94 protein-coding genes, 3 tRNA genes and 9 pseudogenes (1 of these 106 only partly in view) are annotated in these 115343 nt (G+C 46.0%); 51 read left to right on the forward strand and 55 right to left on the reverse strand.

Going from position 1 to position 115343, the window contains the following annotated elements:
- Positions 1-281 precede the first annotated feature (281 nt).
- Positions 282-354, reverse strand: a tRNA-Thr gene (locus D0A34_21650).
- A 125-nt stretch (positions 355-479) separates the two neighbouring features.
- Positions 480-2639 (reverse strand): serine/threonine protein kinase, encoded by a 2160-nt coding sequence (locus D0A34_21655; protein ID UNU21098.1) that lies wholly within the window; start codon positions 2637-2639, stop codon positions 480-482.
- 369 nt (positions 2640-3008) lie between these two features.
- On the opposite strand from D0A34_21655, the gene D0A34_21660 reads away from it, so the two are divergent.
- From D0A34_21660 to D0A34_21680, 5 genes are all read left to right on the forward strand, one after another.
- Complete coding sequence (locus D0A34_21660) at positions 3009-4154, forward strand: sulfate ABC transporter substrate-binding protein (GenBank protein ID UNU21099.1); 1146 nt, start codon at positions 3009-3011, stop codon at positions 4152-4154.
- Between the two features lie 89 nt (positions 4155-4243).
- Entirely contained in the window at positions 4244-5104 is an 861-nt protein-coding gene (gene cysT / locus D0A34_21665; protein UNU21100.1) for a sulfate ABC transporter permease subunit CysT, read from the forward strand.
- The gene (gene cysW / locus D0A34_21670; protein ID UNU21101.1) at positions 5094-5972 is read left to right on the forward strand and encodes a sulfate ABC transporter permease subunit CysW; all 879 of its coding nucleotides are present in this window, start codon (positions 5094-5096) and stop codon (positions 5970-5972) included. The genes cysT and cysW overlap by 11 nt, the downstream gene beginning before the upstream one ends.
- A 159-nt stretch (positions 5973-6131) precedes the next feature.
- A complete protein-coding gene (locus tag D0A34_21675) occupies positions 6132-6491 on the forward strand; it encodes an ABC transporter (GenBank protein ID UNU21102.1) in 360 nt (119 codons plus the stop codon).
- A gap of 702 nt (positions 6492-7193) precedes the next feature.
- The gene (locus D0A34_21680; protein ID UNU21103.1) at positions 7194-12536 is read left to right on the forward strand and encodes a DUF4347 domain-containing protein; all 5343 of its coding nucleotides are present in this window, start codon (positions 7194-7196) and stop codon (positions 12534-12536) included.
- A 145-nt stretch (positions 12537-12681) separates the two neighbouring features.
- Here the strand turns inward: D0A34_21680 and D0A34_21685 are convergent, their stop codons facing one another.
- A complete protein-coding gene (locus D0A34_21685; GenBank protein UNU21104.1) occupies positions 12682-13062 on the reverse strand; it encodes a cytochrome c in 381 nt (126 codons plus the stop codon).
- 180 nt (positions 13063-13242) lie between these two features.
- Here D0A34_21685 and petG point away from each other — a divergent pair, with 180 nt between their 5' ends.
- On the forward strand, positions 13243-13362 hold the full coding sequence (gene petG / locus D0A34_21690; protein UNU21105.1) for a cytochrome b6-f complex subunit PetG: 120 nt from the start codon (positions 13243-13245) through the stop codon (positions 13360-13362).
- 240 nt (positions 13363-13602) lie between these two features.
- Here petG and D0A34_21695 read toward each other — a convergent pair whose 3' ends face one another.
- The 8 genes from D0A34_21695 to D0A34_21730 form a co-directional block, all read right to left on the reverse strand.
- On the reverse strand, positions 13603-14685 hold the full coding sequence (locus D0A34_21695) for a glycosyltransferase family 1 protein (GenBank protein UNU21106.1): 1083 nt from the start codon (positions 14683-14685) through the stop codon (positions 13603-13605).
- A 94-nt stretch (positions 14686-14779) separates the two neighbouring features.
- Positions 14780-15850, reverse strand: coding sequence for a glycosyltransferase family 1 protein (locus D0A34_21700; protein UNU21107.1), 1071 nt, complete (start codon positions 15848-15850; stop codon positions 14780-14782).
- A 164-nt stretch (positions 15851-16014) separates the two neighbouring features.
- Entirely contained in the window at positions 16015-18144 is a 2130-nt protein-coding gene (locus tag D0A34_21705; GenBank protein ID UNU21108.1) for a glycosyltransferase, read from the reverse strand.
- A 10-nt stretch (positions 18145-18154) separates the two neighbouring features.
- Entirely contained in the window at positions 18155-18688 is a 534-nt protein-coding gene (locus D0A34_21710) for a hypothetical protein (GenBank protein ID UNU21109.1), read from the reverse strand.
- A 229-nt stretch (positions 18689-18917) separates the two neighbouring features.
- Complete coding sequence (locus D0A34_21715; GenBank protein UNU21110.1) at positions 18918-19991, reverse strand: glucose-1-phosphate thymidylyltransferase; 1074 nt, start codon at positions 19989-19991, stop codon at positions 18918-18920.
- 284 nt (positions 19992-20275) lie between these two features.
- Positions 20276-20986 (reverse strand): D-alanyl-D-alanine dipeptidase, encoded by a 711-nt coding sequence (locus D0A34_21720; protein UNU21111.1) that lies wholly within the window; start codon positions 20984-20986, stop codon positions 20276-20278.
- A 24-nt stretch (positions 20987-21010) separates the two neighbouring features.
- Positions 21011-22456, reverse strand: coding sequence for a hypothetical protein (locus D0A34_21725; GenBank protein ID UNU21112.1), 1446 nt, complete (start codon positions 22454-22456; stop codon positions 21011-21013).
- 157 nt (positions 22457-22613) lie between these two features.
- Positions 22614-23276 (reverse strand): class I SAM-dependent methyltransferase, encoded by a 663-nt coding sequence (locus D0A34_21730; GenBank protein ID UNU22407.1) that lies wholly within the window; start codon positions 23274-23276, stop codon positions 22614-22616.
- 98 nt (positions 23277-23374) lie between these two features.
- Here D0A34_21730 and D0A34_21735 point away from each other — a divergent pair.
- The 11 genes and pseudogenes from D0A34_21735 to D0A34_21785 all read left to right on the forward strand — a co-directional run bounded on the left by D0A34_21735 (position 23375) and on the right by D0A34_21785 (position 33023).
- A pseudogene (locus tag D0A34_21735) lies at positions 23375-23677 on the forward strand (MarR family transcriptional regulator).
- Positions 23678-23819: 142 nt separating this feature from the next.
- Positions 23820-24233 (forward strand): annotated as a pseudogene (locus tag D0A34_21740) (HlyD family secretion protein).
- A 505-nt stretch (positions 24234-24738) separates the two neighbouring features.
- The gene (gene rpmH, locus D0A34_21745) at positions 24739-24876 is read left to right on the forward strand and encodes a 50S ribosomal protein L34 (protein UNU21113.1); all 138 of its coding nucleotides are present in this window, start codon (positions 24739-24741) and stop codon (positions 24874-24876) included.
- A gap of 42 nt (positions 24877-24918) precedes the next feature.
- The gene (locus D0A34_21750) at positions 24919-25323 is read left to right on the forward strand and encodes a ribonuclease P protein component (protein ID UNU21114.1); all 405 of its coding nucleotides are present in this window, start codon (positions 24919-24921) and stop codon (positions 25321-25323) included.
- Entirely contained in the window at positions 25295-25687 is a 393-nt protein-coding gene (locus D0A34_21755; protein ID UNU21115.1) for a PH domain-containing protein, read from the forward strand. Before D0A34_21750 ends, D0A34_21755 begins: the two co-directional genes overlap by 29 nt.
- Before the next feature lie 203 nt (positions 25688-25890).
- Positions 25891-27039 (forward strand): membrane protein insertase YidC, encoded by a 1149-nt coding sequence (yidC, locus tag D0A34_21760; GenBank protein ID UNU21116.1) that lies wholly within the window; start codon positions 25891-25893, stop codon positions 27037-27039.
- A gap of 11 nt (positions 27040-27050) precedes the next feature.
- Positions 27051-27524: an RNA-binding protein gene (locus tag D0A34_21765; GenBank protein UNU21117.1), complete on the forward strand. Its 474-nt coding sequence runs from the start codon at positions 27051-27053 to the stop codon at positions 27522-27524.
- 104 nt (positions 27525-27628) lie between these two features.
- The gene (locus D0A34_21770) at positions 27629-28141 is read left to right on the forward strand and encodes a DUF177 domain-containing protein (protein ID UNU21118.1); all 513 of its coding nucleotides are present in this window, start codon (positions 27629-27631) and stop codon (positions 28139-28141) included.
- An 18-nt stretch (positions 28142-28159) separates the two neighbouring features.
- Positions 28160-29668: an AAA family ATPase gene (locus tag D0A34_21775; protein ID UNU21119.1), complete on the forward strand. Its 1509-nt coding sequence runs from the start codon at positions 28160-28162 to the stop codon at positions 29666-29668.
- Positions 29669-29815: 147 nt separating this feature from the next.
- Complete coding sequence (locus tag D0A34_21780) at positions 29816-30277, forward strand: SH3 domain-containing protein (GenBank protein UNU21120.1); 462 nt, start codon at positions 29816-29818, stop codon at positions 30275-30277.
- 1153 nt (positions 30278-31430) lie between these two features.
- Positions 31431-33023: a hypothetical protein gene (locus tag D0A34_21785; GenBank protein ID UNU21121.1), complete on the forward strand. Its 1593-nt coding sequence runs from the start codon at positions 31431-31433 to the stop codon at positions 33021-33023.
- A 177-nt stretch (positions 33024-33200) separates the two neighbouring features.
- Here the strand turns inward: D0A34_21785 and D0A34_21790 are convergent, their stop codons facing one another.
- The 3 genes from D0A34_21790 to lipA all read right to left on the reverse strand — a co-directional run bounded on the left by D0A34_21790 (position 33201) and on the right by lipA (position 36918).
- Complete coding sequence (locus D0A34_21790; protein UNU21122.1) at positions 33201-33728, reverse strand: transcriptional repressor; 528 nt, start codon at positions 33726-33728, stop codon at positions 33201-33203.
- Positions 33729-33996: 268 nt separating this feature from the next.
- Positions 33997-35262 carry an RNA polymerase sigma factor SigC gene (sigC, locus tag D0A34_21795; GenBank protein UNU21123.1) on the reverse strand — a complete coding sequence of 422 codons (1266 nt, stop codon included), beginning with the start codon at positions 35260-35262 and terminating at the stop codon, positions 33997-33999.
- A gap of 786 nt (positions 35263-36048) precedes the next feature.
- Positions 36049-36918 (reverse strand): lipoyl synthase, encoded by an 870-nt coding sequence (gene lipA, locus D0A34_21800; protein UNU21124.1) that lies wholly within the window; start codon positions 36916-36918, stop codon positions 36049-36051.
- 97 nt (positions 36919-37015) lie between these two features.
- Here lipA and D0A34_21805 point away from each other — a divergent pair.
- Positions 37016-37089 (forward strand) — tRNA-Pro (locus D0A34_21805).
- A gap of 477 nt (positions 37090-37566) precedes the next feature.
- Positions 37567-38688: an EAL domain-containing protein gene (locus D0A34_21810; GenBank protein ID UNU21125.1), complete on the forward strand. Its 1122-nt coding sequence runs from the start codon at positions 37567-37569 to the stop codon at positions 38686-38688.
- A gap of 165 nt (positions 38689-38853) precedes the next feature.
- Here the strand turns inward: D0A34_21810 and D0A34_21815 are convergent, their stop codons facing one another.
- The 3 genes from D0A34_21815 to D0A34_21825 are packed head-to-tail and all read right to left on the reverse strand — an operon-like array spanning position 38854 to position 41957.
- Positions 38854-39729 carry an SDR family oxidoreductase gene (locus D0A34_21815; GenBank protein ID UNU21126.1) on the reverse strand — a complete coding sequence of 292 codons (876 nt, stop codon included), beginning with the start codon at positions 39727-39729 and terminating at the stop codon, positions 38854-38856.
- Between the two features lie 42 nt (positions 39730-39771).
- Entirely contained in the window at positions 39772-40557 is a 786-nt protein-coding gene (gene xth / locus D0A34_21820; GenBank protein ID UNU21127.1) for an exodeoxyribonuclease III, read from the reverse strand.
- Positions 40554-41957, reverse strand: a complete 1404-nt coding sequence (locus D0A34_21825) for an ATP-binding protein (protein UNU21128.1) — start codon at positions 41955-41957, stop codon at positions 40554-40556. Before D0A34_21825 ends, xth begins: the two co-directional genes overlap by 4 nt.
- A gap of 144 nt (positions 41958-42101) precedes the next feature.
- On the opposite strand from D0A34_21825, the gene D0A34_21830 reads away from it, so the two are divergent.
- Together D0A34_21830 and D0A34_21835 are read left to right on the forward strand one after the other, a co-directional pair.
- Complete coding sequence (locus tag D0A34_21830; GenBank protein UNU21129.1) at positions 42102-43373, forward strand: hypothetical protein; 1272 nt, start codon at positions 42102-42104, stop codon at positions 43371-43373.
- Positions 43374-43468: 95 nt separating this feature from the next.
- Complete coding sequence (locus D0A34_21835; GenBank protein UNU21130.1) at positions 43469-45100, forward strand: hypothetical protein; 1632 nt, start codon at positions 43469-43471, stop codon at positions 45098-45100.
- A gap of 157 nt (positions 45101-45257) precedes the next feature.
- On the opposite strand, the gene D0A34_21840 is transcribed toward D0A34_21835, so the two are convergent.
- On the reverse strand, positions 45258-45881 hold the full coding sequence (locus D0A34_21840) for a DUF4065 domain-containing protein (protein UNU21131.1): 624 nt from the start codon (positions 45879-45881) through the stop codon (positions 45258-45260).
- Between the two features lie 249 nt (positions 45882-46130).
- Between D0A34_21840 and D0A34_21845 the strand changes: the two are divergent.
- A pseudogene (locus D0A34_21845) lies at positions 46131-46322 on the forward strand (hypothetical protein).
- Between the two features lie 15 nt (positions 46323-46337).
- On the opposite strand, the gene D0A34_21850 reads toward D0A34_21845, so the two are convergent.
- Both D0A34_21850 and D0A34_21855 read right to left on the reverse strand, forming a co-directional pair.
- Positions 46338-46766, reverse strand: coding sequence for a heavy metal-responsive transcriptional regulator (locus D0A34_21850; GenBank protein ID UNU21132.1), 429 nt, complete (start codon positions 46764-46766; stop codon positions 46338-46340).
- 103 nt (positions 46767-46869) lie between these two features.
- The gene (locus tag D0A34_21855; GenBank protein UNU21133.1) at positions 46870-47163 is read right to left on the reverse strand and encodes a hypothetical protein; all 294 of its coding nucleotides are present in this window, start codon (positions 47161-47163) and stop codon (positions 46870-46872) included.
- Positions 47164-47855: 692 nt separating this feature from the next.
- Between D0A34_21855 and D0A34_21860 the strand changes: the two genes are divergently transcribed.
- From D0A34_21860 to D0A34_21870, 3 genes are all read left to right on the forward strand, one after another.
- Positions 47856-48446 carry a DUF3611 family protein gene (locus D0A34_21860; protein UNU21134.1) on the forward strand — a complete coding sequence of 197 codons (591 nt, stop codon included), beginning with the start codon at positions 47856-47858 and terminating at the stop codon, positions 48444-48446.
- 158 nt (positions 48447-48604) lie between these two features.
- The gene (locus D0A34_21865; protein ID UNU21135.1) at positions 48605-49753 is read left to right on the forward strand and encodes a helix-turn-helix domain-containing protein; all 1149 of its coding nucleotides are present in this window, start codon (positions 48605-48607) and stop codon (positions 49751-49753) included.
- Between the two features lie 325 nt (positions 49754-50078).
- Positions 50079-52088: a biosynthetic arginine decarboxylase gene (locus D0A34_21870; GenBank protein ID UNU21136.1), complete on the forward strand. Its 2010-nt coding sequence runs from the start codon at positions 50079-50081 to the stop codon at positions 52086-52088.
- Positions 52089-52189: 101 nt separating this feature from the next.
- Here D0A34_21870 and D0A34_21875 read toward each other — a convergent pair whose 3' ends face one another.
- From D0A34_21875 to D0A34_21910, 8 genes are all read right to left on the reverse strand, one after another.
- On the reverse strand, positions 52190-53350 hold the full coding sequence (locus D0A34_21875) for an NDP-sugar synthase (protein UNU21137.1): 1161 nt from the start codon (positions 53348-53350) through the stop codon (positions 52190-52192).
- 317 nt (positions 53351-53667) lie between these two features.
- Positions 53668-54483, reverse strand: a complete 816-nt coding sequence (locus D0A34_21880; GenBank protein ID UNU21138.1) for a segregation/condensation protein A — start codon at positions 54481-54483, stop codon at positions 53668-53670.
- A gap of 66 nt (positions 54484-54549) precedes the next feature.
- Positions 54550-54939 (reverse strand): LapA family protein, encoded by a 390-nt coding sequence (locus D0A34_21885; GenBank protein ID UNU21139.1) that lies wholly within the window; start codon positions 54937-54939, stop codon positions 54550-54552.
- Positions 54940-55241: 302 nt separating this feature from the next.
- Complete coding sequence (locus D0A34_21890) at positions 55242-56066, reverse strand: DUF3153 domain-containing protein (GenBank protein ID UNU22408.1); 825 nt, start codon at positions 56064-56066, stop codon at positions 55242-55244.
- 242 nt (positions 56067-56308) lie between these two features.
- Complete coding sequence (locus D0A34_21895; protein UNU21140.1) at positions 56309-57613, reverse strand: TldD/PmbA family protein; 1305 nt, start codon at positions 57611-57613, stop codon at positions 56309-56311.
- Between the two features lie 137 nt (positions 57614-57750).
- Positions 57751-58356 (reverse strand): hypothetical protein, encoded by a 606-nt coding sequence (locus D0A34_21900; GenBank protein ID UNU21141.1) that lies wholly within the window; start codon positions 58354-58356, stop codon positions 57751-57753.
- Between the two features lie 77 nt (positions 58357-58433).
- Positions 58434-58955, reverse strand: a complete 522-nt coding sequence (locus D0A34_21905) for a tetratricopeptide repeat protein (protein UNU22409.1) — start codon at positions 58953-58955, stop codon at positions 58434-58436.
- A 47-nt stretch (positions 58956-59002) separates the two neighbouring features.
- Positions 59003-59362, reverse strand: coding sequence for a single-stranded DNA-binding protein (locus tag D0A34_21910; GenBank protein UNU21142.1), 360 nt, complete (start codon positions 59360-59362; stop codon positions 59003-59005).
- Positions 59363-59692: 330 nt separating this feature from the next.
- Here D0A34_21910 and D0A34_21915 point away from each other — a divergent pair, with 330 nt between their 5' ends.
- The 3 genes from D0A34_21915 to mreD all read left to right on the forward strand — a co-directional run bounded on the left by D0A34_21915 (position 59693) and on the right by mreD (position 62157).
- Complete coding sequence (locus tag D0A34_21915; GenBank protein UNU21143.1) at positions 59693-60700, forward strand: rod shape-determining protein; 1008 nt, start codon at positions 59693-59695, stop codon at positions 60698-60700.
- A gap of 87 nt (positions 60701-60787) precedes the next feature.
- The gene (gene mreC / locus D0A34_21920; protein ID UNU21144.1) at positions 60788-61594 is read left to right on the forward strand and encodes a rod shape-determining protein MreC; all 807 of its coding nucleotides are present in this window, start codon (positions 60788-60790) and stop codon (positions 61592-61594) included.
- Between the two features lie 14 nt (positions 61595-61608).
- Entirely contained in the window at positions 61609-62157 is a 549-nt protein-coding gene (gene mreD / locus D0A34_21925; GenBank protein ID UNU22410.1) for a rod shape-determining protein MreD, read from the forward strand.
- Positions 62158-62227: 70 nt separating this feature from the next.
- On the opposite strand, the gene D0A34_21930 is transcribed toward mreD, so the two are convergent.
- A complete protein-coding gene (locus D0A34_21930; protein ID UNU21145.1) occupies positions 62228-63019 on the reverse strand; it encodes an HAD family hydrolase in 792 nt (263 codons plus the stop codon).
- 246 nt (positions 63020-63265) lie between these two features.
- Between D0A34_21930 and argB the strand changes: the two genes are divergently transcribed.
- Both argB and D0A34_21940 read left to right on the forward strand, forming a co-directional pair.
- Complete coding sequence (gene argB / locus D0A34_21935; GenBank protein ID UNU21146.1) at positions 63266-64177, forward strand: acetylglutamate kinase; 912 nt, start codon at positions 63266-63268, stop codon at positions 64175-64177.
- A 198-nt stretch (positions 64178-64375) separates the two neighbouring features.
- Positions 64376-64584 (forward strand): annotated as a pseudogene (locus tag D0A34_21940) (DUF4926 domain-containing protein).
- Between the two features lie 93 nt (positions 64585-64677).
- Here D0A34_21940 and D0A34_21945 read toward each other — a convergent pair.
- On the reverse strand, positions 64678-67071 hold the full coding sequence (locus D0A34_21945) for a dynamin family protein (GenBank protein ID UNU21147.1): 2394 nt from the start codon (positions 67069-67071) through the stop codon (positions 64678-64680).
- 116 nt (positions 67072-67187) lie between these two features.
- On the reverse strand, positions 67188-67400 hold the full coding sequence (locus tag D0A34_21950) for a hypothetical protein (protein UNU21148.1): 213 nt from the start codon (positions 67398-67400) through the stop codon (positions 67188-67190).
- A gap of 227 nt (positions 67401-67627) precedes the next feature.
- Here D0A34_21950 and D0A34_21955 point away from each other — a divergent pair, with 227 nt between their 5' ends.
- Together D0A34_21955 and D0A34_21960 are read left to right on the forward strand one after the other, a co-directional pair.
- The gene (locus tag D0A34_21955; protein UNU21149.1) at positions 67628-68131 is read left to right on the forward strand and encodes a DNA-binding response regulator; all 504 of its coding nucleotides are present in this window, start codon (positions 67628-67630) and stop codon (positions 68129-68131) included.
- Between the two features lie 171 nt (positions 68132-68302).
- Complete coding sequence (locus tag D0A34_21960; protein ID UNU21150.1) at positions 68303-70090, forward strand: cellulose-binding protein; 1788 nt, start codon at positions 68303-68305, stop codon at positions 70088-70090.
- A 17-nt stretch (positions 70091-70107) separates the two neighbouring features.
- Here the strand turns inward: D0A34_21960 and D0A34_21965 are convergent, their stop codons facing one another.
- Entirely contained in the window at positions 70108-70656 is a 549-nt protein-coding gene (locus D0A34_21965; GenBank protein UNU21151.1) for a DUF948 domain-containing protein, read from the reverse strand.
- Between the two features lie 88 nt (positions 70657-70744).
- On the opposite strand from D0A34_21965, the gene D0A34_21970 reads away from it, so the two are divergent.
- The gene (locus D0A34_21970) at positions 70745-72013 is read left to right on the forward strand and encodes an IS701 family transposase (GenBank protein UNU21152.1); all 1269 of its coding nucleotides are present in this window, start codon (positions 70745-70747) and stop codon (positions 72011-72013) included.
- A 79-nt stretch (positions 72014-72092) separates the two neighbouring features.
- On the opposite strand, the gene D0A34_21975 is transcribed toward D0A34_21970, so the two are convergent.
- From D0A34_21975 to D0A34_21990, 4 genes and pseudogenes are all read right to left on the reverse strand, one after another.
- A complete protein-coding gene (locus tag D0A34_21975; protein UNU21153.1) occupies positions 72093-72434 on the reverse strand; it encodes a YtxH domain-containing protein in 342 nt (113 codons plus the stop codon).
- 121 nt (positions 72435-72555) lie between these two features.
- A complete protein-coding gene (locus D0A34_21980; protein ID UNU21154.1) occupies positions 72556-72861 on the reverse strand; it encodes a hypothetical protein in 306 nt (101 codons plus the stop codon).
- Positions 72862-73023: 162 nt separating this feature from the next.
- A complete protein-coding gene (gene msrA, locus D0A34_21985) occupies positions 73024-73677 on the reverse strand; it encodes a peptide-methionine (S)-S-oxide reductase MsrA (protein ID UNU21155.1) in 654 nt (217 codons plus the stop codon).
- Between the two features lie 521 nt (positions 73678-74198).
- Positions 74199-75794: pseudogene (locus D0A34_21990) on the reverse strand (StlD/DarB family beta-ketosynthase).
- Between the two features lie 270 nt (positions 75795-76064).
- Here D0A34_21990 and D0A34_21995 point away from each other — a divergent pair.
- Positions 76065-77081, forward strand: coding sequence for a hypothetical protein (locus tag D0A34_21995; protein ID UNU21156.1), 1017 nt, complete (start codon positions 76065-76067; stop codon positions 77079-77081).
- A gap of 41 nt (positions 77082-77122) precedes the next feature.
- Here the strand turns inward: D0A34_21995 and D0A34_22000 are convergent, their stop codons facing one another.
- A complete protein-coding gene (locus D0A34_22000; protein ID UNU21157.1) occupies positions 77123-78403 on the reverse strand; it encodes a serine--tRNA ligase in 1281 nt (426 codons plus the stop codon).
- 540 nt (positions 78404-78943) lie between these two features.
- Here D0A34_22000 and D0A34_22005 point away from each other — a divergent pair.
- On the forward strand, positions 78944-80119 hold the full coding sequence (locus D0A34_22005) for a glycosyltransferase family 1 protein (GenBank protein ID UNU21158.1): 1176 nt from the start codon (positions 78944-78946) through the stop codon (positions 80117-80119).
- Positions 80120-80225: 106 nt separating this feature from the next.
- Positions 80226-80606, forward strand: a complete 381-nt coding sequence (locus D0A34_22010; GenBank protein UNU21159.1) for a hypothetical protein — start codon at positions 80226-80228, stop codon at positions 80604-80606.
- 117 nt (positions 80607-80723) lie between these two features.
- On the opposite strand, the gene D0A34_22015 is transcribed toward D0A34_22010, so the two are convergent.
- On the reverse strand, positions 80724-80972 hold the full coding sequence (locus D0A34_22015) for a chlororespiratory reduction protein 7 (protein UNU21160.1): 249 nt from the start codon (positions 80970-80972) through the stop codon (positions 80724-80726).
- Between the two features lie 298 nt (positions 80973-81270).
- Between D0A34_22015 and sir the strand changes: the two genes are divergently transcribed.
- The 4 genes from sir (at position 81271) to D0A34_22035 (ending at position 85581) form a co-directional block, all read left to right on the forward strand.
- Complete coding sequence (gene sir / locus D0A34_22020; protein UNU21161.1) at positions 81271-83262, forward strand: sulfite reductase, ferredoxin dependent; 1992 nt, start codon at positions 81271-81273, stop codon at positions 83260-83262.
- Positions 83263-83519: 257 nt separating this feature from the next.
- On the forward strand, positions 83520-84287 hold the full coding sequence (locus D0A34_22025; protein UNU21162.1) for a 16S rRNA (uracil(1498)-N(3))-methyltransferase: 768 nt from the start codon (positions 83520-83522) through the stop codon (positions 84285-84287).
- A gap of 47 nt (positions 84288-84334) precedes the next feature.
- Positions 84335-84775: a DUF1311 domain-containing protein gene (locus D0A34_22030; GenBank protein ID UNU21163.1), complete on the forward strand. Its 441-nt coding sequence runs from the start codon at positions 84335-84337 to the stop codon at positions 84773-84775.
- A gap of 53 nt (positions 84776-84828) precedes the next feature.
- Complete coding sequence (locus tag D0A34_22035; protein ID UNU21164.1) at positions 84829-85581, forward strand: hypothetical protein; 753 nt, start codon at positions 84829-84831, stop codon at positions 85579-85581.
- 18 nt (positions 85582-85599) lie between these two features.
- On the opposite strand, the gene D0A34_22040 is transcribed toward D0A34_22035, so the two are convergent.
- On the reverse strand, positions 85600-85824 hold the full coding sequence (locus D0A34_22040) for a YgiT-type zinc finger domain-containing protein (GenBank protein UNU21165.1): 225 nt from the start codon (positions 85822-85824) through the stop codon (positions 85600-85602).
- A complete protein-coding gene (locus D0A34_22045; GenBank protein UNU21166.1) occupies positions 85814-86137 on the reverse strand; it encodes a DUF4258 domain-containing protein in 324 nt (107 codons plus the stop codon). Before D0A34_22045 ends, D0A34_22040 begins: the two co-directional genes overlap by 11 nt.
- Positions 86138-86245: 108 nt before the next feature.
- Between D0A34_22045 and D0A34_22050 the strand changes: the two genes are divergently transcribed.
- Positions 86246-87403 carry a tetratricopeptide repeat protein gene (locus D0A34_22050; GenBank protein ID UNU21167.1) on the forward strand — a complete coding sequence of 386 codons (1158 nt, stop codon included), beginning with the start codon at positions 86246-86248 and terminating at the stop codon, positions 87401-87403.
- A 104-nt stretch (positions 87404-87507) separates the two neighbouring features.
- Here the strand turns inward: D0A34_22050 and D0A34_22055 are convergent, their stop codons facing one another.
- Positions 87508-87975: a hypothetical protein gene (locus D0A34_22055; protein UNU21168.1), complete on the reverse strand. Its 468-nt coding sequence runs from the start codon at positions 87973-87975 to the stop codon at positions 87508-87510.
- Positions 87976-88292: 317 nt separating this feature from the next.
- On the opposite strand from D0A34_22055, the gene D0A34_22060 reads away from it, so the two are divergent.
- Positions 88293-88910: a triacylglycerol lipase gene (locus D0A34_22060; GenBank protein UNU21169.1), complete on the forward strand. Its 618-nt coding sequence runs from the start codon at positions 88293-88295 to the stop codon at positions 88908-88910.
- A gap of 2 nt (positions 88911-88912) precedes the next feature.
- Complete coding sequence (locus D0A34_22065) at positions 88913-89524, forward strand: alpha/beta fold hydrolase (GenBank protein ID UNU21170.1); 612 nt, start codon at positions 88913-88915, stop codon at positions 89522-89524.
- Between the two features lie 189 nt (positions 89525-89713).
- Here the strand turns inward: D0A34_22065 and D0A34_22070 are convergent, their stop codons facing one another.
- A complete protein-coding gene (locus tag D0A34_22070) occupies positions 89714-90145 on the reverse strand; it encodes a glyoxalase (GenBank protein UNU21171.1) in 432 nt (143 codons plus the stop codon).
- An 11-nt stretch (positions 90146-90156) separates the two neighbouring features.
- On the opposite strand from D0A34_22070, the gene D0A34_22075 reads away from it, so the two are divergent.
- On the forward strand, positions 90157-90969 hold the full coding sequence (locus D0A34_22075; protein ID UNU21172.1) for a TIGR00297 family protein: 813 nt from the start codon (positions 90157-90159) through the stop codon (positions 90967-90969).
- Positions 90970-91144: 175 nt separating this feature from the next.
- On the opposite strand, the gene D0A34_22080 is transcribed toward D0A34_22075, so the two are convergent.
- The 3 genes from D0A34_22080 to D0A34_22090 form a co-directional block, all read right to left on the reverse strand.
- On the reverse strand, positions 91145-92083 hold the full coding sequence (locus D0A34_22080) for a heterocyst differentiation control protein (protein ID UNU22411.1): 939 nt from the start codon (positions 92081-92083) through the stop codon (positions 91145-91147).
- Positions 92084-92815: 732 nt separating this feature from the next.
- Complete coding sequence (locus D0A34_22085; protein ID UNU21173.1) at positions 92816-93043, reverse strand: hypothetical protein; 228 nt, start codon at positions 93041-93043, stop codon at positions 92816-92818.
- A gap of 96 nt (positions 93044-93139) precedes the next feature.
- Positions 93140-94942, reverse strand: coding sequence for an FAD-dependent oxidoreductase (locus D0A34_22090; protein UNU21174.1), 1803 nt, complete (start codon positions 94940-94942; stop codon positions 93140-93142).
- Between the two features lie 311 nt (positions 94943-95253).
- Here D0A34_22090 and D0A34_22095 point away from each other — a divergent pair, with 311 nt between their 5' ends.
- From D0A34_22095 to D0A34_22125, 7 genes and pseudogenes are all read left to right on the forward strand, one after another.
- Positions 95254-96504, forward strand: coding sequence for a transposase (locus D0A34_22095; protein ID UNU21175.1), 1251 nt, complete (start codon positions 95254-95256; stop codon positions 96502-96504).
- Between the two features lie 224 nt (positions 96505-96728).
- On the forward strand, positions 96729-97253 hold the full coding sequence (gene cysC / locus D0A34_22100; GenBank protein UNU22412.1) for an adenylyl-sulfate kinase: 525 nt from the start codon (positions 96729-96731) through the stop codon (positions 97251-97253).
- 163 nt (positions 97254-97416) lie between these two features.
- Positions 97417-99021, forward strand: a complete 1605-nt coding sequence (locus D0A34_22105; protein UNU22413.1) for a polysaccharide export protein — start codon at positions 97417-97419, stop codon at positions 99019-99021.
- Positions 99022-99164: 143 nt separating this feature from the next.
- Positions 99165-101489: a polysaccharide biosynthesis tyrosine autokinase gene (locus D0A34_22110; GenBank protein ID UNU21176.1), complete on the forward strand. Its 2325-nt coding sequence runs from the start codon at positions 99165-99167 to the stop codon at positions 101487-101489.
- A 422-nt stretch (positions 101490-101911) separates the two neighbouring features.
- Positions 101912-103279, forward strand: coding sequence for an NAD-dependent succinate-semialdehyde dehydrogenase (locus D0A34_22115; protein UNU21177.1), 1368 nt, complete (start codon positions 101912-101914; stop codon positions 103277-103279).
- Between the two features lie 144 nt (positions 103280-103423).
- Positions 103424-105061, forward strand: a complete 1638-nt coding sequence (locus D0A34_22120) for an acetolactate synthase large subunit (GenBank protein UNU21178.1) — start codon at positions 103424-103426, stop codon at positions 105059-105061.
- An 84-nt stretch (positions 105062-105145) separates the two neighbouring features.
- Positions 105146-105238: pseudogene (locus tag D0A34_22125) on the forward strand (IS630 family transposase).
- Between the two features lie 311 nt (positions 105239-105549).
- Here the strand turns inward: D0A34_22125 and D0A34_22130 are convergent.
- From D0A34_22130 to murA, 10 genes and pseudogenes are all read right to left on the reverse strand, one after another.
- The gene (locus D0A34_22130) at positions 105550-105885 is read right to left on the reverse strand and encodes a hypothetical protein (GenBank protein ID UNU21179.1); all 336 of its coding nucleotides are present in this window, start codon (positions 105883-105885) and stop codon (positions 105550-105552) included.
- A 79-nt stretch (positions 105886-105964) separates the two neighbouring features.
- Positions 105965-106844 (reverse strand): annotated as a pseudogene (locus tag D0A34_22135) (IS630 family transposase).
- A gap of 393 nt (positions 106845-107237) precedes the next feature.
- Positions 107238-108113, reverse strand: a complete 876-nt coding sequence (locus tag D0A34_22140) for an EamA family transporter (protein ID UNU21180.1) — start codon at positions 108111-108113, stop codon at positions 107238-107240.
- Positions 108114-108401: 288 nt separating this feature from the next.
- A pseudogene (locus D0A34_22145) lies at positions 108402-111371 on the reverse strand (hypothetical protein).
- Positions 111372-111813: 442 nt separating this feature from the next.
- Positions 111814-111987 (reverse strand): annotated as a pseudogene (locus D0A34_22150) (peptidase M48).
- A gap of 1148 nt (positions 111988-113135) precedes the next feature.
- Positions 113136-113330: a hypothetical protein gene (locus tag D0A34_22155; protein UNU21181.1), complete on the reverse strand. Its 195-nt coding sequence runs from the start codon at positions 113328-113330 to the stop codon at positions 113136-113138.
- 82 nt (positions 113331-113412) lie between these two features.
- Entirely contained in the window at positions 113413-113631 is a 219-nt protein-coding gene (locus D0A34_22160) for a hypothetical protein (protein ID UNU21182.1), read from the reverse strand.
- 205 nt (positions 113632-113836) lie between these two features.
- Positions 113837-113918: transfer RNA gene (locus D0A34_22165), tRNA-Leu, on the reverse strand.
- Positions 113897-114766 (reverse strand): M48 family peptidase, encoded by an 870-nt coding sequence (locus D0A34_22170; GenBank protein UNU21183.1) that lies wholly within the window; start codon positions 114764-114766, stop codon positions 113897-113899. Before D0A34_22170 ends, D0A34_22165 begins: the two co-directional genes overlap by 22 nt.
- A gap of 179 nt (positions 114767-114945) precedes the next feature.
- Positions 114946-115343, reverse strand: partial view of a UDP-N-acetylglucosamine 1-carboxyvinyltransferase gene (gene murA / locus D0A34_22175; GenBank protein ID UNU21184.1) — the final stretch only. It continues 1024 nt past the right edge of the window; 398 of the gene's 1422 nt are visible here — the last part of the coding sequence; the start codon falls outside the window, past its right edge — the gene reads right to left on this strand; the stop codon is at positions 114946-114948.

Raw genomic sequence — 115343 nt, forward strand, 5'->3', positions numbered from 1 at the left:
GAGCGATAAGGCACGTATGGGTATGAATTACATTTATTGTGTAGATGAGCCTTAAAACTCGATTTAAGAGGGGTAGAGTGAGATGTGACAGCTTAGGGTCTAGGCAAGTAGAATTATTAGGCAGTAATTATCTTTCTATCTAAATAATTTTGATTTACTTATAAAGCCGAGCTTTAAGAGCTTAGTTGGGTATGAAACGGGTATTGTTGTTCTAGACCCACTTCATACCTAGAAATGACCAGAAGGCTAGAAGTTTTATCTAACCCTGGTTTGAGCTATAAAGCTGGTGACAGGATTTGAACCTGCGACAGGCTGATTACAAATCAGCTACTCTACCAACTGAGTTACACCAGCAGTGAAACTTAATATAGCAAACTTATAGTCATTAGCGCAACCCCCCCAGCCATTTTTTTTTCAAATTCGCTCAAAACCCCTCCCCGTAAGGGCAAAACCGAAATTGTCTCCCCACTGCCAATTAACTAATCGCACCGCCAAATCTTAATCGTCTGATCCGCACTCCCGCTGGCGAGCAAATTGCCCGAAGGTGCGATCGCCACCGAATACACCGTACCCGAATGTCCCTTAAGAGCGCTCAACAGCTCCCCCGTCCGCAAATTCCAAATATTAATCGTATTATCATCGCAGCCGCTAGCCAAAGTCAAACCGTCCCCACTGATAGCAACCGAATCGCCCCGACTCACATAATTCTGCAAAATATGCAGCGCCTCATTCATTCCTAAATTCGCTACACCCTTTCCTTTGGTCGAATTAGAATTTAAAATCCGCAACAAACTGCCCGTGTGCAAATTCCGCAGCTTAATAGTATAATCATTGCTGACGCTAGCGAGAATCTGACCGTCCGGCGCGATCGCCACAGAATTCACCCCAACATTCAACCCCGAAAGAGTCCGCAGCAACTTGCCGCTTTCCACATCCCAAACCTTGCTCGTCGCATCCGAACTGCCACTCGCCAATATTTTACCGTCCGGGCTAAAAACCACCGCATTCACATTGTCAGAATGACCCCTCAAAGTCCGCAGCAACTCACCACTCCGCAAATTCCACAGCTTAATCGTATTATCAGCCCCGCCGCAGCTAGCAATTACCTGGCGCTTCGGGTTAATCGCCACCGAATTCACCTCCATAGAATGTCCCGGAAAAGTACACAGCAAATCACCGTTGTGCAAATTCCAAAACTTAATTGTTTCGTCCGAACTGCCGCTGACCAACATTTTTCCATCAGAGCTAATAGCAACCGAATTTACGCGATCGGAATGTCCCGTCAGAGTGCCAATTAATTCCGCTGTTTCTAAATTCCAAATCTTAATAGTTTTATCCCAACTGCCGCTAGCCATAATTTTGCCGTCAGGACTAATCGCCAGAGAATTCACAAACGATGAATGTCCAGGCACCGTGTATACGCACCGCCATTTCAGATTTTTAAATTTGTGAGCTAATTCCTTCGCCCGCACAGATGCCGCCTCAGCTTCCTCTCTGCGTTTGATCTCAGCCTCCTCCAAACGCTTGCGTTCGGCCTTAGCTTTCGCCTCTCGCAAAGCCAGCCGCCGCATCTCTCCCTTATAGGTTATTCGCTGCTGTTCTTGAATTTCTTTAAGAGTATCAATATACGGTAGGGCCCAATCTTTAGAAAACCATTCCTGAGCAAATTCCGCCTCTAATTTAAATAGCTGAGGTTCGTGAGTAAAATCGATATTTAAATAATACAAATCAGCTAAAAAAGCCGCCAATAACTTATGAATAGTCACAATTATTTGCCGAATAATCCGCAGGCTCAGCTTTTCATCTTTCCCCTCCGCCTCCAACTGATGATAAACCTCTTCCCAATTCCAAGGCTGCATCGCCACTAGAGAAACGCTCTGATTGATGATTCCCCAAAAACCGACATGAAAATTAACTTCATAATCGCTGATATCGCTGTACAGTATAGCGGTCGGTACGGGAGACAAAACACTCTGCAACCGCTCCACATCAATATCAGAAATCGATTTTTTGAAATAGTCTCCGTAAAACTGAACCGGGCACAAATCTCCGTGCTGGGGGTAGTGCTGGTTCAAAAAAGCTCTCAACTTAGCCGGCAGCTCGATATTCAGATTGTGGCGAAATGAATCCGGGCAATCTTCGCTAATTTTTGCGGGAGCAACTAACAGCAGCAATCGGTGCTGCTGCTGCTGCAAAATCTGTTCAGTTTCCTGCCGGCTCAAATTAGAAAACCAGTTGTCCCGGTCCCAAATAGTTTGAATTTCGCTCAACTTAACTCGAATTGCTTCTGATTGAAACTCCCGCATTAACTCGCGGCAAAGCCGGCTAATTGCCCGCTTATCTCTCACTTCTTCTGCCTTGATTCGATTAGCGCGTTCTTCCTTTACCCATTCTTCTTCTGCGCCGGCGAGCTCGATTAATTCTTGTTCTCTCGCCTGCTGCCGCTGCAAATATTTCACTTGTGCTTTAATCCAGCGGGGGTCTTTTTTGATTTGCTGGTTCAAAGCTGAAGAACCAGACGGCTCAATTTCTGCATAGCGATCGTTGACAGCGCTTGCTCCCAATCTTTCTCCCAATTCAGAGGCTACAGGCTTCAACAGTTCAATTAGGGTGTCTGACACGGGGCGGGGTAAGGACATACCAGTTAAAACTTTTTCTTAGTTAAGGGCGATCGCGCGAGTCAGGCATATCTCGCTGGGGCGGGGACTCTTGGCAGGGCTATTACATTTGAGCGATCGGCCGATGGTAATCGTAGGGCGTATCGTGCAGCCGCGCAAGTTGAGCACCTTAACTCAATAATAATATTTATTTCTACACTTTACATTTTACCCCGAATCTGAATCCAAAGCACCGACGGAAAAGACTTCAGGATATGCGATCGACCCTGAGTTCCCCCAATTTGTTTTTTTTGTTGCCATTTGACTCGCTCTTGTCTATAATCGTACTTCACAACCATAATTACGGTATTCCGACCTAATAACCGTACTTTCACTAGAGGAACAAATATAATGAGTCCGTGGCAACGCCTAAATCAACATTTTCACTGGCCCCAACAGCCACCAGCGAGCACAAACCAATCATTTAAGGCGCTCAAAAGATTTGTGTCGCTATTTTTAGTGGGAATAACTTTAAGTCTTGCCGTTGCATCCTGCAGCCAGGGAACCACCAACAATCCCGCAGCCACTCCAGGCGGTGCTAGCCCAGCAGCGAACAAAGGCAACGTAGAATTAACCCTAGTATCCTTCGCCGTCACCAAAGCCGCCCACGAAGCCATAATTCCCAAATTCATAGAACAATGGCAAAAAGAAAAAGGCCAAACCGTCACCTTCAACCAAAGCTACGGCGGTTCCGGTTCCCAAACTCGGGCCGTAATTGACGGTTTAGAAGCAGACATCGTACACCTAGCCCTCGCCCTCGACACCGCAAAAATCGAAAAAGCCGGACTAATTCAACCTGGGTGGGAAAAAGAAGTCCCCAACGAAGGCATAGTCAGTAAATCCGTAGGAGCAATAGTTACCCGCGAAGGCAATCCCAAAGGCATCAACACCTGGGAAGATTTAAGCAAAGACGGAGTAAAAGTGATTACTGCCGATCCCAAAACATCAGGCGTTGCCCGTTGGAATTTCCTCGCACTTTGGGGCTCCGTTCTTAAAACCGGAGGAGACGAAACCAAAGCATTAGACTTTACTAGCAAAGTCTACAAAAACGTCCCCATTCTGACTAAAGATGCCCGCGAAGCCACTGATGTATTTTTCAAACAAGGGCAAGGCGACGCCTTAATTAACTACGAAAACGAGATTCTTCTGGCAGGTGAGAAAGGCGAAAAACCGACTTATACTATTCCCGAAGTCAATGTTTCGATCGACAATCCCATTGCCATCGTCGATAAAAACGTTGATAAACACGGTACTCGCGAAGTCGCCGAAGCATTTGTCAAGTTTCTCTACACCCCAGAAGCTCAGCGAGAATTTGCCAAAGTAGGCTTCCGCCCAGTAGATGCGACAGTAGCCGCGGAACCAGAATTTGTCAAAAAATATGCCCCCATCAAAACCCTATTTACAGCTCAAGACTTAGGAGGTTGGGGAGATATTCAGCAGAAATTCTTCGATGACGGAGCTGTTTTTGACAAAATCCAAGGTTCAATTAAACAGTAAAAAAACATAAGGCTCAGATCCCCGACTTCCTCGAAGTTGTCGGGGATCTAAAAGATTCACTATTCTTGGCAAATCCAAACTATTCACTTATGGCTGTATCATCTCCAACCAGCAACCCTGAATCTCCCATCGAAAATATCAAAAGGGCGATCGGCAAAATCACATTACCTTGGGGAATCACCCTAGGCTACCTCAGCTTAATGCTATTGCTCCCCGTTGCAGCAATGCTGCTGAAAGCCAGCACAGTAAACCCCGCCGAATTTTGGGCAATTGCCACCAGTCCGATCGCCCTTTCCGCCTACGATGTCACCTTCTTTACGGCCTTAATGGCGGCATTAATTAACGGAGTATTCGGCACATTAATTGCCTGGGTATTAGTCCGCTACGACTTTCCCTTAAAACGGGTTGTCGATGCAGCAGTCGATTTACCTTTTGCACTGCCCACCTCCGTCGCCGGTTTAACCCTCGCCACAGTTTACAGCGATAACGGCTGGATCGGCGGGCTGTTTGCACCCTTGGGAATCAAGATTTCATTTACTCGCTTGGGCGTAGGAATAGCCATGATCTTTATTTCCTTGCCCTTTATCGTGCGGACTGTACAGCCAGTTTTAAACGAAATGGAAAAAGACATCGAAGAAGCAGCTTGGTGCTTGGGTGCTTCTCAATTTCAAACCTTCTGGCGAGTAGTTTTACCGCCACTGTTCCCGTCTATTTTAACCGGAGTTGCCCTCGGGTTTTCGCGAGCGGTTGGCGAGTATGGCTCTACTGTAATTGTAGCTTCTAACATACCCTTCAAAGATTTAATCGCGCCAGTATTAATTTTTCAAAGATTAGAACAGTACGACTATGCAGGAGCAACAGTTATCGGCACTATCCTGTTAGGTATTTCCCTGGCAATGCTGTTCGCAATTAATCTATTACAAGCATGGAGAAGACGCTATGACGGCTAATATCAATTCACCCGCTGATTACAATTTTCCGCCTGCGGGTTCTAGTCGGAGTCAGGAGAAAGCCTGGGTAAAACCCACTTTAATCGGAATTGCAAGCGGCTATCTTGCTCTCGTCTTATTTATCCCGATGGTCAACGTTTTTTACCAAGCTTTCCGAAAAGGATTTGAGCCATTTTTTTCTAACTTAACCTCGCCCGATTTTCTGCATGCAGCCCAACTTACCCTGATAATTTCTCTGATAGTTGTGCCTGTAAATACAGTCTTCGGTTTGTGTGCCGCCTGGGTAATTGGCCGCAATAAATTTCCCGGGCGCACGCTATTAATCAGCATTTTAGATGTGCCATTTGCCATATCTCCCGTAGTTGCAGGTTTAATGATTGTACTGCTTTACGGTCGGGTGGGATGGTTCGGGCCGTGGCTGGAGGCGGCCAATATCAAGGTTATTTTTGCCTTCCCTGGAATGGTGCTGGCTACTGCTTTTGTTACCTTGCCTTTTGTGGCCCGCGAAGTAATTCCTGTTTTGGAAGAAGTGGGTACAGATCAAGAAGAGGCGGCTAAAACTTTGGGAGCAAATGACTGGCAAATTTTCTGGAATGTCACCCTTCCCAGTATTCGCTGGGGATTGCTTTACGGAGTTATTTTGACCAATGCTAGAGCAATGGGAGAATTTGGAGCCGTCTCTGTAGTGTCGGGAAATATTGCTAAGAAAACCCAAACTTTGCCTTTGTTTGTAGAGGATGCTTACAAGCAGTACGCGACACAAGCCGCATTTTCAGCGGCGGTAATTCTAGGTTTTTTAGGAGTTGTTACCCTCGTGCTTAAGGAGATTTTGGAACGAAAAACTAGCATTAAGGAGGTTGAAGAATAATCATCAGTCATTAGGCTGTAGGGTACGCAGTTGTTATTCCTTAGTAGGGTGCGTGGCTATCGACAATCTGCTGGGAAGCTCGAAAATCTCGCATATCCGCACTCTACATACAAGATATTGGTGCAAAATGTAAACTGAAACAAACATTAGGAGGCCCAAATGTTAGCTCACAATACTAGCGAATCTGAATTTGAGGCGAGCGGCAATTTTCACAGAACCCAAGAATCAGATATTCCCCAATCTGATAGTGGTGACAGCAGACCAACTCAAACCCGCATTCGCATTCGTGTTCCTAAACAGTACCATCAGGAACCTGTAATCTCTAACCTGATTTCTGAATACGGTTTGACGGTGAATTTTAATGCCGCTTTGTTGGGTGTCAAAACTTTAGATGACGGTTGGTTTGACTTGGAACTTAACGGTACAAGTAAACAGATTGAAACGGCTCTGATTTACCTCAATGATTTAGATGTGGAAATCTGGAGCAATTCCAATAATCCTGATGAAGAAACTTGGTAATTAGTGAGTCTTGGACGCACCAACCTGGAAGAGGAGTTAATATTCTAGACTGACACGCAGAATTTTATTTATTCTAGTCGGTTTATTGAGTCTAATAGCCCCCAGGAATGTTAGTCATGAGTCCGCATATCTATTCCTGTAAAATTACCGTTATCACGCTTCTACTGAGGAATGCAAGTCCTCATAAAACTCAGAGGACTTGTATTCCTTACTACCAAGCAATTTGATTGCGGTTGTTCGTTAGCGAAGCTTGCAGAAGAGGATCGCACATACATATCATTCAGCAGCCAACAACTACCAAATAATATCAGCTTACAGTTAATAACCGTGATTGATAACTCTTGACTCACAAATATCGATCGCCATCGGTTAATTATAGGATTGACAATTTTTATAAAATTTGGTAATTTATCCATCTCGGGTAGAGCATACAACAGCGCGCAAGTTTCGTCCAACTTTTTGGGAAACAGCCGGAACAATATCCCCCATTAAAACTTCTCAACCATCAAACTAACTCAGTTAGGGCAGGGGTGCATAAAAAAACTTTTTTGTCAATATTCAATTTAGGTGAAAGTTAGGGGCGATCCTCTTCGAGGGCTTCGCCAACGACTCTCATCCGCATTCACCGGAAAAAGCTCGATCGCTGCTGCGGTTGGTTTGTGATATGAATTTGATGTGTGCGTGTACCAGGAGAATTTAAACGTGGAACTCTATAAAGAACCGAAACACCAGATAGTTTTTGCAGATTCACAAGTTAAAGATTGCGAAACTTTAACAGAAACGGTCAATCTCGATACAGAAATTGTTATTCTGAAAGCCGATCGCGACGGCATCGAGCAAATCGCCGAAACACTTAAACAGCGGCAAAACATTGCAGCCGTCCACATTTTGTCTCACGGGGCTGCAGCCAGCTTGCAACTGGGAGCGACAGAACTAAATCTCAGCAACATTGAAAGCTACCGCAATTATTTAGAAAAATGGTTTGCTTTACCAGCAGTCGAAGCAAAGTCGAACTCTTCAATTACAGCTAAACCAGAAATTCTGCTTTACGGTTGCAACGTCGCCGCCACAGAAGCAGGTGTCGCCTTCGTCCAAAGGCTGAGTCAGCTCACGGGGGCAAATATTGCCGCTTCCGACAACTTGACCGGCAGTGCGGCACTGGGTGGAGACTGGGTGCTGGAAGTGACTACGGGAAACATAGAAACACCTTTGGCATTTTCGGCTGAGGCGAGGGAAGCTTACAGCGCAGTTTTAGTCGCTACATTTGACGAACTGCGAGATGCGATAACTCTCGCTAACGCTTTGCCCAATGCAGACACGATTGCCATCACGGGCAACATCACCTTCGGACCCGGACAGGTTCTGCCCAGGATTTCCACCCCCATCACCTTTACCGGCGGCGGTTTTGCCCTAAATCTAGGCAATAACCGGGGCTTCTTCATCGACAGCGCCGCTACGCCAGTCACATTTTCCAACCTGACAATTACCGGCGGCATATCTACAGGCGCTGCAGGCACAGGTGGCGGCGGTGGTGCAGCCGGCATGGGCGGCGCACTATTTATCAACAGCGGCACTGTCACAGTTAACAGCGTGACCTTTACTGGCAACAGCGCTACGGGCGGCGCGGGCAGCGCGCCCCCCGTCGCTCCCGCAGTCGCAGGCCCGGGCGGCAACACCGATTTTGCAGGCCTGTTTCCCTTCGTTTCCGCAGGTGGCGGCGGTCAAACTGGCCTCACCGGGTTGCCAAGCATCGGCGGTGAGGGCGGCCCCGGCGGTACGGGCGGCAACGGCGGCGCGGGCAGTGGCGGATTGCCAGGTACCGGTCTTAACGGCGGCCCCGGCGGCGCTGGCGGTACGGGCGGCGCAGGTACCGGCGGGACTAACGGCGGCCCCGGTGGCGCTGGCGGCGCTGGCGGTACGGGCGGCTTCGGAGGAGGAGGAGGAGGCGGCGGCGCTGGCGGCGCTGGTGGCGTCGCCGGCACTGGCACAGTAGGTGCAGCCGGCCCTGGGGGCATTGGCGGCGCTGGCGGCTTCGGAGGAGGAGGAGGCGGCGGCGGTGGCGGTGTTGGCGGCAACGGCGGTGTCGGGGGCTTCGGAGGCGGCGGCGGCTTCGGTACCGCAGGCGGAGCCAGCACGACTGTCGGAGCTTTTACCCCGGGCGGCGCGGGCAGCCCAACCGGTGGCGGCGGCGGTGCTGGTTTGGGAGGCGCAATTTTTGTTAATAGTGGTAGTTTGACCCTGAACAACAGCACTTTGTTCAGCAACACAGCAACGGGAGGCGCTGCTGGCGGTGCGGGGGCGACACCGGGACAGGGTGCCGGGGCCGCGATTTTTGTCAACAGCGGCGCTACTGCAACTCTTACTAACAACACGATCACTGCTAACACTGCGACTGCAACTGCCCCTGCTCTTGCTGTGGGCGGGGGTATTGCTACTAACGGCGGTACTGTGAATGTCCTAAACTCGATCGTCGCAGGTAATGTTGGCGGCGCAAGTCCTGATGTGTTTGGGACATTCACCGCCACCAGTATCAACAATTTGATCGGGAATGTTGCTGGCAGCAATTTACCTGTCGCCCAGCAACTGACCGTTCCTCTAGCAAATGTCATCGCCCCTACCCCAGGATTGAACCAGGCTACAGGCGTTCCCGTGACTTATGCTTTGGCTGACAGCACTGCGACTCCTAATCCGGCGATCGATGCTGGGGATGCCGCCGCGGCTGCGGCTGCGGGCGCGACTGACCAGCGGGGTGCTGGCTTTCCTCGGACGATCGGCACTGCTGTTGATATCGGCGCCTACGAGTACGGCCCGATCGTCACAGGGATTAAATTCAACGACCTTAACGGGGATAGCCTGCAAGGTGCCGCGGCGACTGAACCAGGTCTTCCGGGCTGGGTGATTTCTGTAGGCACGAAGAGCACTACTACCGCAGCCGACGGCACTTACATCCTCCGCGACGTAAAAACCGATACTCCGATTACAGAAGCGCCCCCCGCTGGAACGCCTGCGACTGCTTGGGTGCAGACCCTCGGCCCGACTCCGGCAAATACGGGTATTGTTAATGTCACGGGTGCCAACTTCGGTAATTTCCAGAAAACATCGATCGCAGGCAAAACCTACACCGATCTCGCGGGCAACGGCTTCACGCCCGACGACACCGTATTAAACGGCGTCACGGTCAACCTCTACAAAGACACCAACGCCAACGGTACGCTAGAAGTCGGCACAGATACTGTTGTCGGCACTGCACAAACCACTGCAGGAGCCGGAGATTACACATTCGCGGATATCGGCCCTGGCAATTACCTGATACAAGCCACGGCCCCAGCCAACTCCAGCATCTCTTTCCCCGCTGCCGCAATTCTCGTTAGCGCCCAAAGCGGTACTCCCGTCACCGCCCAAAACTTCGGCGTTTTCCAAAACATCACCGTCAGCGGCACCAAATTCACCGACCTCACAGGCAACGGCTTCTCTGCTGATGACACGCCGCTCAACGGCACCACCGTTCGCTTGTTCAAAGATACTAACAATAACAGCACTTTAGATACAGGCGACGCGGAAATCGCCTCTCAAGTTACCGGGACAGCGCCAGCGGCTGCTGGGACGTATAGCTTTGCCAACGTCGGCTCCGGTAGGCACTTTGTGAGAGAAGATGTGCCAACTGGTTTCTCACAAACCGCCGGCCCGGCTTTTTATACAATTAACCCGGTCAGCGGCACAAACATTACGGCTCAAGACTTCGGCAACCTCCAGTTGGGCAAAATCAGCGGGATCAAATTTAATGACCTCAACAAAAATGGCACCCAAGATTTGCCAGCAGAACAACCCCTAGGAGGCTGGACAATCTACCTGGATGCCAACAACAACGGCGTCCAAGACCAAGTAGCAGCCGAAACAGGCACCAACGCCGCCGTCACCGATGTCGCCGGTAACTACCAGTTCACCAACCTGCCAGCCGGCACTTATACAGTGCGGGAAGTGCCACAAACAGGCTGGACGCAAACTCTGCCCCCCGTCAACGCAGCCACGCCTACTCTTTCCGGCGCGTTTACGATCGGCGTCACTAGCGGTACCGATTCTCAAAACAACAACTTCGGCAACTTCAGGCCCAATAGCATCAGCGGTCTGAAGTTCAATGACCTCAACAACAACCGGGTACAAGATACCGGGGAACTAGGGCTGGCCAACTGGCAATTCTTCCTCGATACCAACGATAACGGCACTCTCGACACCGGGGAACCCAACACCCTTACCGATGCCGCCGGCAACTACCAATTCCTCGATGTGTCAGCAGGAACCTACAAGGTGCGGGAAGTGTTGCAACCTACTTGGACGCAAACTACCCCCGACCCGGACGACATCACTGTCACCAGCGGTCAAGACATCGCTAATATCAACTTCGGCAACTTCCAGTCGAGCACTATCAGCGGTCAAAAATTCAATGACCTCAACAGCAACGGCGTTAAGGATGCCGGAGAATTGGGGCTAGGTAACTGGCAAATATTCCTCGACAGTATCAATCCGGATGGATTGTTTCAGCAGGGCGAACCGACTACCATCACCGATGCAGCGGGCAACTACACTCTCCGAGATATACCCGCAGGTACTTACCAGGTAAGGGAAGTCCAGCAAAACGGCTGGACGCAGACGACCCCCAACCCCGCCCCCGTTACGGTTAATCCCTCAGATAACATCACGGGCATTGACTTCGGCAACTTCCTGCCCCAACCCGGCGCGATCCGAGGTCTGAAGTTCCAAGACACCAACAACAATGGCACTCAGGATGCTGGAGAAGCGGGTTTACCCAATTTCCAAATTCAGTTAACCAATGTCGTAGCTGGAACTGCTCCTGCTCCTGTTACTACTACCACAGACAACAGCGGCAACTACCTGTTCGCGAACCTAACGCCGGGAACCTACCGCGTCCGGGAAGTCAACCAAACTGGGTTCACCCAAAGCACACCCGAACCCGCGGATATCACCCTAACTTCGGGTGCTATTGTCAGCGGCATCAACTTCGGGAACTTCCCGACGCCGACACCGACACCGACACCGACGCCGACACCTGCACCCACACCGCCGACATCGCCTGCACCCACACCGACTCCTGCACCTGTACCGACTCCGGCGCCTGCACCTGTACCGACTCCGGCGCCTGCACCTGTACCGACTCCGGCGCCTGTACCGACGCCGACTCCTGCGCCTGTACCGACGCCGACACCTGCACCTGTACCGACGCCGACACCTGCACCTGTACCGACAGATTTGGTTTGCCCTGAGAACTTCCCCAGGATCGCTACTCCCAATGAGCCCGGCACTCCTTCAGCGGGTAATGTCATCAACGGCCCTAACGGCGACGATACGATCGTGGGTAGTGTCGGCAATGACTCTATCTTGGGGTTGAGCGGCAACGATTTGATCTTTGGTCGAGGGGGCGGCGACTACATCAATGGCAATATGGCCAACGATACTGTCTACGGAGGCATCGATAGCGATACTCTCTTCGGTGGCAAAGGGTTTGACCTGATTTTTGGCGATCGCGGTAACGATACGATTTATGGCAATCGTGGCAACGACTCTCTCTCTGGTGACGAAGGCAATGACGTATTGTACGGCGGCAAAGCCGATGACGTAATTTTGGGAGGCGCTGGCGATGACGTGCTAATTGGCGATCAAGGCAATGACACTCTCTGTGGCGATGACGGTAACAATACCTTAATTGGCGGCAGCGGTGATGATTTGCTCTTTGGTGGCACCAGCGATAACTTGCTCTTTGGCGGCCTTGGCAGCGATACCCTCGTCGGCGGCATTGGCAGCAATGGCTTTGTCTTGTCAGCGAGCGGAGGAATTGACACCATTATCAACTTCACCGCAGGAGTTGATTCGATCGAGTTGGTGGGAGGCTTGGACTTCAATCAACTGTTATTGACCGAAACTAATGGCTCGACGGCGATCGGGCTTGCTAACAGCGACCAGATTTTGGCTATAGTGACGGGCGTGCAGCCGAGCCAGTTATCGGCTCAGAGTTTTAGCTTGCTGGTTTAGTCAGCAGAGCAAACTCGGCAGTTGCAACCGATCCTACACTTGCCTGTCGTCCCAACAGAGAGGGACTACCCGAAAGCAGAGCCTCTAAACCGATGTTTAGAGGCTCTGCTAAAGAAGGGGAACGAATTCCGTTCCCCTTCTTTGGTCAAATTTGTTCGAGATACTTCAGCAAGTCGGCCATTTCTTGGGGACTCGGTTGAAACTGCGGCATTGGTGGGGTTTGCCCGCTGGTGACTTGCCGGATCAGATCGAATTCGGATTTGCGCTCGGACACTCCGTGCAAGTTGGGCCCGACTTGAGTGTCTGAAACGGAGGTGTGACACCCCGCACAGTTCATTTGAAAGATGGCGGAACCCTGAAACGGGTTGCCCGTCAGGGATAGTACGCTTTTGACGTAAGGATCGGCGACTTGAAACTGACGAATTGTCATACTCGCCAACATGATGGCAACCAACACCGCTAGCGCAAATATGGCAAGTCGCTCGATCGGGTTTTTAATTTCATTCCTGGCAAGTTGGTTATTCAAAGGAGTTCAATTAAAAATAGTATCTACAAGAAAATTTATTTCTCATAACATAGCTTAATCGTTCGCAGCGGGGAGAGCAAGCTCTGAGACCCACGGAAGGCTGCTTTTGGGAAAATTCATCTGTATAAGTGCTGGTAATATTAAAAATAGGTTGTTAAATCTTAACGTTAAGGAGCTCTCATGGTAGAACCGCTACTTTCAGGTATTGTTCTGGGTCTAATCTTTGTTACTCTGGCGGGGCTGTTTTTTGCTGCTTATCAGCAGTACAAGCGCGGCGATCAGTTGGGTATCAATAAGTAAAAGGGGCTACAGTCCCTCACTCAGGCTGTCAGAGGGAGGGGGAATTGGGAATTGGGCATGGGGCATGGGGCATTAATCTACCTACTGACTTCTTCCTTCTTCCCTCTTCCTTCTTCCCTCTTCCTTCTTCCTTCTTCCTTCTTCCCTCTTCCTTCTTCCCTCTTCCTTCTTCCCTCTTCCCTCTTCCTTCTTCCTTCTTCCCTCTTCCTTCTTCCCTCTTCCCTCTTCCTTCTTCCTTCGTTAAAGATATCGATCGAGAATAGCAGCAGTTTGCAGCCCTGTTTTTTCCCAGCTAAATTGTTTTGCTCTGGCTAAACCGAGCTCCCGCAAGTGCGATCGAACTTTGGCATCGACTGCAAGCTGGTGCATAGCAGAGGCAATTTCCTCGACGCTGTAGGGGTTGACTAATAAGGCTGCACCCCCCGCCACTTCCGGCATTGAAGACAGGTTAGAGGTGATGACAGGAGTGCCGCAGCCCATTGCTTCAAGCACGGGGAGGCCGAATCCTTCCCAAAGACTGGGGAAAACCAGCGCGATCGCTTGGTTGATGACTTTGGGCAAGTCAGTCGCGGGAATGTAATCTAAGAATTTTACTCGATCGAACAATCCCAATTCTTGAACCTGCGCCTTCAGCAGCGGCGTATAGCGTTTGTCTTCCGAACCTGCTATCCACAATTCGTATTCGGAATTATCACGCCAAGCAGCAAAGGCTGCTACAACTCGCTGCACGTTTTTATACGGATTGTGGCGGCCGATATAAAGAAAATAATTGCTTGTTGGCAAGTCTAAAAAACGGAATAAATTGGTATCGTATCCGGGAAAAATTGGCGTAATTAAATTAGTAGGAATCTTGCAAAAATTAGCGATATCTTTGGCAGTTGATTCAGAGTCGCAAATGACGTGTTGAGCCTGTCGCAGCACTTGGGGGATGTAGTAGCGGTGGTAAGGTGTCAGAGGATCAAAGCGACGGGGAAATCGCAGCGCTATTAAGTCATGTACTGTAATGATATAGCGGCAACCTGCAAATAAAGGAGCTTCGGGAATTGGGGAAAATAACAGGTTAGATTTTAGCTGTTTATAAATTTTTGGTAGTTGGGTTTGTGTCCACAACAATCGGTTGATGTGTCCTTTAGTTCCTTGTTCTGGTGTTAGATTGGCGGGGATTTGGTAGCAGTTGCTATTGGAAAAGTTTTCTGCTGTTAGTAATGTTGGATTGAGGAATTTTAGGTGGGGAAATAGGTTTTTGGCGTAGATGGCTAAGCCGGTTGGTTTGGAAATTAGGAAGGAGAGGTTGATTAGTAAGTTAGATTGGGGATGGGGCATGGGATAATATATAGATTGCGGTTTTTTGGTGGGATTTTATTTAACCGCAGAGGGCGCAGAGGACGCAGAGAGGAGACAGGAAGAGAGGGAAGATTTAAAGATATTGTTGTAAGATGTTGGCGGTTGCTGTGCCGGTTTTGTCCCAGCTAAATTGAGATGATCTGGCTAAACTAGCAGTTTTTAAATTCGATCGCACTTTTGAATCTGTGGCTACTGTTTGCATGGCTTCGGCTATTTCTCCGACGCTGTAAGGATTGACTAATAATCCGGCATCTCCGGCTACTTCTGGCATCGATGACAAGTTGGATGTGATGACGGGTGTGCCGCAAGCCATTGCTTCTAAAATTGGTAAGCCGAATCCTTCCCAAAGTGTAGGGAAAACTAGGGCGATCGCCTGATTCATCAGTATGGGCAATTGAGAATAGGGAACGTAACCGAGAAATTTTACCAAAGATTGTAAACCTAATTCTTCAACTTGTGCTGTCAACTGTGGCGTGTAGGCATTGGGAGGCCCTGCTAGCCACAATTCGTAATTTGCGCGATCGGGCAAACTCGCAAATGCAGCAATTAATCTTTCTAAGTTTTTGTAAGGATCGTGTCTGCCCGTATAAAGAAAATAATTTTTGGTGGGCAAGTCGAGATATCTAAAATTAATATTATCGCAAGCTAGGGGAATTGCGGTCATTTTATGACCCGGAATCTGGAAAAATTTAGCAACATCGATTGCCGTTGCTTGAGAATCGCAAATAATGTGTTCTGCTTGCCGCAAAACCTGCGGTATGTAGTAGCGGAAATAAGCTGTTAAACGAGAAAACCGTCGAGGAAATCGCAAAGGAATTAAATCGTGAACTGTGACGATGTAGCGGCAGCCGGAATACAAAGGTGCTTCGGGAATTGGGGAAAACATCAGGGTGGACTGCAATTTTTGGTAAATTGTTGGTAACTCAAACTGAGTCCACAGCAGCCTGTTAATTTGTCCTTTCGGGCCGCGATTCGGTGTCAGAGTTTCGGGGATGTGATAGCAAGTATAATTTTCAATTTGCTGGGAAGCGAGTAATGTTGGTTCTAGCTGTTGCAGTTGCGGGAAAAGATTAGCGGCGTAAGTCCCGATTCCGGTTGGTTCGGGTGTTAAGAAGGACAAATTGATTAACAGTGAATTAGACATGATTTTAGATATCCGGCGACTGGCAGTCGCAACTACACATACAAAGTCCGCCTGCGCGGACTGAAGAAAACGGTAATAAAATCGACTTTGATATTAGTCCTATGCAAGAGGACTTTAGCTTTTGGCTAGGGGTTTTAAGCCCTGGTGGACTATTTAATTAGCCTTTAAGTTCGATCGAGCATTTGAGCTATATCGGCAGGATTGGGCAGCCGAATTGTAGCATACTCTTGGTGAAGAATCTCAAAAAAACTATTGACTTTTTTATCGAAACGTGCCCGTCTAAAGTTCTGACTGCGCTGCTGTGCACCAGCTTGAAATTCTGCTAGCAAATCGGGATTAACAATTAGTTGATGTGAATGCTGGCACAGTTCCTCAACGGTATTGAACAAAAAGCCCGATCGCCCATGTTCGACAATTTCCGGTTGGCCGCCGCCGTTGAAAACAATCGGAGCACAACTGTTTTGCATTGCTTCCACAGTCGCCATCCCGAAATGCTCAAATCTTTGAGGATTGACTTCACCCAAACCGCAGCCGTGCCAAAATATGCTCGCTTTAGCATAAAGTGATTTTACCTCATCAAAGTCAGCATTGACTTTTAACTCGATCGCCCTTGAATCTTGCTTCAATAAATTCTGAACCGTCTTTAAATAAGGATTTTTCGGAATGCTACTTCCGGCTAAAATGAGCCGCCATCCTTGAAATTCTTCGGGATAATCTCCTAGCAAACTGCGGAAAGCTTTAATTAGTTCAATTTGCTTTTTTGTTCCCCCAGCTTCAAACTGTCCCACAGCCAAAATTATTTTTTCTTTCGGCACTTTAACTGTTGCTATTTCCACGGGCGGATAAAGCATAAAAGTTGGCTGTAGGTTCCAGCGTTTCTCCAACCACTTAACAGTAAATTGACTGTTGGCAATAATGAAAGTGTAGTCATCGACAGCAAAATGACGGTTGCGGAAGGTATTGGGAAAGTGGCAGAAAAATATTGAGATCGGCGACAGGGGCTTGACTTTTTCAAGTTGGTTTGCGTTGATAAAAATATCGTAGTTTTTGCTTTCTCTGGCAATTTCATCAAAGGGATTTTCCATATCTTCCACGATGATGCTGGAATCGATGCACTGCATTCCGCGTTTCTCGTAAAACGCCAAGGGAAGAATTTTAATTTTGCATCCTGAAAGGTTGAGTCCGTACCACGATTCTAAGTCGGAAACAGCAACTGGTTTGTTGGCGATAAAAGTAATGTCAAATTCATTTTGTAGCAGCGAGGCGATGGTAGCGACGTATTTTTGACCGCCACCAATAAAATGCAGTCCGTGATCGTAAATGGCGATCGACATTTTGCGGTCGCCCCGAACGACCTGTAACCGAGATAAAATGCGATCGATCTTAATCCGACTGTAAATTACCGCCAACTTTTCCGACAACTGTGGCAATACAGTTTCAATGATTTCTGGTTTCTGATAATCTAGAAGTTTTTTAATCGCTACAAATAAACTATCGAACAGCAAATCGTACTGCTTATTAGTAAAAAAATCCGAAGTGTGAATTGCTTTGACTAATTGTAAAGGTTCGTGTTTCGCCAAATACAAAAACCGATTTCGGTTGCAGAAATACTCGGTGAGTTTGCTTCCTTTACTCGAACCCCGATACTCGTGATGCGCGATTGCTGCGGGAGTATAAAGCATTTTCCAACCGCGTTTATGACAGCGTTTGGCAAACTCTACATCTTCAAAATACATCACAAAATCTTCATCTATCGCCCCCACATCTTCGAGACATTTCCTGCGGAAAAGCACCGCCGCCCAACAAAGCCCTTCGACTTCCTCTTCTGTATCGTACTGTCCCGCATCTTTTTCGCCAAAGCCGACATCTTGCCAATAAAAATTAGGTAATTGCTGAATGCCAGCGCTGTTAATCCGCCCGTCTTTAAACAGCAATTTGCCGCTAGTCGCACCTACTTCTTTATTAGTTTCTAGCCGTTTTACAAGAATCTCTAACCAGCGACTGTCAAGGGTAGCATCGTTATTTAGAAAGCCGATATATTGCCCTTTTGCTTCGCTGATGCCGAGATTGAGGGCTTTAGCAAAGTTGTTGGCGGAGTTAACCAAAATCCGAACTTTTGGAAATAGTTCGCGCAGGGAAGTAACGGAATCGTCTTGAGAACAATTATCAATTACAATTAAATCGAGTTGCGATTCGGGATACGCAAGTTTTTGTAGAGATTTTAAGCAATCTTTCGTGTGGCGCAGACCGTTATAGTTGACTATAATTAACGAACATATGGGCAGTGTGGTCATCTTTGATGCTTTATTTTTGTCGATCGAGCAATTCAGCGGTAATCTTCTCTAAAATAGCAGTATGTTGCTGCTGCACTGCTTTAATATGCTCTATTTCAGACTGAAAAGCTGCGATCGCATTTTGTTGAGTCTCAAGCTGTGCTGTAACTTCGGGAAATCCGCTGCTGAATTCCAATTGAATTTTTTTCTCTAGAGTTTGTTGATTTTCTTGCAATTTTTGCAATTGAATGCTCAGTGTTTGAACTACGCGGGTATTAGCAAAATTGTAAATAACTTGACGTTCGAGTACGGGTCTGAGCAATTTTCGGACTATTTTCCTAACGGCAATGACTGCGGAACCCAGGCGCCTTTGGTAAGAGGTAATGGGGATGTTATAAATGTCGAAACCCGCCTTTAAAAGGGCGATGTCTTCGTCATCTTCATTTTGGGCGATCGCACTATTTTCTGTTCCCAACAGGGGCGGCTCAGCAATACCAATTCGCGGCTCCAAAGTTTGTCGCAATTTATGTATTATCTGTTGAGTTGGTATTTCTTCGTACTGCAAACTTTCCTCTCCTTTAGATAACTTACTATCACTTATTATGGAACAGGCATCTTTGCTGCTTCAATCATTGTAAGTAATTGTGAACAGGCATCTTTGCTGTGTGAATAATTGTAAGTAATGGTGAACAGGGAGCTTGCCTCTTCAAGGGCGGGCAGGATGCCCACCCCACAAGAAAATTCATCTCTTGTTAAATCAGGATTATTGCTTCCGATATTGGCAATATCTCAATTTAAGCTAACTCAATTTGACTGTCATCACCAATCAGAAACCGCAGAGCTTTTGGACGAGCCGGCGCATTGGTTAGTTGAGCTCGCTGCCCGATCACGCTGTCAACAATTCGTTGGTGAATGCCAACTATTTTCGCCCCTTGCAATATTACACTGTGTTCGATATCAGCATCAATCATCGTCACGCGATCGGCAATACTGCTGTAAGGCCCGATAAAACAATTTTCAATGCGGCAATTTTCCCCAATGACCACTGGCCCGCGAACTGTAGAATTAATTACCTCCGTTCCTTCCCCTATTTGCACTCGCCCGATAATTTGACTTTTGGGGTCTACTTTTAATTCAGTTGAAGCTACGATACGGCTATCTAAAATGATTTGGTTTGCACTCAGCAAATCGTCTTTTTTCCCCGTATCCAGCCACCAACCCTCTAAATTGCAGGCTTCTACCTGTTTTTCCTGATTCATAAGCTGTTGAATAGCGTCTGTAATTTCCAGTTCGCCACGGGCCGAGGGTTGAATTTGATCTATCGCCTCGTGAATAGTAGGAGCAAAAAAGTAAATCCCCACCAGTGCTAAATTCGATGGGGGGACTTGTGGTTTTTCTACTAACTCCAAAACTCTTCCTTTCTCATCAACTTTTGCCACACCGAAAGCAGAGGGATTGGGAACTGGACGCAGCAAAATCAGAGCGTCTAGTTTTTGCTTGTTAAAAATCTCTAAAAAGGGATCTAGCTGATTTTCAATTAAGTTATCTCCTAAATACATAATAAACGGAGAATCGCCCAAAAATGGTCTGGCCACTTTTACCGCATGAGCGAGTCCCGCCGGCTTTTCTTGCAAAATATAAGTAATTTTTGCCCCGAAGCGAGATCCATCTCCTGTTTTCGTCTTCACCTCTTCTCCGGTTTCAGGACTAATAATAATCCCAATATCCGTAATCCCAGCCGCCACAATTCCTTCAATTCCGTACCACAGTATCGGCTTATTTGCTACAGGAACCAACTGCTTAGCACCCGTATAGGTGAGGGGACGCAAGCGTGTTCCTTTGCCGCCAGAGAGGATGAGTGCTTTCATTGGGTGAACTCTGAGTTATCCTTTAGGGTTTGCGGTGCTGGCTCGATTTGCCTGCACTTGTTCGCTCTCGTTGATTTTAAACCACCGCTACCCCGCTGGCAATAGTTACCGTGTATCCTGACACAATTAATTTATTTTGCTCATACTTTTATACTGCAGGACGCATAGAGTGTCAGAAACCAGGTTTATTGCCACAGGAAGCAGTTAAAAGCTGAGGTTTTTTGTCAAAAAAACCCTTACTTAAGGTTGTGAGTGCGCCAGTCGCGATTTAATGGCGTACCCTTTTAATAGCGGCCATATCGCGCCATCAATTGACCACCACTATTGTTTTGATTTGTCAACCAAGCCCACATCTGATCCCCCAGAGAAAAATGCCACCATTCGTTAGGATGCTGCTGAAAACCCGCATTTATCATCGCATTTTTTAAGATTTGCCTGTGACGGTGATGTTGCTGTTCTTGTGGGTGATTGCTGTTAGCAAAATAATCGGGATAAGAACGTTCTGATATTTCATCAATCGGAGAACCCATATCAATTCGCCGATTATTTTCCTCGACTAAAGTTATATCTAAAGCAGCACCTGTACTGTGAGGAGGAGGCGTCGCGCGATCGAGGCTCGGTACTGCCCAAAATTGATATACGTGTTCTATAATCACTTGGCGTTTGTCTTCGGAAACCGGAAATTCGCAGCCTTGAGCTAGGGCAATTTGATTGAAAGTATAATCCACCATAAATTGCTGGACCTCCACGGGTCGATAAGCGTCAAATATCAGAATTTTCCAATTTTGATAATTTTGCTGTAGCTCAGTTTGAGCGGCGATTAAACTATCTACCACTCCTTGTCGCAAATAGTAAGGTGAATCTGCTTTGCTGTTGTGATAGGGAGCACCCAACTTTTGATAAGGGTGCGGAATTTCAAAGGCAAAATGTTCTGGTGGAATAGGGACTAAAGGTTCGCCGCATTCGTCGATTACTATTTGCTGATATGCTTTCATAATTAGATAGATTGCCTTACTTCATTACACTGCATTCTCGCGAGGGATGTTGGGAGTCTGCTTTAATTTTTTCAATAACTGGTGCAACATAAAATATATGGCGACACCGCTGACGGTTAAGCTTAATTTATACATAACTGAGGAGTGATTGGCGATGTTATTGGCATTAATCAGAAACGTATATCCCGAAACATAACCGTCCCAAAGGCGTACTTTCCCGGTAGAATCGTTGGGATAGGGATTGTAAGTCCCCACAAGAGAAATTGCGATTGACATACAGGCAATAACTACAAAAAACTTTTTCAGCAACCGCGAGCTTCTAACTTGGTTTATAAGGTGACTTAAGGGCAAGCACAATATAAACATAGGAGCGACAAACCACCTGACGCCGTAGGAATAGCCGCCATATCCAACTGTGCGGAAGGTATAGATTAGCATGAAAGCTACAGACGCCAGAATACCGTACAGGTAGGGAGTTTTATACGGCAATCTTCCTTGTCTCAAAACTGCCATAACACCAATAACTGAGAATCCCAAAAGAGGAGTATGCGAGAACAATCCTCGATTGCCTAAAAACAAGGTAAAGGCATATTTCAGCGTCCCTAAAAAGCTCTTCTGTGTCGCCAATCCTGACAGATTTTCCTTGCTAAAAAGAGATCCCGGGTACTCCCACAGCGCGGCATTCATTGCGGGCGGAACAATACTGCCAGAAAGATATATATTTAAGCCCAAATAAGTTACTAATAAAGGAATACATGATAGGAGAAATACAGAAGCAGCCTTGATTGATTTGGTTGTAAAAAAAACTAGATAAAAAGGAATAAATAAAAAGCACGTGATGTCAATATTCCCCGCCATTGATACCAAAATACCGCAAAGGATAACATTTCGGATGTCGTTAATTTCAAATTTTAATAAGTAATATAAACTGACTATCAGACATACGGCAGCGAGGCTATGATTGTTAAAAGTCAGTGAATAAGGCAAAATCAAAGTTCCCGTTGCAGCCAAAAATGTTGTTAAATTCGCCCACCCTTCCTCTATGTCCAATATTTCTATCAAAATTTTGTGAAAATAAACTAAACCTATACAAGATAGGATTCCTACAGTTGTCAAGGTCACGACATAATAAGTTAATCCCAAATTATTCGACAAATCAATACCGCAGAGGTTTCTTAATAAAAAATAAACTGCCGCTCCCATAAGTGCTGGCAGCGGCGGTTTATCCGAATAGAAGTGGTTGTTGTAAAAATACTTGTCGATGGTAAATAATTTGGAGTCTCCCAATTGAGAGTTATCCAGCGTAAAAGTTTGATATTCCACCAAAGATTTAATAGTGGCTATTCTAGAAGCATCAGCAACAGATTGGATATCGGCTTTCGTCAGCAGAACCAGCAAAAGAAAATACATTAAAAAAACTCTGACATTCTTGTCGCGTTGCATCGGCTTTAATCGTTCTAAAAATTGCATCGCTTTTATGAGGTTGAATATATATAAGAGTGACGCGACCCCCTGGCGGCAACCACAAAATGTCAAGATAGTTTACGTTTTGTAGGGCAGGCAAGATGCTTGCCCTATTCACAGTTGGGTTGGGGTCTATCGACAGCGAAACCTCAACCTCCTATTACTAACTTTGGCGATGGGCAACTACCGCATAAAACGGATCGCCACTTGCTATTCGCAGCATTTGCATAAAACTCGGCAAGTTAGGCTTACGAACAATTACTTCCGGCTTGCTAAATCCGGGTATATTCGCTCCTTTGACAGAATCAAAGTAACCCTTGACTAATTCTACCCGATCGCCCTCGGAACCTTCCCGCCAAGCCGCGATCGCCTTTTGATAAAACATCCGGTTGGAAAAACTCATAATTGCTATGCCCCCCGGCTTCAAAATCCGGTGAATCTCGGCAAAAACCGCATCGGGGTGCTGCAAATACTGTACCGAAACGCAGTTGACAACCGCGTCAAATTCTGCATCCGGGAGTGGCAATTTGGGATTTGCGTTCAAATTTTGCACGAAATAATGATTCAGCCTGCGATTTTTTGCCAACTCCTCTTCATTCATGCCGTGCCCTTCGACATGGGCAAATTGCATCTCGTCGGGCAAGTGAGAAACCCAACTGCTCATCATATCAAAAATCCGAGTATTCGGTTTCAGCCGTTCCCGATATAACCCGGTGAGTTGCTCAATGAATCCATCGTCTACGTGAGTCACAAACCGGGGAGCGGAATAGAACAAATTGTCGTCGGTGTCGTCTAACTTGGTGCGTTGGTCGGCTGGAAGCAACATAAATTCTGATCGCAAACTAGATTTACTCTTTCTAGTGTAAGAACAATAAGAATTGTTAACATATCCGGCAGAGGGCGGATTCCCGGTTTTAGCGTAGCAGTCGATCGCCAAAAAACCTACTGGCACCCTTTGGGCTGACCGCTTTTCACTGGCTGGTACTGTGCTGCTTGTGGCCAGAAGACGGTTTGCCGACTTCCAGCATTGGCGACAAACTGCAATAAGTAGGCGGGACGCTGACAGGCGCGATCGATCCCATGCAACAAACAGGCCTATTCCGGGAGACAGACACTCGCGATCGTCGCATTTGGCTGACAAACTCCGGTACACAACTGCAAGACGTATTGCCCCCGCTGGTAGCTGAAATCCGATATCTAGCTGTCGAGGGGATTTCACAAGGCTGATCGAGAACTCTTTTGCCCACTGATCGGGCGATCGTCAATCTTTCCTAAACCGACAAATCAATCTTTTTGGTAAAGCACAGCAGCCTCTACCTCCACTACATTACAAATAACCCCAACATACTACGCACTCTTAAAAAAAACAGTGCAACTTTTCTACACCAATAGCACCGCACCCGCCGGACAAATCGCCCCCAAATCCGTTGAAGTCTGGCAGCGGGTGCAGCCGGAAACTCCGTTAATGGCGATCGTCAGTAATGATTTGTGGATAATTGCTAACTTCAAAGAAACGCAACTGGCAAACATGAAACTAGGTCAAAAAGTATAAATAAAAGTAGATGCTTTTGGTGTTCGTAAAATTGAGGGCAGTTTCGATAGTTTATCCCCTGCTTCTGGCGCTCAATTCTCCTTATTGCCTCCCGATAATCCTACGGGAAACTTCACCAAAGTTGGGCAGCGGATTCCGGTAAAAGTTGTGTTTGATGCCGAAAGCATTAAAGGCTATGAATCGCGGATTGCACCGGGGATGTCTGCTACGGTAAATGTTGAATTGAAATGAGGGAAGGCACGAGGGAGCATCTCAATGAAAGCACCCAAGCTAGAAATGGGAGTTAGGAGCCAGGAGCCAGGAGGAAAGAGGAAGAAGGAAGGAGCCAGAAGAAGTGTTTTTACAAATATGAGATGCTCCCAGGCACGACACGGATGTTGACACGGAGACACGGAGGAATTTAGAAGTCCGGCATTTGATTTGTTTCTGTTAAGGACGACTAGCAGGAGAAATCCCCAACTTCTTGGAGCAGTTTGAGAAGTTTGAGCAGTCTGGGATTGGATTTGTTTCGGTTAAGGGCGAGCGCCCTTACAATATCATTTTAAAAAGTTAGGTATCTGGTAGTGAAAACGAAACCGAAATCTTGTTCACCAGCTCGAAAACGGGTTATTGCTTTGTGATTAGTGACGATCGATTCAAATCGGAAAAATTTTATTGCCAACAAAACAACTCTATGGTATACTAGAAGATTGTGAATATTAATCAAAAGTAAAGTAACAAGCCGGGAGAAATCAAAATGACACAGCAAACCCTGCACGGAACCAGTCGCAAAAGAAAAAGAACATCCGGTTTTCGTGCCAGAATGCGTACCGCAACTGGTCGATTGGTAATCAAAGCTCGCCGCAGCAAAGGTCGCCACCGCCTCGCAGTCTAGGACTGCATCAAGGTTGAGAGGCCTCAACCATCGCCCTACGCCATGTTGCCCGAGACAAACCGACTTAAGCACCGAAAAGACTTCAGCGCCGTATACCGCAAGGGAATGCGCCGTAACTCGGCCCATTTCAGCTTAAGAGCTCTGCGTAAACCAAAAAGCGCCGAATTTGCGAAACCGACAGCCGAAAAATCCTTGCAGCCAACTCGCACAGGCATTTCCATCAGCCTGAAAGTCAGCAAACGCGCTGTAGTCCGCAACCGGATTAAGCGTCAGATTCGGGCAGCTTTGCGACAGCTATTGCCCCGATTAAGATTCGGGTGGGATTTAGTAATTGTCGTGCGTCCGATCGCACAAGAGTGCAATTATGCAGAAATTCTGCAAGAATTAGAGCAGTTGTTGGTAGAAGCCGAGGTACTAGATGGGAATTCGAGAGGAAGTATATTATGAAGGCGGTCCCGCGCCGGGAGACTTGATCCTCAATTTACTCCTGGGGCTGACAGTCGTCGGAATCCCCCTAGCAGTAGGAGGAATTGTCCGGGCTCTGTGGCTGCGGTATCGGATCACGAGCCGTCGAGTGTCCGTAACTAGCGGTTGGATGGGGGGCGATCGCACAGACGTTATCTACTCAGATATAGTCAAAATCGTCACAGTACCTCGCGGTTTCGGGACTTACGGAGACATGGTGCTCACCATGAAAAATGGCAGCCGCTTGGAACTCAGAGCTATGCCGAAATTTCGAGCAATGTATGACTACATTAACGAAAAACTGCCCGCAGCCGCTCAAAAAGCAAACGCGGCCCAAGCTAAATAACCGAACCGCTTCGCCCTCAAATCAGGGTAAAGTGAGTGCGAGTATTGGCAAACTCATTACTACAAACCCGCAGACCGGGCGGTCGATCGACGGGCAATGTCCTAAGATAGAGACAAAACCCTAAAAATTGAGGCGGCTCGCCTTCAGCGGGTAAAAATAGTTCTCAACAGCAAACATAGAGCACCTAAATTAACTCAAAGCGAATGGATTTCGGTATCTCGTTTCTCTCCAACAACCTCATGCTCCCGATCCTAGATTTTTTCTACGGGATCGTGCCAAGCTACGGTTTAGCGATCGTAGCTCTGACGCTCGTGATTCGCTTTGCTCTTTATCCTCTCAATGCAGGCTCTCTTCGCAATATGCGGCGCATGAAAGTAGCGCAGCCATTGATGAAAGAGCGAGTAGATCAAATTCAAAAACTCTATAAAGAAAATCCTGCAAAACAGCAGGAGGAAATGAGCAAAGTATACAAAGAATTTGGTAATCCTCTAGCAGGATGCTTCCCGTTGGTGCTGCAAATGCCAGTGCTGTTTGCACTGTTTGCAACGCTCAGGGGTTCGCCGTTTTCTGACATAAATTACAGCGTCAACGTTCAAGTTTTGCCCAAAGAACAAATCGAAACTGTTCAACCGCAAGCTTTTGCTACACCGCCACAAAATATTTACGTCACAGGTACTTTTCATGCTCCTGTTGTGGGCGTAATTCCAGGCGGCGACAAACTGGGAATCGGCGACACAACCAAGATTAATTTTCAAACCCCAGAGGGCAAACCTCTCACAGCCCTAGCGGCAGAAAATAAGAGCGAAATCGACTTTGAACCACGCTGGAAAGTCATCAAAGGCGAAGAAGTGGTCAAGGTAGATGAACAGGGCAACATCACGGCTTTAGCGCCCGGTGAAGCCACAGTTCAAGGCACAATCCCCGGATTGGCTACTAACAAAGGATTCCTGTTTATTGAAGCTCTAGGCCGCGTTGGCGCGATCGACTCAGACGGTACACTCCACTGGGATATTTTGGTAATGATCCTGGGCTTCGGCATCAGTTTGTACATCAACCAAACCCTTTCAGGACAAGCACAAGGGCCAAACGACAACCCCCAACAGGCTACAGTTAACAAACTGACGCCAGTCATATTTTCAGGGATGTTTTTGTTCTTCCCGCTGCCCGCAGGCGTGTTGATGTATATGCTGATTGCTAACATCTTCCAAACTGTTCAGTCGTTCATTTTGTCCCGAGAACCGCTGCCCGAAAACCTCCAAAAAATAGTGGACGAAGCAGAGGCGAAAACAAAAAAAGATCAGGGATTAGATGCCCTTCCCTTTGAGCCAAAGCGTGCCAAGAAAAAGGCTTGATTTTAACAACAATGAAAGACTCTCAAATGCAGCGCGGACAGCAATGGTTAGAAGAATTGCTACAACTGTCCGCAATTCCTTCAAAAGTGGTATGCGAACAACAAGAAGATTGCTATTGGATGACAATAGATGAAAGCAATCTGACTCGAGAACAAGTTGCAATCTTAGTCGGGCCAAACGGTAATGTAATAGATGCCATTCAGTACCTCTGTAACACGGTTCAGAATATAGGTCAGGAAGTAGAGGAGTCAATTCCTTATACAGTTGAACTAAATGGCTATCGCATCCGCCGCCAAGAGGAATTGCGCTCGATGGCAGAGTACGCAGCAGATCAAGCCCGCTCGACGGGAGTTGAAGTTGAAATAAAATCGCTGTCTTCGGCAGAACGCCGTCAAGTCCACAGCTTTTTGAGCGAATGTGAGGATATAGAAACTTACAGTCAAGGACAAGAACCCGATCGGCGTTTGGTAGTGCGGCTGCGCTGACGCTAAAGAAGGAAGAAGGAAGAAGGAAGAAGGAAGAAGGAAGAAGTTAAAAATTAACTATTCCTTTTGACCTTGGAATTCAAGAAGTAGGAAGGTAAAAGATTATGGAGACAATTTATATCCCTCATCTACTCACAAAAACTGAGCGGAAAGAGGTCATTGATTTTGAAGAATTTATCCCCGATTTAGAAACTCTTACTCCGGTGCGAGGACGACTGCAAGTGGCTCACCAAGGGAATTATCTTGAGGTGAAGGCAAAAGCAGAAACAATAGTTACTCTCACCTGCCACAGATGCTTGAAGCAATACAATCATCGTTTGGTACTCAACTCATCGGAACTCATCTGGCTGGAAGAAACAGCAAATCAAATAGATTCAAGTTCAGCAGAAATAGAAGTTCCTTTAGAAGATTTGGTGGAAAATTTGTCCCCAGGTGGCTATTTCTCTCCGGGCGATTGGGTGTACGAGCAAATGTGTTTGGAACTGCCGCACAAACAGATATGCGATACTGAATGTCCGGGAATTTCTTTAACTGATGATGCAAATACAGAAAGCTCAGAAACAGTCTCCGACAGTCGCTGGGCGTCTCTGGAAGCACTTAAACGGCAATTGCCTTAGTCAGTTGACTAATAACTAATGACTATTTTTAGCGACGAGTTTGAACTACTGCTGCGATCGCGCTACCCCCTAATTTACATTCCCACACGGGAAGAAGAGCGCGTAGAAGCGGCGATCGCCCAAAGTGCCAAAAAACAAGGTTCTCGCGCCGTATACATCTGGGATTTTGTTGATGGCTACCAAGGCAATCCCAACGATACAGGTTTTGGCAAGCGCAACCCGCTGCAAGCTTTGGAATTTCTCGAAAAATTGCCCGCCTCCGCGCCGGCAATTTTTATTCTGCGGGACTTTCAGCGGTTTTTGGAAGATGTCTCGATTTCCCGCAAGCTGCGGAATTTGGCGAGACTCCTCAAATCAGTGCCCAAAAATATTGTCATCGTATCTCCTCTAATTTCGATCCCTGAAGACCTCAGCGAAGTGATGACTGTTTTGGAGTTTCCCCTGCCTGCGGCGACGGAAATCAAAATTGAGGTAGAAAGGCTATTAGGGGCTACCGGACAAGCTATTGAAGGGCGTTTGCTGGACGAAACAGTGCGCTCATGTCAAGGGCTGTCGATCGAACGAATCCGCCGAGTTTTGGCAAAGGCGATCGCCACCAGAGGCGAACTCCATCCCGACGACGCGGAACTGATTTTAGAAGAAAAGCGCCAAACAATTCGCCAAACTCAAATTCTGGATTTTTACCCAGCCCGCGAAAATATTTCCGATATCGGCGGTTTGGACAATCTCAAAGAATGGCTGCTGCGGCGCGGCGGTGCTTTTACCGAACGAGCCCGCCAATATGGTTTGCCGCATCCCAGAGGTTTGTTGTTAGTCGGAATTCAAGGAACCGGAAAATCCTTAACAGCAAAGGCGATTGCCCACCACTGGCATTTGCCTTTACTGCGCTTGGATGTCGGGCGCTTGTTTGCCGGATTAGTCGGGGAATCAGAATCCCGCACCAGGCAAATGATTCAGCTAGCGGAAGCTTTGGCCCCCTGCGTGCTGTGGATTGACGAGATTGACAAAGCTTTTGCGGGATTAGACGGTAAAGGGGATTCCGGGACAACCAGCCGGGTGTTCGGGACTTTTATTACTTGGTTGGCCGAAAAAACTTCCCCGGTGTTTGTGGTAGCAACAGCCAACAACATCCAGTCTTTGCCGCCAGAAATGCTGAGAAAAGGCAGGTTTGACGAAATATTTTTTGTGGGTTTGCCCAGCCAGGAGGAACGGCGGGCGATTTTTGAGGTACATTTGTTGCGGTTGCGATCGCACAGCATCAAAAATTACGATTTAGAGCGCTTGGCTTACGAAACTCCCGATTTTTCAGGGGCCGAAATCGAGCAAACTTTGATTGAAGCAATGCACATTGGGTTTAGCCAAAATCGAGACTTTACCACAGATGATATTTTAGAATCAGCTAGTCAGATGGTGCCTTTAGCCAGAACGGCTCAAGAACAAATCCAGTTTCTCCAAGATTGGGCCGCTGCGGGGAAAGCTCGCCTTGCTTCTAGATACGGCAGTTTGAGCCGCCGGATTCAGGGGTAAGCTTTTGAAGTCAGTAGTCAGTAGTTAGTAGCCAGTTGTCACTTGGCAGTTACCAGATTTTACTCAACATTCAGCAGTCAACAGTCAACCTTCTTCCCTCTTCCCTCTTCCCTCTTCCTTCTTCCTTCTTCCTTCATTTGCGGTTTTATGAACAGTGTATATAGCGTTTTCAAGTTTTTAGTGGGTTTTCTGCTCGCGATCGTCCTGATGGCAGGTGCTAGCGTGGCTGCTGCACTTTACTTCGCCGCTAAGCTAACTACTGTCCCCGAAAAACCTGTTTTTCCCAACGACAAAACAGCAGTTCAGGTTGCAGGCGCTGCGCCGAAGTCAACAGCCCAGGCTAGCCCTGTTTCTACATCTAGCGATGCCCCGTCTCCCAAACCCCTGGAACCGGGAGCTTACCGAGCTGTGGTGACTCAGCCGATCGGCTTAATTCTCCGGGATACTGGTAGCCGAGACTCGAACCGCATTGGCGGTGTTGGTTACAAGGAAAAAGTCGTAGTTTTGGAAGAGTCGCCCGACAAAGAGTGGCAGCGAATTCGGATTGAGGATGGCAATCGCGAAGGTTGGGTCAAAGGTGGCAATACTGAAAGAGTCGAGGGCGAATAGGACTTAGACAAAAAATATACTCCTCTGATGGTGAGGGCAGCGAAGCAATCGTAGTGTGCAGGTTGTTTACCAACCCCGGGGTTTTTCCTGTCTCTGGTTCCAAATATCGAGATCCATATTTATAAGAAAAAGTCAAGTTAAATTTATTTACGATATTTGCGATAGCAGTTTGATGCGCTGACACTGCGGGTGTGATCGCCCCTGGAAAATCCTGGATTTGACATAAAAGCCCAGCAGACAAAGGTTTCAACAGGTAAAACTCAACAGAAAAACTCGAAAATACATAATCCTAACTTATGTTATTCAGGAGAGTATGTTAAGAAAATTAGCAAAATTTTAAGGTTAGTTGCAAAACCCAGGCTGTTGTCCCTGGCGCAGAGGCAAGAGTGGTAGCTTGGATTACAAGATGTAAGTTTTCAGCTTAACAGCTACCAACCATAAAAAATATGTACGACAAACGTCCCGATCGAGATTTGGCGACTGCTGCTGTTACTGCAGCTTTGGGAGCTGGGGTCGTTACCTCTTTTGCGGTGAGCAGAGGGCAAAACCCGCTGGTAGCCATCGCAATTACTGTTTTTGCAGCGGGAGTAGCTGTAATTTGCGATCGGTTCGGCTTAATTTAAGCGATCGTCGATTTTTTAATACAAAGTCAACTTATCAAAAAATCCCCGCCCTATTTGCAACTAGCAAAAGTGGGGATTTTTAGTGGCTAGTTTTTTGGTTAATCAGCGGTACTTTCCTAGACCCACTCACCACATGAAGAAGCCGCGTTTCTTAACAAAAAACCTGCAATTTCAGGCTCTTTACCAGACAACAAATTAAGGTGATGACAGCCTGCTCGCAAGTCTTGTGGTAATTTCAGCGGCAGCCAGATAAAATATTAGCCAGCACTACCCCACAACTTATTCTCTTTTGGCCTTAAAGGCTAAGACTATGCCTGCCAACTTTTTGGCTGAGTCTCGCGCCTCTAGAAGCAGCGATGCTATCTTGGTTGTTACCTGTAATTATTTTTGACGGTAAATTTTTTAGAAAAACGGGTGCTTCGCGCTTTTCATGTAGAACTTAGCGTTGATAGAATCCAAGCCAAGCGTGCCAAAAATCATTTTTGGCAGTTTGCTCACACAACCCACCCACAATTTCACACTAAAAAATTATGGAATCTCTTGCTTACCTCGAACTTGCTCTTGTTTGCGAAGCACCCGCAGAGTCGAAAATTTTTGATGAGCCCAAGTGGCAAAACCTATCGAGTCAGACTTACGTCCGTTTGCTGTCTCTGGCTTTGATGCTGTCGGTTTTGAGTGCAGCCGGTTCGGCTTTTGCTCAAATAGATCCGGGATATCCAAATTTGCGCTCTGTTCAAGACAGGTTGCGGGAACTCGGCTATTTTCCCAGATCTTCGACAGGTCAACTCGGTCCGGTTACTCAACAAGCGCTGACTAACTTTCAGCGAGACTATCAACTGTCGCTGACTGGTAGGCCCGATCGAGCTACTGTGATAGCACTCAACAGTTTTGCCAGGGACGATCGACCTTTTAATACTATTTATACAAATTATCGGGATCTGCGTTTTGGAGACGCAGGTGCAGGTGTTTCTGCTCTCCAGCGCAGGTTGCAGCAGCTAGGCTACTTCAGCGCGCGTCCCACAGGGAGTTTTCGCGAAGTTACTCAAAATGCGGTTAGATACTTCCAGCGAATTAATCGATTGCGGGTGACGGGAGTTGCCGATAGGCAAACTTTAGCTTTGCTGTTTGGTTCCACCCGGCCTGTTCCCCCCGTTACGCTTCCAGGGAATATTTCGGGAAATGGCGGTTGCAAAGGGCTGCGGTTCGGGGACACAGGGGCGACGGTAGACTTGATCCAGCGGCAATTAAAAGCTTTGGGCTATTTTGAAGGCGGCGTTGACGGCAAGTTTCGCGAACGCACTCTCTACGCTGTGACTCGTTTTCAGCAAGATTATAATCTGGTTTCTGACGGTTGCGCTGACACTGCTACTTTGACTGCTATCGATGCCCAGATGAGGGCAGCTCAAATTACCTCATTGACTGAGGAAAATGACCAACAGACTAATTCCGGAGATTTTCTGGAGTTGGGCGACAGAGGCCGACAAGTAGAATTTGTGCAGCGGCGGCTGCAAGAATTGGGTTATTACAAAAGCCAGATTCACGGTTGGTTCGATCGACCAACTCAAGCAGCTTTGATCCGCTTTCAGAGAGATAGCGGGCTGTTCGGGACTGGAAGGGTCGATCGCAGCACTCGAGCTGCTTTGCGGCAAGGCAATAGGCAGGCAGCAGCGCCTGTGCCGCAAATCGCCAGTGGTCTGCGACGGGGCGATACTGGGCCTGCTGTCCGACAACTTCAGTCTTCGCTCAGAAGTCTGGGCAAAAACCCCGGCCCGGTGAACGGAGTATTTGGAGCCGAGACCGAGTTTGCGGTGCTGTCGTTTCAGCAGGAACGCAATTTGTCACCGGCGACGGGTATTGCCACTCCGGCGACTTTGGCTGCGCTCCAAAACGGATTAGCTGGGCGGGTAGCTGTTCCTGCTGTTCCTGCTGTTCCTGCTGTTCCAATTAGCAGCAGTTTGAACTCTCGATCGAGCATTCAGCAATTACAAAGGCGGCTGCAAGACCTCGGCTTTTACACAGGCTTGATCAGCGGAGTTTTTGATACTCCGACGAGAGACGCCCTCGATCGAGCTCAGCGCAGTTACGGGGTCAGCAGCGACGATTTGTTGAGCCAAACTTTTTAGCCCCAGGCTTGCGGACGCTACATCAAAGAAATCGGGTTTCTCGTTTCCGACTCACTCCTGAAATGATGTATTTTTCTTAAGAAACCCGGTTTCTGCGTAACTGTGATCGCACTTGGGCTACCGATTTTTGTTAAAACTTGTAACAAGCCGTACTTGAAATGCGAAAATAGTGTACTGTCACTCGATTGAATCCGGGGCGCTGCTGCCGTTCTGGGCGATAGACCTCGGACAAGACCAATTGCTGGAAACCAAAGACGGCCATCCCATCCGCAAAGCTTCGTGGCACACCGTATGAATGGTTAGCTGGCAGTCTAGCAGGTGTAACCCAGACTTTTCAGCTTGCTTCATGCCAATTTTCAAAATCGAATCGTTGTTAAATTCGATCGTTCTGTTGCACTGAACGCAGACTAGGTGGTGGTGGTGATGCGGGTAAGGCTGGTTTATTTCATAGTGTTTGTGACCTTCTGCTAGTTCGAGTTCGCGGAGGAGGCTCATCCTTGCCATTAACTTTAAAGTTCGGTAAATGGTGGACAAACTAATGTTTTCTCCGCGATTTTTTAACAAAGTGTACAAATCCTCCGCACTCAGGTGATTGCCTTTGGGGAGGTTCTGAAAAACGTGCAAGATGGTTTCCCTTTGGGGAGTCATCCGCCAGCCTTTGTCATTGAGTTCGGATTTGAATGAAGACGCGGTGTAAAGTGCCATAGTGACCCTCTCAAGAAAGTCTGCCTATTGACAATAATACACAACGATCGAGATATTTTGCAAATATCGCAGCTTATTGAAAAAAGATTGAGGAAAAAATTTGGTTTTTGATATTTTTTTGACTTTTAACAAGCTTGATGACTTGCAGCAGAGGACAGAGAAGTTGTTTAGAAGTAAATATTTTTACTTCTGCCGAATTCCTTCTGCCTTCTGCACAAGTGCCGAATGCCTTGCCCCCTGATTAATCGCGCTGACTGACCGGCCAAATCTAAGTCAGAGACTCCAGATAGTCGCGCACGCGGTTGCGACGCTTGGGTTGGCGGAGTTTTTGCAAAGCTTTAGCTTCAATTTGGCGGACTCGCTCGCGGGACAAGTCGAGCGCGCGACCGATTTCTGCCAGCGAATAGGGGTGTCCGTCGCCCAAACCAAAGCGCATCAGAATTACATCTCGCTCGCGGCTGGTCAAATCTGCCAGCAGTTGCTGCAAGTCGCGGTGCAGAGCTTCTCGCATCAGCATTTCTTCTGGGGAGATGCTGTCGGTTTCGAGCAAGTCGCCCAACTCTGTATCTTTTTCGTTGCCCACTTTAGTTTCCAGAGAAACAGAACGGGGAACTCGCAGCAAAACTTCTCGGACTTGGGGCGCCGTCATGTCCAACTCGACAGCGATATCTTCGATCGTAGCTGTCCGACCTTTTTCTTGAGAAATTTTGCGCTGGGCTTTTTTGATTTTGTTAAGTTTTTCGGTGATGTGGACGGGGAGGCGAATGGTGCGGCTTTGAGTGGCGATAGCCCGCGTAATTCCCTGCCGAATCCACCAGTAGGCATAGGTGCTAAATCGATAGCCCCGCGTCGGGTCAAACTTTTCTACAGCTCGCTCCAGTCCGAGAGTACCTTCTTGTATTAAGTCGAGCAATTCTAAACCGCGATTTTGATATTTTTTCGCCACCGAAACCACCAGGCGCAGGTTCGCCTTAATCATGTGGTCTTTCGCTTCGACGCCTTCGGCTTGAACTCTTTCGATCGCCTCGACTGTCATCTCTGCTAACTCTGCCCACTGGCGCTTGCCTTCGGACATAATTCGCTTGAGTTCTGGCACGTCACCGACGCCGGCGGTTAATGCCCAGCGTTCCAGGGATGGTTTATGTCCCAACTGTGCTGCTAACCGATCGCGCACTTCTATTAAATGCACGAAGCGCCCAATTAGCCCTTCTTCCTGGGAGGCGACGGTGTTGCGTAATTCCAGCAATTTGATATAGCGCTGAACTTTTTGAGCTTCCGAGACTTCTTCGTCTCTACCCAAGAGACGAACCCGACCTATTTCTTGGAGGTACAGCCGTACTAAATCTGTAGTGCGGCGGCTGGCATTTTTTTGCAATTTTGCTGCTGGGTCTGCATCTTCTGTCTCTGCTGGGTCTTGGTCGAGCAGTTCGTCTCCAGCTTCTTCAGCATCTTCATCCAACACATCACCTTGCAAGGGATTGACTCGCAGTTGTTCGTCGAATTCAGCTTCAGCGTAAAAAGAGGTGGCTGGCATAGTGATTTTCTCAGTTGCTCCGGGTGAAAAGATGCTACGCTTAGCGGTTATTTATAATTAAGATGCCCACTTGGTTAAGAGGAAGCATCACCGCTTTGTGTTTCTTTACTAACTTTCCTGACTTTTCTGCTGTTGTTTGATCGAACTTTTGCTGCCCCACTTGTTTTACCAAGATTCTGGAAAACGCTAAGAACTTTCTGATGTAACAGGTTGAAGGCCCGAAAAGTGTGTTGTACTTCTTTGTTTATGTAGCTAGTATAGATAGTGACTGGCTAGAAACAAGTGACGTTAGTCAGAAGTTAAGTTAATCTTCATCACCGATAAGCAGGTTCCCGATCACTTCGGAAAATTAGCCATTTTTTTAATAAAACTTTATATAACTCGGCGCTCTTGATTAAATACGCTGCAGTGAGCGCAGAAGTTTAATCCCTTACAGAATATGGGCTTGAGAGTTGCTAGAGTCCGCAGTACCTAGTTATTGGCTGACGCAAAAACCGGGTTTCTTCCTCAAATTTCTGGATTAAAACCTAGAAGTTTGAGGAAGAAACCCGGTTTCTGGATCTCTTTTGGATAAGTCGCGACTTGGATGCGACGATCGACCGATAATTGTTTTGCTGTTGGCTGCTGCTTCCCGCTTAACATCACGCCCCGAACACCAGCATCTGAAACCGGATTTTTTGCCCAGGGCGTGCATATCAAGCGCAAGTTTTTCCTCGCTGTTACCCGGTTGATCGGGTTTTAGTGAGAATGGTGCGATCGGGCGCGAGTCAACTCAAATTAAAATTGCTAGCGTGGGTAAAGTTTCATCAGTTCCCTCACCTGTTCGGCGTGATAGGAACTGCGAGTTAAGGGAGAAGCGACAACTTGCAAGAATCCCAAAGATTCGCCAAACTTTCTCCAAGCATCAAACTGTTCCGGAGGCACAAAGTTTTCTACGTTCAAGTGCTTTTGAGTCGGTTGCAGGTACTGTCCAACTGTTAAAATATCGCAGCCGACAGCCCGTAAGTCCTGCATCGCCTCGCGAATTTCGGTGTCTGTTTCTCCCAGTCCCACCATGATGCCGGATTTGGTGTAAACCCCAGGTGCGAGTTCGCGACTTCGCTGCAATAGTTCCAAGGTGCGATCGTACTTTCCTTGCGGCCGCACCTTGCGGTAAAGTCGCTTTACGGTTTCGGTATTGTGGTTGAGTACCTCTGGCCGGGCTGCGAGAATGATTTCTAAAGCCTGCCAGTTGCCACACAAGTCGGGAATCAAAACTTCTATAGTTGTATCGGGCATCGCCGATCGCACTGCTTGAATGCACTCGACAAACTGAGACGCGCCCCCATCCGGCAAATCGTCCCGGTTGACAGAGGTAATCACGACGTGGTTGAGTTTGAGCCGCTGCACCGCTTGCGCCAATCTTTGGGGTTCCGTGGGATCTAAAGGTTGGGGCTTTTTCTCAAAATCGATGTCGCAGTAAGGACAGGCGCGGGTACAAGCCGGGCCCATAATCAAAAATGTCGCAGTACCTGCGTTGAAGCATTCGCCGATGTTCGGACACGACGCCTCCTCGCAAACCGTATTCAGGGATAAATCCCGCAAAATTTCTTTGACGTTGCCGACGCGCTCCCACTGGGGGGCTTTAACTCGCAACCACTGGGGCTTAACTGTCACGTCTGTCTCCGCCTGAGTAGTATTTTACAAATAATTATATACGAGCTTGCTCAATTTTGACTTGAGTGTGATAAGCTAAAAATCTATTGACTAATTTCGGGATGTAGCGCAGCTTGGTAGCGCACCTCGTTCGGGACGAGGGGGTCGCAGGTTCAAATCCTGTCATCCCGATTATAAAATTAAATTGGATATTCCGCAGCAAGTGAGTTTGTTTTGGGCGATCGTCCGGCTGTGTATATTTGTGGTTGGGATAAATTAATGGATCGGGCGATTCCCTACGGGATAGCTGCGCTTCACGGGCGTGTTAATTCGCCTTTGCTAAAAAATTAACTGTAGCGACTGTTTTGGCAGAGGGAATTAGAGAATAAGGCGTAAAGAATCACAGCAGCAGTAGAGAGTAGCGAACAAGTCTTTGCCTTCTCCCTCTGTGAGGATTTGGGACTGTGTTTAATCACACATACTTGCTCAAGGCTGAGAACTTTGACCAAGGTTTGAAACCGGAGGCAAGTATAAATACTCCAATAATTCTTAAAAACAAATTCATCACGATTTACATCTTGAGATAGATGAATTAATAGGTGAATGAGCTTATAATAAAAGTTAATTGTTAGCGTGTCTTAAATTAACCCAAAACCGGAGGATATTCCAATGCAAATAAGTGGCAACGCCTTCGGCTCATGCTCTCGCTGCGAAACAGTACCCGCCAAAATAGAGGACAGCGGAGGTCTATACCTGTGGTTTCCAGTATATCATACGCTGACCAAGGTTATTTCTGCACTGACTAAGGCTAAACTTGAATTCAAGCTTTTAGAAGAGAGTAAGTGTTTGTACGTTATCCTTGAGGGAATAGCGAGAGAAAATTTTAACGCTCTAGCATCATCGGTACTGACAACTCAAGAGTTGAAAGAGACAAAAGTTTTGTGGATGGCCGAAGTTGAACAGCCCAAACTTAGCGATTTTTATCGCAGCACTTCCTTAGACTCTTTTATTAATTTTAGTAACTCTGATTGGCTGTTAGATTTATTGTCCCAAGAACGCATTACTACACATTTTCAGCCCATTGTTTATACCTCAGATACTTCTAAAATTTTTGCCCATGAAGCCCTGCTCCGAGGAATTGACGAGCAAGGAAACTTAATTTATCCGGGTCGGATTTTTTCCCAAGCAGAATCAGCAGGCCTAATTTTTCAACTAGATGTTTTAGCCCGGACTCGCGCTATCCGCGAAGCCCATGTTTACGATATCAAAGAACTACTTTTTATTAATTTTTCTCCGACTTCAGTTTACGATCCCGCTACGTGCCTGCGAAGAACAGTACAGGCTATTGATGAAGCGGGAATTCCTCACAGCAATATTGTTTTTGAAGTAGCGGAATCTCAGCACCCTCCTGATATGGATCACTTGATTAAGATTCTGAGGTTTTACCGAGAGGCGGGATTTTTAATTGCCCTGGACGATTTTGGCAGCGGTTCTTCTAATTTAAATTTGATGCACCAACTGCGTCCTGATTTTATTAAGTTGGATATGCAATTGATTCGCAACGTCGCTCAAGATTATTATAAGGCACTAATTACGGAAAAGATGTTAGAAATTGCCGCTCAATTAGAAATTAAAACTGTTGCCGAAGGTGTGGAAACTTTGGAGGAGTTTGAGTGGGTGCGGGAACGGGGAGCAACTTTTGTTCAAGGTTATTTGATTGCTAAGCCGACTTCTCCGCCGATCGCAGTTACTAGCTATATTGGTGCTGAACCACTACCTATTTCTGCTTAAAGGGTTTTCAGTTGCCATTGGGCGCTACATTTGCTCGTTCGCAGGCAGAGCCTGGGGACGCATATAGGAAGGCTCTGCCTCCATTAAAATGAGACAAGAGTTTGGAGGCAGAGCCTCCCGATATTCATTACCAGGCACAGCCTGGTAACGAGAATAACTAGCATTTTAAACGCTCAAATTGCGTCGCACAAAGCTTTCTAAGGATTCCATTCTCATGCCGTAGATTGATTCCAAGTTTTGCACTTCTTCGGGAGTGCAGAAATACTCGTTACCCAGCAATACGCGCAAAGTTCCTAAGTCTTTTTGAGCTTGAGGATTCAATAAACCCAAGGCATTTCTCAAACCGTCAAACACAACCAGTGGCGGGTTGATTACTATCGGTTCGCGATTGAATAAGCGTGCAAAAATGCGGGGAATGTCATCCCTTGTCAGCACATCCGGGCCACCGACTCGCAGAATTTGGTTGCGGGCGCCTTCGACTGTTGGCGAGTCTGCGGCAATCTTTGCTAAGTCGTCGGTACTGACAACAGATGTGCGGTTTTTGCCGTCGCCAATCAGCAGGTAAAGTCCGGTTTCTCGAAATCTTTCTGCTAGGGGTAACAAGCTGGAAGCAAAACCGGCAGGCCGCAAGATTGTATAATTCAATCCGCTGTTTTGCAGGTATTTTTCAACTTCTCGCTTGGCTTTGAATACTGCGGAATCTTCGTATCCTCGATCGACTCCCAGTACCGAAACAAAGACAAAGTGCTCCACTCCGGCTTCTTTGGCGCAGTCGATCAATTCTATGTTAGCGCGGTAGTGTACTGCTTGAACATCGCCGCCGGTGCCGTGGGTGCTGATGATGTACTGCACTCCTTGGCAGGCTTTTTTAATATCTTTGTCTTGTTTTAAGTCGCCGATAAAAATCTCGGCGCCTCGGTTTTCTAGTTCTGAGTAGCGAGATGCGAGGCGAACGAATGCGCGGACAGGCTTTTCTTGCTGTCTGATTTCTCGTACAATTCGGCGACCTAGTGCGCCTGTTGCTCCGGTTACTAAGAACATGATTTTTAGTTGTTGGTTGTTATTAACCTTATAACTGATCAATCAAATTTCGACAATTACGGGGGTGTGGTCACTGGGTTTGATTAATTTTCTGGGAGCAACATCTATTGTACAGTTTTTTGCTTGTTCGTACAGGGGACGGCTGAGATAATGGTGGTCGATTCTCCAGCCGTTGTTGCGGGGAAATGCGGCGGCGCGGTAGTCCCACCAGCTATAATGGCCGCCTTCTGAGGTGAATTTGCGAAAGGGGTCGTTTAATCCTAATTCTATGATTTCTGTGAGTGCGAGGCGCTCCGCTACTGATAGGCCGACGGAGTTAGCATTGGCTTTGGGATTGTGGATATCTCGATCGTCCGGGACGATGTTGAAGTCGCCGCAAATGCACAAGTTGGGGGATTTATCTAGTGCTATTTTGAGGTATTCTTGCAGCAGTTTGAGCCACTTTAGCTTGTACTCATATTTCTCGCTGCCAACTTCGGAACCGTTGGGAACGTATACGCAAATAATCTGAATATCGTCGATAATTCCGGCTATGAGGCGTTTTTGTTCGTCAAAAATACCTGCGGTTTCGTCGCCGAGAAGGGGGGCAAATCCGCTGCTGATTTCCGACATGGGCGATCGACTAAAAATGGCGACGCCGTTATAGGATTTTTGACCGGAAATGTAGCAGTTGTAGCCGAGGTTGGTGAAGGGTTCTAGGGGAAAGTCTTTGTCTATAACTTTGGTTTCTTGGAGGCAGAGAACGTCTGGGGAGTTTGTTTGCAACCAGCTAGTAACGTGTTCTAGGCGGGTGCGAATTGAGTTGACGTTCCAGGTGGCGATTTTCATTTTTTGTTTGTTATATACTCTCTGATTACGGGCGCGATCTTAAAGTGCGATCGCCCATTTTTTTGTACTGTTTCAACTAATGACCGTCGTCCTAAAGATTGCATGACATTTAATAGTTCTGCCCTTGATAGTTGCAGGTTTTCTGGTATTTTTGAGATGTCTGCTGGTTCGGGGGTACTTGCTAGCCAACCCATAGCTTGTTGTTCGGATGCGGTTAGGCGATCGCACTGCTGGTGCAGGAGAGATTCTAAGTCACCTAAGAATAGGGTATCATAGGAGAGGAATTCGGAAACGCTACCGCTGAATAAGTCTTGAATCATAGTTGCAACTATATTTAACCATAGGGGATTGCCTCGGTAAAGGTCGATTAGTTCTGACCATTTCTCCGATTCTCCTAAACCTTTTTCTCTGAATATTTCTTGTGCTTCGGGGCCTAAACCGTTGAGTTGCAGAGATTTGCAGGGGCGGTTTTCGCTTTCTAAGGTGGCGATTTCTCTGGGTTTTTCCCCACTCAGGAGGATTAAGCAACTGTTGTGGGATGATTCTGTTAGTTGTTTGAAGAATGCGCCGTAATTTTCATATCCGGGTTGGTAATTTCCTGCGAGTTGTTGGCTGCTGAAGATTGTTTGCACATCATCGAGGATGATCAGACAGCGGTGCGATCGCAAATATTCTAGTAGGGGCAATCCCCCCGTGGTTGCCCTTTCTTCGGGATAGGGGGCGGGCACGGGGGCACCGCCCCTACAGAATTTAATTAAGTCGGTTTGGAGCGATGCCAGCGGTGGAGAGTTGCGGAGACTTCGCCAGATAATGCGATCGAATTCGTGTTGAATTTGTGGGATTAGTTGGAGTGTAAGGGCGGTTTTGCCAATACCGGATAAGCCTAAAATGCTGATGAGGCGGGTGCGGCTTAAAATCCAGTTTTCGAGGGTGGTGAGTTCGGATGTGCGGTTATAGAATAGGTTGGGTTCTGGTGCATCAGCTAAATCTAAATGTACTTTCGGTTTAGAATTGCTTGTTTTTTCGTTAAACTTATCCTTATCTTGCGCTTCAGATTGTAATTTTTTTGAGAATTGCGAACTATCAGCCGAGATGTTACCAATATGGATACAGCCATTGCCAAAAACCGAGATATTACCAACTTGTAAATTTTCCAGCTTGGCTCTAAAATTTGCTTTAGATACTTGTTCCTCGCCTAATGCAACTGATAAAAGTTTCCATAATTTAAAGCCAACCTCTTTAACGTATTTCTCTGAACGGTTGTGATGCTGTGCAATTTCTTTATATTTCTGATTATCCCAAGCGCCGCGCAGTATAGCTTTTTGCAGACTATCTAAATGTTTTCCCGTAGTAGTCAAAGCTAGATGGTCAACAAATTCTAAGGCTTCTTCAACGTCCATCAGTCAGGCAGATGCAAGGGGTTGACCTGATTGTAACCCAACTAAATATGACTTTTTCAGTAGCAACCAACTAAATGTGACTTTTTATGACCTAGTTGGGATGAAAACAACTACTAAATATGACTTTATATGGCTTGACAAGCTTTGGTATTTAGGAAAGAATTTATACTTAAGACAGTAAAAGGTTATGCTAAGCGCTACTGGTATCTAACGGTTATGACACAACCGAATATTTTGGAACTCGCGAAACAGGGAGATGCAAAGGCGATCGCGCTTCTGCTGAACCGCCAGCTACAAGCCAAGGGCATCACCGCCGCAGCTTCCCTTAAGGATGGTTGTTTACAGGTGATGCTGGAAGCGGCAGAAGCGCCTAGTCAGCAAGTCTTGGCCCCGTGGGTGAGTAAGTCGATCGCTGGCTTGGGGGCTGCATCCATTGAGAAAGTCAAGGTTTACGGGCGACCGACGGGCGCGAAGGTGCCGGCGTGGAGTCAAGAGTTTGAAGTGGCGGGGCAAAATTTGCCTGTTGCAAATGTCACAGAGGGGCGGGCAAGTTCTAGTGAGAATACGGAGTCAAATCAGCTTAGTTTGAAGGAACGGGCTAAGCTTGGGGATGTGGAGGCGATCGCATCTTTGTTAAATCTTCCGTTGCAAAATAAGGGAATTACGGCGACTGCGAGTTTGCAAGACGGTTGTTTGCAAGTGATGCTGGAGTCGGATGTGGTTCCTGATGAGGAGGTTTCTATCAGGATTGTCCGCAGGGAGTTGACGAATTTGAAGGCGGGCGCGATCGCTTCTGTGAAGGTTTACGGGCAGCAGGCGGGTGAGGATTTTCCGGCGTGGAATCGAGAGTTTGAGCTAAAGGCAGAAGTTAGTTCAGATTCAAAAAAATTATCAACAGATAAATTTGCAAATTTGACTGATCTATTGACTCCGATTATTGATTTGCTTAGAGAACGAAAATTTAAAGAATTGTTAGACATCGGCCAAAATTATATTAATGAAAATCCAGAGCGTCAAAAACGTTTGATTGTAGTAGGAGTTATTGTCTTAGCAACTATAACCTTTAAAGGAATACCTTTTTTAGGTTTCAATCACAATATTAAAGGATCACTAACACTCAAGGATGATTTCTTCGGTGGAGTGGGTCAGTTTTGTAATGGAAAAGGAGGTTACGGGGATATTAAAAGTGGTAGGCAGGTGCTAGTAAAAGATCATAAAGGAGAAACTATTGCGACTGGAGAGTTAGGCATAGGTAAAATAATATCTGATAACCACTGCCAATTTTCTATCGAAGTGAATGGTATAAGAAAAGCAGAGTTTTACACAATTCAGATCGGTAGGCGAGGCGATCTGACCTACTCATATCAAGAGATGGAGGATAAAAAGTGGGAGCTAAACGTGTCTTTGGGTGATTAATTTTGGAAAAAATAGAAGCCAACTAAATTAGCGCTCACCGCTAACAACGCCACGAGAAAGCAAGCAGCAATCTCAAAGTAGATGGAGAGTAAATTATGTCGGATTTAGAGAACCTGGTAAATGAACTGCCCCAACTTGCTGATAGTATGAAACTTACTATTGGCAACTCGACCGAAATTAGACGGGAAATAGAGCGAATTAGCAATATTCAAAATAAACTAAATATTATTGAAAATAAGCTTCAAGAAGTATTAAACAGTGAAAGATTTAATAAAGGAGTTCTTGGCGCGATTCCTTTCTTCGGAACAATAGCCAGCTTTTTTATTCCTGGTGGATTTTTAGTAGAGGCACTTGTCTCGGCAGGGAGTGGCTTACTTGCTGAAAAATTGGGCGATCCAGATAAGGAAACCTCCCTGTCAGAATTAATAGAAAATGTTGAAAACTTAATTGATTGGGGAGATATTATAAAGGATATAGCAGAGAATATTTTAACTGATTCACAATTACTAATCAAGCTTGAGGAAAGACAATCTAAAAGTTTACCTGAAGAAGTAAGGCAAATTGATGAAGCTTTAAGAATTCACTTAGACTTTGATGAAGAGCAAACTTTAAGGCAACAGGTTCAGCAAATAAAGGTAGCTCAAGAACAGCTAAAACAGGTTCATCCCAAACTGGATAGTATCCTACAAAATTTTGAACGTGATGTCGAGACTCTTGAGCGCATAAAAGCTTTTATATCTTACTTTGGAGAATCAGTTTTTTCCATAGAATGGTTTGATGAAGAGCATGGGCTTATTATATCTTATGAGGGTCAAACTACAACATTAGGAATTATCTTGAATGAATGTGTATCTTTAAAAGAAAAAGCTAATGCTTTAATTGACCGGGCTAATAGGTTAAGAGGCCAGGCTGAACAATCTCTTAAACACCTAGAAAAAGAACGCCGTCACCAGGAACAAAAACAACCTCGTCGTAAGCAAAGCGAAAGATCCACACAGACAGGAGAATCTCTAAATCCTATTGACCGTACCATGTCTTCAGAGCAAAGACGCGGGGGTAGAAGTGGCTGGATACTGATACTATCCACACTGACTCTAGGAGTTTTGGGTTTTATCGGCTGGAAAACTACCTTTCAAATTTCACCGAGTCAGCAGACAATAGCAAATTCGGGAATTCCTCTAAATATTGAGGAGCAAAAAACAAATTCTGAAGCTTCACCCACCTTAACACCGACTCCTCAGCCAGACCCAACAGCAACAAATTTAGCAGCAGCTCAAAAACTAGCAATGGAAGCTGCCGTTATGACTCAAAACCCGCCTCATCCCCTGGAAAATTGGCAGCAAGTACAAGGGAAGTGGCAGGAATCAATCAAATTGTTAGAGGCAATTCCAGACAATTCGCCTGTTGCAACTCAAGCTCAAGAAAAGCTAAGTGTTTATCGAACTAACTATCAGGCGATTACTAATAGAATTGTCACTGAACAGAAAGCAGCCACTAATTTAGAAGCCGCCCAAAAACTAGCAGGGGAAGCTGCCCTCATGGTGAATAATCCACCTCATCCTAAAGAAGTCTGGCAGAATGCTCAATCAAAATTGCAGCAGGCGATCAACCTGTTAACTTCTATTCCTCAAGGTACATTTGTGGAAGCTCAAGCTAAAGAAAAGCTTGCTGATTATCAGAAAAACTACAGGCTAGTAAGCAACAGAATCAAAACTGAAACTCCTTGATTTTATCCATATTACCAATTAAGTTTTAAATTACCAGAGATTAAGCCCACATCCTAGCTGCTGATATCCTAGTTACTAGAAATCGCGATCGCCCTTACGTCCCAACTTGTCAAAAAGCCCGTGAAGCGCAGCTATCCCGTAGGGAATCGCCCTTATATTATTTAGAAAAAAAACGGCCCGAATAATATTTTTTCATCGATTCGTGAGAAATAATCCCATGACAAGATTCGCCTCTGGGTACATTACCTCTCGCTTCTAGCCAAGGCATTTCACTGCAAATCATTCGTTCCAAAGTTTCATCATCATACTCAAAATATGCCTCGGCAACTTCTTCGAGAAATTGCCCAACTTTTTGGGGAAGTTTTGGTTGTTCGATTTTCTCTGTAATTGGTTCCCAACTAAATTGGCGTTGATACTTTTCTAATAAATCAGGAATAACCGGCCCGTGAATCCCTGCTTGAAAATCTGCATCAAATAGTGGCTTTCCGTAAACTCCTAAATGCCACGCTTGAGCGTAATACACGAGTTTTTGTAGCTTGTAGACATTGATTTCTACATTAGTTTGCGAAGCTAACCAAATCAAAGCATTTGCAACATCTCGATGGCTCATTTTTTCTGAATTATTTGGAACCCCGACAACTTTCAGTTTGCCTTCGCCTATCTGTTCAAATAGTTCAGAAACTGACAATTTAAATTCTCCGGCAATTTGCTCAACTCTTTGCCAGACTGAAGAACTCACAGTTATTTGATATTCATTTTTTGTTGAATTATTTTGAGTCATAACAGTTTTTAGAGCTGACTTAAATAATTCTAGCAAACAGTGCGGAATAATGACCTAATAGCGATCGCCCTTACGTCCCAAATTGTCAAAAAGCGCGTGTAACCAGCCGCAGGCAATGGGCGCACCATCGCTATGTCTGTAGCAAATCCCCATCAGTCAAAAGTTGACACTAGGAAATATCGCTCTAAAAAATACTTGACAGTGAAAATCTGGCGGTGTAGTATAGAAGTAGTGCAGACAATGAAAAATATGAGACTAAAAAGTTGGGAGTCTCCTCGCAGCGAGGGTAGAAACTCCAAAGGTAAAGGCGGCTCAGCCAGGGCTCGGCAACTCAAAAAGCAACAGCAAACTCTGCGAAAACAGTTAAAAGCTCAACACGATCGACAAAACTACCAACAAAACCATCAAGGGAAGGAAACCGATAATTCCTTCCCTTTTTTTGTATCTTTCCGCTGCTCAATCCCGCTGAATGTTCGGACAAATCGTGCGAGTAATGCTCGCCTGGGAGGGTTGCTCTTGCCAGCAGTTGAGAATGCCTTGCAACTCCCTCTTCAAAGTTTCTAAGGCGGCAATTTGCACGGAAATTTCCTCTACCTTAGCCGTGAGATGCTGCTTCGCTTCAGAGCAAGGCAACTCCCCCCGATCGCGAACTTGTAAAATATCCTTAATCTCCTGAAGGCTCAAACCCAGAGTCTGAGATCGTTTAATAAACGCCAACCTGTTAAATACCGTTTCGCCAAACAAGCGATAACCAGCGGGCGAGCGCTTTACCGCAGGAGACAGCAAGCCCATCTCCTCATAGTAACGAACAGTTTTGACCGACAAACCACTACAGGCAGCTACAGAGCCAATTTTGTACAGTTTCTCGGCAACAGAAATATTCATAAACCAAGCATCCAAGATCGAAAGACTTTCTTGCCCTATCTTTTAGTGCCTCAGATCCAGAGAGTCGATCGGCACATCGCCCAGTCACCATTGCCCGGTAATCTTAATAAGGAGGATTTTTTTTAGACACATTAAGCACGGGCAACTGAGGTCTAGAAGACTGAGGAGGAAGATAGTATTCAGGAGCAGGTGCGGGTTGTTCGGCTCCAGAGCGGTAAAATTGCCACCAGCGGAGAGCCATCGCCACCCCAGCGGTACCCAGCCCAAAAGCCAACAAAGAGCCACTCGCACCCATGCTGCCGATGGCTGCATCGACAACGCCCACTGTCACAACAAAGCTGGTAATTGGCTCTTTACGGTAAGCTGACCTCAAAAGTCGCGTCCACGAAGCATTCATTTGGTTTTACTCTGTTCTATATTTATTTACAATCTCTAAAACTTAGAGTTGGCGGAACGATCGGGATTTCTAGCTCAAAGACTAGCTTCACCTAAATTAATCTTCTCGCCTGTGGGGAATTGTACGGGAGCGAGGCAAAATTGCCAAGCTTGTCAAATCAAAATTCCACCCCATATACACCTCCAAAAGCCAGCTATTGCATTCGGGAACAGATCTCTCTCGGCAGAGAAGTCGCTGGGCTTGTTTGTAATTAATATTTTAATCAATTCCCGAATTTGTCGCGGTCAGCACCAGTCACACCCGCTGCCGGAAGAGTCAAGACAAAGTGTAAGGCTGACCGCGCCATTGCTAAAATTAGTTGAGACCTAACCAGGACAGCAAGCCCTGGCCTGTGACATACTCGATAATTAAAGTTAGAGAAAAACCGATCATCGCGGCTCGACCGTTAAGGCGTTCCGCGTAGCTGTTGAAGCCAAACTTTGGCTGTTCCAGTTTGGGAGTGACGGTGGGTTGTAGTTGTGTCATTGCTGTGGGTACCTGGCGATCGACGCTATTCAAATGTGAAATCCAATGTTAGTTACAAATCTTAAACATTGCTACTTCTATTATAAAGAGGGTTAACCGCCGTCAACCGTCCCCGAAGAGAAAAAACTGCCGCCAACTAATGCCAATTAATTATACCCGCTCAAAATATGACTAATCAGTTAGATAACGATAAGCTTCCTGTCGCGGTACAGCGAGTAGCCTTTGCCCTTCGTACAACAGGCTGGGTTTGCTTCTGGGTACAGTTAGTGCTAGGGGTGGTAGCGGCGATCATTTTGCTCTTTGCCATCCCCTTCGCCATCCCCCGCGGTACCGCCGCTGCGGGTTCAACCAGTGCCGGCACCGGCGGGGGCGTATTTTTTGCCATTTGCGGGCTGGCCGTACTCGCTTACAGCGTATATCGCTCTTTCCGCTTCACCCGCTTGTCGAGACAACTGCAATCGCCCGCTAACGCTGTCCGTCCCAAAAAAGCAGACACCATCAAAGAAGTGCGGCTGTCACTTTGGAGCAACTTATCGGGAATGGTGCTGACGCTGATCGGCGCAGAAGCCATCAGCGGCACTCTCTTAGCCAAATCTCTAGCTCAGCCGCAAGCCTTGTTCGGTGCCGCAGTTGATGTGGGCCGATTTATTCAGCCCCTAGATATATTTGTGGTACTCGCCAATACTCACGCCACTGTTGCCCATTTTGTCGGGATTTTCGGGGCTCTTTTTTTGCTCGATCGCATCCACAAGCAATAGACAATCAATAAGTGGGAATTGCGCCTCTCCCACTCTCCCACTCTCTCACTCTCTCACTCTCCCTCACTCTCCCACTCTCCCCCAACCGACATCCGGAATCACTGCCAACCTGTCGAAGAACGTACTCAGATACCTTCTACGAAGACAAAATGAATATCATGGCACTGAAACCCGAGGCTTATTTTGGGGTGACAGATCACCCAACTATTGAAATTTCTCAAGAAAGTTTTCGTTCTGTCCTAGGTCAAATAGAAGCTGAACTCCTCTGTAGCGACACCTATAGCCACGCTGTAGCTAGCTTGCAAACAATGTTGGGCGAAGCAGCTTCCGCTGCCGAAATTTTAATTAGAGCAGTTAGCAGAGAAGCCGTCAAGCTCGCATTTGACCGATTTCCCAAACAAAATAAAATTGAACCACAAGTAGCCCCAGAGAGTTTTACTGCTGTAAGTCCCGCCATTGAGACGGTGACAGAAATTAAAGAATTGGAGCCACCAGTAGCTGCTCCTGTCTTCTATTGGCGCAGCGCTAGTGTGGAAGCCCCCCCCCAAACCGAGTCCGACACAGAAAATTCCGATCGAGACACTAACAGTTCTGAAGACAGCAAACAAGCGCCCCAAGACGAAATTAAAGTCGAGTCGGCTCCACCTGCAACTGTCACCGTCCCCGGAAAATCCTTCCCAGGGTTCGGTTTTCCCAAGAAGCCGAAAAAACTCACCAAGGAAGAAGAAGCAGCTTTAGCCGTTCAACAGCGAGAAGAGTGCCTGCGCGAGTTGGGTAGAGAATTGCGTAAGGGACGGCAAATTCGCTCCCTATCGCTGCAGCAACTCCACAGTCAAACTCTCGTGCCGCTGCACCACATCGAATCGATCGAAAATGGGGAAATCGACAAACTGCCCCAAGATATTTACGTTAGAGGTTTTATCCGCAGACTCGGCGACGCCCTGGGACTAGACGGCAGCGCTATGGCGAATGCTTTGCCCAAACCCGCTCCGACTCCCATTCCCAGTATGTATGTGTCTGTTTCTGATTCCGACTCAAGCGAAGGCTTTCAAATGCGTCCGGTGCATTTGTACATCGGCTACACCGCTTTGATGGCTGGGGCTGTAGGGGGTTTGGGTTGGCTGTCGCAGCAACCCGTGGTGCCAGGAGCACAGGCAGTACCTCCAACGCAGGTGACACCGCCAGCCTCAGTTGCACCGGCTCAGAAGACCCCAGAAAAAGCACCTCAACCGGGTTTGAAGAAGGCTAGCAACGGGGGAATGATTATGGGGGCTGACATGGCGCCGCCGGAGGTGATTTTTGGTTAGTGTGTGTCGGGCGAGCGATCGTCCGACAACTCTCTTGGCGCAGGTGAACTCGCAAACCCGGTTTCCGAGTTCACCTACATACGGATACTTGCTTGAAGAAATGAGTCCTGGAGAGCAATCACGGTTGAGATTTTAGTTCAATCCCCGATTTTCATCCATCTGTGGAGTCAATTCTAAAATCTTTAATCTAAAAATCTAAAATCTAAAATCTAAAATCTAAAATCGCCGGGCCGTGTACCCAAAGTGATTTTTCAACTGCATCAGGAAACCCGATATGTGCGATAAACTATCTATTTGACCACTCCTAAAAGAGGTTTCCGATAAGATGAGTTCCCCAGCCACCGCTGCTTTCTCCGATCTCGATCCGCTATCGACTCACTCGCCAACAGTCACGAGTTTGGCGACACCAGACAGTGCTTTGGTAACGGCGGCTCAACTGCCACAAGAATCTTGGACAATAGAAGATAGTGAGAAACTCTACCGAATTCAAGGTTGGGGCGAACCGTATTTTTCGATCAATGCAGCCGGTCACGTTACAGTGTCTCCCAAGGGCGATCGCGGCGGTTCCCTCGACTTGTGCGAACTGGTAGAATCCCTGAAACAGCGAAATTTGGCTTTGCCCCTGCTGATTCGATTTTCTGATATTTTGGAAGACCGGATCGAGCGCTTAAATTCGTGTTTTGCCAGAGCGATCGCTCGGTACAATTACAAAAATGTCTATCGGGGTGTCTTTCCAGTTAAATGCAACCAGCACCGACAATTAATTGAAGATTTGGTGCGTTTCGGTCAACCCCATCACTTCGGGCTCGAAGCCGGCTCCAAACCGGAATTAATGATAGCTTTGGCGACCTTAAAAAACCCAGGCGCTTTGTTAATTTGTAATGGTTACAAAGACCGCGAATACATCGAAACTGCTATTTTGGCGCAGCGGCTAGGGCAAACTTCCGTAATTGTACTGGAGCAAATAGAGGAAGTAGAACTCGCAATTGCCGCGAGCAAAGCATTAGGAATTAAACCGATTTTGGGAGTGCGAGCAAAACTCACTACCAAAGGCGTTGGCCGCTGGGGAGGTTCCACGGGCGATCGGGCAAAATTTGGCTTGACAATTCCTGAAATTATCCGTGCAGTCGGCGAACTAGAAAAAGCTGGAATGCTCGATTGTTTGCAGTTATTGCACTTCCACATCGGCTCTCAAATTTCCTCAATTAGTGTCATCAAAGACGCCATTCGAGAAGCCAGCCACATTTATGTAGAATTAGCTAAATTGGGAGCTAATATGAACTACTTGGACGTAGGCGGTGGACTCGGCGTTGACTACGACGGGTCTAAAACAAACTTCCACGCTTCCAAAAACTACAATATGCAAAACTACGCTAACGACGTAGTAGCGGGAGTGAAAGATGCCTGCGACGAGCGCAAAATCCCGGTTCCAATTATCATTAGCGAAAGCGGGCGGGCGATCGCTTCTCACCAATCAGTGTTAGTTTTTGACGTACTCGGTACTAGCGATGTCCCCAGAGAAGTACCAGAACCAGTAGATGAAAACGCGCACCAAATTCCGCGCAATCTCTACGAAATTTACCAATCTATTAGTCCCGAAAATTACCAAGAAGTTTATCACGATGCTATCCAATTCAAGGAAGAAGCAGTCAGTTTATTTAACTTAGGCTATTTGGGAATTGCGGAACGGGCGAAAACCGAACAGTTGTACTGGGCTTGCTGTGATAAAATACAGGCGCTCGCGCGGCAAAAAGAATATGTATCGGAGGATTTGGAAGACTTAGAAAAGGTGATGGCGTCCATTTATTACATCAACTTATCTGTTTTCCAGTCAGTACCGGACAGTTGGGCAATTAACCAATTGTTCCCTATTATGCCAATTAACCGGCTCGACGAAGAACCAACTCAACGCGGGATTTTAGCCGATCTTACCTGCGACAGCGACGGCAAAATCGACCAATTTATTGATTTGCGAGATGTGAAGTCGGTTTTGGAACTGCATACTCTGAAACCTGGAGAACCTTACTATTTGGCGCTATTTTTGGGAGGTGCTTATCAAGAAATTATGGGCAACCTTCACAACTTATTCGGCGATGCTAATGCAGTTCACATTCAGCTAACACCTTCTGGCTATCATATCGAACACGTTGTGAAAGGAGACACTATGAAAGAAGTCCTCAGCTACGTACAGTATGATTCAGAAAATTTGGTTGAAAGCATCCGCCGTCAGACAGAAGCAGCTTTGCAGCAAAATAAAATTACTCTTTCCGAGGCCCAACTTTTGCTGCAAAATTACGAGCGGAGTCTCAGCCAATATACTTATCTTCAGTCTTAAAATGTAGGGTAGAACCTAAGCACATTACAAGAATTAAAAGCTGAGATCATCAATGTAAAAGTAGGGTGCGCCTAGCGCACCTTACCTTGAGCAATTACCAATTATTCAGTACGGAGAATTTCTGCGATCGCCCGCCGCTCCTCTCCGTCTTGAGTCGGTAAAACTTGGCGAGCGTCAGTAATCAGCCAATCGAGAGCCGCCGCTTGCAAATCGATCGCAGCCCCGGTTTTATCAACGCAGTAGCGCCCGAACACCAGTTTGTCAACCAACCGCACCTCCGGGCCCAAACGGGAATACTCAAAAATCACGCTGTTTTCCACAGTGGCGCCACTGCAAAGCCAACAATTTGGGCCGATCATTGTCGGGCCGATAATTGTTGCTCCATCCTCAATGATCGTCATCCCGCCAATGTAAACAGGCCCAGTAATATCAACCTTATCCCAGTTAACAGCTACATTCAAACCAGCGTAAATGCCGGGGCGTACTTCAATTCCCGGAATCGAAACATTTTTAACTTGTCCCAGGAGCACGCTCTGAATTGCCCGCCAATAGTCAGGAACTTTGCCGATATCCACCCACTCAAAGTCCATGCTAATCCCGTAAAAAGGGGCGCCTTCTGCTACTAGCGCGGGGAATAACTGCGAACCGATATCGTATTCCTCACCCGAGGGGATGTAATCGAATATTTCCGGTTCAAAAATATAAATACCAGTGTTAATGTCGGTACTCAGAGCTTCCTCTACAGAAGGTTTTTCTTGGAAAGCTTTTATTTTGCCAGACTCGTCTGTTACCACCACTCCGTAACTGGGAACCTCCTCGCGGGAAACCGATTTCATAACAATAGTAGCGATCGCCCCTTTTTCGCGGTGCCACTTCACAGCAGCAGTCAAGTCCAAGTCAATCAAAGCGTCGCCGCACAGCACCACAAAAGTATCGTCAAAAAACGGCGAGAAGTCCTGAATTCGTTTCATGCCACCAGCCGAACCGAGAGCCTCTCCAATCATTTCTCCCTCCTCAATTCGCCCTTCAAAAGAATAGGCAATTTGTACCCCAAACTTTTGACCGTCGCGGAAGTAGTTTTCAATCACGTCTGCCAGGTGGGAAACATTGACCATAATTTCGTCAAATCCGTGCTGGCGGAGCAATTCGACCAAAAACTCCATCACTGGCTTTTGCAGGATGGGAATCATCGGTTTGGGTATTGTCTGAGTAATGGGACGGACGCGAGTGCCTTTACCGGCCGCCAGAATCATCGCTTTCATTATTAACTTCCTCAACCCTCTGTTAATTGATATAAACTCAACAATTAGATGCTAGCGGTTGCGATCGTTGAATCGATCGATCACAGCAAAATCCTGACCTGTTTATAGGCGCCATCGTACCAGGCTATCAATCATTTATTCCGAATTTACCTGGATTTAAGAAACCAGGTATCGGGAACCAGCAATAACTTCACACTCCCGCTCTCCGCATTCGGGACTCAGCAACAGAATGCCATAAAGCGAGATTCTACCTGGAATCTTAACCGACGCAGTGGCATAGTTATTAGTTTCCCCCGAGAACCTAATACCCTGCAAGCTCAAAGCGCGCGGATTTTGAGGTCTTGGTAAAACTCCTCTTGAAGCAACTCTACTTTAGACTGAGCCGATAGCAGCAACAACGCCCAAAAAATACCCACGCGGTCATGATTTGGCAAGTGAACTTCCTCAGTCGATACCGGGTGTTCTGGGTTGACAGGAGAGTGCAAATCGTTATGGTGCCAGAGCTCTAGCAATTTGTCCAAGTCCAGCCAACCTTCGTCAATTTCCGGACCCCGCTGAGCCAGAAACCGTTCGAGTTCACTAGCAGTTTCTACGAGATTTTCTTGGTGAGCTAGCTCAAAGATAGCCTGGGCCGCTTGCGATCGCATTTTTGAGGTAGGGCGACGCCGGGGGGTAACAGTCTGCTCCATTGCTGCTTTCATTAGCTGCAACTGCTCAATCAGTTCTGGGAGAGTCACCGGGCGTTTTTGCGGTAGTTGAGCTACACCGCGACGGCGCAATTGCCGCTCCAAATGCTGTGGCAAGTGTCGCCCTCCTGAGTGCTCTGCGTCTTCGAGTGTCGCCTCATCGGCCGAGTCGGGATTCGGGGGGGGTTCTGAGAGGACGATACTTTCTGCTTTGAGCAACACCAGCATTGAAGCGTACAAAAACGCTTGGCCGGAGTGGGACAAATCGGAGAAATCCTTACTCTGATCAGCATCGCAGGCGTTCGTAAGCTTGCTCAGACATTGATCGAACACTTCAATTACCTTAACGTCCCAAGGATCAATTTCTCCCCGTTCCGCTAGGTCAATTAAAATTGCGATCCCCTCGGAAATCGTTTCTAAGCCATTTTGGTCTCGGGAAACGGCCATTCGATTTTAGATTTTAGATTTTAGATTTTAGATTTTGCCTCTGAGAAAACGAGAGGGCATATCAAGTTAATTGGCGGTCATTTCAGCAGTTGTGCCCTCAATGGCTGCTATTTCTAAACTTATCGGTTCTGCACTTTCTAACAAAGGTTGTTTGGCTTCTACTTCTGCTTTATAGCGTTCGAGATCTTGTTCTAATTCCTGAATCCGCTGCTCTTTTTCGCGAACTTGGCGGAGCTGTTGGCGCGAGGCGAGGGTTCGCTGCATTCTCGACCACAGACTGAACAGCCACGCTAGTGTTGCCCCTAATCCGGTCGCTACAATTAGTTCTACGCACAGCGGAGCTTTAACTTGGACGCCTTGGATAACTTGAATCGCGACTGGCTGTGTATTTTCGATACTGAAAAATACTAGAGCCAAGCAAATCAGAAAGATGAAGAAGAAATTTAGCGCTCGCATTTTCTCTGTTCCTAATTCTCAATTCAGGTTAAGTAAATTCTTGACCATTTGTCAACTGTTTTTTGACAGATGTTATCATTTTTTTTGATAACATCAAATCGGGTCAATTAACCATAATATCCGGCGAGGGGCGGGTTTATTGGAGTTCTGAGAGTTGATTGAAGATATTGGTTAAGCTCTTGGGCCTCTAAATTGTATTTTTCGGCCGGGCGGGACGCCCACCCCAGAAGAAAGTTGATGTGTTTTGACATTGAAACTTAGATGCGCCTGAGCTTAAGCCGCCCCTCTAGGATATATCCTCTTTAGGTTTGACCGATGTTTTGCGGTTTCTTGCCGATTAAGAGTGCTGGCAATATTTTATATTTCAAAGCAATGCCCGCGGCTACAAATAAGGCAATAATCAGCGCCCCAATTCCTACGGGACTGGGAATCCAGAATATCGCCTCCAAATAGTTAACTTCTCCGGGTTTGAGCTTCCAAACTAACTGTTTTCCTTGCTGATAGGTTTCGGGAACCAGCGCACCGGCGGCTGTTTCAATACTTTCGGCGCCCCAAGGCGTGTTCAAGCTAAAGTCTAGCTCCAACAGTCCCCCCGGACTCAGCAGCAGACTGCCATTAGAAGAAAGCAGTGAAAGAGAGCGCAAATCCAATTCCAAACTCAACCGATTTCGCAGCACCAATAACAAATTATTCTGCTTGACACTAAGGTGAGATTCAAACTTGGGCAAATCTGTTTCTAGGGGACTTCCGGTTCGATATTTTGTGGTTGGTGCGATCGGATTGTAAAATTGGTTGAACTTGTCTTGCAACTCGGCTCCATTATTGAAAGGAATCTTCACTAGAACTTCTGTGGGGGAAAGCCGTTTAGTTTTTCCGTCCAGCAACCTCACCCGGCGTTCTACGCTTTTCAACCATTCTGCAACAGTTTCGCTGCTGAAGCTCGTCAACCTTTCCCCCAGTTTAATGTGCTGCACGATTTCGCCACGAGTTTGACTCTCAAAGTTAACCCCGACATCGTACTGAACACATCCAGTCACTAGAGTTAAAAGGCAAAAAACCAAAGGTAAAATAAAGAAAAAGTGCTTTTTCTTCTTCCGAGTTCCATCCTTGACATTTTGCTCTTTCATTGTACCTTTTTCCCTGTTTTTCCCTATTTGCATGAATTAGCCAAGCTTTGAATTTGCGGCACTGTTTCTGTGTTTTTATTTCCACGTCTGGACTTGCGAACCGCATACCAAAAACCCGGTTTAGGGGCTACCGAAGGGCGATTTCACAGATTCTTGGTGGCAGAAACCGGGTTTTTTTGATGTGAGTGCTAAGATTTTTCGAGCAACAGTATCAGCGTCACCTGGAATTAACCGCACTGAACTTATTGCCTCGAAGCTACACCCAACTGTTGAAACAGCATACTCGGCAAATAGGCTGCACCGCCTACCCATTCGGCTTCGCTACTCAAATCTGCCAAATTTTTAAATGCTTCAAAAATGCTGCCTGCCACCATTGTATTCTTGACGCGACCCACAATTTTGCCTTTTTCTACTTTATAGCCTAAGTCCAAATTGACAGAAAATTCGCCAGCTAACTGATTGGACTGACCGGCACCTAAAACCTGCTCTACTATTAGACCTTCGTCCATGCTAGCAATCAAGTCTTGAGTGGCGGTATTTCCGGGGGAAATGCAAAAGTTAGTCAAATCAGGGCCTGGGCGAGACAATCCGCCACGAAAACCGTTGCCGGTTGATTGTACACCGGCGCGAGCGGCCCATCTGCGATCCCAATAAAATCCGGTGACAGTACCTTTGTCTATCAAGACTTTGCGGGTGGTGGGTGTACCTTCGTCGTCAAAGGGACAAGCAGAAGGGCCTAAAGTGGGGTCTTCAAAAAAGGTAAAGCGTTCGTCAAATAAGGTTTCGCCGATTTTGTCGGCTAGGGGAGAGGCTTTTTGAACTACTGCTTGACCTGAAAGGATGGTATCAAAGAGGCCCCCGAGGGTGCTAGCGGCGGCTCTGGGGGTAAATAATACTGGGTAGGAACCGCTGGTGATGGTGGCTGAATGTTCGGCGAGGCGGTATTTTTCGAGGAGTGATTCGAGGATGCTGTTGGTGTCCAGGGGACGATCGCGCGCAACGTCGTAACTGTATGCTTGCATAAAGTCTTCTCCCTGTACCAAATTTCCCGCGATCGAGCCGCTGATTATTTGGCTGCTTCTTTCGGCATACAGGTCTTGCGTGGTGGCAATTTTCACGCGGCCACTGCGGACGTGAAAGCCGACATCTACCATAATATCGGGATTGTAGGCGTGAACTTGCTCAATCAGGTTTTTGCCGTTTTCGACTAATTCTTGAGTTGTGGGCGGAGTGTAGGTGGTTTCCGGGCCTTTTAGGTGGAAGTTGGAGGCGAGTTCAAATTCTGCGGGGTCGCCGATTTCGGCTGTTTGAATCGCTGCATCTACTAAATCGTCTATCCGCGTTAAATCTGTGGAACTAGCAAAACCGATTTTGCCTTTGTAAATTAGCCGGAGTGCTACGCCTTGCAGTGCTTTGGTTTGTAGGGATTTGAGACGATTGTTTTCAAATTCGATGGGGGTGTCTTGACTCGACAGGTAGTAGACTTCAGCCGCATCGGCGCGCTGAGAGGCCAATTTCAAAATCTGGTCTACGGTTGAATCGCTCACAATAATAGCCTTTGTGGTTTGGTCTTTTTTTTATTTTAGCAATTATCGCTATTCAACTTCTGACTCCTGCCTCATGCTCGATAATTAATCCGTGTATCCGTGTCAAAATCAGTGTCGTTCCTTACTTCTTCCTTTTCCTATAATTGTAATTCACACTGTTTAAAAACATAGTTAACGGCTGCAAACAGTCGCTCTAAGTCCTGAATTGTATAGAAAAATTTATTTTGAGTAAACATTTCTAATTTCAGCTTGCCAAACTGCCACATTGCGCCATTAGAAACAATACCAAAGATAGTTTGTTCGGGTTCATTGTTAAGTCGCTGCACGGCGATCATTTCTGCTAAGCACTGCCCCCATCCTTCATCAAATGTGCTCTCTTTCTTGGCTTCAACTAATATGAAATAGGGCTTGTCAAAAACTATTGTGCCGAGGGGGGAGCGCTTCGCCAATATATAATCTGGAATTCCTGACAGATTCTCATTATAGACTAAGGTTTGGTGACTCCAGAGGAGAAAATTACTGCGATAATTTTTCCACACTTCTTTTAATACAGGATAAATGATATTTTCACAAATGGCGATTTCCGAGTTGTCAAATACTCCGTCATTGAAAATCAATTCTAATTCATTCCGAAATACTTCGCTGACTGCAAATTCTGTTTCGAGAATGAAATTATCCCGTAGGCAATTAATTTGGAATTCTTTCGCGACCGCGCTGATGCTTTTATAGTTATTAAAAGGCATTGCTTAACTTCTCTCAGTAGGGGTAAGGTGCGCGGAGGCGCACCCTAGAGATAGAGTTTGTGCGAATGAAAAAATGATTAATAACTAATAAATAAGGCGCCTAAAATTAGCCCGATCGCAATTAACGCCACCCAGATAAACCTATTATCTTTCGTATTAACCTGACTCAAATCTACAGGCTCTGGTACGACTGGCTTGGGTTTAGCGTACTTGATATCAGCGTTTGGATTAGCTTGAAAACTGATTGATTGATTTTCATCTAAAGCTGCCAAATCAGGGATTTTCACCATCCATTCAGGAGGGATAGTGAGTTTGGGAGCTTCGAGAATGAACAGCAAGCGCTTTGCTTGTTGGCGGGTTTCTTGGCGGGGATGGCGGGTGAGCTTGCGGCAAAGCTCGATCGCCCTTTCTGTATTGCCAGAGGCTTCGTAGGCTGTCACTAGCCACATCTGTACCTCACCGCCCAACCGGGAATTTCGATCGACTAAACCGGTTGCTGTTTCTAAACTCTGCACAGCTTCAGCATACCGGCCACTCTCAAAAGCTACTTGCCCAGCTTGGTACTCAGTTTGAACAATTTCTAACTTTTCTGAAGTCACGAGCACCCACCCAATTCACAAATATTACTTCCCAAATTCCCCAAACACTAGAATTCGCTGTTTTGTTGCGACATACCCGACTCGTTGTCGCGTTTGGAACCCAGCAAGTCTAAATGGTCTACCTTAATTACCGGCTTCGAGCGATTTGAACCCGTATTGCGGTCTTGCCAGCGATCGAACTTCAAAGAGCCTGTTACGCCAATTAGAGAGCCTTTGCGAACGTAGTCAGCAGCAATCTGCGCTGTTTTGCCCCAGATTTCCAGATTGAACCAGTCTGGTTGATCGCTGTTCTTGGTTCTGCGGTTCACTGCCAGCGTCAAATTACACTTAACTGTACCCGACTCAAAATACTTCACGTCCGGGTCGCCGCCGACGCGGCCTACTAAAGTCACAACATTAAGACTCATAAACTTTTTTGGGAATGTGGTCGATCGGTGATGTAGTTAAACAGTCCACACGCGCATTAGCCTCCAAACTGAACTTGGAACAACGCTTGTGAGGCTTCATCCTGATTGTACACCCAGTTAGCAGAACATATTGATAGTGGATGATTGGCGAGTCTGCGCTCAACCTGAGCTCGACAATGTACATTTCTGACTAGACTCAGGATGAAAAACGTAATAGAATCCACCTCGGTTACACTTTTGTAACAACATTATTGCACACAATAGTATTTTAGTTTTTGGGGGGGGTACAAATCAGTGGGTCTTCTCAATCGATTTTCGTTATCTAGAGATATGGGTATCGACCTCGGTACTGCTAACACGCTCGTTTATGTATCGGGCAAAGGTATTGTTCTGCAGGAACCTTCTGTAGTGGCGATCGACCAAGATTTAAAAATACCGCTGGCTGTTGGAGAAGAAGCCAAAAAAATGCTCGGGCGCACGCCGGGGAATGTCATAGCACTGCGCCCGCTTCGCGACGGGGTAATTGCAGACTTCGATACGGCGGAACTGATGCTCAAGACTTTTATCCGCAGGGTTCACGAAGGCCGAAGCTTAGTTTCGCCGCGGATAATTATTGGCATCCCCAGCGGTGTCACCGGAGTGGAGAGGCGTGCTGTCATTGAGGCGGCGACTCAGGCCGGTGCTAGAGAAGTACGGTTAATTGATGAACCCATCGCTGCGGCGATCGGGGCTGGACTGCCTGTTGCTGAGGCCACTGGCAATATGATTATAGATATCGGCGGAGGTACGACGGAAGTTGCGGTTTTGAGTTTGCAAGGTACGGTGATCAGTGAGTCTGTGCGGGTAGCCGGCGACGAACTCAATGAGGCGATCGTCCAATACATGAAAAAAGTTCACAATTTGGTTATCGGCGAACGCACTGCTGAAGAAATTAAAATTCAGGTTGGTTCTGCATATCCAACTCCAGAGGATGACGATGTAATGATGGAAGTGCGCGGATTGCACTTACTGTCTGGTTTGCCGCGAACTGTTACTATCAAAGGCCCAGAAATTCGTGAAAGTATGTCGGAACCGCTTTCAGTAATTGTGGAAGCTGTCAAGCGTACTTTGGAACGCACTCCCCCGGAATTAGCAGCAGATATTATTGACAGGGGAATTATGCTGGCTGGTGGTGGCGCGCTGATGAAAGGTTTAGATACTCTGATCAGTCACGAAACAGGAATTGTCACTCACGTGGCAGCAGATCCTCTGTGCTGCGTGGTTTTGGGAACTGGTAGGGTATTGGAAAACAAACAGTTGGAACGGGTTTTCAGCGGGCAGTCGTCGCGTAATATGTAGTTAACAAATTTGGGATTGTGGATTTAGAAATACGGCTGCAATCTCAAATCTAAAATCCTGACTTAACAATTTTAGATTAGTGAAATTATGCTAAAAAATACATTCCGAAAGTGGTGGGATCTGCGGCTGCCAATTGCTCTTTTAGGTTTAGCTGTAACTGCCGCTTGGGGAGTTCGACAAACACAAGGTGCGGCAGTATTTGAAGTTTACAATTGGGTGACTCGTCCGTTTCACGCCAACGGCTCTGGGCAAGAGGAACTCATCTCGGCGCGCACTCAAGAACTGCAAGCGCAGCTATTAGAATTAGAAAATCAAAATCAGAAGCTAAAAGAGCTTTTAGGTTACGTTTCGCCTAAGAAACCTCAAGGAATTGTAGCTCCTATTGTCGGTCGCAGCGCGGACCACTGGTGGCAGCAAGTAACCTTGGGGCGTGGCAGTAACGATGGCATTAAAACAGATTTTACTGTGATGGGTCCCGGCGGTTTAGTAGGCAGGGTGGTCAGCGTTACTCCTAATACTAGCTTGGTGCTGTTAGTCAGCGACGCTACGAGTCAATTGGGTGTGGGAATTACCCGCAGTCGCCACATGGGTTTTATGCGCGGCAAAGGCGGAAATCAGGCTGTGATGGAGTTTTTTGAGAATGTTCCCAATGTCAAGCCTGGGGATGTGGTTTCAACTTCTTCTTACAGTCAGTTGTTCCCTCCTGGTTTGCCGGTCGGAAAAGTGGTTTCGGTGGATATGAATAAAACTCCGGCTCCAGAAGCTGTTGTTGAGTTCTCTGCACCGATGAATGCTCTGGAGTGGGCGGTGGTTTACCCCCACTCTAAGCAAGCCGAACCACAGGATTCGCAGAGCCAATCTTCTGCACCATCTGAGGGAGTACAGCAGCAATGAAAGCTTTATCTCGGATGTCTTCGCGATCGCGCCAATTTCTCAACTTCGCAGTTACATTTCTATCTGTGATGCTGTGCATACTGATATTGCCCACTCGGATGCCGGGAATGGAATTGCTGGGAATTGGACCGAACTGGCTGTTAATTTGGTTGGTAGCTTGGAGTATTAAGCGGAAACGTACAGTTTGGGGAGCTGCTAGCATGGGCTTGGTTTTAGGGTTTCTTCAAGATGCGATGACGGCTCCTCATCCCACCCATGCTGTCAGTCTAGTTGTTGTAGGAGTCTTAACAGTGGTTTTGCAAAAAACCTGGTCGATTCCGGTAGATATTGTTGAGAGAGATCCGATCCCGATCGCGCTAATTGTGTTTGGGATGGCGGTGGTAGCGGAAACCGTGATGGGGCTGCAATTTTTTACTATGGGCGATCGGGCTTTACTGGAAATTTGGAGCTATCACCAGCGAGTGGCTTTGTGTTCTGCTATTCTTAGCAGTCTTTGGGCTCCGGTGATTTATTTTCCGCTCAATCGTTTGTGGGAAATGACCAGGAATGTAGAAAAGCCTTAGTCAGCCATTAGTCATCAGCGATTGGTCATTAGTCAACAGTTAAGTATTAACTCATTACAGTTAACTGTAGTCATTCTACTATTACTTGTTGTCGGGAACCTAATAAGTGATGAACGGCAATAATCAAGTTGCTGAGAATGAAATTAGGCTGGTGCTTTTGGAGTTGATAGCGGCTGCGAATCCCGCAGGTAACGGCAATTGTAGGTATTCCCAATGCTTTTCCTGCGAGGATGTCTGCTTCTGTATCTCCGATCATCCAAGCCGAACCCAGCGATGACTCAAATTCTTCTGCAACTTCAGCCAACAATTCAGTTTTTAAGGCTGTATAGTTGTGATAGGCAGCATCGGCCATCTGAGTTCCGCGAATGCTGGTAAACAGTCTGGCTAAACCGTAATTTTGTAACAGTTGAACGGCTTGATTTCTCGGCCGCAGGGTGACTAAAATCAGCCGCACGCCGCGGGAGTGCAGAAGTCCGATCGCCCATTGCACTCCCGGCTGGATGCGATCTAAGTGCAACAAGTCTGGCTGATTGACAATCCGACTCACGCATCCGAGAAAAACGTGAATTTCTTCTCCCGACAAGCCGGAACTTTTGGCTATTTCAGCATCCGGCACTCGGTTTTGTTTCATTTGCCAAAACTGCTGTTTGCTGAGTATTTGAAGGTTGAGGTTGATTCCCCGATCAAGATAAGCTGCTTGAGTATCGGCTAATCCTTGTTTATAGGTGGCATAGTAGCGATCGGACACATCGACTATGGGCCCGTCTAAATCGCAAAATACCGTCATCCGGGGGGATGAGTCAGTCTCTGATGGTAGCTTGTACTGAAGGTTTTCGGAGTTTTGGGCGACAGCAGTTAACATAAAACGTTAAGTAAATCAAGGGAGCTATACATTTCTTGACTTTAGCAAAAATATTATAAGTTAGAATACATAATTTTAAATCATATTATTAAAAAAACCTATTAATTTTTTGAGGATTGGGCTCAATAAGGGCGATCGAGGCTGCGTGTGGATAAATTCAAGGGAAAAAGTGATTTTTGTGGCTGTTAATATGTGCTTTAGCCATTAAAGTTTAGAATTAAGTTTTTAGTCTTTTGTAATTTACCCATGCTCAAACAAAGCGATTTTGTTAGGAATTCGGACACTAATCGAGTAGAGGTGCTGTCCGAAGCACTGCCTTACATTCAACACTTTGCCGGTCGCACCATAGTCGTCAAATATGGCGGTGCGGCGATGAAAGATAGCAATCTCAAAGACAAGGTGGTTCGGGATATTGTGCTGCTAGCTTGCGTGGGGATGCGTCCGGTTGTGGTTCACGGCGGCGGCCCGGAAATTAATATTTGGCTGGAAAAATTAGGAATTGAGCCGCAATTTAAGGATGGTTTGCGGGTGACTGATGCGGCAACAATGGAAGTTGTGGAAATGGTTTTGGTGGGTAAAGTAAATAAGGAAATTGTTTCGTTAATCAACCAAGCTGGTGGCAAAGCCGTGGGACTGTGCGGCAAGGATGCCAATCTCATTCAAGCTCGTCCGGACGGTAGGGAAGGAATTGGGTTTGTAGGTGAAGTCAGCGGCGTGAAAATAAATATTTTGGAGTCCTTGGTAAACAGCGGTTATATTCCGGTGGTGTCGAGCGTGGCGGCGGATGAAAACGGCCAATCTTACAACATTAATGCTGACACGGTAGCTGGAGAAATTGCGGCTGGTTTGGGAGCGGAAAAGTTGATTTTGATGACTGATACGGCGGGAATTTTGGAGGATTATCACAACCCAGAGAGTCTGATTGCTAAGTTAGATATTCAGGAAGCGAGACAGTTGGTTGAGTCGGGAGTTGTGTCTGGGGGGATGATTCCGAAAGTTAATTGTTGTGTGCGGAGTTTGGCCCAGGGTGTGAATGGTGCTCACATTATTGATGGTAGAATTCCTCATGCTTTGCTGCAAGAAATATTTACGGATGCGGGGATTGGATCGATGATTGTGGCTTCTGAGTTTAGCAGCGCGAACTTAAAGCCTAAGTAAGGTGTAAATCCTAGCGTGGGGAGGGCGGGTGCGTGAAAGGGGTAAACTCGCTGCGATCGCGTATATCCTAACTAAACCTGCCCCTAAAAACCTTTAGAGGGTACTTCTGGGAAATTACTTCAACTAATTCTAAGCCTCCTTTGATTTTAGCTTTTTTTAAGCTATCATAAAAACCTTAAACTTGGGGATTTTGTTGCTATTCTCAAGCGTGTTTCCAATAGGCGATTAACGCTATTGGAATCGGAACACGCCTCTATTCCTAGTTTACCAGCCGAACTTGTGGGCACTCTTGTTAAAGTGTATGATAGGGGGAAAAATGTCAGTATTTAGTGGAGTTGGCTGATAGTCAAGGGATTGGATATGCTATGGCTATTTTGAAAGCCGAGGAGATTTTAGTTCTGCAGTAGCACCTCGCAGTTGCTTAGAAATGTGAGGGAAATAGAAGTTCGATAAGGGCGATCGCACTTTGGGAAAAAAGGGCGATCGTACTTTCTCTAAGTTTACTTAACTGGCTTCCAACTATCGAGAGATTGACGAATAGAACTTAATTGACTGAGGTACTCAATAAGCTTGGCTTTTTGATACTCAAGACGAGCTAGAATTTCCGGCGCTTCAGCTTCTTTCGTTTCCCGTTCCTTCAAAACGCGATCGAAGTCATTTTGAAACCTGTTGATGTAATCATTGATTTGCCGTTCTGCACTTCGGAAGTCAGTATCAACTTGTTGCTCAATCACCCGCACTAGGAGCACTTGGCTTCCCGAAACATTGTCATCAATTTTTTGTTTTATTTGCTCTACAGTTTGGCGCAAGTTAACTTGATAAATAGTAAGCTGGTCTTGAACTTCTATTGTTTTTTCAATAGGAACGTCTACCGTGTAAGTGTGATCGCCCTTACATAAACTATTTGATTTCTTTTTTCTGCTTTCCTTTTGAACCTCAGTTATCTTTTGAGTCCTGGTAAATACCTCTACTTGACGTTGAATCCCTGCATCAATGCCGGGAAAATCAAAGCTCGGAAACTGAATGGGGTTAATATTCAGTCTAACCTGTAAAGCATCACCCAAATAATTAGACAACTCATCAGATATTTTTTGAATATCTTCTTGAATCGTCGCGGCTAACTGCTCTCTGATGCTAGTACCCTCTCGAACTAGCTGATCTTGAGTATCTATCCACCAACTTTCAATACTTGGCGCACAAACCTCATTAATAGTTTTTAGGATTTTTTGAGCTTCAGTCTGAGTCTGACAACGGATAATGTATGGATCGAACTTTTCAGGTTTATCATCTTGGTCAGAGAGAAAACCATTGAAAGTGTCAGGAACAGTTTCACTCAGTTTATCCCATAGAGATGTGCTAAATTTGAATGCTTTACCTAATCCCTTACCAAAAACAGGGATAAATCCTAATACCGCTTCTCCAATTTCTCCCACTATTTGTCCCACGAAACGGATTTTTTCATCAATGTTTGGTCTTTGCTGGGGAGTAAGTTGAGTTTTTTTTGGCTTTGGAGAGTTGGCGGAACGAGACTCTGCAATTTTATCTATCTCACTGGCTATCTGAGCTTTAGCCTCATCAGCAAATGTGTTAATGCCTTGACTAAATCCTGAAATTAGTATTTGCTTCTGTTGCTCTACAGCTTTCTTTACAGATTCAATGTTAGCCCTCGCATTCTCAGAACGTCTTCTGTAGTCTTCTACTTTTTCTCTTAGGGCTTCAATACCCATTTCCCAACCCCTAATCTCTGTATTCTGAGTATCCTCAATTGCCTTAGCAGCTTTATCAAGTTCTGCCACAACCTCACTCAATAGATTCCAGCCGGAATTTTGAGTAATTCTTTGAATGACGGTTTCTTGAATGGTCGGGATACCGCTATCTGCTAGTGCTTGCGGCGCAATTTTTCGAGGTGCAGGAATAGTCTGCTCTCCTTCCTCATCTTCAGTAGCATACTGGGCGCTAAAGAATTTTTTGAAGTCTTTAGTTTGGTCTTTTGTAGCCTTTTCTTGCTGAATCAGCTTTGCTAAAAGCCCTTGTCTTGAACTAGCAGGGTAGATAACTGGATTGCGAAAACCAAAGTTAGCTAACTCTAGTTGCAAATCTTTGATGACCTCAGCAATTTCTCTGTCTCTCTCTGTCTTCTGGTCAATTTTATTCAGGATAAAATAAATTTTACCCGTGTTCTCAGCTATGAAGTCCTTGCGATTTTCGACAACATCCTTAAACAAATCGGAAACCGCATTATCTTTGTAGGAAGCGTAGTTTAAAATAAACAGAATGGCATTGCAGGTTCGCAGTGCTTCTAGTGCTGTCTGCTTCAGTGCATTTGTGTTAAAATTTGCCGAATCCCACTCATTAGGGCCGGGAGTATCAACGAGGGTAAAACCTGTTAGAGAAGATAATTTGCTAATTGCTTCAATTGGATGCTCTATCTCAAAGCGTATAGTGTTGTCAGGATTGCTTTTTTCTCGAATTTCACGGGTACGCAGCAGGAATGTTTGCTGAATTTCGCCCGCGTTACCCTCAACAAGAATGACTGGTTTTCTTTGTCCTTCTCGATACTCTAAAAGTCGGGGATTTTCGCCCGGTTTAATGTGTCGAACATCTGTACGGCAGATGGTACAGGCTGCCGTTTCACTCGCCAGAATGTCAGCACCGATGACAGAATTCAAGAAGGTGCTTTTCCCTGCTTTCATTGCTGCTATGACGGCTACTTGATACTTCTGATCTTGCAAACCCTTTAAAGCTTTGTTGATTTCATTTTCAATGCTTTGTAGCCCTTGACTTTCATTTCCCTGAGTGGCGAGTCCCTCTCGGAATTCTTTAAGATATTGTAAGAGCCGATCGCCTGTGTCGTAGATGCTGTTGTAGGCTGCTTGGAATTCTTGAGAAGACATAAATTAATAATGCTGAAGAAAAAAATTACACAAAGATAATTGCCTGACCATTTCAGTCGGTTGTAACCGACTTTAGTTATTAGCCAGGGACTTAAGTCCCTGGTGTGAGTCAAGCTCTAATCAGAAAAAGCCTTGCTGATCCCGTAAAATGCCAAACCTGCCAAGGCACCTACGGCTACACCAACGGGCCCAGCAGCAGCACCAATACCAGCACCTCCGCCAACGGCACCAACTGCCGTCAAACCAGAAGCAGCTACCACACCAGCACCCGCAACACCACCCACAACAGCGGAACCCGCAGCTTTCGCTATTTCATCACCTTTAGCCATTGGAATACCTCAGTGAAACGGACAAAAACTAACTCTTTGACTAACGAAAGTTAACTAAACAGGCAAAATTTGAAAGCTCGCGATCGCACTTTCCCGCTTTTCTAAGTATTTGCACTTAGACAATGAGTCGGTAATTTAATCCTAGACTACCTATTGTTAGCAAACAACTAACAAACGCTATCAACTTCCGTTATGCTATCGTTAGCCACATCTCAACACACCCAAAAATGGCATCGAAAGAAGACTTATTTGCCGAAGCAGCCAAACACTGGGACTTAGAAAGACTGTACCAAGCTTTTGCAGAAGCTAAACGGCAAATCTCTCCCCGATCACGAAGGGGACTAACAGAAACAGAAAAACTTTACCTGCGAGGATTGCTTTCCGGTTGCAGTCCCGCCGAAATCGCCCGCCAACTGTTTCAGAGTTCCAAAAGTGCAGAGGTTTATTTATGTAAAACTTTATACCAATATGTTAAAAAACTCGCAGATGTACCTAACGAACCTGTAGGAAATTGGCGCAATATTTGCGATCGGCTACAGGAAGCCGGATATAAAACTCAGTCTGCTCCTGAATTTAAAATAAATAATTCTGTACCTACAGAAGCATTAGTAAAAATAGTTGGTATAGGTGTGATTGAGAAAAATACAATATCAATTGATATTAACCTTCGACTAGAATTCCCCTCAACTTCAGAAGCTCCGAAAACAGAAGACTTGGATAAAGACGGTTAGAGGGGCGATCGCACTTGGGGACAGAAAGGGATCTCGCCCCTCCACTGAGAGGCAAAAATGTTAATAATCTTATAGCTGATAGTTTGAGAAGGAACTTTTTGATAAAATATCAAAATTAAAACTGCCTCACCCGCTTCGATTTTACCTAAAACAATCAAATTAGTCAAATTTATGTCTCGATTAAGTATCAGATCGCACAACAAAGCTCTGGGCTTTGTGCTGGGTTTATTAATTTTTGTCATTTTCATTCCCGGATGTTGGGCTTTAACAACTAATATTGCTCCCACAGCAGCACGGCAAGTAGATAACAAAGTAGCTGTGCGTGCAGATGTACAAAATACATCCAATTCTCGCTCTTCTTTAGGAGTTGGGCTTAATGGTATTGCTGACTACTCCACACAATTACCCTTTTTAGATGCTTTCAAATCTTCTAGAAGATGGATAACTCAATGCGTCAGCGGACAACCAAACTGTAAAGGTGAATGGGATACAGATGAGTATAATCTTTTAAATCTTGATGAAAATGGGTGGGTGAAGTCTCTCCCCTCGCCCGAAGATGCTCCTAAATATACTAGGGTAAGTACCCTATTACTTAGGGAAATCCCCAATCGCTATCCTTCAGGGCAATATATTGTTAGTTATGAGGGTGAAGGTGCGATCGAATATACCTTTGATGCCAAAAAAGATGAGGCTGCGTCGAAACCCGGGAGGGATATCATTAATGTGGATGCCACACAAGGCGGAGGCATAATGATTATAATTACTGCTACCGATCCCAAGAAAACAGGGAACTATATCCGCAACATTAAAGTTGTTCACTCCCAAGATGAACAGCTTTATCAAAGTGGTGAAATATTTAATCCGCTGTTTATAGACAAGATTAAAAAATTTAGAGTCTTGCGTTTTATGGACTGGATGGGGACAAATGGTTCAGAACAAAAAGACTGGTCAAACCGACCTAAACCAGAGAGTGTATCCTATTCTTACCGAGGAAATGTTCCCATAGAAGTTATGGTGAATTTATCTAACAAAGTCCAAGCAGAGCCCTGGTTTAATATCCCACATCAGGCTACAGATGAATATATGACTAACTTTGCTAAAATTGTCAAAGATACTTTAGATCCCAAGCTGAAAGTTAATGTAGAGTATTCTAATGAGGTTTGGAATTGGTCATTTCCACAGTCGCATTATGCTTTGAAACAAGGTAAAGCGAGGTGGGGAGATAAAGGCGATGCTTTTATGCAATGGCACGGAATGCGTACTGCTCAAATGTGCGATATCTGGAAAGGCGTCTTTGGGGATCAAAAGAATCGAGTTGTCTGCGTGTTAGGAACTCAAAGAGCTTGGAGAGAGTTAGGAAATTATGCTTTAGATTGTCCCTATTGGGTAGCTGAGGGCAATAAACCTTGTTATCAACACGGCATAGATGCCTATGCTATAGCGGGATATTTTAGTGGCAACTTGGGCGGGAAAGAAAGTGTCAGCGCAGTAGAATCTTGGTTGAATGACGCAGATGGCGGGTTTGGCAAAGCTTTTAAGCAATTAAGAGAGGGCGGGTTAATCCCGGGAGCCAATGATAGTTTGCCCGATGTGGAGAAGGACTTTAAGTATTTCTTAGAGGTGGCTCAAAAAAAAGGTCTCAAGTTATTTGTTTACGAGGGGGGTCAACATATTGTAGGTATTGAAGGAGTTCAGGATAACGAAAAACTGACCAAGTTTTTTATGGAATTAAATAGGCGTCCAGAAATGTATGATATGTACACTCAATTACTGAATAGTTGGAAACAAGCTGGAGGCACTCTTTTCCTGCACTTTGTGGATGTGAGTTCATTTACTAAGTGGGGAAGTTGGGGGGCTTTGGAGTATGTGGCACAAAAGGGTTCGCCTAAGTATGATGCTTTGATGGATTTTATTGATAAGAATCCTTGCTGGTGGGATGGGTGTGCTCTTGAGGGATGATGAGGAATTGGGTGCAATCAAGAATCGTTCGATCGCACTTCCTCAAAATCTTCCGCATCCCCCGGCAAACCCGAACCCTCGCTACCCCTCAAACGGGGCGATTCCCCATTACTCCCACCCGCACCGTAAACTCCAGAATACCTATCCTCCAAACCCGAATCCCTTAGCGAAAGCGCACTTCTTTGACTCGGCGACAATCTATCTGTTGACCGGCGATTTGTCCCAGAAATCGGCGGCTTCCGAGTTAAAGTTTTCCAAGCAGCCTTAATCCCACTCACTACGCTGCGAGTAGTTACCTGCACCTTTTGCGCCTGCTTTTTGGCGCTACCAATACTTTGATCGACCTGTTTGACAACCTCGCCCGCACTTTGTACTCCCTCGCTGACATCATCGGTCAACTCGCTAATTTCCAGCCCTGTCAACCGAATCGCCTCCAAAGTGGGCGGAAATTCGCGAGAAAGCGTGTCAGCGAGCTTTTCCACGCTGCGGGCCGCCCTGGCCAGCGCTTGCACCGCAGGTATTAAAGTCACTAAAACAGCAGTCAGGCTAACTGCCACTAGCAAAATCGAAAGTCCTAGCGGGACTTAAACAAAAAAATTGTGCTAAAAATAGTATAATGTAGTCAGGTTAAGCTTTTTACGTCAAAAACGCGCAATGAAAGAAACAACTCCTAGCGCCATGCCACCATGCTTCGATCGATGGTGTCGTCGTTTTGACGATGTTTTTAGCCATCAAGCCCAAAAAACAGGGTTTAAGCACTATTTAGGGGGATTATTGGGAGAAAGTGAGCGAAAAAACCTGACTCAGATGTCAAGAGACTGTATAGGAGTTACATACAACCGATTGCATCATTTTTTGACAGAAGCTCCTTGGAATGCCCAGCAAGTTAACCAACGACGGTTGCAGGTGATGCAGCAGTGTAGGCAGACTCATATCAGCAGAGGGTTTACTCTGATAATAGATGATTCCGGTCACAGAAAAAGTGGCAATTTAACAGCAGGAGTTGGTCGGCAATATATTGGAGAAATCGGAAAAACAGATAATGGTGTAGTAGTGGTAACTACACACTTATATGATGGAGTGAAAAGCCTACCACTTGATGTTGAATTATATCAACACGCTCATTCGTTACCTCAAGGAAAAGAAAATCCAGAATTTATTAAAAAACCCGATATAGCCATCAAACTAATTGACAAATGCTTAGAAAGGAAAGAGCGACCAGCAGTAGTTTTAATCGATGCAGGCTATGGGAATAATAGTAGATTTTTGCAGGAGTTAGAGAAAAGGAAGTTAACCTATGTAGGAGGATTAGCCAAAAATCGAAAAGTAGTCTGTCAAATAGAACCCGAGCGACAACCCGAAGAACTCAAACTCTCAGAATTAGCAAAACGTTTACCAGCAGAGGCTTTAAGTGCTATTACACTAAATCGGGAAAAGCCCAGAACTGTGTGGGTAGCAACTATCACAGTAGAATTCTCAACCATGTCCGGGCCAAAAACAGTCGCTATCGTCATGAATGCTCCGACTTGTTCTACCGCCACAGAAGTTGATTATTTAGTGACTAACGCTGCCAGTGAGCGGGCAACAGCATCATGGATAGTAACAACTTACTCCCAACGTAATTGGGTAGAAGTGTTTTACCGTGAAGCTAAAGGATGGCTAGGGTTAAAAGAATATCAAATCCGAGGAAAGAGAAGCCTTTATCGACATTTAATATTAGTATTTTGTGCTTATACTTTTATCATTTGGCATCAGTTAACAGGAGGATTGCGTCGGCAGTGGGCTAACCAACCTTTAACAACATTTACTGAAGCTTTGTCAGCTTTTAGAACAGCTATATCTTACAGGTTTTTTGGCTGGTTGCAAGAAAACAGGGACCTATTTACTTTATATAAAGCCAGTTTGGGCTTTGTTTGGGCTTAAAACTTGTTTAAGTCCCACTAGCCAAAATATGGGATCGCTCACTTGAATCTGGGATTGGGGGTTTGGGATTTCATGTCATTTAGCGGATGGGAGGGCGCGACGGGGGACTCACTTCGGCTTCAGCTTCCGACAGGGTTTGGCGTTCCCGCTGAGTCGCTTCCAAACCGGCCGCGATCGCCTCCTTGAGTCTAATCAAAGTTTCGTCCCAATTTCGGATTGCGGTTTCAGAAAGTCGATCGGCCTGCAACTGCACGCTAGTCGATAAATCCTCCGCCAACTCCGGCAAAGCATCGGCCGATTTTTTCAATATCTGTCGCGTCTCCTTGCCCGGTCGCGGTGCTATCAGCAACCCTGTCACGGCCCCGATCGCAGAACCCACAAGCAAACCGCCAATAAATAATCCTGAACGTTTAGTTGACATTTTTATAACTTCTCTCCATACAGCAATTTTAGGCAAGTTTGCCCGATCGCGGCCCTTTGCAAAGGTAGAAATATTGTTGACAATCCTACGGAGTCAGCAGGGGCGACAGTTTTAGGATAGCTTACCTCAAAGGTCGAGCGCGCCTGGACCAAAGCATCCGTCCCAAACCCAGCAATCCCAAAAGTTGCTGAACCTGTTGCAGTTGCAATTCCAGTTGTTGATAGCGCCGTCGCAGTTGGCGGGCACCTTGCTGCCTTTTACCAAGGAAACCGGGCGACGTGCTGAGGACATTGCTGCAGCGGCGTTCCATTCCTGCGATCCGCATTTCCAAACGTGCGATCGTCCGCCTGATTTTCCCCACCTTCGCAGCGATATAAAAGCAAACCAGAGATATTAGTAGATTGATAATTACAACAGCAGTCAGCATTTATTACTTGTTTTTAAACTACTAACATATTCCGCTTTTTTTGGCGGGCTAGAAGCCCTCTTGTTTAGGGACACAACATTGTTGTGTCCTGAACTATGTTGTAGGGACAAAACATTGTTGTGTCCCGATCTATGTGTCCCTATCCATAAGCTGGGTCAAGTTTTAAGCCTGAGACATAGCAGGCAAACAAACCTTAGTACCGCCCAAACCGCAATAACCGTTCGGGTTTTTAGCAAGATACTGCTGATGATAGCTTTCTGCGTAATAAAACTCAGGAGCATCAATAATCTCAGTGGTAATCTTGCCGTAACCGGCCGCCGTCAAAGCCTGCTGGTAAGCATCTCGCGAAGCTTCTGCTAGCTGCATTTGGGTAGCTGAATACGTGTAAATTCCCGAGCGGTACTGAGTACCAGAATCATTGCCCTGACGCATTCCTTGAGTAGGATTGTGACTTTCCCAAAAAACTTTGAGCAGCGTTTCGTAACTAATTACTTTGGGATCGAACACAACCAAAACTACTTCATTGTGTCCCGTCATCCCGCTGCAAACTTCGTTGTAAGTAGGATTCGGAGTAATCCCAGCCGCGTAGCCAACAGCCGTCGAAAAAACTCCATTTTGCTGCCAAAATTTCCGTTCTGCTCCCCAAAAACACCCCAGACCAAACAAGGCAGTCTCCATACCGTTTGGAAAGGGAGGTTTGAGCGGATTGCCGTTAACAAAGTGACTTGCCGGTACCGACATCGACTCTGCCCGTCCCGGTAATGCCTCTTGGGGAGAGGGCAGGCTCGACTTTTTGCCAAATCCAAATAGCACCATAAGTTTGTGAGGGGATCTCTGATAAACGTCTTTACCTTACTTAATAATATCAGATGTATACTAAAAATAGTGGCCCTCTTAAAGGTAGAAGGTAAAAACCAGAAGGCAGATTTTTTTTACGGAAAGTTTTTGGTGATACTGCTCACTGCAAACGCAGTTTTAAATCACATTAGGCCGTGTTCTATGTCACCAAAACATACCTAAAATATCACCTATTGTTGAGGTATTAATCACGCGGATTTTAGGCAAAATAGCCGATTATTAAAGGTATGGTGTTGTAGTAGTTATTCAATACCATTTATTGGGAGTGTGTAGAAATGGGCGCTAAACCTTGCAGTCAACCTTTAAAATCTAATCCGTTTATTACTTACCGCGACCCAATTACAGGCAAGTGGATGGTGGTAAATCAGACTGTGCCCAAAGCAGCAGAACAAGCACAGCTAGCAGCCGCTTGACTTTTCCTATTAATTTTTTACCTGAAAAACCAACTATAATTTCAGATGGCCTAGGGGCGGCTTTTACTAACCATCAATTAAATCAACCGGATTTTCCCGCGATGCTTGGTGGAAGATAAAAGCTGATAGTGCATTGCTGCCAATATTCTTATCATATTCCACAATTTTTGCCACTTCACCGCCCACAGAAACATAATTTTGTTCTAGCATTTGATAGTCGCGGTGTTCGTCTTGAGCATGACCGATAAAAGTCGATCGCAGGCGAAAGTCACTCATGTTAGAAGCAGCGCGAGCAATCCAGCGAGCTCCCTCTACAGCTTGCGGCCGGAGATTGCACAGGAAAGCTTGATAATCTTCTATTGTCAACTCTCCTCGGTACAATTTGCGGACAATAAGAACGGAACGAATTTCGCGATCGCACTTCAGCCAAATCCATGTTAACTCCCGCAACAAATAAGCTTGCGGAGAGTGGGAGTTTTCCGGTTTAACGCTGTCGAGAGGCGAAGCTTCGGGAACCTCACGAAAATTAGAAATTTGAGAAATCATAGGCTTATGGGTATTTTCCACAGCCGTTAACATCATGTATGCGGTTGTACAGCGGCCGCTTTCTGGCACGAAACAAAAGATTTTCTGTCCCGGCTGCAACTTGTCCGAATTGAACAATTCCTCTAACATTAAATAAATCGAGGCACAACCTCTATTTCCCCGAGTGTAAAAGTTGGTAAACCATTTTTTTTCAGGAATCATGCAACCTGCTTGTTCCAGAAGTTCTACAATTTGCCCCCGGAAAAAGTGAGACGAATAGTGGCACAGCAGCCAGTCGATTTCCTACGGACAAACTCTCCCGGCTTTAATCAACCGCAACCAACCTTCTACACCTAATTTCATTACATTTTCCAGCAACCGAATATTTTGCCGCAAGTCAAAAGCTCCCGTTGTGGCTGCATCGAGGTAGGAGGAATAATCCAACCAGCTTTTGGTTGATGTTTCGTTTGCTAATCCTGAATACATACAAACAGGATAGGCGTTGGCGTGGGAAATTAGCTCAATCCATTCTATTGTTAAGCTGATTCCTGTCGCGTTAGGATGGTTTGGGAGCAACAATGCTCCGGCACCGTCGGAGAGCATCCAGCGCAGAAATTCTGTATCGAAAGGCAGGGGTTTTCCCGCTTGCACTGAAGTCTTTGCTTCAAATTTGGTGTTTTTGAACAGGCGCGAGGGAAATTCGGAAGCGACGGCAATTGCTGTTTGTTTTTTGCCGAGTTCGATTTGAGAGGCGACGTAATTTAAAGCACTAACTCCGGCACAGCAAACTCCTTGAGTTGACACTATTTCTAGGGGAGATAATTCGGAAAGTTCCCCCTGTACTGTGCTGGCAAATCCCGGTACTAATAAGTCTGGTAAAGTGGTAGCGCAGGCCAATAAGTCGATCGCCCCTGGTTCCAGATTTGACTGAGAAATCGCCTCACGGACGGCAAACGCTGCCATTTGGCTGTTAGAATATAGTGTTTGCTGCTGTTTGTCGATCGCGTAGTAGCGCTGTTGAATGCCGTTGCTGTTGAGAATTCGCTGCCTGACTCTCGAAGGGCGCGAGGCAATTTTGCCAAGATACTCTTCCATGTCATCATTATTAATCGGTTCTCCCGGCAAAAATTTTCCCATCCGATTGATATAAGCACTTTACATGGCGTAAACCTCTAAAGTTGCTAATTTACTCGGCTTCGTTGGTTTGTTAAATCAAGCCAGAAAATATCTAAAATTGATGGTGCTTTGTGAAGGAGTGAACTTGCAATGAGTAAGCAGCTATCTTGTAGAGTCAGCGGAAATCAGGCAAGTTGAGCAACAGCGGCAACAAGTAACCGGAAGCGGGGTGAAGTTTATTGTAATTGAGCCAATATGTAACTAGAGTTCCTTCGCTGCTTCTCGACTAAAATGGATATTGCAAAACTAGATACTTGGTATTCTCCTTCTCAACGCCGCACGGCTGTTTCGCTGTTGATGAAACGAGTAGGCGTAACTCGCACTAGGGCTGAATGCTTTATCAGGCTTTGGGTTTACTTATCGGTGAAACAGCTTCAGGAAAGCCAGCCCCGTCTCAAACCACCGCTGGCGAAACTGGAAGTGCCAGCAACAGAAGTGCAGTGCACTCACCGGGAAGCCGCCGAACTATTTTACTGCGATTCCGATCGCGGGAGCGATCGCGCCGCCGGAATGATGTTAGATAAATTAGCAGCACTCGGATTAATCGCAAAACACTTTGATGGTAACGCTACGGCAATTCAAATCCAACCAGTTTCAGAAATTTTAGAGACCGCCGAACCTCAAAAGCCTGTACAACTGCAATTAGATGATTTCAACCCTCGGTGCGACGCGATTCCCGTTGCCAATTTATTAGCCACCAATTACAACTGGATGAACCGCAACACTAACGCCGTCCCCCACAAAATTGCTAAAATCCTCCGGCTTTTTGCCAATCAATACTCAAAGGGAATGCGAGTTTTGCGCCGCTCAGATAATCTCAATCCAGTCGGATTTTACTTACTTTATCCCACAGCTAGCGAATCTGAAATAAATTTTTTTAATGCTCCTAGTAAAGCGCTTCATTTAAGTTCTATTTCCGATATCGATCCTTTCAATATGGCGCTACCAGGAGATATAAATTGCCAGTCAGTATTTGTCCGCAGTTGGATGATCGATCCGCAGTATTTGTCAGAATACCGAATTGCTTTTCTTGAAGACACACAGAAAACTTTAGGCGAAATGCAAACAGATTTTCCGAATCTTTGCGACTTGTACACGCTGATGATTCACCCCATGTACGAAAAACAGTCCCTAGCTTTGGGATTTCAGAAGACTAGCAGTGATAATCAGCTATCTGTTTATTGGATGTATTTAGCGCTGGATAGATTTTTGGGGCTCGATATCAAGGAAGCATTAGTTAAACTGTAAGATAACTCGGCGGTTTCAATCGCCGAGTGACGACAAACAGCTTACAAAGTCTCGCGACCCAAATAAGATTGCAGCACTTCCGGCACTTTTACAGTTCCGTCTGGCTGCTGGTAATTCTCCAAAATAGCCGCCATTGTGCGGCCTATAGCTAAACCGGAACCGTTCAGCGCGTGAACGAATTGAGTGCCTTTTTTCCCCGCTTCTTTAAAGCGAATATTCGCCCGTCGCGCCTGAAAATCTGCGACGTTGGAACAACTGGAAATCTCGCGGTATTTGCCCGCAGATGGCAGCCACACCTCTAAATCGTAAGTTTTTGTCGCCGCGAAACCTAAGTCGCCCGTACACAGTGCGATCGCCCGATAAGGCAATTTCAGCGCCTGCAAAACTCCCTCGGCATCCTGCACTAACTTTTCGTGCTCTGCCTCGGAGGTACTCGGATGCACGAGTTTTACCAATTCAACTTTATTAAATTGGTGCAGTCGAATTAATCCCCTCGTATCTTTGCCGTAACTGCCAGCTTCGCGGCGAAAACAAGGAGTATAAGAACAGTGATAAATTGGCAACTGTTCTGCTGTCAAAATTTCACCTCTGTACAAATTGACAACCGGAACTTCGGAAGTAGGAATCAGCCACAGATCATCTTGGTCGCACTTGAAACTTTCTTCAGCAAATTTGGGTAATTGACCCGTAGCAGTGAGGGATTCAGTGTTAACTAAAAATGGTGGAATTACTTCTACATAACCTGCTTTTGTGTGGCGATCGAGCATGAATTGAATAATCGCTCTTTCCAGGGCTGCCCCGGCTCCCATTAAGCTGACAAAGCGGGGCTGAGCGATTTTTACTGCCCGTTCAAAGTTGATAATTCCTAATTTTTCGCCGATTTCCCAGTGCGGTAAAATACCAGAATTTTGGGGTATGTATTCGTCTCCCCAGCGCCGGATTTCGACGTTTTCCTCTTCAGTTTTGCCGATCGGCGTTGAGGAACCCGGCAAGTTTGGCAGCGGTAGCAATAAAGCTTCTATTTGAGCTTTTACGTCTTTTTCCTGTGCTTGCAGTTCGTTCGACTCGGTGCCGACTGCGTTGCCTTCTGCCTGCAGTTCCTGAATTTCGGGAGATTCGAGGGGTAAACCCGATTTTCTTTTTTGACCGATGAGTTTGGCAATTTCGTTGCTGCGGGCTTGCAGTTGCGATCGCTTGCCTTCCAACTCCCGCTGCTGTTTGTCTAATTGCAAAATCGGCTCGATTTCATAGTTACCTCCGCGCAGGTTGAGGCTTTCTTGCACGGCTTGCGGGTTTTCTCGGATTAATTTGAGGTCTAGCACAGATTTATTCTAAATCTTAAATTTTATCGGACTTGCGCTCAGAAACCCGGTTTCTGGGAAAATATTGGCTTTGGTAGGGATAAATCTAGGAATCTACGGGGTTTCTGAGGATTCCTGCGTCTGTCCTATCTTAGGTTAACAGGGACAATCCCGTAGAAGCTACAAGCTTTGTTAATCATTTACACCATTGATTATAAGTTATTGTCATTAAATAATCTTCGCTGGTGTCACCCCTCAGGGGTGACACCCCACAAACCATGCTATACTGAGCACATTAGTAGATGCACCCTGATAATTTTCTACCCCAGCCAGCGATGGCAGGGGTTTTTTGTTGTCGCCCCGACAAGAAAGCCCGAGAAGGGGTTTGGTGCCAGGAGGTGCCGCGCGGGGATGGTTTCGATCGAGCCAATGCTGCGCCCGCACCCGAAACTTAGTCGCTCGCCCGCGCACTACTCCGCCAAAAGGCTATATATAGGCTATGGTGCGCGAAGAATTCCCAGCATCATCGAAATCTGGCGGGAGTTTTAATTGGATCGAAAAATGCGATCGGCAAATTATCTGTTCTGTTTCCTAGAAATATTTGCCAGCGAAGGCGGTATTCAATCCTACGTTAAAGACATTCTCAAAGCTTACCTGTCCATAGCCGCAGGGACAAACTCGCCGCCACAAGCTGAAGTTTTGCTGTTGCGAGATTCCGAAGACTGCAACAATCCTTACGAGTCAAAAAATCTGAAATTTTATTACCTCAAAACCGAAAATCCCGGCTTGGGCCGTCTTAAGTTTGCTACAGTATTACTAACTCGCTTGCTGCAAAAACGACCGCAGCGGGTTTTTTGCGGTCACATCAAACTCGCACCGCTAATTCAAATTCTGTGCCAACCCTTGGGAATTCCCTACACAATTTTAACTTACGGCAAGGAAGTGTGGGAACCGCTTCCGCCCAAATATCAAACAGCAATGAGTAAAGCTGACAGTATTTGGACTATTAGCAGGTACACGCGCGATTCCCTACGGGATAGCTTCGCTTCACGCACTTGCGAAATTAACAACTTAAATCCCGAAAAATTCCAAATAGTGCCTTGTACGGTAGATGAAAATATATTTACGACTGGGCCGAAGCCACAGGATTTATTAGAGCAGTACAATCTGGTTGGTGCTAAAATATTGATGACTGTAGCCAGATTGCGATCGACAGATATTTACAAAGGCGTCGATGTCACCATTCAAGCTTTGCCGCAAATAGCCGAAACTTTTCCGAATGTGAAATACTTAGTTATTGGACGCGGAGACGATCGATCTAGATTAGCCACACTCGCTGATGATTTGGGAGTTACCGAAAGAGTAATATTTGCGGGTTTTGTACCGACAGAAAATTTAGCAGCACATTACCAGTTGGCCGATGCTTATGTAATGCCCTCCCAGGAAGGCTTCGGTATAGTTTATTTGGAAGCGCTGGCTTGCGGAGTACCCGTACTCGCGGGAGACGCGGACGGGTCAGCCGATCCGCTGCAAGATGGTAAACTGGGATGGCGAGTTCCCCACCGAGATTCAGCAGCAGTAGCGGTTGCTTGTGTGGAAATGCTGCGAGGGGAGGATAAAAGGTGCGATCGCTGCTGGTTGAGGGAACAAACCCTGGCAAGATTTAGTTTTGAATCCCTTTGTCAATCCTTACAAGGAATTTTTCAACCCTCTGGCTCAGATAAACTTATGCCGTAGAGAGCGGTTTCTGGGTGTACAATGGGAAAATTAACTCGATCGACCGCCGGAATTTCTGAGTAGGATAGAGTTAGGCCTACCTGCAAAGACACCCAAGGAGACCACCGTGAACCAAGGCACCCCCAAAATATCTTTCCAGCTACCCCGTATTAGCAATTGGCTGATACTGCTGGGCATCGCGTGTTTGTTGGTCTCAATTGGTTTGGGTTGGATAGTTAAATCAGTGTTGATTCTAGTAGCTTTTTTATTGCTGACGCCTGTGGTCGCATTTTTCGCGCTTCAGTGGTGGCTGAAACGCAATTTAATTGAGGACAATTGTCCAGTTTGTCAATACGAATTTACAGCTTTAAATCAAACTCAGTTTCAGTGTGCCAACTGTGGCGAACCTCTGAAAATAGAGGAAGGTCATTTTAGCCGTTTGACTCCGCCCGGTACGATCGATGTTACCGCAGTTGAAGTATCCTCCGTTCAACAGTTAGAAGATTAATTAGAAAGAATAGGGCATCGGGTATGAGTTAGTTATTGGTTATGATTTGTTACCTCTGATTTGTTACTTTTTGGTTCTAATAACCAATGCCCTATGCGCGATGCCCTATTTCCAAAATTACTTTTCCAAGCGTACTGCATACCACTGCAAATATTTTCCCTGCCCGACATCTAATTCACAATAAGTATCAATTAAATACTTGGCTTGAGCTTCCACGCCAGATATTTTATGCACGTCCTGCGGCAAATCTTCGTGTTCCTCGGCTAACACTGCTTTCAGCTTTTCTAACAGTTCCGCCGCCGTCAAAAACTGCTCTGGCTGGTTTGTTTCTAAGACCACAAACGTGTCTTCGTCATACAGTGACATAGTTTCAAAGGTTGAGGTTAATTATTTCTAAAGTTTCGTGCAGTTAAGCGATCGAAAGTATAAACTCTTAATTACAATTTTCCAGCCCCGGCTCGATCGTGTTACAATTGAACAACATCAGAATTCCTACCGGATTACCGTTATTAACTTACTTGTTAACTGACTTGTTAACCTAGTTGTCAACATATCCGACACAGCATTTCTGAGGAGATTTGTCAAGTGCAAATTTGTCAAGTGTCAAATTGTCAAGAAATATTCGATCGGCTGTATCTAATTATAACTGGCACTATACATTCCCATGATCACATCTTCCACTTCAACCCCTGTTGCGCGCAAGCCCTCTAAATCAGAAGGTCTCAAAGAACGCAGCAACTATTTACGAGAACCCGTTGCGACTGAACTGTTACAAGAAACTACCCACTTCACCGAAGAAGGGCTTCAGATTCTCAAATTTCATGGCTCGTACCAGCAAGACAACCGCGACAATCGAGTTAAAGGACAAGAAAAAGATTATCAGTTCATGCTCCGCACCCGCAATCCCGGCGGGTTCACTCCGCCGCAATTATACCTAGCCTTAGACAAGGTATCTGAAGAATACGGCAACCACACGCTCCGCGTCACAACGCGCCAAGGTTTCCAACTTCACGGCGTGTTGAAAAAAAATCTTAAAGCAGTGTTTTCCTCAATTATTAAAAATATGGGGTCAACCTTGGGAGCTTGCGGCGACTTGAACCGCAACATCATGGCACCTCCAGCACCGTACAAAAATCGCCCAGAATACCAGTATGCGCTGCAATACGCTAACAATGTCGCCGATTTGCTGACACCGCAAACTGGTGCTTATTATGAAATTTGGTTGGACGGCGAAAAAGCTGTTTCGGCCGAAGAAGACCCCGCAGTGAAGGCCGCGAGACAGAAAAACGGCAACGGCACAATCTTTAGCGACGACAAAGAAGAACCGATTTACGGCAGCCATTATATGCCGCGGAAGTTCAAGTGTTCCGTTACCGTCCCCGGAGACAATTCAATTGACTTGTACTCTCAGGATTTGAGCTTGGTGGTAATTACCAATGAAGCTGGCGAGTTGCAAGGTTTTGACGTGTTTGCTGGCGGCGGTTTGGGCCGTACTCACAACAAAGAAGAGACTTTTGCGCGGGTTGCGGATGAGATTTGCTATGTTGCCAAGGATGATGTTTACGATTTGGTCAAGGCAATTGTAGCAACCCAAAGAGATTACGGCGATCGCACAGACAGACGGCACGCGCGACTAAAGTACCTGATTAACGACAAAGGCGTACAGTGGTTCCGCGAAAAAGTAGCCGAATATTTTGGCAAGCCGCTAGAAGCCTTTAAACCGCTGCCTGAGTGGAAGTATTTTGATTTCTTGGGCTGGCACGAACAAGGAGACGGTAAACTGTTTGTCGGCATTTCCGTGGATAATGGCCGGATCAAGGATGAAGGTTCATTTCAGCTAAAAACGGCTTTGCGGGAAATTGTCCAGAAGCACAACTTGCCGATACTGGCGACGCCACACCAAAACGTGCTGATTTACGATATTTCGCCGGATATTAAAGAAGAAATTCAGGGAATACTCGATCGATGCGGCATTCAGCGGGAAACTGCGATCGATCCATTGGTGCGCTATGGGATGGCGTGTCCGGCAATGCCGACTTGCGGGCTGGCGATTACCGAATCTGAGCGCGTGATGCCGAGCATTTTAGAGCGGATTCGGGCGCTTTTGACGAAAGTCGGCTTGCAAGACGAGCATTTGGTGGTGCGGATGACTGGTTGCCCAAATGGATGCGCCCGCCCTTATATGGCAGAATTGGGGTTTGTCGGGAGTTCGCCGGAATCCTACCAGATTTGGCTGGGCGGTTCTCCAGATCAAACGCGGCTGGCAAAACCAATTGAGGAAAAGCTGCACGTCAATGATTTTGAAGCTTTTCTGGAGCCGATTTTTGTTTATTTCAAGCAAAAACGGCAACTGAGCGAGAGTTTTGGCAATTTTTGCGATCGCGTCGGGTTAGAATCTATCCGTCAATTTGTAACCAACTACCAATCTGCTGACTCGATGACAACTGAGATAAATGAATTAGAAGTTACGTCTAGTAACGATGACGGGAACGACGCTGCCACTGCTAGCGGTGGCAAAGTCCGCCGTCGAATTAGCGTCCGCGATGAAATCTACAACGAGCTCAAGGAAGAAGCAGCCCGTCAGGGCAAGCCGATTACACAACTAGCTACAGAGGCGATTTCAACTTATTTAAAAAAGATTAAGGAGGAAGCATAAGCCGATTTGAAATTTTCGATTTTTGCTAGAATCAAATAAAACTCACGCAAAAATAATATAAAGGCAGAGCATTTGCAGAAAAAAACTTGGATTTTTAACATAAATCTGGTTGTAAATGCTTTGCCTTTATTATTTATGAGCGATTGAAACCCCGCCTGCCTATCTATCTCCTCTCTTTCTCTGCGTTCTCTGCGTTCTCTGCGTTCTCTGCGGTTAAATAAAAAAAATCTAAGAGAAAACGAACAATCCTAAATACAATGCCTCAATTACAAAGATTAGCAGTTACTGCCACTCAAATTTGCGATCGCCAAATCGACCTAACTAGGGAACAACAGCATTATTTAAATCGAGTGCTACGTTTGCAAGCGGGCGATCGATTTATTGCGATGGACGGTCGAGGGCATTGGTGGTTAGCCGTCCTAGAAGCCCAGGAAACAGGGTTAATTGCCTCCATAACCGAGGAGATTGCTGTTAACAGGGAGCTACCCGTTGAGGTGACTTTGATGGCGGCTTTGCCCAAAGGAAACGGCTTTGACGACGTTGTGAGACAGGCGACTGAGTTGGGTGTGGCAAGTATTGTGCCGGTAACGAGCGATCGAACTTTGCTCAAACCAAGTGATCAAAAAGTCGATCGGTGGAGAAGAATTGCTGCGGAGGCGGCGGAACAGTCGGAACGTCAAATTGTGCCGACGATTTTAGAGCCTATTTCGTTTGATCTTGCTGTGAAAGATTGCAATCAAAAATATCGATTTATTTGTGTGGCTCGCGGGGACAATCGGCATTTGTGGGATTGTTTAGCCGCTGTGGCTCCCCCCCAGTCTCCCTTAATAAGGGGGGAGCAAGATGGGGGAGAATTATCGATTGTCATAGCTATTGGCCCGGAGGGTGGATGGACTGAGGGTGAGGTGAAAAGAGCGATCGAATTTGATTTTGAAGCTGTTTCTTTGGGTAGGAGAATTTTAAGAGCGGTGACAGCTCCCATGGTGGCTTTATCTTTAGTTGGCGTGGCATTTGAGAAGTGCTAATATCAACAAATAACAAAGAATTCATCAGATAGGTGGGTTGAGGGGGAATGAAAATAGAGTTGAGGAAAGGTCGATCGCCCTTTTGGTCGATTCCCTACGGGATAGCTTCGCTTCACGCGCTTTTGGCAATTTTTGGTACAACATCAGTTTCTGCACAATCTCCGATTTTTCCCATTGCTCAACAGATTAATTGCGATCGCCCGCAAGGAGATGCACAAGTCAGAACTTGTATTCAATTGAGGTACGAGGCCTCGGACAAACGAATGAACGAGGTTTACAAACAACTAATTTCCTCATTGAGCGACGAAGAGCAATCAATTCTTACGGAAGCACAATTAGGGTGGATTCAGTTAAGAGATAAAACCTGTGAATTTGAAGTTTATACAAGTCGTGGCGGTACGGGTTATCGAGGTTTCCTCAATGAATGTTTGGATCGCGTGACTCAACAGCGCACTGTGGAACTAGAAAAGTATTTAAAACAAAGATAAAATAGGAAGTACACCGTAAAGCACCTGACAATAATAAAGATAAACAAGTATTTATGAAAAGCCGATCGCCATTCACTCTCACCCTCACCCTCATCTCAGCAATTGTAAGCACCACCGTACCAGCAGTTTTCGCCCAGCGACAGCCATCAGCCAACGAAATATACATCGATAAAAATTGCCAGCGCAATCAGCAACTACCGCAACTTGAAAGATTCACTATCTTTAGCAGAAACGAATTTACAACTAACGGTCAAAACTACTGGTTCTACGCCGCCCGCTATCTAGACGGCGCCGTGCTTTTCTGTACCTCAAAACCCAACTTCAACCAACCTAAACCTCTAACTGCAAAACAAATACAATCCCAATTTATTGACAAAATACTCCGAGACCCCAACAACAAAACAGCCTTTATCATCGTAGTCCGAGAAGGAAATGGCCTCGAAGTACCCATGACCAATTACGGCTTAGAATTGAGCAATGTCGATCGCCCCAAACTCACCTCTCTTTCCATCCTACAGCAGCGGGGAACCCTCAAAGACGGCGAGCCCAGTGAACACACATTTCAAGGACGGGCCGGTCAATCTATTACGATCGACCTCAAAAGCAGAGCATTCGACCACAACATAGCACTGTTAGACACCAGTGGCAAAAATATTGCCCAAACAACAGGTAACTCCCAGAATCGCCGAGAGTCTCAAATCACCGTAAAATTGCCTAGTAACGGCACTTATAAAATAGTTGTTAAAGGAGGCGATCGCACAAGCAAAGGTACTTACACATTAAGCGTTAATTCCAATCAGCTTTAACTCAATTTAAACCAAGCGCTAAGCAAACTCAAAAACAGGTGTTTCAATCACTCTAATAGGCTTTCTATCTTCCCAAATCATCTTCTGCAACTGTTCCACAGTTTCAGGTGAAAAAAAACGCTCTCCCGTTTCCACACACACTCTAGCAGGAACATTTTCAATGATAATAAACTTACCATTGATTTCCAGGGTATAACTTACTTTTTCTTCCACCATTGTTTCTTGCCAAAAATCATTGTTCATTTTGATTTATCCTTAACTTAAAATCAATCCAAATTTTCGGAGCTGGTTCGTATAAAGTAATGATTTTTACCAAAGGACGAGATGGATAACTGCACTGAACGTGCAAAGGTCTATTGGCAATGGTCAAACCGAAAATCAAACAGCTTGGGCCATATTTGTCATCGGGATACTCTTCGATAACTTCACCAGCCATTATTGCTTCCCGGAGTTCTTGTACCCTGATACGGCGAACGATGCTTTGGTTTACTGCGTGTTGTGAAAGCTCAAAATCATTTTTTACAATTTTAACACGTATTTTTTCAATGATTGTCATAGTTTCATATCATATCTATAACTCAACACAAGAGCAAAAATTGTTAACCAGTGGCGGAACCAACCAAACATCAGCCAAGATAGAAACAACGCCATTCCCGCAACCGCCATGACAGACATCAACCAAATAACCGCCGCCCTAGAGGGTAAAGACTACAAACAAGCTGCCCAACTCATCAAACAACTACAAAAAGAATCCCCCGAAAATCCGTGGGTACAATACTATATCGCCCGCTACTACGAACTCACCAACAACCTCGAAAAAGCCCAAACAACCTACAAACAAATACTCCGCGACATCACCAACGCCAAAATCGTCTCCCAGACCCGCCAAGCTATTCAACGGATTGAAACCGCACAACAAAACCTCCGCCAACAAGCCATAGAAACCGCCAAAAACGACCCCAGCAACCTCGAACCCGGACTCCTTATCCTCGAACCCGTGAGTCCCGAAAACAAACCCGCAGCCATTCAAAATATCAGCAGAATCTTTAAAATCGACGCCTACACAACCCGGATGCAAATCCAAAGCCGCGGCTGGAGACTTTACAAAACTGGCCCCATCGCCGAACTCCGAATTTACGGTCAAGAACTCCTCAACGCCGGCATTCCCGTATTTTGGGCAACCCTAAGCGATATTCAAAAAATCCAAATCTTCCGAGTGCAACACTTCCAGTCTCTCTCTTCCCCAGCCGTTGTTTGCAAAGATAAACTCGATCGACTCGGTGCGATCGAATTTAACTGGTCAGAAGTTACCCAAAGAGTAGAAGGCTTGTTGCCGATGTTCATCGAAGTCATGGACTACTCCCCCAACCGAAGAAAGGAGCAATTTCGCCACAGAGAAATCAGGCAAGATTACGCTCAAATCTGTGACTTGCACATTCCCAGCAGAAACTGCATTCTGCGAATTTGCGACCAAAGTTACGAATTTCAACAAGGAGTTGACTTCACCAAAGCTTCAGCCGAGCTCCCCACTTTACCGAACCACAAAAACAAAACATCGAGAGTCAAAAACTCTCAACAAATTCCTCAAAGTACCACCCGAATTAACTGGAATCACTTACTGGAAATATTCGATCGCCAGCTTGACGTTACAGTTTGGTCAGAATTTACGCCCTTTGCCGACACAGTGCTCGATTACACTAATATGTTGAGCAAGATCGAATCTCATATAGAAGTCGAGCGCAAATCCGAAACTCCTTGGGACTCAGCTTTTCAGCTATACAGCGGATTAGCCTTCCTCAGAAACCCAGAAAATAGGGAATAGAACAAAGAGTTAAAATTAAAAATGAGGAATCCCATTTTTAATTTGTTAACGCCAGCATTGGGAGTTATCCCATGCCCAATTCCCTATTATAAATTCCCAATTTCCTATTTCGTTTTCACCTGACGAGCCATTTCCCGGAAATTGTTCATGCTGGGGCCAGGGGTTCGACGACTTCCATTTGGTGTCGGCATTAAATTATTAGGAGCAAAAGTGCGATTCGCTTCAGCTTGACTCGGCACTTTCCCGTTAGTTGCAGCAGCAGGTATCTTAGCGGGTTCCGCATTATTAGCAGGAGCGCTAGCGACTGGTTCCTTTTCTTTCTTAGACTTTTTCTCTACCTTAGCCTTTTTAGCTGGTTCAGACTTCTCAGACTTCTCAGACTTCTCAGACTTAACAGGCTCAACTTTTGCCGGTGCGATCGCAACAGGCTCAGCCTTCGCAGGCGCAACTTTTGCTGGTTCCTTAGCTCCAGATTCGCCCAAATCTAGGAAATATTCAGACTTTTTCAAGCCCAACAGTCTGCCGAAAAAGCCGAAAATACCGCCGAAGAAATTTTTGATAAAACCAAACATTAGACTTACTCCTTTTGTTCTTTTAGAGAAATTTGTACAAGCTTGTCAACAAAGTTAGATTACGAGCTAGGGCAACCTTTGTCTACATTTATTCATCAAAATTTACATTTGGCTATATCTAAGCTACCTCATCAAAGCAAATTTTAGGTATGAATACTCACAGTGCTTTGCACTTATTTACAAAGTATCTCAGAATTTGTTAGGGATTCCCACTCATTGCCGATCGTACCTCGATCCGATTCCCTAGCTGTCCTAGTACGGGTCACACTCCCTAGGGGAGTGATTTATGCTTTAATCACCAAGCAATTTTCCGCAAAATGAACAGTTCGCTCGATCGCAATCCCGTCATCCTCATACACGGCATCTGGGACACAAAGATTATTTTCAGCAAAATGTCCGCCCGCCTCACCGAACTCGGATGGTCAGTCCACAGCCTCAACCTCACCCCCAACGACGGCAGCCTCGGCCTTGACTTACTGGCAAAGCAACTCGCAGACTACATCTCTGAAACCTTCGAGCCAGAACAGCCTTTAGACATAGTAGGCTACAGCATGGGTGGCATTGTCAGTCGCTACTACGTCCAGCGACTCGGGGGAATCAACCGCGTACAGCGCTTCATCACCCTATCTTCCCCCCACCACGGCACCCTCACCGCTTATTCCCTACGCCTACCAGGATACCTGGATATGCGCCCCGATAGTGGCTTGCTGCGCGATTTAAATCAAGATGTGACAATGCTCAAACGCATAAACTTTACATCAATGTGGACGCCATTTGACATAATGATTGTACCGGCGAACAGCTCCCAAATGCCAGTAGGTAAAGAAGTTAAAGTCAACGTTTTGCTGCACCGCCAAATGGTGACAGAACCCCTAAGTATTAACGCAATAGTTGAAGAGCTCAAAGCACCTATTGAAAATAAAATTCCCACTTAAAAATGAATAGCAATTTCAGCCGCAACCCAGTCTTGCTAATTCACGGAATCTTCCGAAAATCGGGAATTTTTTACAAAATGTCTGCCTACCTCACCCAACTGGGATGGTCAGTATATACCCTCAATCTCTCGCCCCATTGGGGCAACGCCAGCATAGACGAATTAGCCCAACAAATAGCAGATTATATAGACAAAACCTTTGCGCCCGAACAGCCTCTCGATATAGTAGGATTGAGTATGGGCGGTTTAGTAACTCGCTACTACCTGCAAAGGTTAGGCGGCATTAACCGAGTGCAGCGCTTTATTGCCATATCTTCTCCTCACAGCGGTACTTGGATGGCTTACACTCTCTGGGGAAAAGGCTGCGTTCAAATGCGTCCTGGCAGTGCTTTTCTGGAAGATTTAAATCGAGATGCTGTCTTGTTGGAAAAGCTCAATTTTACTTCGATTTGGACAGCTTGGGATTTCATCATCGTACCTGCTTCTAGTTCCCAAATATCTGCTGCCAAAGAAGTAAAATTGTCTGTTTTCGCCCATGCCATGATGGCGAGGCATTCCAGCAGTTTAAAAGCTGTGGCTGAAGCACTGTCTGAACCATTGAAAATTAATAATTAACTTGTAGTGTACGTCAGCAGATACTTTTTATTAAAATAACCTGTCCCGTATCTAAATTGTATTTTTGGGGCGGGCGGGACGCCCAGCCCCTACTCCCCACAAGAATTTCATCACAGTAGAGCCAATTCTTCAATCTAAAATTTAAAATCTAAAATCTAAAATCGACTGACGCACCGTGAGAGGCTACTACTAAACTGTATCGCCAACTTCAGCGTATTCGCTGCGACCAAAAATTGCTTCAGCTTCACAATAATACTTGAACTCAAGTATATTGTGGAAAGGGTCTTCTAAGAAGAAAGTACGGTGTTCTGTAGGCAAACCGACAAATCGCCGTCTCGGTTCTTGATAGAAATTTAAGTTGTTTTGCTGGGCTTTCTCTAACAACGCTTCCCAGTCAGCTTCAGAAGTAAAAATTAACCCAAAATGCCGGGGATAGATGCCTCGCTGAGGCGTCAAAGGTTCGCGGCTGACGTGGGCGACAATTTGATGGCCGCACAAACCCATAATCGCAGAATTAGGCGATTCGCGACCTAGTTCGCAGCCGAGCCCGTCTACGTAGAACGCTTTGGTTTGGGCAATATCGGTCACCGGGAAGGCAAGATGAAATAAGACTTGGTTCATGGAGGTACTAAATGCAGAATTCAGAATTGTTCTTTAATTATTTATCTTGGTCTAATCCTTGGTGGGTGGCGATCGCCCTAAATACAGTTTTAATCGCGATCGCCACCATTGCTCCTAAAAAATTGCTCACTCCCGCTGGCCAATTTCACGGCTGGGTATTGGGCGTGCTCATCTGGGGCTGTTTGGGATGGCAAGGCTATGCTGTGGTGATGTTTTACTTTCTTGTCGGATCGGGAGTTACCCGCATCGGCAAAGCCCAAAAAGAAGCAGAAGGCATAGCCGAAAAGCGTTCAGGCGCCCGAGGCCCAGAAAATGTCTGGGGTTCGGCTTTAACCGCCACTCTTTGCGCTTTGGGAGTTTTGGCATTATCTATTTTAGGAGATACAGGCAAAATGTCTGTGCCACAAGATGCTATTTCCCTGTTATTGCTGGGTTACGCGGCGAGTTTTTGCACCAAACTTTCCGATACCTGCGCTAGCGAAATCGGCAAAGCTTACGGGAAGCGGACTTTTTTGATTACCAGCTTGCAGCCTGTACCTAGGGGTACGGAAGGGGCCGTAAGTTTGGAAGGAACGATCGCAGGTATTGTCGGCTCAATTCTGATCGCACTTTTGAGTTGGGCCGTCGGTTTAATTGACTTGACAGGAATTGTTTTTTGTCTTATTGCAGCTTTTATTGCCACGAACATCGAGAGCGTCATTGGGGCGACGGTGCAATCAAAGTTTGAGTGGCTGACGAACGAGGTGGTAAATTTTTTTAATACACTCATAGGAGCGATCGCAGCGATCGTTTTAGCGGCGACCTGGAGAGCTTTTTTAGCTTAGTTAATCTTGGACGCATTCGCGACCCAAGAAACCGGGTTTTTTACGATAATTGAAGGCATTAACGCAGTATTTTTAGAAAAAAACCCGGTTTCTGCCTCCCGGGCTATTAGTTATTAACTATTAGTCATTAGTCTCAAGCAATCAACTCATGACTAATGATTAATAGTTAATCAAACTAAGCGTCGTCTTGCGGCCCAAAAACCATTTGTAAAATCATCGTCGGTTCGCCCCGCTTGTGATAGCGATCGGCCCAATTGCGAATAATCTCATCTAATTCCTCAAGGGCTTGGTCGAGGCGTTCCGGCGGAATATCCAAAGTCTCCATAATTCGCATCACCTTCGGTTGTTTGTCCGCCCAATCCTTCATCAGCCGGAAATATCTAGCCGTATCCTCCACCATAGTAAATGTTCGCTCTTCCTGCTCTGCCGGAGAGTAAGTAGCGCGGGTGAGGGCATAAAACGGCATTCCCCAAGGAGAATCAATGCGAGTTACTGTCCCAGAATAGATCAAGCGCCGCTTAATGTGTTCTGCTAGAGCTTCGCTCAAAGGCATTCGCCTTTCTGGAGACATATCTTCTTGCGATCGCCTGTGCAGAAACTCGATCAACTCCATAAACTGAAAAGAATTGATCAGTTGAGCGTCAGGCGGATTAGGAGGAATCTTGCTTTCTAGATATTTTTTTTCATCTACAGTCAAATTGTTTCCCGGAATGCGAGGGCGTCCCGGCATCCAACCATACTGTTCCAACCAGACATAAGGAAACTGAATCAAATATCTAGGTTCCTGGGAACCCAACATTTTCAGCAATTTTCCCTGAGTCAGAGCTTCCCGGACTTCCTCAACAATCACCTTCACCCGTTTAGGCTCAATGTGATGCAAGTGCCCAGTCATCCGCAGGTTGTTGTCCTGCTCCATATAAGTCATATAAATGGCACACTTAGCCGCCGTTGCGGCCGCGTCTAGAAACGCCCCGTGCCTGTGCCCACTGGTTCTCATGGCGCTAAACGCCAGATATAGCATGATCTGATCCATTGCACTAGGGCTGAGGCTTTTGACCAGATCCAAAGAGTCATTTTTCATCACTATCCCCGAAATAGCCAAATTTGGAGGCATTTTGTTGTCCTCCATTAAATTATTGCGAGAGCGCCGAATCAAGCATAGCCGACTGTCGCCGGAAAGCTTGCCAGCTACCCTAATATTCAGGTTAGTTAATTTCCCTGAGGTAACAGGGGCATGGGCTTAAAGGCTATCCACACCGCATAAGTGGTTCTTATTGGTGGCCAATTTAAGTAGATTGCTGCACCCTCTGCGCTGACAGTTTACCTATATATAAGTTAGTTATCGCAAGTTAATTATAGTGCAGCGGTTGAAAATTAAACCCTACTTTGGGCGCGGAGAAGGTAAATAACTGTTGCGCTCCCAGGAATCTGAGGAACTGTTGCGCTCCCAGGAATCTGAGGCGACTCCGAGGTGATAATTTTTGACCAGTCATGGATGCCGAAACCCGGTTCGATCGACTACAATAAGGGGTGGAAGGCGACGGATATCGGTTGAAAAACCCGGATGAGCCCATGCCTGTGGGTAATTCCTGTTTAATTGGAGAGTTTTCAATACAAAACCGCCACATACTAGAATCTATCTCTAGGTAGATGGCGGTTGCAGGTTTATATGCTATCATCGTTTACACAAAAAAGAATCTCCTAAGAACTGTCCACAAAAGAACTGTCCACAAAAAGTGCAGTTGTCGCTTAACGTGAAAAACTAGAATCCCAGAAAATCCGATCGAGCGATCAAATGAACGGCCCGAAGCAACTCAGTTGTGGTCATCACTTGCGTCCAGTGCCATTAGAAATCTTGTAGCGGATGAGTGTAAACATTAGGCTCAGTAAGATTCCTGCGTCCGCTGCCCCTCTCAGGACCGCGCTCGCGCTTTTGTTGAGTTTGGGCTGACAACATATATTGGGCGGTGGCAGTTTCGACCATGGGGAGTGAAGATTCTAAAGCTTGAGCGGCGCTGGCACTCAAGGTAATGCCCAACAGGCTCAGTAAAGCAATTGCAGTGTAGGTTTGCATGGGTAGTATCCGTGTCAGTGTCTATTACGTGATACGGACTTGCCCTGATCTATCAGGATAGATATCTGTGCAATTTTCGGATCTCTACAAAAAACCTTACCTCTTCAATTCTACGGATTCCGCCAGCAGCCAAGCACCTGCCGAATTCAGCCTGCCCCATACTGTCAGAGGCTTTTCGGTTTCACAATTGTGTAAAAATCTGTCGGTTTCCGAGTCCAAAGTCACGAGTTGCCAAGTTTGACCGGCTACAGATGCGGGGCTTGTCAGTGTTAGTGTCCAGTCTTGTTCGCCGAGGCGACGGAAAATGCCAGAAAATTGGCTGTGGGTATTTGCTGTTTGACTGCTTGGTTTCTCTACTGACTGCTGACATTCGCCGCTGGCGGGATATGCTTCAGGCCGATCGAGATAATAGCGTTGCCAATCCAGCCAGTCCGATCGCCCCCGTGTCAAATTAAATAAGGGAATAACAGCCGCACTCGCCTCGGAATCTTGCAGCAAAGCTTCCTGCAAAACTCTCACCGGCAAATCCCGCGGCTGACATCCAGATTCCGCGCACAAAGCCGCCGCCATCCCCGCCGCCTGTCCAATATTCATTACCGTCGGTTGCAAGCGAGTTGCACCGTTGGCGATGTGAGAGACGGAAATATTTTTTTCGCAGACTAGCAAACCGTCTGTACTCGCAGGAATTAGGGCGCTGTAAGGAATGGTAAACGGAGTTCCCGTCCAGCGGCCGCCCCAGCGAATGGATTTGGGCTGCAAGGGAATGTCGCCACTGGGGTAGTGGTGGTCATTGGCATAGTTGCCGATCGCAATTGTTTCACAAATGCCCTCAGAATTTATCGGCAACTTCGCGACTCTTCCGCCGGCAATAGGCAAAATATCTTGTTCTATGACTGTACTTATCCCTCGCAAGCGGCGACTTTCTCGGTAGTAAGGATGTAGGGCGAAAGCACCAAGAAGGGGAGAACTTTGTGGATTTTCGATCGTTGAAATCGGGAAAATATTCTGTGCTAGGCCGTAGCGGTGGCCGAGTTGCGTTTGAATGAAGCGGGCGAAACTTTGAGTATGCCAGAGACTTTCTTGGAGGAATTCTTGTCGAGATGCTTCAGATTTAATGAGTCGATCGACCCCTTCACCATAATCATTACCTCGAATCGGCCAATTAATCATCAATAATCCGCCCGGAAGCCTGCCGTAATTGAGAAATTGTTCGGGGGTGTAACCGTCCCAAGCACCGATAAATCGATCGGGATTTTCAACTGGCGGCGCGGGAATTTCTGGCCCGGCCGCACCTTTACCAAAATCCTGCATGATTGCCACCCAAGTCGGAGCTTGCACCGAATAGCTCTCTGTGAGAGCATTAGACGCAGCCGGCGCGCTGGGTTCTCCCCACTCGGCTTGGAATTCCCAACCCCAGCGGTGCCCAACCTCCGCTAAAGCCAGCAAATCTCCCAATTCCGTTGCATCTAAAGTGATTTTGGCCGAAACCGTAAAATCTGCAAACTGAACGCCAGAAATGCGATCTCCTTCATACAGCACATCGTGAGCTTTTTTTCCAGAAATCCAGTGCAAGTTCGGCAAACATTTAACCCAATCAGCGAAAATTTCAGCACCGGTGCGGGGATCGTAAGTAAAAAAACTGACCCAGCCCCAATCCAAACCTCGTGGCTGTCGCTGCTGGAGTTCCCGGAGAAACGCGCCCCACAAACCGGTTTGAAAAGCTGCTAATTCATTGCCATCGGGGGCCGAAACGCCAGCGGAAGTCAGCATTCCTCCCAGCCAGGGGAATTCGCTTACTAAAATAGTTGTGGCACCTCGGCGGGCTGCTTGCACCGCTGCTGCGGTGCCGCCGGTGCCGCCACCGACTACCAAAACATCTGCTTTTAAGACCGAAGACATGGGCAATACCATTTTAGATTTGAGATTGCGAAAGGATTAGTCAGGTGATGAGTGCGCTACGGATAGATGTTCGGCGTTGGCGATCGCGCATTGAATTTTACCTCGAACGGCGGGAATGCCCCCGCTATAATCTTTGATTTGGCGGCGGGATGAAAGCCCGGTTTATTTTGTCAGATATCTGACCAATGCTGAAAGCCAGGGAAGAGAGACTGACAAAATAAACAATCTCCTACATAACTTCACGACAATTTTATACACACCATCCAAACGTCTGTTACCATGAATCTATAAACACGGTAGAAGTCGCAACAGTGTATCACGCAGTCAAAGTCAGAATCTATCCCACTCCCGAACAAGAGCAATACCTAGCTCAATGTTTTGGTAATTGTCGTTGGTTATACAACCGAATGTTGAACCTAACCACAACGACTTACAAGGAAACTGGGAAAGGTATGAGTAAAGCTGCAATGGATAAATTGCTACCGGGATTGAAAACGGAATTTGACTGGTTGGGAATTGCTTATTCTCAATCATTGCAACGGGTGACATTCAATCTCAGTGCAGCATTCGTGAATTTCTTTGAAGGTCGTACTAAATATCCGACGTTCAAAAAGAAAGGATCGAAACAATCGGTTTCATATCCTCAGAATGTCAAGCTGATGGTTTCAGAGAAATCGATTAAATTTCCTGGTACATTGGGATATGTCAAAACTAAGTTTCATCGGAGCTTACCTGATGGTAAGCAAGGTTGCGTCACCATCTCACAAAACACAGATGGCACGTACTTTGCATCAATACTGTTTGAAGTGTCCAAACAAACATTAGAACCAGTCAACGATGCAATCGGTGTAGATCTGGGATTGAAAGATTTTGCGATCACCTCTAACGGAGTGAAGCATAATCAGCCTAAAAAAGCTCAGAAAAAGCTACAAAAACTAGAACGCAACAAAAAACGCAAACAACGTAAATTAGCCAGAAAAAAGGGCTATACGAACCGTAGAAAAGCGAAATTGCTGGTGGCAAAAGTGTGTAGCAAGATTGCCAGAATCCGCGAAGACTTTCTTCACAAGCTATCCCGCAAGATAGTCAACGAAAACCAAGTAATTGTGACAGAAAATCTCTCAGTCAAGAACATGGTCAAGAATCCCAACTTAGCCAGATCTATTTCAGATCGAGGATGGGGAAAGTTTTGCACCATGCTCAAATACAAAGCTGAACAGTTGGAGCGAAATTATGTCGAAATCAATCGATTTTTTCCATCATCACAGCTTTGTTCAGAAACGCTGCTACCGATTCCTCAACTTCAGAAAGGTTGGGATAGTCTGAAGGTACGTTATGTAGACTGCCCAAACTGCGGAAAACAACACGATCGTGAGATCAACGCCGCGATCAATATCAGAAATGAAGGCTTGCGGATTTTGGCGTTAGGAACTAGCGCTTCTGCTTTCGGAGGGGGTGTAAGCCCAAAACGATCTGGACGTAAAAAATCTACCATCGTCGAGGCAATCCCCCGTGAAGAAAGAAGCCTACACCATACTGCTCCGTGCAGTTGGTGTAGGTAGTTCACTGTGTAAAGACTTGACAAATAATAAATCGGTAATTATACAACGAGCGCACACTTTTTTTACTAGATGACTGCATGAGCGATCGCAAATTTTGATTTCTCACTTTTGGCGCGCAAATATTGCCAATATGACACCGCGAATAACGATAATAGAAAAAAGGGAACAGCATCTATAAAGTTTTACGTCTTAATAATTTCTGAGTTAGTGATTAACGGATGCAAATGGAAAAAGGTTTTATTTTGTGGTTTACCGGGCTGAGCGGTTCCGGCAAGACAACTATCACCAAAGCTCTCCAACCCGAATTGAAGGCAAGAGGTTGCAAAGTTGAAATATTGGATGGAGATGTCGTTCGCACCAACTTGTCAAAAGGTTTGGGATTTAGCCAAGAAGACCGAGATACTAATATTCGGCGGATTGGATTTGTCGCTCACCTGCTGAGCCGCAATGGAGTAGCCGTAATGACCGCAGCTATTAGCCCCTACAGAGCAATTCGCGACGAAATTAGAGCAATGGAGCCCAATTTTGTTGAAGTATATATCACAGCGCCGTTAGAAGTGTGCGAAGGTCGCGATGTCAAGGGCCTATACGCTAAGGCCAGAGCAGGAGAAATTAAGGGTTTTACGGGAATTGACGATCCTTATGAAGAACCGCTCAATCCTGAGATTATTTGTTACACAGAGCGAGAAAGTGTGGAAGAGAGTGTTAAAAAAGTTCTAAGCAAGTTAGAAGAGTTGGGTTACATTTGATGTTGGCGGGCTTGGATGAGGATAGGGGCAAAAAGCGATGGTGGTGAAAAGTGATTCGCGCAAGGTGCAACTTGAGAAAAAATCTCACCCTTGTTTCCCCTTCGCGGAGAGGGAAAGGGAAGAATTTCTCCCCTTTGGTGCAAGGAGAGGGGATCAGGGAGACATTTCCAGCAAAAGCTGCCAGCTTGGTGATTGGGCAAGCAATGCTGTCAAAAGTTTAATTGTCCAAAGTTTAACAGTGTCAGTGCTGGCGGCGGTGGGTTCATCTCCTGCGGCGGCCCAGTTTTTGCCTCCTCCTCCTCCTCCTCCTCCCGCTTCGGGTTCTCCTGTTCCTGTACCGGTTCCGGTAGCACCGGGATTTCAGGGATTTCCGGCAAGTGCACCTTCAAGTGTACGATCGGAAGTTTACACTTTAGGCGCGGGCGATCGTATTCAAATGGACATCTTCAACGTCCCGGAATACAGCGGGCCCAACGGTCAACACCAAGTACAGGCCGACGGTTCCCTGAGTTTGCCGTTAATTGGCAGCGTTTCGGTGTACGGGATGACCTTAGAACAAGCTTCTAATGCTGTTAAGGACAGATACGGCAAATACCTAAAACGTCCTTGGATTACCCTGAAACTGCTGGCACCACGTCCTTTGCAAATTGCGATCGCGGGCGAAATCAACCGCCCCGGAGCCTATACAATATCCTCAGCAGCAGGCCCCGGAGGCACAGCAGAGCAAATGGGAACTCAAATGCCAACGATATCGCGGGCTCTGCGAATGGCCGGTGGAATTACCCAGTCAGCAGACGTGCGGCAAATCAAAATCCGCCGCCCCCAACGTAACGCACCGGAACAAATTATTAGTGTGGATTTGTGGGAATTATTGCAAAACGGCGATTTGCGGGCCGATATGACTTTGCGCGACGGCGATACTATATTTATTCCCACTGTAACTAGCCTCAACCGCCAAGAAGCACCGACTTTAGCAGTAGCTAACATTACCGGACAAAGCACTCAACCAATTAATATTGCTGTGGTGGGCGAAGTAACTCGCCCCGGTACTTATACTTTGGCAAAAGAGACTCAAAGTAGGGTACAAGAGAATGAAATGGGTGAAAATTCTGGTTTGTTTGCTGCCAGGGAAACCAACGGCGGGGAAACTGTTTTGCAGCAAACTGTAACGAGGGCAATTAAAATGGCGGGCGGCATTACGCCAGTAGCTGATATCAGACAAATACAAGTTCGCCGCCTGACACGGGCGGGTACAGAACAAATTATTAATGTGAATTTGTGGCAACTTTTGGAAGGGGCAGATGTATCCCAAGATTTAGCGCTGCAACAGGGAGATACGGTAATCGTTCCCAAAGCCGAAAATCTCGATGCAGTCCAAGACGAACAAGTTGCTAATTCTAATTTTTCACCGGATACGATTAAGGTGAATATTGTGGGAGAAGTCGTGAAACCCGGAGCGATTGCGGTACTGCCAAACACTACTTTAAATCAAGCGCTGGTAGCAGCGGGAGGTTTTAATAAAGCGCGGGCCCAAATGGATTCGGTGAATTTAATTCGCCTCAATCCTAACGGCACAGTTTCCCAGCTAAATGTTAAGGTTGATTTTTCTGCAACAGCCAATGAAGAAACTAATCCCAAACTGCAAAATAATGATGTAATTATGGTAAGGCGATCGGGTCGCGCTACGTTCTCGGATAATGTAGGCGGGACTCTCGCTCCTCTCAGCCCGCTGTTAGGAATATTTCGGTTGTTCGATATTTTTAGGTGATTTGAATAGACTGGCATTAACACCTCAGAAACCCGCTTTCTAGAAAAAATTGCGGTTTGGTAATGAAATATCTAGGCATCAACCGATTTCCTGAAACTCCGCCACCAATACAGACGTTTAAACTAATAAGTTGTAGAAATCAAATGAAACCAGGGAAACAATCTCAAGTAGCACTGTTTAATCATAAAAAAGCCGCTGATGTGCAAAAAATGTATTCTGGGCTTTATGAAGAAGATCAATTTTTAGGCAGAAACACAACCGAGGCAGAAGAGTTAAGTTTTTGGGAAGTTTGCCGCAGTCGCTCCATCTTAGTCATCGGCGTAGCAGCGGCCGTGACTACCGGAGTTTTCGCCTGGACACTGAATCAAAAAAGCGAGTACGAAGGGCGCTTTCAATTATTAGTAGAACCAGCGGTTACGCAAAATACTTTAGCAAAAATCTATTCGGGTGAGCTGAAAGTACAACCAGCGGGCCCAGCGACGACAGAAAATGCCGGTTTTGACTACGAATCCCAAATTCAAGTTTTGCAAAGCCCGCAAGTAATGTCGCCGATTATTAAACAGTTGCAGGCTAAGTATCCCGAAATAAATTACAACTACCTCTTGAACCAAAAAGCAGATAATTTGCCGTTTTCTCAGGAAAGTAGGTTGTCAATTAATCGCTTCAAAAATACCAAGATTATCGAAGTGAGATATCGGGATTATAATCCGAAAAAAATTCAGTTTGTTTTGGAAAAAGTTGCGTTAGGATACCGCAACTACAGCGTGCAAGATACCACCACTCAAATTAGTCAGACTCTGGATTTTGTAAAATCGAAAATTCCCAACCAGCAAAAGCGCCAACAAGCTCTGCAAACAGAAATTCAAAAATTGCGGCAGCAGTACAATTTCATTGACCCGCAAATTCAAACCCAACAGCTTTCGCAGCAAATCAGCCAACTGCAAGCGCAAAGATTAGACGCGCAAACGCAGTTAAACCAGCAGAGATTGCTGTATTCCAATCTGCAAAATCAGCTCGGACTGAACCAGCAGCAAGCGCTGATGGCCTCGGCTCTAAGTCAAGCTCCCCGCTATCAAGCGATGCTGACTCAATTGCAGCAATTAGAAGGACAAATTGCGATTAACTCGGCTACGTTTACAGACCAAACTCCGCAAATGCAATTGTTGCGAGAACAGCGCAAGAACCTGATTCCTTTGTTGCAGAAAGAAGCCCAACAGGTTCTGGGAACTGATTTGGCTAAGGTAAGTTCACAAGTGCTGGCTTTTCAAGATCCGGTGCGGATTAAGTTAATCGAGCAGTTGGTCGGTACTGCTAATTTAATTCAGGTGCTGGGTGTGCGGAATCAAGTTTTGGAACAAGCTGCTAAGCAGTTGAATCAATACTCTCAAAAATTCCCGGTGATTTTGCGACGCTATTCCGATTTGCAGCGCGAGTTGGATTTGACTAACAATACGCTGAATAGTTTGGTGGCAAAACAGCAAGCTTTGCAGCTTGAATCTGTGGGCAAAAAAGAGGTGGCTTGGGAAGTTATTGCTAAGCCGGAAATTCCGCGTTACAAAAATGGCGAGCTGATGGCTGTTGCTCCGATTATGCCTTTGAATTTGGCTTTGGGGGGATTGGCTGGTTTGCTGTTTGGTATGCTGGCGGCGCAGTTGGCGGAACGGTTTAATAATAAAACGGTGTTCCAAACTCCAGAGGATGTCAAACAGTCGATTCGCCTGCCTTTGTTGGGGGTAATTCCTGCTAGCGATAAAATTTTGAGACTTCCTCCTGCTGAGACAAGCCGGGTGGATGTGGCAATTTCGCCGATGCCGACGGATGCTTTTCAAGAAGCTTTTCGATCGCTCAATGCGAATATTCGCTTACTCAACCTTGATACTCCGATCAATTCTTGTGTAATTACTTCTTGTCAAGTAGCTGACGGCAAGTCTACTGTAGCAGTCAATCTGGCGCGGGCGGCTGCTGCAATGGGCCAGCAAGTGCTGTTAGTGGATGCCGATTTGCGGCGCCCGCAGGTACACGAAATGCTGGGTTTACCGAATTGGCAAGGCTTGCACAATGTGATTGCTGAGGATGTGGATGTGGAACAGGTGATTTTGCGATCGCCCCGCGATGAAAATTTGTTTGTCTTAACTTCCGGCCCGGTTCCTCTCGATCCCACAAAGGTGCTTTCTTCCCGAAAAATGCCGCATTTAATGGCAGCTTTGTCAAGTCATTTTGACTTAGTTATTTACGATACTCCACCGCTTTTGGGTTTGGCGGATGCGAATTTGTTGGCGGCTCACACTAACGGATTGATGCTGGTAGTGGGGCTGCACCAAACTGAGCGGGAGGCGCTGTTGTTGGCTTTTGAAGATTTAAAAATGGCGGGAATTCCGCTGTTGGGAATGGTGGCGAATAACGATAAAGGCAGCAGGTATTACTATCAGTCTTACGTGCAGGATTACGTCCAGGAACAGTCTGTTTAAGGGAGAGGAATTGAGAAATGTGTAGTGGAACAGGCCGGAAAGCCTGTTCTTGAGAATGCAAGGCGGGCGGGATACCCGACAAGATATTTCATCCATCTTGCACCATTAATTGTGAATAAAGCTGTCAGGGGCGGGCGGGACGCCCCACAAAAACATTTAACTTTTGTGGAACAGGTCGTCTAGCCTGTTCTTGAGATTTGTGCGTGATTTCAGAAAGACAAATTTTCTTAAGATTTGCGATCGAGACTCTGAACTATAATTAAAAGTAGAGAAATTTAAACAAATCGCGGCACTTGCAACTTGGCAAGACCTGAAAGAAAACGTGGCTGGTAAATTCCTATTTTGTAATACCTTGATACAACTCCCTGCCGAGGCTGAAAACTAGCAGGGAGTTTTGTGTTTTTCACACAGGAGATGAAACCATGGCTATTGCTACTATCAACCCGGCAACGGGAGAAACGCTGAAAACTTTCGAGCAGATCGCGGATGAGGTAATAGAAGCTAAGCTGGAATTAGCACAGCAAGCTTTTAAAAAATACCGCCAACTGCCGTTTGAGCAGAGAGCCCTGTGGATGCAGAAAGCTGCAGACATCTTGGAGCGCGATCGCGAAATTTACGCTGAAATGATGACCCGGGAAATGGGCAAAACGCTCAAATCTGCGATCGGCGAAGTGGAAAAATGCGCCTTAGTTTGCCGCTATTACGCCAAAAATGCCGCTCAATTTATGGCAGACGTACCGGCAACCACTGACGCTAGCAGCAGCTTTGTCCGCTACCAACCGCTGGGCCCTATTTTAGCCGTTATGCCGTGGAATTTCCCATTTTGGCAAGTTTTTCGGTTTGCGGCGCCAGCACTGATGGCGGGCAATGTCGGCTTGCTAAAACACGCTTCCAACGTGCCTCAGTGCGCTTTGAAAATCGAAGAAATTTTCACGCTTGCTGGCTTTCCCGAAGGAGTTTTTCAAACTTTGTTAGTCGGCGCCGACAAAGTAGCCGATCTCATTGCGGACGATCGCATAAAAGCAGCAACTCTCACCGGTAGCGAACCAGCGGGTGAAAGTTTGGCAGCAAATGCGGGCAAAAATTTGAAAAAAGTAGTGCTGGAATTGGGAGGAAGCGACCCCTTTATTGTGATGTCCAGCGCCGATTTACCTGCAGCTTTATCAACTGCTGTGACAGCCCGGATGCTCAATAACGGTCAATCTTGCATCGCCGCCAAACGCTTTATTTTAGCAGAAGAGATTGCCGACGAATTCATCACAGGATTTGTCGAAAAATTCGAGCAATTAAAAGTAGGCGATCCGATGTTGCCCGAAACCGATATCGGCCCTTTAGCGACTCCCACAATCCTCAAAGACTTGGACAATCAAGTGCAAAATTGCGTCCAATCGGGAGCAAAACTTCTGACAGGTGGCCGCCCATTGTCAGAGAAGGCCGGCAATTTCTACTTGCCAACTATTCTGGCAGACATTCCCCCGAATGCCTCTGCCCGTCAAGAAGAATTTTTCGGACCCGTAGCTTTAGTATTCCGAGTTGCAGACATGGATGAGGCGATCGCCCTCGCAAACAGCACATCTTTTGGCTTGGGTGCGTCAGCTTGGACTACAGTAAACTCAGAGAGCGATCGCTTTATTTCCGAACTAGAGGCCGGCGCGGTATTCATCAACGGTTTAGTAAAATCCGACCCGAGATTGCCCTTCGGCGGCATCAAACGTTCCGGTTACGGACGCGAATTGAGCATCCAAGGAATGCACGAATTTGTTAACATAAAAACAGTGTGGGTGAAATAAGCTCCCACTCTATCAACCGATCGCACAAATCTACATAAGTCTGCGTTTATCTGCGTTTACCTGCGGTTAAAAATTCCCATTTAGTATTTTTGCGATCGGTTTAAAAAGACCAAAAACCCCCATTAACCGAGGAGAGAAACGGAAATGAACACAGCTCAACTATTGGTAAAATGTTTAGAAAATGAAGGCGTCGAATACGTCTTCGGACTTCCTGGAGAAGAAAATTTAGAAATTCTAGAAGCCCTGAGAAACTCTTCAATTAAATTTATTACTACTCGCCACGAACAAGGCGCGGCTTTCATGGCCGACGTTTACGGTCGTCTCACCGGCAAAGCCGGCGTTTGCTTGTCCACCTTGGGCCCAGGCGCAACTAACTTAATGACAGGAGTTGCTGACGCCAACTTAGACGGCGCTCCTTTAATAGCAATTACCGGACAAGTGGGCACAGACAGGATGCACATAGAATCGCACCAATATTTAGATTTGGTTGCCATGTTTGAGCCAGTTACTAAGTGGAATGCTCAAATTGTTCGCCCCAGCACGACGGCAGAAATTGTCCGCAAAGCCTTTAAAGTAGCTCAAAGTGAAAAGCCGGGAGCAGTTCACATTGACTTACCTGAAAACATCGCAGCAATGCCTGCTGAAGGAAATCCGCTCACCAAAGACAACCGCGAAAAAACTTTTGGCGCTTACCAAAGCTTGAATAAAGCCGCTGTGGCAATTTCCAAGGCAAAAAGTCCTCTGCTTTTAGTAGGAAACGGCGCAATCCGCGCTAACGCCAGCGATGCTTTGACACAATTTGCTACTCGATTGAATATTCCTGTAGCTAATACTTTCATGGGCAAAGGTGTAATTCCTTACACTCATCCTTTGGCACTGTGGACGACGGGATTGCAAAAACGGGATTATATTAGCTGTGCTTTTGAAGAAACGGATTTAGTGATTGCTGTTGGCTACGATTTGATTGAATATTCCCCGAAGAAGTGGAATCCAGAAGGAAAAATTCCTATTATTCACATTGGATCTTTGCCAGCAGAAATTGACAGCAGTTATATTCCTCTTATAGAAGTTGTGGGAGATATTTCTGATTCCCTCAATGAAATTTTGCAGCGTGCCGATCGCATGGAGAAAGTAGATCCTTTTGCTAAGCAATTGCGGGCGGATATTCGCGCTGGGTACGAACAATATGCAGCCGACGACGGTTTCCCGATCAAGCCACAAAAACTCATTTACGATTTGCGGCAAGTCCTGGGCCCGGAAGATATTCTGATATCTGATGTGGGAGCTCACAAAATGTGGATCGCGCGGCACTATCATTGCGATCGCCCCAATACCTGTTTGATTTCCAACGGATTTGCGGCGATGGGAATTGCGATTCCGGGTGCGGTGGCTGCAAAACTCGTTTATCCCGATCGCAAAGTAATAGCAGCCACCGGCGACGGCGGTTTTATGATGAACTGTCAAGAGTTAGAAACTGCTTTGCGAGTCGGTACTAATTTTGTGACGCTAATCTTTAATGATGGCGGCTACGGCTTAATTGAATGGAAGCAACAAGATTATTTTGGTCATTCAGATTTCGTCAAGTTTGGCAATCCCGATTTTGTGAAATTTGCCGAAAGTATGGGTTTAAAAGGCTATCGTGTGGAAGCTGCAACCGATTTTATTCCGATTCTGAAAGAAGCCCTGGCTCAAGATGTCCCTTGCGTGATTGACTGTCCGGTAGACTACCGGGAAAATGCGCGTTTCAGTCAATTATCTGGGGATATGAGTTGCAATTTGTAAGAGTAGCCCGAAATCAGGAAACGGCACTGCCGTTTCCTCCATCGCCGTACAGACTCTCGACAGATTATTGAGGCTTGGATTACACAAGCTGGAGCGCAACTCATTTATTTATCTCCCTACTCTCCCGATTTTAATCCGATTGAAAACTGTTGGTCTAAGTTCAAAGCCTATTTACGCGCCGTGGCCGCTCGGTGTCGAGATATTGTCGAAACCGCTTTAGTTGATGCGATTGATTCCCTCACACTTAAAGATATTGAAAATTGGTTTACTCATTGCTGTTACTGTACTACACAAAGTTAGAAAAGGCTGTATGCTTGACCTACTCTTAGAGTCAAAGTTAGCTCGCTCTTGGTACTGCGATCGCCTCAACCCGCTCTCAACCGCCGCCAATTCGGTGAAGGTCGGGGATGGAGGCTGGGTAGGAGGATCGCTAAGTTCTCAGCTTCGATCTCATATTGGCGATCGCAGTGATCGTAAAAGCTATTTATTTAGCCTTTTACGTTAACCTCAAGGAGATGTTCTTTTTGTCGTTCGCTGCTCCCAGCGTGCTGCTGGAAAAACTGAATCATAGAATGTCCCGGTTTTAAACCCCGTATCTTGAACACTTCATCTTTGCTAGCGCCAGTAATCATCATCCGTATCTCTCCAGGTTTAGGTTCTTCTAAATCCTCATCATCATCCTCACGATCTACTGGTAAAACATCCACTACCTGGCTGGTTTGAATCACTTCATAAGTCCGAAAAATGCCCGTTGTTCCCCATCCTGGTAGTGTAAGGGTATAGGTTTCGTCAATTCTAAGGTCTATTTTTTTTGGTAGTTTCATAACCTGTCGATGATCATTTTTTGGACTTAAACAGTATATCTCTAAAGGATAAAATCATCTATGGCCATAGCCATATTCATTAAGACGCAGCTTGCTTGAGAACGACTTCGATGGCATCGCGCAAATGCTCTGAGTTGGGTAATAGTTTGCGAATCCGACTTTTCAACCAGGCCCAACACTTTTCAATTTGATTGAGATCCGGCGAATAGGTCGGCAGATAGACCAACTGACACCCTGTGGCTTCAATCAATTGGGTAATCCGACCGCCATGATGAAACGTCGCATTATCCATAATCACCCACTCACCCGGACGCAACACTGGAATTAAGCACGTTTCTAGCCAGGTCCCAAACACAGCGCGGTTGCATCCTCCCTCGACCGTAAATGGTGCAATAAATTGACCATCTCGGTACCCAGCGATCGTATTAATACGTCCCTATCGCCGACCTGATTTGAGGTCGTAGAAACGTTCCCCTACGGGTGAGTACCCGTAGCCATAGTTATCTCGTTCATCCATACCAGACTCATCGACATAGACCAGGTGAGGCGATGAAAGGGTTCGAGAGTTGCTCTAAGAAGGCTGCCGGTTTGGCTTCATCCCGTTGGCAATACCTGTATGTTTTTTTTTACGAGTATTGCCAATCTTCCGTAATGCCGGGGAAATCGTGCGTTGACTAATCTCCCCATCCCATAGCTGTGCCATCTCCGTTTGGGTTTTATCCCCATACACTTTGAGAAAGTCTCGAAACTTCTCCCAATCCCTGATCAAAGCCGTTCTGTTGGGATGCTTGCCTCGGCTTTGGCTTAACATCACCCGTTTCGGCTTTGCGTTGGAACCACAAGTTGATTGTATTGCGACTGATATTGAACAGTTGGCTCGCCTCACTTTTCTTGAGACTGGCCAGCTCAATCGCTGGCATTACTTTTTGCCGGAAGTCATTACTGTAAGGTTGAGCCATTGAAATCGGGTAGAGGCGATCGCAATCATTATAGTCCACCTCCTAACTACGCTGGCTATAGCTATAACTTGTCGGAGTTGTTATTATATCTGAGTTTCGAGGGCTTGGGCAATGGCAATAAACTGATTCATTCTCTCGCCACGAGCTTCATCCAGTTTCTGATATAATTCTCCTTCCTTTTTGCCTGCATGGATATCCATTGCAACTGCAACAACTTCTATAATTTGCCCTAGAGTCATCGCCACGTTAGTTATATTTTTGGCAATGTTGACTGCCTGCCAGGGCTTGCCGTACTTAGTGTGCTAATTTTTCTCAAAAAATTCCCCAAATCCTTGCGGGGCAATGTTTTTTAGCAATAATTACAGCGGTTTCCGCTGTATGTCTCAAATCTAATCACTTCAAACCCAATAATAAGGCGATTCCGCCGATCGCACCAACTACCCCCAAAACAGCCCGAATGCTCACTTTTTCGCCCGCCAGCACCGCTAAAGGCAGTATAAAGAGGGGACTGGTAGAACTGAGTGTTTGAGCGATTGCTGCGGGTGCATATTTCAGTGAAGTCTGTTGCAAGGAAATCCCGAGATAGGTTCCTAAAAAAGCTGCCAGAATTATTGCAGCTAATATTTTTGAGGATTTTAATTGTTTGAAACTGTCAAGGTTTTTTGGCTTCAAAAAGCATAGCATGACTGCCATGCCACCGCTCAAGCGCAAGGCCGCCGTCCACAGAGGATCGATATCTATTTGAGTGAAGGCGGCGCGGGATAAAATTGCTCCAACGGCGTGGGTTGTTTGTCCTAATAAACTAATACCTAATCCCTGCCAAAGATGTTTTGATGATAAGGTTGTTTCGGCTGTTCGTTCTGCAATTACCCACGCTACGCCACAGATTGTTAAAACAATGCCAGTACAAGCAATGGGCGATAACTTTTCTTGCAAAAATATTAAGCCCAATAAAGCTGTTAAAGGGGGAGATAGGGTTTCTAAAAGCAGCGTTCGCCTCGCGCCTAAATATTTTAATACGATAAAGAAAGCGGTGTCTCCGATGCCAATTCCTAGGCCGCCGCTAATCAGCAGCATTGCTAAAATATTAGGGTTGATTGCGGGTAAGGATTTTCCTAAAATTAGTACAGTGGCAAGGAGCATGAAAAGGGCGATCGCGCCTTTGAGCAAGTTGAGCATCACTGCGGGGATTTGCTGTCCTACTCGCTGCCAGATGGTAGAAGATAGAGCCCAGACAAATGCAGCGCCTAAAGCGGCGATTTCACCCATAAAATCTGTTGACTGTTGACTGTTGACTGTTGACTGTTGACTGTTAACGGTTGACTGTTGTCATTAGTTACCAATTCGCAATTCCCGATGCCCGATTCCTCATGCCATATAAATTAGGGTTCCCGGTAGCCTACCTGGAACCCTAGATTTATTAAGCTTTGTTAGCAGTGGGCGGTGAACATAAATCAATACCATCATGTCCGAATAGAGGAACGAAGCAATTCGCTTGCAGTTTGGGATTGCTTCGTTCCTTTCTTCAGACACCCAATATATATGTCTACCTACTGATTAACCTTGGGGTAATTCCGGAGATTGCGTAGGTTGAAATTGTGACCGCATATCTGTTCTTACCCAAGAACCAAAACGATCGGGACGAACGCATTCAGCATTCTCTAATTCGTCTTTGAGTCTCTTGGCGAAAGATTCAAAGATATCCCCTAAAGCCTGACGATCTGTTAAGCAACCTTGGAGAGCAATAAGTTGTTCCAGCGTCCAGTTATACAGTTGAGTGTCCCCTTGTTCAATGCGTAAATAGAACTGATTCTCAAACTGTGCAAGATTAGAGTAGAAGTTCTCAACTTCTGACTTGATCAAGTTGATATCCAGGTAGAATTGTTGCTGTCTCAATTCTGAAAAAATCGTATTTTTCAGGTTCTGCGTGAAGTTTTGGTTCAGCTCAGTTTTGACGATAGTAGAGACATCATTACGGAAGTTGAGAATCTTGTTATCCAAGCTAACATTAATGCGATTGTCAAGATCATTGACAATATTATTAGTCACTAACTGCACGTTGCTAGTGCTAGATTGATTAACAACCGTATTGATGCGAGCATCAATGTTAGATTCAATCTGCTGAATGACCAGATTTTTAATGTTTTGGCTTTGGTCAGCAATTTTGAGATTAACTACCGCATTAATCCGCTGATCGATGTCGTGTTGAATTTGCTGAACAATTTGAGTGTTAATATCGTGAGATAGATTAGACACTTTCAGGTTCACGACATTATCGATGCGTTGATCGATGTAAGTTTGCATTTGCTGAATCACCAGATTCTTCACATTCTGGGTTTGATCAGAAATCTTGATGCTCACCACATTCTCAACACGCTCATCAATAGTTTGTTGGACTTGCTGAATTACCTGATTAGTAATCTCTTGAGATTGATTGGCGATTTGGACATTAACGGAGTTACTAATGCGCTCATCAATATCAGTCGATATTTGATTAATTACCTGGGTATTAATCTCTGTAGACTGATTGGCAATTTTGATGTTAACTACATTCTCAATCCGTTGCTCAAGTTCAGTTTGCATTTGCTGAACTACGAGGTTCTTAACTTCTTGAGTCTGATTAGACACTTTGAGATTAACGACGGACTCAATACGCTCATTGAGTTCGGTTTGCATTTGTTGCAGCACTAAGTTTTTAATCTCTTGGGTTTGTTCAGAGATTCTTAAATTCACCTGCTCACTAACAAGGCGGGGAACTCGGGAAATAAATAAGTCGTTGAGAGTTTTGTTGAAGTACCCCGACCAATTGTGGAAATTCTGATTAAAACTAACTTCCATTTGTTGGGTAAGAGTCTTAAACATAAAGTCCAGCCGTGCTACCCTCATGCCTAAGTCTTTAGCTTGAGTTTGATAGCCTCTAAGCAGCCATTTTTCCAAATTGCCCCAATAAGCTTCTTTTTTCTCGTTCGAGTCCTCTGTTACTGTGATGGAAGTATTGATTTGGGAGGCCATTTGCTGCCACATTTGTTCCATCTGAGCTTGGTCAAAACTGAAGTTAAATCCACTGCCAATATTGATATTTTCAGTCCCCGAGCTAGTTGTACCACCAGTGGTAACTGGTATACCACCAGAGCTAGTTGTACCACCAGAGGTAACTGATACACCACCAGAGCTAGTTGTACCACCAGTGGTAACTGGTATACCACCAGAGCTAGTTGTACCACCACCAGAGGTAACTGCTGTACTACTAGAGCTAGTTGTACCACCAGAGGTAACTGCTGTACCACCAGAGCTAGTTGTGCTACCACCACCCACTACACTAACACTGCTTTCGCTGCTGCCCGTACCAGGTTGTACTGATGACTCTGCCTTTTCTTGGTCTACTTCTTCATCACTGATGTTGTTGATTTCTAAAACAACTTGCCCTTGGTTATCTTCTATGTATGTATCAAAAAAGAAGCCGGAGATGGTTGTTTTTTCTTTGACTTCAAAAATAACGTCATCTTTGAAGCCATTTAAGGAACACCAACTTTCGCTAACTTCATTTCCTGTCAACTTGGAGATAAAATTTCCCCCTTGAATCAAGAGTAACGCCCAAGGTTCTAATTGGAAATTTTTTGCTTCTGCTCCATAAGTGGCATTGCTTTCCCGAATCTTGACGCGATAGTTCCCAGGGGCTAACTCGATTGAATTAGCATTGGCTTTTTTAAGATTTGAGAGAGTATTGCTATCAAGCGGATAGCAGTTTGTCTTGCTATCAACGGTTAAAGTTTGGGGATTCTGTTGATTGCCAGTGATTGAAACAGTTACTTGTCCTTCATTATCAGCACTATAGATATCAAAGAATAAAGCGCAGACTACAGCTTTTTCTTTGATATCTAACTGCAATTTGTCGTTATAGCCGTTTAAAGTTGCCCAAGTTCCACCTGTCTCAACACCTGTCTTTGTGTTGATAAAGGTACTGCCATCAAGTCCATAAATCCAGAGAAAAACAAAAGGCTCACCGGCGGTATTGTCGGCACTATAACTGTAGCTACCACTGGTAATTTGGATGTCAAAAGTTCCTTTGTCTAATGTCAGAGACTTAGCAACATTTTGTTGCAAGTTATTCATCTGATCGGTATTGATAACGTAACAGTTTGCTTTGGCATCAATTGTTAACAGTTTCATAGTTGCCTCCCTAGTTGTAGTAGTTGTTTGTGCCGCTTGTGTAGCTTCAGTGTTAACTTTTGGAGTGATGGTTGCGATCGCTTCTGGTGCTGGTTCATAAACCGCAATTCCTGCCCAACGACCCCTAGGCTTGGTTTGAGCCACTAATGTGCCTTTACCTGTCTTGGTATTAATACGGATTAATTGACCGTCTTTTCCCAAGTTAAAAAATCTGCCCGTAACGCCATACAGGACATTGCCAACAAATTCCATACTGCCAATACCAGGAAATCCGGTATCACCAATCGTTTTAACTTCGCTAGTATCGAGATTGCATCTAGCAAGTAATTTCTTATTGTCGTAGCTAATTAATGTGATATATGCTATGCCATTGCTATCAAAGGCAAGTTCACCACAGTTGTAGTCCTTATTAGCTACGGTAGCTACTGGTGTACCTTTTCCTGTTTTGAGATCAAGGGCAATCAGTTGTTTAGCTGTGCTGGCATAAAGGGTTTGACGTTGGGCATTATAAGCCAAGCCTGCTGTAGCAAAGCCCGTATCCCCAATGACAGTCGTATCGCCCGTTTTGATGTCAATTTTAACGAGCTGGGTTGTGTCGCCTTCTCGATCAATGCCATAGAGCTGTGAATCAACAAAGGCAATATCATACACTTCTGTAATGATCTCACCGATGAATGTTGCTTTACCTGTGGCTAAATCAAGAGTATACAGTTTACTTAACTGATTGGAGACACAATCTTGGATATACACTGTCCCTGGAACCATAGCTAAATCCAAAGAAGATATATTGCTTGCCTGATTACTCATCTTTATCTTTTGAACTTGCCCAGCGATCGATCTCTCTAACCCGCAATACTGGTACAGGATGCGACAACTGATCCCTCTGAGCTTGTTTGAGCATATCTCCGAGTTGAGTGGTGCTGAGATCGTCGTAGGCTCGCGCCTGCGCCAAAAATTCGTCTACATTCAGTTTTTGGTAATCACTTAATGTGATATCTGCTATTAGACTTGTTTTGCCAAACTGTTAAGAAATCATAATCGAGGTTGCTGATGACGGTATTTCCCTTAGTGCTGATAAACTCAGCATCTGCTAGAATTGGTCGCAACTTTGACTGCTCCGGGGATGACTCTTAGTCTATCTAGAAGGGTAGATAATTGTTTTTTTAGTAATAAAGCGTAACATCTTTCTGTATCCGCTCAATAATCCGGGGTAAATCGCTCAACGATGCACCTCAAATGACGCAAAATCGTTCTTGAGTGGGTACTCCGCCCCGAATTATTGAGCGGATACATCTTTCTCATATTTCAGCCCACATTCCGCACCCTCAACTGTCACACGGACTGCTGAGGCTGAACGGAAAAAACTAATGATTTTTCAGGGAGTGCTTGTTTTCTCTCTAGTTATTGTCAATTAACAGGAATTAACGACAAGTTGGGTTCATCCTGAGCCTGACAGCTAATTCAACTTAAGTATTAGTGCTTAGTCTCACCTAGGTTGATCAAGCTTACAACCACCAAGAACACCAAAAGCCCCGTGTGACCGTTGAGAGTGCCGAAGGTGGGTTTTTGCTACCCCGCCCTAACTTGTTACTAAACAAACACTAACCAGTTATATAACTGGTTAGTGTTTGTTTTACTGGTTTGCTTTTCCGTAACCATTAACCAGATAACCCGATCAGCGATCGCCAAATTAAAACCCTGTCTAACCGTTAGACATTAGGTTCCCTGACAACGCGCTCTATCATTTTGTTTCCTCAAGCGTTATATTACTTTCGGACTTTAAGGTTAACCCTTTCCCGTCATTAAATTGAATCCTGACTTCATACTCTTTTTTTCCACCTGGAGAGGGCTGTGTAAGAGACATATGAGAGACGACTTTCCCATTGTATGTAGGCACCTGCATTATACTCATTGCTTTTACTCCTTGTTTTTTTACAACAGAACCCGGAAGAAACGAGTCGAAAACTGCCTAAATATAGATTGGATAGGCATTTCGACAGTTCAAGCAAATAACCCAGAGATCATCCATCAGATTATATCCCCAAGTGGCGTTCGCTACTTACTTTAAGTGGTGAGGCGATAGCTTACCGACCCAACCGCTGGCACTTCCCCAACACGCGATCACTGTCTGACGGTTAGACTGGGCAAAACAACAATTCCGCAACCCCAATTAACGCTTGAGTTGAAGATAATTTTACCCTCTTTCGTACCATTGGAAAGCTGCCACGCTCCTTGCTGTTTGATCGCCCCGACAATTTGTTTGGTCAGGAGCGATCGCCTGGAGTCGCCATTGAACGATCGCATTCTAGCCCACATTCCGCACCCTCAACTGCGTGTGTGCCAGTTGGGGGTGCGGAATGTGGGTTTCAGTGGTGCGAAGTCAGCAGCAACGAGCATATTATCGAGCTCGTACTCGCTCCATGCCATAGAGTTGTGAATCAACCAAGACAATATCATCAACTTCTGTAATGATCTCACCGATGAATGTTGCTTTACCTGTGGCTAAATCCAGAGTATAGAGTTTACTTAACTGATTCCAGACACAATCTTGGATATAAACTGTGCCTGGAACGATAGCTAAATCCAAAGAAGGTACATTGCTTGCCTGATTACTCATCTCTTTCTGTTTTTATTACATAAAAAAGCAGATGAAAGTAATAGTGCGGTTGGTCATGAGTTATTTCAACTGAAGTTCGGAAAATACTCGGCTACCAACCACAGCCACCAGAGAGGGCTAGATCAAGTGATGAGATATGCACTTGGAGCTACTGGGCTACCTAGCACACAGTTCTTTATTAATACATCACTAGCTTTTTTAGCAGTGGGCGGGGAGAGAATCGAACTCTCATACCTTTCGGTGTCAGATTTTGAGTCTGATGCGTCTACCAATTTCGCCACCCGCCCTTTTGGGTTTCACCATCATAACACACAGATCGATTTCCTGCAAGCAAAGATTCATAATCTTTTGAACTTGCCCAACGATCGATCTCTCTGGCGCGCAATACTGGTACAGGATGGGACAACTGAGCCGTCTGAGCTTGTTTGAGCATATCTCCGATCTGAGTGCTGCTGAGGTCGTCGTAGGCCCGGGCCTGCGCCAAAAACGCATCTACATTCAGTTTCGGAGCTAAAGTCGGCGAACCTCCGGCCAGTTTCATCAGCACGGATGCTACCACTTTTGGGTCTTGGGTGGCGAGCAAGGCGGCGCGATCGCACGTAAATTCGGCACACCGCAACCATTCCAACATTTGCGCCTGCAAACCCTGCACCAGCACGGTTCCCACAGGCGAAATTTGACCTGCGGCCAAGACAATTAAATTAGCCAGGGTCAGGTAAACTCCGTGCTCGCACTTCAAATGCCCCAACTCGTGAGCGATTACTGCCTTAACTTCCTCGTCTGTGAGCAAATCAATCAGAGAAGTGTGCATCACCACAAAAGGCTGTTTTCCCCGCATCGCAAAGGTGTAAGCATTTGGCATCGGATGCTGGCGGACATAAAGCTGCGGCACCTCCAAATCCAGAGTTTTGCAGGCATCCAAGAGCAATTGATGCAGGTGGGGCAATTGATTTTCGCCGACTTGGACGCTGGAAGCCAGATTTTCGAGCATAAAAAACTGTTCGCCAAGTTGTCCCAGCAACTGCCGCACCATCAAATCCAGGCCGGGCAGTTGTTTGAGAGTGCTGGTAGCTTCCAAGTCTAGCGGGTGGCGAAACTGGTCTGCTTTCAAACCGATGAGCGGTATGTTCGACATTTTAATCCTGAGTCATTAGTCAATAGTCACTGGTCGTTAGTCATTGGTCATTGGGAAATGGGAATTATGAATTGGCAATTGAAAAAGGTTGAATTATTTTTCTTTCTTCTTCCTTCTTCCTTCTTCCTTCTTCCTTCTTCCTTCTTCCTAATGACTAATGACTGCTGACTAATGACCAATTAACAGTTTAAACCCGATCGCACGGGATTGACAGGAGCCTCAGCAGTCGCCGGGTCTGTACCCTCTTTGACCCGCCGCAACTTCGCTCCCAATTTTTGCAGTTTCACCTCTAACTGCTCATAGCCACGGTCTAAGTGCTGCAAGCTGCTGATGGTTGTGACACCATCGGCTGCAAGTCCCGCTAGCACTAACGCCGCCGAAGCCCGCAAATCTGTTGCCACCACAGGCGCACCCGACAGCCGCGACACTCCCCGCACAATCGCGACATTGCCTTTAAGGCGAATGTCTGCGCCCATGCGGTTGAGCTCTGCTACGTGGCGCAAGCGATTCTCAAACACGGTTTCTTTGATCAAGCTGTCGCCTTCGCTCAGCGTGAGCAAAGCCATAAACTGAGCTT

It is taken from the genome of Microcoleus vaginatus PCC 9802, from assembly GCA_022701275.1.
Lineage (GTDB): Bacteria > Cyanobacteriota > Cyanobacteriia > Cyanobacteriales > Microcoleaceae > Microcoleus > Microcoleus vaginatus_A.

Coding starts and splice junctions, on each gene's coding strand:
- D0A34_21655 (UNU21098.1), bottom strand. CDS start 2,639: ATGTCCTTACCCCGCCCCGTGTCAGACACCCTAATTGAACTGTTGAAG.
- D0A34_21660 (UNU21099.1), top strand. CDS start 3,009: ATGAGTCCGTGGCAACGCCTAAATCAACATTTTCACTGGCCCCAACAG.
- cysT (UNU21100.1), top strand. CDS start 4,244: ATGGCTGTATCATCTCCAACCAGCAACCCTGAATCTCCCATCGAAAAT.
- cysW (UNU21101.1), top strand. CDS start 5,094: ATGACGGCTAATATCAATTCACCCGCTGATTACAATTTTCCGCCTGCG.
- D0A34_21675 (UNU21102.1), top strand. CDS start 6,132: ATGTTAGCTCACAATACTAGCGAATCTGAATTTGAGGCGAGCGGCAAT.
- petG (UNU21105.1), top strand. CDS start 13,243: ATGGTAGAACCGCTACTTTCAGGTATTGTTCTGGGTCTAATCTTTGTT.
- D0A34_21695 (UNU21106.1), bottom strand. CDS start 14,685: ATGCCCCATCCCCAATCTAACTTACTAATCAACCTCTCCTTCCTAATT.
- D0A34_21700 (UNU21107.1), bottom strand. CDS start 15,850: ATGTCTAATTCACTGTTAATCAATTTGTCCTTCTTAACACCCGAACCA.
- D0A34_21705 (UNU21108.1), bottom strand. CDS start 18,144: ATGACCACACTGCCCATATGTTCGTTAATTATAGTCAACTATAACGGT.
- D0A34_21715 (UNU21110.1), bottom strand. CDS start 19,991: ATGAAAGCACTCATCCTCTCTGGCGGCAAAGGAACACGCTTGCGTCCC.
- D0A34_21720 (UNU21111.1), bottom strand. CDS start 20,986: ATGAAAGCATATCAGCAAATAGTAATCGACGAATGCGGCGAACCTTTA.
- D0A34_21725 (UNU21112.1), bottom strand. CDS start 22,456: ATGCAATTTTTAGAACGATTAAAGCCGATGCAACGCGACAAGAATGTC.
- D0A34_21730 (UNU22407.1), bottom strand. CDS start 23,276: ATGTTGCTTCCAGCCGACCAACGCACCAAGTTAGACGACACCGACGAC.
- rpmH (UNU21113.1), top strand. CDS start 24,739: ATGACACAGCAAACCCTGCACGGAACCAGTCGCAAAAGAAAAAGAACA.
- D0A34_21750 (UNU21114.1), top strand. CDS start 24,919: ATGTTGCCCGAGACAAACCGACTTAAGCACCGAAAAGACTTCAGCGCC.
- D0A34_21755 (UNU21115.1), top strand. CDS start 25,295: ATGGGAATTCGAGAGGAAGTATATTATGAAGGCGGTCCCGCGCCGGGA.
- yidC (UNU21116.1), top strand. CDS start 25,891: ATGGATTTCGGTATCTCGTTTCTCTCCAACAACCTCATGCTCCCGATC.
- D0A34_21765 (UNU21117.1), top strand. CDS start 27,051: ATGAAAGACTCTCAAATGCAGCGCGGACAGCAATGGTTAGAAGAATTG.
- D0A34_21770 (UNU21118.1), top strand. CDS start 27,629: ATGGAGACAATTTATATCCCTCATCTACTCACAAAAACTGAGCGGAAA.
- D0A34_21775 (UNU21119.1), top strand. CDS start 28,160: ATGACTATTTTTAGCGACGAGTTTGAACTACTGCTGCGATCGCGCTAC.
- D0A34_21780 (UNU21120.1), top strand. CDS start 29,816: ATGAACAGTGTATATAGCGTTTTCAAGTTTTTAGTGGGTTTTCTGCTC.
- D0A34_21785 (UNU21121.1), top strand. CDS start 31,431: ATGGAATCTCTTGCTTACCTCGAACTTGCTCTTGTTTGCGAAGCACCC.
- D0A34_21790 (UNU21122.1), bottom strand. CDS start 33,728: ATGGCACTTTACACCGCGTCTTCATTCAAATCCGAACTCAATGACAAA.
- sigC (UNU21123.1), bottom strand. CDS start 35,262: ATGCCAGCCACCTCTTTTTACGCTGAAGCTGAATTCGACGAACAACTG.
- D0A34_21810 (UNU21125.1), top strand. CDS start 37,567: ATGCAAATAAGTGGCAACGCCTTCGGCTCATGCTCTCGCTGCGAAACA.
- D0A34_21815 (UNU21126.1), bottom strand. CDS start 39,729: ATGTTCTTAGTAACCGGAGCAACAGGCGCACTAGGTCGCCGAATTGTA.
- xth (UNU21127.1), bottom strand. CDS start 40,557: ATGAAAATCGCCACCTGGAACGTCAACTCAATTCGCACCCGCCTAGAA.
- D0A34_21825 (UNU21128.1), bottom strand. CDS start 41,957: ATGGACGTTGAAGAAGCCTTAGAATTTGTTGACCATCTAGCTTTGACT.
- D0A34_21835 (UNU21130.1), top strand. CDS start 43,469: ATGTCGGATTTAGAGAACCTGGTAAATGAACTGCCCCAACTTGCTGAT.
- D0A34_21840 (UNU21131.1), bottom strand. CDS start 45,881: ATGACTCAAAATAATTCAACAAAAAATGAATATCAAATAACTGTGAGT.
- D0A34_21850 (UNU21132.1), bottom strand. CDS start 46,766: ATGAATATTTCTGTTGCCGAGAAACTGTACAAAATTGGCTCTGTAGCT.
- D0A34_21855 (UNU21133.1), bottom strand. CDS start 47,163: ATGAATGCTTCGTGGACGCGACTTTTGAGGTCAGCTTACCGTAAAGAG.
- D0A34_21860 (UNU21134.1), top strand. CDS start 47,856: ATGACTAATCAGTTAGATAACGATAAGCTTCCTGTCGCGGTACAGCGA.
- D0A34_21865 (UNU21135.1), top strand. CDS start 48,605: ATGGCACTGAAACCCGAGGCTTATTTTGGGGTGACAGATCACCCAACT.
- D0A34_21870 (UNU21136.1), top strand. CDS start 50,079: ATGAGTTCCCCAGCCACCGCTGCTTTCTCCGATCTCGATCCGCTATCG.
- D0A34_21875 (UNU21137.1), bottom strand. CDS start 53,350: ATGAAAGCGATGATTCTGGCGGCCGGTAAAGGCACTCGCGTCCGTCCC.
- D0A34_21880 (UNU21138.1), bottom strand. CDS start 54,483: ATGGCCGTTTCCCGAGACCAAAATGGCTTAGAAACGATTTCCGAGGGG.
- D0A34_21885 (UNU21139.1), bottom strand. CDS start 54,939: ATGCGAGCGCTAAATTTCTTCTTCATCTTTCTGATTTGCTTGGCTCTA.
- D0A34_21890 (UNU22408.1), bottom strand. CDS start 56,066: ATGAAAGAGCAAAATGTCAAGGATGGAACTCGGAAGAAGAAAAAGCAC.
- D0A34_21900 (UNU21141.1), bottom strand. CDS start 58,356: ATGCCTTTTAATAACTATAAAAGCATCAGCGCGGTCGCGAAAGAATTC.
- D0A34_21910 (UNU21142.1), bottom strand. CDS start 59,362: ATGAGTCTTAATGTTGTGACTTTAGTAGGCCGCGTCGGCGGCGACCCG.
- D0A34_21915 (UNU21143.1), top strand. CDS start 59,693: ATGGGTATCGACCTCGGTACTGCTAACACGCTCGTTTATGTATCGGGC.
- mreC (UNU21144.1), top strand. CDS start 60,788: ATGCTAAAAAATACATTCCGAAAGTGGTGGGATCTGCGGCTGCCAATT.
- mreD (UNU22410.1), top strand. CDS start 61,609: ATGTCTTCGCGATCGCGCCAATTTCTCAACTTCGCAGTTACATTTCTA.
- D0A34_21930 (UNU21145.1), bottom strand. CDS start 63,019: ATGTTAACTGCTGTCGCCCAAAACTCCGAAAACCTTCAGTACAAGCTA.
- argB (UNU21146.1), top strand. CDS start 63,266: ATGCTCAAACAAAGCGATTTTGTTAGGAATTCGGACACTAATCGAGTA.
- D0A34_21945 (UNU21147.1), bottom strand. CDS start 67,071: ATGTCTTCTCAAGAATTCCAAGCAGCCTACAACAGCATCTACGACACA.
- D0A34_21950 (UNU21148.1), bottom strand. CDS start 67,400: ATGGCTAAAGGTGATGAAATAGCGAAAGCTGCGGGTTCCGCTGTTGTG.
- D0A34_21955 (UNU21149.1), top strand. CDS start 67,628: ATGGCATCGAAAGAAGACTTATTTGCCGAAGCAGCCAAACACTGGGAC.
- D0A34_21960 (UNU21150.1), top strand. CDS start 68,303: ATGTCTCGATTAAGTATCAGATCGCACAACAAAGCTCTGGGCTTTGTG.
- D0A34_21970 (UNU21152.1), top strand. CDS start 70,745: ATGAAAGAAACAACTCCTAGCGCCATGCCACCATGCTTCGATCGATGG.
- D0A34_21975 (UNU21153.1), bottom strand. CDS start 72,434: ATGTCAACTAAACGTTCAGGATTATTTATTGGCGGTTTGCTTGTGGGT.
- D0A34_21980 (UNU21154.1), bottom strand. CDS start 72,861: ATGCTGACTGCTGTTGTAATTATCAATCTACTAATATCTCTGGTTTGC.
- msrA (UNU21155.1), bottom strand. CDS start 73,677: ATGGTGCTATTTGGATTTGGCAAAAAGTCGAGCCTGCCCTCTCCCCAA.
- D0A34_21995 (UNU21156.1), top strand. CDS start 76,065: ATGGATATTGCAAAACTAGATACTTGGTATTCTCCTTCTCAACGCCGC.
- D0A34_22005 (UNU21158.1), top strand. CDS start 78,944: ATGCGATCGGCAAATTATCTGTTCTGTTTCCTAGAAATATTTGCCAGC.
- D0A34_22015 (UNU21160.1), bottom strand. CDS start 80,972: ATGTCACTGTATGACGAAGACACGTTTGTGGTCTTAGAAACAAACCAG.
- sir (UNU21161.1), top strand. CDS start 81,271: ATGATCACATCTTCCACTTCAACCCCTGTTGCGCGCAAGCCCTCTAAA.
- D0A34_22025 (UNU21162.1), top strand. CDS start 83,520: ATGCCTCAATTACAAAGATTAGCAGTTACTGCCACTCAAATTTGCGAT.
- D0A34_22030 (UNU21163.1), top strand. CDS start 84,335: ATGAAAATAGAGTTGAGGAAAGGTCGATCGCCCTTTTGGTCGATTCCC.
- D0A34_22035 (UNU21164.1), top strand. CDS start 84,829: ATGAAAAGCCGATCGCCATTCACTCTCACCCTCACCCTCATCTCAGCA.
- D0A34_22040 (UNU21165.1), bottom strand. CDS start 85,824: ATGAACAATGATTTTTGGCAAGAAACAATGGTGGAAGAAAAAGTAAGT.
- D0A34_22045 (UNU21166.1), bottom strand. CDS start 86,137: ATGACAATCATTGAAAAAATACGTGTTAAAATTGTAAAAAATGATTTT.
- D0A34_22050 (UNU21167.1), top strand. CDS start 86,246: ATGACAGACATCAACCAAATAACCGCCGCCCTAGAGGGTAAAGACTAC.
- D0A34_22055 (UNU21168.1), bottom strand. CDS start 87,975: ATGTTTGGTTTTATCAAAAATTTCTTCGGCGGTATTTTCGGCTTTTTC.
- D0A34_22060 (UNU21169.1), top strand. CDS start 88,293: ATGAACAGTTCGCTCGATCGCAATCCCGTCATCCTCATACACGGCATC.
- D0A34_22065 (UNU21170.1), top strand. CDS start 88,913: ATGAATAGCAATTTCAGCCGCAACCCAGTCTTGCTAATTCACGGAATC.
- D0A34_22070 (UNU21171.1), bottom strand. CDS start 90,145: ATGAACCAAGTCTTATTTCATCTTGCCTTCCCGGTGACCGATATTGCC.
- D0A34_22075 (UNU21172.1), top strand. CDS start 90,157: ATGCAGAATTCAGAATTGTTCTTTAATTATTTATCTTGGTCTAATCCT.
- D0A34_22080 (UNU22411.1), bottom strand. CDS start 92,083: ATGCCTCCAAATTTGGCTATTTCGGGGATAGTGATGAAAAATGACTCT.
- D0A34_22085 (UNU21173.1), bottom strand. CDS start 93,043: ATGCAAACCTACACTGCAATTGCTTTACTGAGCCTGTTGGGCATTACC.
- D0A34_22090 (UNU21174.1), bottom strand. CDS start 94,942: ATGTCTTCGGTCTTAAAAGCAGATGTTTTGGTAGTCGGTGGCGGCACC.
- cysC (UNU22412.1), top strand. CDS start 96,729: ATGGAAAAAGGTTTTATTTTGTGGTTTACCGGGCTGAGCGGTTCCGGC.
- D0A34_22110 (UNU21176.1), top strand. CDS start 99,165: ATGAAACCAGGGAAACAATCTCAAGTAGCACTGTTTAATCATAAAAAA.
- D0A34_22115 (UNU21177.1), top strand. CDS start 101,912: ATGGCTATTGCTACTATCAACCCGGCAACGGGAGAAACGCTGAAAACT.
- D0A34_22120 (UNU21178.1), top strand. CDS start 103,424: ATGAACACAGCTCAACTATTGGTAAAATGTTTAGAAAATGAAGGCGTC.
- D0A34_22130 (UNU21179.1), bottom strand. CDS start 105,885: ATGAAACTACCAAAAAAAATAGACCTTAGAATTGACGAAACCTATACC.
- D0A34_22140 (UNU21180.1), bottom strand. CDS start 108,113: ATGGGTGAAATCGCCGCTTTAGGCGCTGCATTTGTCTGGGCTCTATCT.
- D0A34_22155 (UNU21181.1), bottom strand. CDS start 113,330: ATGTGGGCTAGAATGCGATCGTTCAATGGCGACTCCAGGCGATCGCTC.
- D0A34_22160 (UNU21182.1), bottom strand. CDS start 113,631: ATGAGTAATCAGGCAAGCAATGTACCTTCTTTGGATTTAGCTATCGTT.
- D0A34_22170 (UNU21183.1), bottom strand. CDS start 114,766: ATGTCGAACATACCGCTCATCGGTTTGAAAGCAGACCAGTTTCGCCAC.